The sequence below is a fragment of the Autumnicola tepida genome, from assembly GCF_031846485.1.
Classification (GTDB): Bacteria; Bacteroidota; Bacteroidia; order Flavobacteriales; family Flavobacteriaceae; genus Autumnicola; species Autumnicola tepida.
The window spans coordinates 1-115,343 of the sequence record NZ_JAVRHQ010000002.1; the positions used below are offsets into that span (position 1 = coordinate 1).

At 40.1% G+C, this 115,343-nt stretch carries 105 protein-coding genes (1 of these 105 running past the window's edge); 63 read left to right on the forward strand and 42 right to left on the reverse strand.

Features of this window, described 5'->3' with window-relative positions; all coding sequences use genetic code 11:
* Nucleotides 1-32: 32 nt before the first annotated feature.
* Together RM553_RS02615 and aroB are read right to left on the reverse strand one after the other, a co-directional pair.
* Nucleotides 33-359, reverse strand: coding sequence for a hypothetical protein (locus RM553_RS02615; protein WP_311533425.1), 327 nt, complete (start codon nt 357-359; stop codon nt 33-35).
* A 77-nt stretch (nt 360-436) separates the two neighbouring features.
* Nucleotides 437-1,504 (reverse strand): 3-dehydroquinate synthase, encoded by a 1,068-nt coding sequence (gene aroB / locus RM553_RS02620; RefSeq protein ID WP_311533426.1) that lies wholly within the window; start codon nt 1,502-1,504, stop codon nt 437-439.
* A 95-nt stretch (nt 1,505-1,599) separates the two neighbouring features.
* Between aroB and RM553_RS02625 the strand changes: the two genes are divergently transcribed.
* On the forward strand, nt 1,600-2,796 hold the full coding sequence (locus tag RM553_RS02625) for a proline dehydrogenase family protein (RefSeq protein WP_311533427.1): 1,197 nt from the start codon (nt 1,600-1,602) through the stop codon (nt 2,794-2,796).
* A gap of 69 nt (nt 2,797-2,865) precedes the next feature.
* On the opposite strand, the gene RM553_RS02630 is transcribed toward RM553_RS02625, so the two are convergent.
* From RM553_RS02630 to gcvT, 4 genes are all read right to left on the reverse strand, one after another.
* Nucleotides 2,866-3,588, reverse strand: coding sequence for a YebC/PmpR family DNA-binding transcriptional regulator (locus RM553_RS02630; protein ID WP_311533428.1), 723 nt, complete (start codon nt 3,586-3,588; stop codon nt 2,866-2,868).
* A gap of 99 nt (nt 3,589-3,687) precedes the next feature.
* Nucleotides 3,688-3,975: a 4a-hydroxytetrahydrobiopterin dehydratase gene (locus tag RM553_RS02635; protein WP_311533429.1), complete on the reverse strand. Its 288-nt coding sequence runs from the start codon at nt 3,973-3,975 to the stop codon at nt 3,688-3,690.
* An 82-nt stretch (nt 3,976-4,057) separates the two neighbouring features.
* Nucleotides 4,058-4,873, reverse strand: coding sequence for a sugar nucleotide-binding protein (locus tag RM553_RS02640; protein WP_311533430.1), 816 nt, complete (start codon nt 4,871-4,873; stop codon nt 4,058-4,060).
* Nucleotides 4,874-4,876: 3 nt separating this feature from the next.
* On the reverse strand, nt 4,877-5,959 hold the full coding sequence (gcvT, locus tag RM553_RS02645; protein ID WP_311533431.1) for a glycine cleavage system aminomethyltransferase GcvT: 1,083 nt from the start codon (nt 5,957-5,959) through the stop codon (nt 4,877-4,879).
* Between the two features lie 166 nt (nt 5,960-6,125).
* On the opposite strand from gcvT, the gene RM553_RS02650 reads away from it, so the two are divergent.
* Nucleotides 6,126-7,652 (forward strand): NAD(P)H-hydrate dehydratase, encoded by a 1,527-nt coding sequence (locus RM553_RS02650; RefSeq protein ID WP_311533432.1) that lies wholly within the window; start codon nt 6,126-6,128, stop codon nt 7,650-7,652.
* Between the two features lie 116 nt (nt 7,653-7,768).
* Nucleotides 7,769-9,280 (forward strand): histidine ammonia-lyase, encoded by a 1,512-nt coding sequence (gene hutH, locus RM553_RS02655; protein WP_311533433.1) that lies wholly within the window; start codon nt 7,769-7,771, stop codon nt 9,278-9,280.
* Here hutH and RM553_RS02660 read toward each other — a convergent pair.
* Together RM553_RS02660 and RM553_RS02665 are read right to left on the reverse strand one after the other, a co-directional pair.
* A complete protein-coding gene (locus RM553_RS02660) occupies nt 9,277-9,651 on the reverse strand; it encodes a hypothetical protein (RefSeq protein ID WP_311533434.1) in 375 nt (124 codons plus the stop codon). The genes hutH and RM553_RS02660 overlap by 4 nt on opposite strands.
* A gap of 95 nt (nt 9,652-9,746) precedes the next feature.
* Nucleotides 9,747-12,308 (reverse strand): ATP-dependent Clp protease ATP-binding subunit, encoded by a 2,562-nt coding sequence (locus tag RM553_RS02665; RefSeq protein WP_311533435.1) that lies wholly within the window; start codon nt 12,306-12,308, stop codon nt 9,747-9,749.
* Between the two features lie 246 nt (nt 12,309-12,554).
* Between RM553_RS02665 and gyrA the strand changes: the two genes are divergently transcribed.
* The gene (gyrA, locus tag RM553_RS02670) at nt 12,555-15,086 is read left to right on the forward strand and encodes a DNA gyrase subunit A (RefSeq protein WP_311533436.1); all 2,532 of its coding nucleotides are present in this window, start codon (nt 12,555-12,557) and stop codon (nt 15,084-15,086) included.
* 23 nt (nt 15,087-15,109) lie between these two features.
* The gene (locus RM553_RS02675; RefSeq protein WP_311533437.1) at nt 15,110-16,363 is read left to right on the forward strand and encodes a tetratricopeptide repeat protein; all 1,254 of its coding nucleotides are present in this window, start codon (nt 15,110-15,112) and stop codon (nt 16,361-16,363) included.
* A 54-nt stretch (nt 16,364-16,417) separates the two neighbouring features.
* Here the strand turns inward: RM553_RS02675 and RM553_RS02680 are convergent, their stop codons facing one another.
* Complete coding sequence (locus tag RM553_RS02680) at nt 16,418-17,167, reverse strand: C40 family peptidase (protein ID WP_311533438.1); 750 nt, start codon at nt 17,165-17,167, stop codon at nt 16,418-16,420.
* Between the two features lie 22 nt (nt 17,168-17,189).
* Nucleotides 17,190-18,371, reverse strand: a complete 1,182-nt coding sequence (locus tag RM553_RS02685; protein ID WP_311533439.1) for an acetyl-CoA C-acyltransferase — start codon at nt 18,369-18,371, stop codon at nt 17,190-17,192.
* A 113-nt stretch (nt 18,372-18,484) separates the two neighbouring features.
* On the opposite strand from RM553_RS02685, the gene RM553_RS02690 reads away from it, so the two are divergent.
* Nucleotides 18,485-20,533 carry an HD family phosphohydrolase gene (locus RM553_RS02690; RefSeq protein WP_311533440.1) on the forward strand — a complete coding sequence of 683 codons (2,049 nt, stop codon included), beginning with the start codon at nt 18,485-18,487 and terminating at the stop codon, nt 20,531-20,533.
* Between the two features lie 2 nt (nt 20,534-20,535).
* On the opposite strand, the gene RM553_RS02695 is transcribed toward RM553_RS02690, so the two are convergent.
* Nucleotides 20,536-20,985, reverse strand: coding sequence for a transcription elongation factor (locus RM553_RS02695; protein WP_311533441.1), 450 nt, complete (start codon nt 20,983-20,985; stop codon nt 20,536-20,538).
* A 193-nt stretch (nt 20,986-21,178) separates the two neighbouring features.
* Here RM553_RS02695 and RM553_RS02700 point away from each other — a divergent pair, with 193 nt between their 5' ends.
* Together RM553_RS02700 and RM553_RS02705 are read left to right on the forward strand one after the other, a co-directional pair.
* A complete protein-coding gene (locus tag RM553_RS02700) occupies nt 21,179-21,844 on the forward strand; it encodes a hypothetical protein (RefSeq protein WP_311533442.1) in 666 nt (221 codons plus the stop codon).
* Entirely contained in the window at nt 21,841-22,569 is a 729-nt protein-coding gene (locus RM553_RS02705; protein ID WP_311533443.1) for a DUF3307 domain-containing protein, read from the forward strand. The genes RM553_RS02700 and RM553_RS02705 overlap by 4 nt, the downstream gene beginning before the upstream one ends.
* On the opposite strand, the gene RM553_RS02710 is transcribed toward RM553_RS02705, so the two are convergent.
* Nucleotides 22,546-22,953, reverse strand: a complete 408-nt coding sequence (locus tag RM553_RS02710) for a glyoxalase (protein WP_311533444.1) — start codon at nt 22,951-22,953, stop codon at nt 22,546-22,548. The two genes, RM553_RS02705 and RM553_RS02710, sit on opposite strands and share 24 nt — an antisense overlap.
* 174 nt (nt 22,954-23,127) lie before the next feature.
* Here RM553_RS02710 and RM553_RS02715 point away from each other — a divergent pair, with 174 nt between their 5' ends.
* The 4 genes from RM553_RS02715 (at nt 23,128) to RM553_RS02730 (ending at nt 26,278) form a co-directional block, all read left to right on the forward strand.
* Nucleotides 23,128-24,486, forward strand: a complete 1,359-nt coding sequence (locus RM553_RS02715; RefSeq protein WP_311533445.1) for an NAD-dependent succinate-semialdehyde dehydrogenase — start codon at nt 23,128-23,130, stop codon at nt 24,484-24,486.
* 10 nt (nt 24,487-24,496) lie between these two features.
* A complete protein-coding gene (locus RM553_RS02720) occupies nt 24,497-25,366 on the forward strand; it encodes a DUF72 domain-containing protein (protein WP_311533446.1) in 870 nt (289 codons plus the stop codon).
* A 2-nt stretch (nt 25,367-25,368) separates the two neighbouring features.
* Nucleotides 25,369-25,782: an NUDIX domain-containing protein gene (locus tag RM553_RS02725; protein WP_311533447.1), complete on the forward strand. Its 414-nt coding sequence runs from the start codon at nt 25,369-25,371 to the stop codon at nt 25,780-25,782.
* Between the two features lie 106 nt (nt 25,783-25,888).
* Nucleotides 25,889-26,278, forward strand: coding sequence for an acyl-CoA thioesterase (locus RM553_RS02730; protein WP_311533448.1), 390 nt, complete (start codon nt 25,889-25,891; stop codon nt 26,276-26,278).
* On the opposite strand, the gene RM553_RS02735 is transcribed toward RM553_RS02730, so the two are convergent.
* The 4 genes from RM553_RS02735 to RM553_RS02750 form a co-directional block, all read right to left on the reverse strand.
* Nucleotides 26,275-27,198 (reverse strand): mechanosensitive ion channel family protein, encoded by a 924-nt coding sequence (locus RM553_RS02735; RefSeq protein ID WP_311533449.1) that lies wholly within the window; start codon nt 27,196-27,198, stop codon nt 26,275-26,277. The two genes, RM553_RS02730 and RM553_RS02735, sit on opposite strands and share 4 nt — an antisense overlap.
* Nucleotides 27,199-27,280: 82 nt before the next feature.
* Nucleotides 27,281-28,402: an endonuclease/exonuclease/phosphatase family protein gene (locus tag RM553_RS02740; protein WP_311533450.1), complete on the reverse strand. Its 1,122-nt coding sequence runs from the start codon at nt 28,400-28,402 to the stop codon at nt 27,281-27,283.
* Between the two features lie 31 nt (nt 28,403-28,433).
* On the reverse strand, nt 28,434-29,744 hold the full coding sequence (locus tag RM553_RS02745) for a mechanosensitive ion channel family protein (RefSeq protein WP_311533451.1): 1,311 nt from the start codon (nt 29,742-29,744) through the stop codon (nt 28,434-28,436).
* Between the two features lie 3 nt (nt 29,745-29,747).
* Nucleotides 29,748-30,032 carry a DUF3817 domain-containing protein gene (locus RM553_RS02750; protein ID WP_311533452.1) on the reverse strand — a complete coding sequence of 95 codons (285 nt, stop codon included), beginning with the start codon at nt 30,030-30,032 and terminating at the stop codon, nt 29,748-29,750.
* Between the two features lie 163 nt (nt 30,033-30,195).
* On the opposite strand from RM553_RS02750, the gene galE reads away from it, so the two are divergent.
* On the forward strand, nt 30,196-31,227 hold the full coding sequence (gene galE, locus RM553_RS02755; protein WP_311533453.1) for a UDP-glucose 4-epimerase GalE: 1,032 nt from the start codon (nt 30,196-30,198) through the stop codon (nt 31,225-31,227).
* A 59-nt stretch (nt 31,228-31,286) separates the two neighbouring features.
* Here the strand turns inward: galE and RM553_RS02760 are convergent, their stop codons facing one another.
* The 4 genes from RM553_RS02760 to RM553_RS02775 form a co-directional block, all read right to left on the reverse strand.
* Nucleotides 31,287-31,445 carry a YqaE/Pmp3 family membrane protein gene (locus RM553_RS02760; protein WP_311533454.1) on the reverse strand — a complete coding sequence of 53 codons (159 nt, stop codon included), beginning with the start codon at nt 31,443-31,445 and terminating at the stop codon, nt 31,287-31,289.
* A 52-nt stretch (nt 31,446-31,497) separates the two neighbouring features.
* Nucleotides 31,498-32,259, reverse strand: coding sequence for a DUF1206 domain-containing protein (locus RM553_RS02765; protein WP_311533455.1), 762 nt, complete (start codon nt 32,257-32,259; stop codon nt 31,498-31,500).
* A 127-nt stretch (nt 32,260-32,386) separates the two neighbouring features.
* A complete protein-coding gene (locus tag RM553_RS02770; protein WP_311533456.1) occupies nt 32,387-33,004 on the reverse strand; it encodes a YqaA family protein in 618 nt (205 codons plus the stop codon).
* A gap of 88 nt (nt 33,005-33,092) precedes the next feature.
* Nucleotides 33,093-33,455 (reverse strand): hypothetical protein, encoded by a 363-nt coding sequence (locus RM553_RS02775; RefSeq protein ID WP_311533457.1) that lies wholly within the window; start codon nt 33,453-33,455, stop codon nt 33,093-33,095.
* Between the two features lie 209 nt (nt 33,456-33,664).
* Between RM553_RS02775 and RM553_RS02780 the strand changes: the two genes are divergently transcribed.
* Entirely contained in the window at nt 33,665-34,378 is a 714-nt protein-coding gene (locus RM553_RS02780) for an SDR family oxidoreductase (protein ID WP_311533458.1), read from the forward strand.
* Nucleotides 34,379-34,465: 87 nt separating this feature from the next.
* Here the strand turns inward: RM553_RS02780 and RM553_RS02785 are convergent, their stop codons facing one another.
* The gene (locus RM553_RS02785; RefSeq protein WP_311533459.1) at nt 34,466-35,464 is read right to left on the reverse strand and encodes an NADP-dependent oxidoreductase; all 999 of its coding nucleotides are present in this window, start codon (nt 35,462-35,464) and stop codon (nt 34,466-34,468) included.
* 145 nt (nt 35,465-35,609) lie between these two features.
* Between RM553_RS02785 and RM553_RS02790 the strand changes: the two genes are divergently transcribed.
* The 3 genes from RM553_RS02790 to RM553_RS02800 all read left to right on the forward strand — a co-directional run bounded on the left by RM553_RS02790 (nt 35,610) and on the right by RM553_RS02800 (nt 40,296).
* Complete coding sequence (locus RM553_RS02790; RefSeq protein ID WP_311533460.1) at nt 35,610-37,877, forward strand: FUSC family protein; 2,268 nt, start codon at nt 35,610-35,612, stop codon at nt 37,875-37,877.
* Nucleotides 37,877-38,386 carry a DUF6155 family protein gene (locus RM553_RS02795; RefSeq protein ID WP_311533461.1) on the forward strand — a complete coding sequence of 170 codons (510 nt, stop codon included), beginning with the start codon at nt 37,877-37,879 and terminating at the stop codon, nt 38,384-38,386. Before RM553_RS02790 ends, RM553_RS02795 begins: the two co-directional genes overlap by 1 nt.
* Nucleotides 38,387-38,454: 68 nt before the next feature.
* Complete coding sequence (locus RM553_RS02800) at nt 38,455-40,296, forward strand: T9SS type B sorting domain-containing protein (RefSeq protein ID WP_311533462.1); 1,842 nt, start codon at nt 38,455-38,457, stop codon at nt 40,294-40,296.
* A gap of 2 nt (nt 40,297-40,298) precedes the next feature.
* On the opposite strand, the gene RM553_RS02805 is transcribed toward RM553_RS02800, so the two are convergent.
* Nucleotides 40,299-41,513, reverse strand: coding sequence for an MFS transporter (locus RM553_RS02805; protein ID WP_311533463.1), 1,215 nt, complete (start codon nt 41,511-41,513; stop codon nt 40,299-40,301).
* A 484-nt stretch (nt 41,514-41,997) separates the two neighbouring features.
* On the opposite strand from RM553_RS02805, the gene epsC reads away from it, so the two are divergent.
* Complete coding sequence (epsC, locus tag RM553_RS02810; protein WP_311533628.1) at nt 41,998-42,789, forward strand: serine O-acetyltransferase EpsC; 792 nt, start codon at nt 41,998-42,000, stop codon at nt 42,787-42,789.
* Nucleotides 42,786-43,676 (forward strand): cysteine synthase CysM, encoded by an 891-nt coding sequence (cysM, locus tag RM553_RS02815; RefSeq protein ID WP_311533464.1) that lies wholly within the window; start codon nt 42,786-42,788, stop codon nt 43,674-43,676. The genes epsC and cysM overlap by 4 nt, the downstream gene beginning before the upstream one ends.
* 54 nt (nt 43,677-43,730) lie before the next feature.
* On the opposite strand, the gene RM553_RS02820 is transcribed toward cysM, so the two are convergent.
* Nucleotides 43,731-44,288, reverse strand: a complete 558-nt coding sequence (locus RM553_RS02820) for a hypothetical protein (protein WP_311533465.1) — start codon at nt 44,286-44,288, stop codon at nt 43,731-43,733.
* A 322-nt stretch (nt 44,289-44,610) separates the two neighbouring features.
* Here RM553_RS02820 and RM553_RS02825 point away from each other — a divergent pair, with 322 nt between their 5' ends.
* Nucleotides 44,611-46,125 (forward strand): DEAD/DEAH box helicase, encoded by a 1,515-nt coding sequence (locus tag RM553_RS02825; protein ID WP_311533466.1) that lies wholly within the window; start codon nt 44,611-44,613, stop codon nt 46,123-46,125.
* Between the two features lie 67 nt (nt 46,126-46,192).
* Here RM553_RS02825 and RM553_RS02830 read toward each other — a convergent pair whose 3' ends face one another.
* Nucleotides 46,193-48,493 (reverse strand): penicillin-binding protein 1A, encoded by a 2,301-nt coding sequence (locus RM553_RS02830; protein WP_311533467.1) that lies wholly within the window; start codon nt 48,491-48,493, stop codon nt 46,193-46,195.
* A 1,047-nt stretch (nt 48,494-49,540) separates the two neighbouring features.
* Between RM553_RS02830 and RM553_RS02835 the strand changes: the two genes are divergently transcribed.
* The 3 genes from RM553_RS02835 to RM553_RS02845 all read left to right on the forward strand — a co-directional run bounded on the left by RM553_RS02835 (nt 49,541) and on the right by RM553_RS02845 (nt 52,143).
* Nucleotides 49,541-50,398 (forward strand): SdiA-regulated domain-containing protein, encoded by an 858-nt coding sequence (locus tag RM553_RS02835; protein ID WP_311533468.1) that lies wholly within the window; start codon nt 49,541-49,543, stop codon nt 50,396-50,398.
* 133 nt (nt 50,399-50,531) lie between these two features.
* The gene (locus RM553_RS02840; protein ID WP_311533469.1) at nt 50,532-51,425 is read left to right on the forward strand and encodes an SdiA-regulated domain-containing protein; all 894 of its coding nucleotides are present in this window, start codon (nt 50,532-50,534) and stop codon (nt 51,423-51,425) included.
* A gap of 4 nt (nt 51,426-51,429) precedes the next feature.
* Entirely contained in the window at nt 51,430-52,143 is a 714-nt protein-coding gene (locus tag RM553_RS02845) for a TVP38/TMEM64 family protein (RefSeq protein ID WP_311533470.1), read from the forward strand.
* Nucleotides 52,144-52,296: 153 nt separating this feature from the next.
* Here RM553_RS02845 and RM553_RS02850 read toward each other — a convergent pair whose 3' ends face one another.
* A complete protein-coding gene (locus RM553_RS02850; RefSeq protein ID WP_311533471.1) occupies nt 52,297-53,583 on the reverse strand; it encodes a dipeptidase in 1,287 nt (428 codons plus the stop codon).
* A 267-nt stretch (nt 53,584-53,850) separates the two neighbouring features.
* Here RM553_RS02850 and RM553_RS02855 point away from each other — a divergent pair, with 267 nt between their 5' ends.
* The 5 genes from RM553_RS02855 (at nt 53,851) to RM553_RS02875 (ending at nt 58,724) form a co-directional block, all read left to right on the forward strand.
* Complete coding sequence (locus RM553_RS02855; RefSeq protein WP_311533472.1) at nt 53,851-54,108, forward strand: hypothetical protein; 258 nt, start codon at nt 53,851-53,853, stop codon at nt 54,106-54,108.
* A gap of 84 nt (nt 54,109-54,192) precedes the next feature.
* The gene (locus RM553_RS02860) at nt 54,193-55,227 is read left to right on the forward strand and encodes a transporter family protein (RefSeq protein WP_311533473.1); all 1,035 of its coding nucleotides are present in this window, start codon (nt 54,193-54,195) and stop codon (nt 55,225-55,227) included.
* A gap of 136 nt (nt 55,228-55,363) precedes the next feature.
* A complete protein-coding gene (locus RM553_RS02865) occupies nt 55,364-56,821 on the forward strand; it encodes a RimK family ATP-grasp domain-containing protein (RefSeq protein ID WP_311533474.1) in 1,458 nt (485 codons plus the stop codon).
* Nucleotides 56,818-58,035 carry a carboxylate-amine ligase gene (locus tag RM553_RS02870; RefSeq protein WP_311533475.1) on the forward strand — a complete coding sequence of 406 codons (1,218 nt, stop codon included), beginning with the start codon at nt 56,818-56,820 and terminating at the stop codon, nt 58,033-58,035. The genes RM553_RS02865 and RM553_RS02870 overlap by 4 nt, the downstream gene beginning before the upstream one ends.
* Nucleotides 58,032-58,724 carry an N-formylglutamate amidohydrolase gene (locus RM553_RS02875; RefSeq protein ID WP_311533476.1) on the forward strand — a complete coding sequence of 231 codons (693 nt, stop codon included), beginning with the start codon at nt 58,032-58,034 and terminating at the stop codon, nt 58,722-58,724. The genes RM553_RS02870 and RM553_RS02875 overlap by 4 nt, the downstream gene beginning before the upstream one ends.
* 195 nt (nt 58,725-58,919) lie before the next feature.
* Here the strand turns inward: RM553_RS02875 and RM553_RS02880 are convergent, their stop codons facing one another.
* Together RM553_RS02880 and RM553_RS02885 are read right to left on the reverse strand one after the other, a co-directional pair.
* Nucleotides 58,920-59,330, reverse strand: coding sequence for an OsmC family protein (locus RM553_RS02880; protein WP_311533477.1), 411 nt, complete (start codon nt 59,328-59,330; stop codon nt 58,920-58,922).
* A gap of 137 nt (nt 59,331-59,467) precedes the next feature.
* Nucleotides 59,468-59,899, reverse strand: a complete 432-nt coding sequence (locus RM553_RS02885; protein WP_311533478.1) for an FKBP-type peptidyl-prolyl cis-trans isomerase — start codon at nt 59,897-59,899, stop codon at nt 59,468-59,470.
* 299 nt (nt 59,900-60,198) lie between these two features.
* On the opposite strand from RM553_RS02885, the gene RM553_RS02890 reads away from it, so the two are divergent.
* The 3 genes from RM553_RS02890 (at nt 60,199) to RM553_RS02900 (ending at nt 63,289) form a co-directional block, all read left to right on the forward strand.
* Nucleotides 60,199-61,662 carry a Gfo/Idh/MocA family protein gene (locus tag RM553_RS02890; protein ID WP_311533479.1) on the forward strand — a complete coding sequence of 488 codons (1,464 nt, stop codon included), beginning with the start codon at nt 60,199-60,201 and terminating at the stop codon, nt 61,660-61,662.
* Nucleotides 61,663-61,671: 9 nt separating this feature from the next.
* Nucleotides 61,672-62,145, forward strand: a complete 474-nt coding sequence (locus tag RM553_RS02895; protein ID WP_311533480.1) for a 3D domain-containing protein — start codon at nt 61,672-61,674, stop codon at nt 62,143-62,145.
* Nucleotides 62,146-62,224: 79 nt separating this feature from the next.
* The gene (locus RM553_RS02900; protein WP_311533481.1) at nt 62,225-63,289 is read left to right on the forward strand and encodes a transporter substrate-binding domain-containing protein; all 1,065 of its coding nucleotides are present in this window, start codon (nt 62,225-62,227) and stop codon (nt 63,287-63,289) included.
* Here RM553_RS02900 and RM553_RS02905 read toward each other — a convergent pair whose 3' ends face one another.
* Nucleotides 63,290-63,424 carry a hypothetical protein gene (locus tag RM553_RS02905; RefSeq protein ID WP_311533482.1) on the reverse strand — a complete coding sequence of 45 codons (135 nt, stop codon included), beginning with the start codon at nt 63,422-63,424 and terminating at the stop codon, nt 63,290-63,292. It abuts the gene before it with no gap.
* Between the two features lie 353 nt (nt 63,425-63,777).
* On the opposite strand from RM553_RS02905, the gene RM553_RS02910 reads away from it, so the two are divergent.
* A complete protein-coding gene (locus RM553_RS02910; protein WP_311533483.1) occupies nt 63,778-63,930 on the forward strand; it encodes a hypothetical protein in 153 nt (50 codons plus the stop codon).
* Between the two features lie 2 nt (nt 63,931-63,932).
* On the opposite strand, the gene RM553_RS02915 is transcribed toward RM553_RS02910, so the two are convergent.
* Nucleotides 63,933-64,577 carry a hypothetical protein gene (locus tag RM553_RS02915; protein ID WP_311533484.1) on the reverse strand — a complete coding sequence of 215 codons (645 nt, stop codon included), beginning with the start codon at nt 64,575-64,577 and terminating at the stop codon, nt 63,933-63,935.
* A gap of 99 nt (nt 64,578-64,676) precedes the next feature.
* On the opposite strand from RM553_RS02915, the gene RM553_RS02920 reads away from it, so the two are divergent.
* Nucleotides 64,677-66,014, forward strand: coding sequence for an aspartate kinase (locus tag RM553_RS02920; RefSeq protein WP_311533485.1), 1,338 nt, complete (start codon nt 64,677-64,679; stop codon nt 66,012-66,014).
* Between the two features lie 69 nt (nt 66,015-66,083).
* Here the strand turns inward: RM553_RS02920 and RM553_RS02925 are convergent, their stop codons facing one another.
* Complete coding sequence (locus RM553_RS02925) at nt 66,084-67,334, reverse strand: glycosyltransferase (RefSeq protein WP_311533486.1); 1,251 nt, start codon at nt 67,332-67,334, stop codon at nt 66,084-66,086.
* A gap of 122 nt (nt 67,335-67,456) precedes the next feature.
* Here RM553_RS02925 and RM553_RS02930 point away from each other — a divergent pair, with 122 nt between their 5' ends.
* The 5 genes from RM553_RS02930 (at nt 67,457) to RM553_RS02950 (ending at nt 73,175) form a co-directional block, all read left to right on the forward strand.
* Nucleotides 67,457-67,960, forward strand: coding sequence for a GreA/GreB family elongation factor (locus RM553_RS02930; RefSeq protein WP_311533487.1), 504 nt, complete (start codon nt 67,457-67,459; stop codon nt 67,958-67,960).
* Nucleotides 67,961-67,969: 9 nt separating this feature from the next.
* Nucleotides 67,970-69,877, forward strand: a complete 1,908-nt coding sequence (gndA, locus tag RM553_RS02935; protein WP_311533488.1) for an NADP-dependent phosphogluconate dehydrogenase — start codon at nt 67,970-67,972, stop codon at nt 69,875-69,877.
* Entirely contained in the window at nt 69,877-71,223 is a 1,347-nt protein-coding gene (locus tag RM553_RS02940) for a GntP family permease (protein ID WP_311533489.1), read from the forward strand. Before gndA ends, RM553_RS02940 begins: the two co-directional genes overlap by 1 nt.
* A gap of 67 nt (nt 71,224-71,290) precedes the next feature.
* Complete coding sequence (locus RM553_RS02945; protein WP_311533490.1) at nt 71,291-71,713, forward strand: DoxX family protein; 423 nt, start codon at nt 71,291-71,293, stop codon at nt 71,711-71,713.
* A gap of 76 nt (nt 71,714-71,789) precedes the next feature.
* Nucleotides 71,790-73,175: an amidohydrolase family protein gene (locus tag RM553_RS02950; protein WP_311533491.1), complete on the forward strand. Its 1,386-nt coding sequence runs from the start codon at nt 71,790-71,792 to the stop codon at nt 73,173-73,175.
* A 54-nt stretch (nt 73,176-73,229) separates the two neighbouring features.
* On the opposite strand, the gene RM553_RS02955 is transcribed toward RM553_RS02950, so the two are convergent.
* Nucleotides 73,230-73,562, reverse strand: a complete 333-nt coding sequence (locus tag RM553_RS02955; RefSeq protein WP_311533492.1) for a hypothetical protein — start codon at nt 73,560-73,562, stop codon at nt 73,230-73,232.
* 149 nt (nt 73,563-73,711) lie between these two features.
* On the reverse strand, nt 73,712-74,602 hold the full coding sequence (locus RM553_RS02960) for an OmpA/MotB family protein (RefSeq protein ID WP_311533493.1): 891 nt from the start codon (nt 74,600-74,602) through the stop codon (nt 73,712-73,714).
* 493 nt (nt 74,603-75,095) lie between these two features.
* On the opposite strand from RM553_RS02960, the gene RM553_RS02965 reads away from it, so the two are divergent.
* Nucleotides 75,096-80,114: a translocation/assembly module TamB domain-containing protein gene (locus RM553_RS02965; protein ID WP_311533494.1), complete on the forward strand. Its 5,019-nt coding sequence runs from the start codon at nt 75,096-75,098 to the stop codon at nt 80,112-80,114.
* Nucleotides 80,115-80,125: 11 nt separating this feature from the next.
* Entirely contained in the window at nt 80,126-82,435 is a 2,310-nt protein-coding gene (gene tamL, locus RM553_RS02970; RefSeq protein WP_489752710.1) for a translocation and assembly module lipoprotein TamL, read from the forward strand.
* On the opposite strand, the gene upp is transcribed toward tamL, so the two are convergent.
* Nucleotides 82,432-83,091, reverse strand: coding sequence for a uracil phosphoribosyltransferase (gene upp, locus RM553_RS02975; RefSeq protein ID WP_311533630.1), 660 nt, complete (start codon nt 83,089-83,091; stop codon nt 82,432-82,434). The two genes, tamL and upp, sit on opposite strands and share 4 nt — an antisense overlap.
* A 212-nt stretch (nt 83,092-83,303) precedes the next feature.
* Here upp and RM553_RS02980 point away from each other — a divergent pair, with 212 nt between their 5' ends.
* Both RM553_RS02980 and RM553_RS02985 read left to right on the forward strand, forming a co-directional pair.
* Nucleotides 83,304-83,843, forward strand: a complete 540-nt coding sequence (locus tag RM553_RS02980; RefSeq protein WP_311533495.1) for an SRPBCC family protein — start codon at nt 83,304-83,306, stop codon at nt 83,841-83,843.
* Between the two features lie 76 nt (nt 83,844-83,919).
* A complete protein-coding gene (locus RM553_RS02985; protein ID WP_311533496.1) occupies nt 83,920-84,546 on the forward strand; it encodes a hypothetical protein in 627 nt (208 codons plus the stop codon).
* 16 nt (nt 84,547-84,562) lie between these two features.
* Here the strand turns inward: RM553_RS02985 and RM553_RS02990 are convergent, their stop codons facing one another.
* Entirely contained in the window at nt 84,563-85,060 is a 498-nt protein-coding gene (locus RM553_RS02990) for a ferritin-like domain-containing protein (RefSeq protein ID WP_311533497.1), read from the reverse strand.
* A gap of 231 nt (nt 85,061-85,291) precedes the next feature.
* On the opposite strand from RM553_RS02990, the gene RM553_RS02995 reads away from it, so the two are divergent.
* From RM553_RS02995 to RM553_RS03015, 5 genes are all read left to right on the forward strand, one after another.
* Nucleotides 85,292-86,341 carry a hypothetical protein gene (locus tag RM553_RS02995; RefSeq protein ID WP_311533498.1) on the forward strand — a complete coding sequence of 350 codons (1,050 nt, stop codon included), beginning with the start codon at nt 85,292-85,294 and terminating at the stop codon, nt 86,339-86,341.
* A gap of 247 nt (nt 86,342-86,588) precedes the next feature.
* Entirely contained in the window at nt 86,589-87,629 is a 1,041-nt protein-coding gene (locus tag RM553_RS03000; protein ID WP_311533499.1) for a helix-turn-helix domain-containing protein, read from the forward strand.
* 54 nt (nt 87,630-87,683) lie between these two features.
* Nucleotides 87,684-88,142, forward strand: a complete 459-nt coding sequence (locus RM553_RS03005) for a universal stress protein (RefSeq protein WP_311533500.1) — start codon at nt 87,684-87,686, stop codon at nt 88,140-88,142.
* Between the two features lie 72 nt (nt 88,143-88,214).
* A complete protein-coding gene (locus RM553_RS03010; protein WP_311533501.1) occupies nt 88,215-88,787 on the forward strand; it encodes a Crp/Fnr family transcriptional regulator in 573 nt (190 codons plus the stop codon).
* 212 nt (nt 88,788-88,999) lie between these two features.
* On the forward strand, nt 89,000-90,127 hold the full coding sequence (locus RM553_RS03015) for an alkene reductase (RefSeq protein ID WP_311533502.1): 1,128 nt from the start codon (nt 89,000-89,002) through the stop codon (nt 90,125-90,127).
* A gap of 119 nt (nt 90,128-90,246) precedes the next feature.
* Here the strand turns inward: RM553_RS03015 and RM553_RS03020 are convergent, their stop codons facing one another.
* Entirely contained in the window at nt 90,247-91,260 is a 1,014-nt protein-coding gene (locus tag RM553_RS03020) for a zinc-binding alcohol dehydrogenase family protein (protein ID WP_311533503.1), read from the reverse strand.
* 301 nt (nt 91,261-91,561) lie between these two features.
* Between RM553_RS03020 and RM553_RS03025 the strand changes: the two genes are divergently transcribed.
* Both RM553_RS03025 and RM553_RS03030 read left to right on the forward strand, forming a co-directional pair.
* Nucleotides 91,562-92,011: a cold-shock protein gene (locus tag RM553_RS03025; protein WP_311533504.1), complete on the forward strand. Its 450-nt coding sequence runs from the start codon at nt 91,562-91,564 to the stop codon at nt 92,009-92,011.
* A gap of 110 nt (nt 92,012-92,121) precedes the next feature.
* A complete protein-coding gene (locus RM553_RS03030; RefSeq protein WP_311533505.1) occupies nt 92,122-93,444 on the forward strand; it encodes a DEAD/DEAH box helicase in 1,323 nt (440 codons plus the stop codon).
* 27 nt (nt 93,445-93,471) lie between these two features.
* Here RM553_RS03030 and RM553_RS03035 read toward each other — a convergent pair whose 3' ends face one another.
* The 5 genes from RM553_RS03035 to RM553_RS03055 form a co-directional block, all read right to left on the reverse strand.
* Nucleotides 93,472-94,713 (reverse strand): cation:proton antiporter domain-containing protein, encoded by a 1,242-nt coding sequence (locus tag RM553_RS03035; protein WP_311533506.1) that lies wholly within the window; start codon nt 94,711-94,713, stop codon nt 93,472-93,474.
* 97 nt (nt 94,714-94,810) lie between these two features.
* Entirely contained in the window at nt 94,811-95,809 is a 999-nt protein-coding gene (locus RM553_RS03040) for an SDR family oxidoreductase (protein WP_311533507.1), read from the reverse strand.
* Nucleotides 95,810-95,832: 23 nt separating this feature from the next.
* A complete protein-coding gene (locus tag RM553_RS03045; RefSeq protein WP_311533508.1) occupies nt 95,833-98,730 on the reverse strand; it encodes an FAD-binding and (Fe-S)-binding domain-containing protein in 2,898 nt (965 codons plus the stop codon).
* 11 nt (nt 98,731-98,741) lie between these two features.
* The gene (locus RM553_RS03050) at nt 98,742-99,851 is read right to left on the reverse strand and encodes an enolase C-terminal domain-like protein (RefSeq protein ID WP_311533509.1); all 1,110 of its coding nucleotides are present in this window, start codon (nt 99,849-99,851) and stop codon (nt 98,742-98,744) included.
* 9 nt (nt 99,852-99,860) lie between these two features.
* The gene (locus RM553_RS03055; RefSeq protein ID WP_311533510.1) at nt 99,861-101,648 is read right to left on the reverse strand and encodes a thiamine pyrophosphate-requiring protein; all 1,788 of its coding nucleotides are present in this window, start codon (nt 101,646-101,648) and stop codon (nt 99,861-99,863) included.
* Between the two features lie 312 nt (nt 101,649-101,960).
* Between RM553_RS03055 and RM553_RS03060 the strand changes: the two genes are divergently transcribed.
* The 8 genes from RM553_RS03060 to RM553_RS03095 all read left to right on the forward strand — a co-directional run bounded on the left by RM553_RS03060 (nt 101,961) and on the right by RM553_RS03095 (nt 108,731).
* Nucleotides 101,961-102,332: a sensory rhodopsin transducer gene (locus RM553_RS03060; RefSeq protein ID WP_311533511.1), complete on the forward strand. Its 372-nt coding sequence runs from the start codon at nt 101,961-101,963 to the stop codon at nt 102,330-102,332.
* 234 nt (nt 102,333-102,566) lie between these two features.
* Nucleotides 102,567-103,487, forward strand: a complete 921-nt coding sequence (coxB, locus tag RM553_RS03065) for a cytochrome c oxidase subunit II (protein WP_311533512.1) — start codon at nt 102,567-102,569, stop codon at nt 103,485-103,487.
* Nucleotides 103,484-105,139, forward strand: coding sequence for a cytochrome c oxidase subunit I (gene ctaD / locus RM553_RS03070; RefSeq protein WP_311533513.1), 1,656 nt, complete (start codon nt 103,484-103,486; stop codon nt 105,137-105,139). Before coxB ends, ctaD begins: the two co-directional genes overlap by 4 nt.
* On the forward strand, nt 105,139-105,690 hold the full coding sequence (locus RM553_RS03075) for a cytochrome c oxidase subunit 3 (RefSeq protein ID WP_311533514.1): 552 nt from the start codon (nt 105,139-105,141) through the stop codon (nt 105,688-105,690). The genes ctaD and RM553_RS03075 overlap by 1 nt, the downstream gene beginning before the upstream one ends.
* A complete protein-coding gene (locus RM553_RS03080; protein ID WP_311533515.1) occupies nt 105,687-106,538 on the forward strand; it encodes a cytochrome c oxidase assembly protein in 852 nt (283 codons plus the stop codon). Before RM553_RS03075 ends, RM553_RS03080 begins: the two co-directional genes overlap by 4 nt.
* Nucleotides 106,539-106,574: 36 nt before the next feature.
* Entirely contained in the window at nt 106,575-106,784 is a 210-nt protein-coding gene (locus RM553_RS03085) for a hypothetical protein (RefSeq protein ID WP_311533516.1), read from the forward strand.
* Nucleotides 106,774-107,298: a QcrA and Rieske domain-containing protein gene (locus RM553_RS03090; protein WP_311533517.1), complete on the forward strand. Its 525-nt coding sequence runs from the start codon at nt 106,774-106,776 to the stop codon at nt 107,296-107,298. Before RM553_RS03085 ends, RM553_RS03090 begins: the two co-directional genes overlap by 11 nt.
* Nucleotides 107,295-108,731, forward strand: a complete 1,437-nt coding sequence (locus tag RM553_RS03095; protein WP_311533518.1) for a cytochrome b N-terminal domain-containing protein — start codon at nt 107,295-107,297, stop codon at nt 108,729-108,731. The genes RM553_RS03090 and RM553_RS03095 overlap by 4 nt, the downstream gene beginning before the upstream one ends.
* 64 nt (nt 108,732-108,795) lie before the next feature.
* Here RM553_RS03095 and RM553_RS03100 read toward each other — a convergent pair whose 3' ends face one another.
* On the reverse strand, nt 108,796-110,091 hold the full coding sequence (locus RM553_RS03100) for an amylo-alpha-1,6-glucosidase (RefSeq protein WP_311533519.1): 1,296 nt from the start codon (nt 110,089-110,091) through the stop codon (nt 108,796-108,798).
* Nucleotides 110,092-110,129: 38 nt separating this feature from the next.
* The gene (locus RM553_RS03105; RefSeq protein ID WP_311533520.1) at nt 110,130-111,728 is read right to left on the reverse strand and encodes a vitamin K epoxide reductase family protein; all 1,599 of its coding nucleotides are present in this window, start codon (nt 111,726-111,728) and stop codon (nt 110,130-110,132) included.
* Nucleotides 111,729-112,041: 313 nt separating this feature from the next.
* On the opposite strand from RM553_RS03105, the gene RM553_RS03110 reads away from it, so the two are divergent.
* The 6 genes from RM553_RS03110 to RM553_RS03130 all read left to right on the forward strand — a co-directional run.
* Nucleotides 112,042-112,773 (forward strand): SDR family NAD(P)-dependent oxidoreductase, encoded by a 732-nt coding sequence (locus RM553_RS03110; RefSeq protein ID WP_311533521.1) that lies wholly within the window; start codon nt 112,042-112,044, stop codon nt 112,771-112,773.
* A 10-nt stretch (nt 112,774-112,783) separates the two neighbouring features.
* Nucleotides 112,784-113,011, forward strand: a complete 228-nt coding sequence (locus RM553_RS19690) for a PLDc N-terminal domain-containing protein (protein ID WP_432271444.1) — start codon at nt 112,784-112,786, stop codon at nt 113,009-113,011.
* Nucleotides 113,012-113,180: 169 nt separating this feature from the next.
* Entirely contained in the window at nt 113,181-114,275 is a 1,095-nt protein-coding gene (locus tag RM553_RS03115; protein WP_311533522.1) for a M4 family metallopeptidase, read from the forward strand.
* On the forward strand, nt 114,256-114,525 hold the full coding sequence (locus RM553_RS03120) for a protealysin inhibitor emfourin (RefSeq protein ID WP_311533523.1): 270 nt from the start codon (nt 114,256-114,258) through the stop codon (nt 114,523-114,525). The genes RM553_RS03115 and RM553_RS03120 overlap by 20 nt, the downstream gene beginning before the upstream one ends.
* A 22-nt stretch (nt 114,526-114,547) precedes the next feature.
* Nucleotides 114,548-114,976 carry a hypothetical protein gene (locus tag RM553_RS03125; protein ID WP_311533524.1) on the forward strand — a complete coding sequence of 143 codons (429 nt, stop codon included), beginning with the start codon at nt 114,548-114,550 and terminating at the stop codon, nt 114,974-114,976.
* Between the two features lie 82 nt (nt 114,977-115,058).
* Nucleotides 115,059-115,343, forward strand: partial view of an MFS transporter gene (locus RM553_RS03130; protein ID WP_311533525.1) — the beginning only. The gene runs 981 nt beyond the window's last position; the window shows 285 of its 1,266 coding nt (coding positions 1-285); the start codon lies at nt 115,059-115,061; the stop codon falls past the right edge of the window.

A 115,343-nucleotide genomic window follows, 5' to 3' on the forward strand; every position in this document is an offset into this window, starting at 1 on the left:
TATCTTTGGTATTTATAATTCAAAAAGGAGTATTAACGGTCATCCTCTTCATCATCCATATCTTCATCAGTAGATAATGCCTCATCATCCTTTTCAGGAATTTCTACGATTGGCTCATTAAAATCTGAATCTTCATAGTCATCTTCATCAAAGCTGGCCATGGTATTTTCCAGGCGGGTACTAACCTTCACGAGGTAAATAGTATCTTCTGTGCGCACTTCTACGGCATCCACAGTTTCATTTTTAGCATTTTTAAAAGAAATTATTTGGTCATCATCATAGCCATCAGGATACTTTTCTACTAAAAGGCCAAGAATTTCAGGAGTTAATTTTTTGTAGTCTACAATTATCCTCTTCATAGGTAGAACGGTTTAAAAACGAGATTTTGAATAGTTATTCAGTTAGTGTTTTAAATGTAATATTTTAAAGATAAAAATCAAGGCCTTTGGTAAAATTCGAAAGCTTCATAAATAATTTCGTTTGGAACCAGACAGTCTATTTCCGGTTCTCCAATATCTTTAAGCAATACGAAATTTATTTTTCCGTGCTCATTTTTTTTATCGAATTTCATTAAATCTATAATCTTTTCCAGATCATTTTTGTCGAATTCAATTTTGCCGTAAATATCAAAAATTTTTGAAGATATCCTATTTAATTTTTCTACTGGAAAATCTTTTAATTTTTGGGATATAAAAGTGGCGAGTACCATTCCTGCCGCGACCGCTTCTCCATGTAGCAGTTTAGGTTTTGAGCTATGAGTAAGAAAAAAAGATTCAATAGCATGGCCAAGGGTATGGCCATAATTTAAAGTTTTTCTGATGTTTTTTTCATAGGGATCTTTGGTAACCACTTCAGATTTAATTTCTACCGATCTTTTAATAATTTCATCCAGATCGCTCAAATCCAGGGTCGCCAGGTCTGATACCTTCTCCCAGTAAGCTTCATCTTTAATTAGCCCGTGCTTCAAAACTTCAGCCAGGCCACTGCGCATCTCGTTCTTTGGAAGTGTTTCCAGGTAGGAGCTGTCAATTAACACCATTTCAGGATTACTTATTACCCCTATCTGATTTTTAAGGTTGCCCAAATCCACACCCGTTTTTCCGCCTACCGAGGCGTCAACCATAGAGAGTAGGGTAGTGGGCACATTTATATAAGCGATACCTCTTTTAAAAGTACAGGCTACAAAACCGCCAAGATCGGTTACAACCCCGCCACCAACATTAATAAGGAGGCTTTTCCTGTCGGCTCCTAATTCTGATAGCACATTCCATACTCCCTCGCAGGTTTCCAGGTTCTTGTGTTCCTCCCCGGCAGGAATTTCTATTATTTCGAAATCTGAAGCCTGCCCGATCCTGCTAAGGAACCTGGCTGCACAATTCTCATGTGTATTACTATCTACCAGAACAAAAACTTTGGAAGGCTTATTGTAGCTTAAGTAAGAATTGACCTTGTGGTAAGCTTCATTACTATAATATACTTCCCCATTTTTTGCCGGATTTGCCATAGTTCTTACGGTTTTTAAAGGCTCCGAAAATAAGGAGAATTATTATTTAATGAAATCAAACTTCAATATTTATATTTGCTGAATTAATAATACCCATGATAAGAAAAAAGATATTTAACGACACCGAAACCGCCTTTAAGCTTAAAACCGGATTAGAGCTGGACAGGGCAATTTTCCTGTTTAGTATGATGAACCGGCAAAAGTTGGTACAGGCAGGATCGGCTCTAACTAAATTTTCGCTTAAAATGCACCTTCCCGTAGAAGGTCTTATTAAAAAAACCATCTTTGAACAGTTCTGTGGAGGCGTCACTACAGAGGAATGCAAGCCTGTGATAGAGGAGATGCACAAGGAAAATTTACATAGTATCCTTGACTATTCTGTAGAAGGGAAGAAAACCGAAGCACAGTTTGATGCTGCCCTGGAAAAGAAATTGTCTTTAATAAAATTTGCTGATAAAAAGAGCGAACTGCCTTTTTCTGTTTTTAAACCTACGGGCATTGGCCGTTTTGAAATCTGGGAAAAAGTAACTGAACGAATTACCCTTAGCCCGGAAGAAAAAGAAGAATGGGAACGGGTAAAGGAGCGTGTTAATAAACTTTGCAAGGCTGCTTACGAGCATGACGTAAGATTATATGCCGATGGGGAAGAGAGCTGGATGCAGGGAGCAGCTGATGAGCTTATGGAGGAAATGATGCGCAAATACAACAAGGAAAAAGCGCTTATTTTTAATACCCTGCAATGTTACCGCTGGGATCGACTGGATTACCTGAAAGAATTACACGAAAGGGCAAAAAAAGACGGTTTTAAAATAGGGGCAAAAATTGTTCGTGGCGCTTATATGGAAAAGGAAAATGCCCGGGCAAAGAAGTTGGGTTACCATACTCCAATTTGTGAAAGTAAAGAGGCCACAGATGTTAATTTTAATAGTGTTATGTCTTACTGCCTGAATAACCTGGAAGATATTTCCGTTTTTATAGGCACACATAATGAAGTGAGTAATTACCTTGCCCTTCAAATTATGGAAGATAAAGGAATATCTATTGATGACCAGCGCATTTGGTTTAGCCAGTTGTTTGGGATGAGTGACCACATAAGTTATAACTTGGCGAGAAAAGGTTACAACGCGGCCAAACTTGTACCCTTTGGACCGGTGAGAGATGTGGTACCTTATCTGTTAAGGCGGGCCCGGGAAAATACTTCTGTAAAAGGGCAAACGGGAAGAGAGCTTTCCCTGTTAATGGAAGAAAGGAAGAGAAGGAGTGGCGAGCCAAATAAGGCGCACCGACAGTAATTTTCTAACAACTTAAAAGGAGGAATATTAAAAATGTTCCTCCTTTTTTTGTTTTGTTTTTCTGAAAAATTATTCTTCAGATGATTCTTCCATGGTATGATACACGTTTTGTACATCATCATCTTCTTCAAGCCTTTCCAGTAATTTTTCTACATCTTCAGCCTCTTCAGGAGAAAGTTTTTTGGTTACCTGCGGAATTCTCTCGAATCCTGAAGAAATAATTTCAATATTCCTGTTTTCAAGTTCTTTTTGAATACTGCCAAAGTTCTCAAAAGGAGCATAGATATGGATACCGTCTTCATCTTCAAAAACTTCTTCAGTCCCAAAATCAATAAGTTCCAGTTCCAGTTCTTCAGCGTCCAGGCCTTCCCCGTTAATCCTGAAATTACAGGTATGGTCAAACATAAATTCAACTGAGCCAGAGGTGCCAAGATTGCCATCGCATTTATTAAAATGTGAGCGTACATTGGCTACTGTCCTGTTGTTATTGTCGGTGGCGGTTTCTATCAAAACGGCAATTCCATGAGGGGCATAGCCTTCAAAAAGAACAATTTTGTAATCTCCCTGGCTTTTATCTGAAGCCCGTTTAATTGCCCGTTCAATATTGTCTTTAGGCATATTAACGCTCTTGGCGTTCTGTATTACCGCCCGCAGTTTAGCATTACTATCAGGGTCTGGTCCCCCTTCTTTTACTGCCATTACAATATCTTTCCCTATACGGGTGAAAGCTTTGGCCATTGCAGACCAGCGTTTCATCTTTCTTGCTTTTCTAAATTCGAATGCTCTTCCCATTGTATAAAAATAAAATCTGGGCAAAAATATAAAAAAAGCTTCTAACCACTTTTATGATTAGAAGCTTCGTTTCAATTCTTATTTTTAAAACGCGCTATTTTACCCGGCTTCCACAATTTCTTCAATGGCACGGGCAAGCTTAAAATCTTTTTCGGTTACCCCGCCGGCCTCATGGGTGGAAAGGGAAATCTCAAGTTCATTATATACATTTGCCCAATTAGGATGGTGCTGCTGGGCTTCAGCCTCAAAAGCAATCCGCGTCATTACAGTAAATGCATCTTTAAAATTCGCAAACTGAAAGGAGGTGTGGATAGCATTTTTTGCGTATTCCCAGCCTTCAAGATTTTCCAGGTTCTTATTAATAGCTTCTTCGCTTAATTTTTCCATGGTTGTTGATTTAAGGATTGAAGTTAAGGAACTCAATCTTGAAAGAAAATTATTGAAAATCAGTTTAATAAAAGATTAACAGCTATAATTCCCGGCATCCTTTTATTACATCCTGTATCGAAATCTGAAGGTTTCCCGGTAGCAAATTGTCTTTTGGAAGAACGGCAAGAAAACGGTCGAAGTTAGAATCATACACATTTTTAAAAAGCGGATTGTGGATGCCCAGCTCTTCGCAAAGGTCTTTAATAAAATCCCGTTGATGTACCAGGTCTGTACTCCCCAGATGAAAAACACCCTCTCTTTTCCTATTAATAATATAATGGATTTGCTGCGTCACCTTTTGAATCTCGGTCACATTTACCACCACATTTGGAAAAACTTCAACTGCTTCTCCCAAATCAATAAGGGTTTTTAACTCTTTAACCCTTGGAGAATTGTGGCCAAAAACCATAGGCAACCGCAAAATATTATACTTGTGGTTTGGTAAACGCAACAGGGCATTCTCAATCTTTATTTTAAACCTCCCGTAAATACTTTGGGACAGGGTTTTATCATATTCATAAGAAGGATAATTGGTAAAGGCATCAAAAACATTGGCAGAAGATATAAACATGAGTTTACAATCACTGCGCATCACATACTCCATCGCATAAAAATGAGCGGCTACCTGCGCATCAAAATTTCCGCGAACAGCTGAAATAATAATGCTTGGCTTAAGGTTCTCCAGCAAAACACTGATATTTTCAGTTTCCATATCGTACTGAAAAAACTGCTGGTTTTTACTGTAGGTTTCACTTTCTGAATAATAAGTGCCGTATGTATCAAAAAAAGAGCGTAATTCCCTGTACAGGGCATTGCCTATAAAGCCGCTAGCTCCTAAAATCAGTATTTTTTCCAAAAATTATCCTTTATAAAAGGGCAGCTTCACCTGTGTGGCAGGAACGGCTTTTTTTCTTATCTGGATATTTATTTTCTTACCAACGCCTGCAAACTCAGCAGGAACATATCCAAGCCCGATCCCTTTTTCCAGGGATGGTGACATGGTGCCCGATGTAACGATGCCAATAACAGTGCCATTTTCATCAATTACATCATAACCCTGGCGGGGAATACCTCTTTCATCCAGTTCAAAAGCAATCAATTTACGGGCAGGCCCTTCTTCCTTTTCCTTCTTAAGTGCTTCAGAATTAATAAATTCTTTACTGAATTTTGTGATCCAGCCAAGATTCGCCTCTATTGGCGAAGTTTTTTCGTCTATATCATTTCCATACAGGCAATAGCCCATTTCCAGCCTTAACGTATCACGTGCGGCAAGGCCTATGGGTTTTATGCCAAATTTCGCCCCGGCTTCCATGACTTTATCCCAGATTTGCTCCGCATCTTCATTTCTAAAATAGATCTCAAACCCACCGCTGCCGGTATATCCCGTAGCTGAAATAATAACTTTATCCACACCTGCAAATTCGGCGACTTCAAAGGTGTAAAATTTCATGTTTTCAAGATCAACTTCTGTTAAAGCCTGCATAGCCTCAGCAGCTTTTGGTCCCTGTATAGCAAGAAGAGACATTTCATCTGAGATATCCTTCATGGTGGCATCCATAGAATTGTGCTGCGAAATCCAGTTCCAGTCTTTTTCAATATTGGCGGCATTCACCACCAAAAGATATTTTTCCGCATTAATCCGGTATATAATAAGGTCATCCACAATTCCACCGGTTTCATTAGGCATACAGGTATATTGCGCCTTTCCGTCAAAAAGTTTGGAAGCATCGTTAGACGATATTTTCTGGATAAGATCCAGCGCTTTTTCTCCGGAAATTAGAAATTCCCCCATATGGGATACATCAAAAACACCTAGTTTCTCCCTCACATTTTGATGTTCGATGTTTACTCCTTCGTAAGACACCGGCATGTTGTAACCTGCGAAAGGAACAATTTTGGCATTTAGGGCTTTGTGTTTCTCAATAAGAGCAATTTCTTTCATTTCTTTTAAAATTTGCGCAAATTTATTGAATTCGCTTAGAATACAATGTTTAATTCCCCTTTTTCTGCGGAAAGCCTTAAACATATTCACTTTATAGATGTTAGAATGAAATTAAGAAAACTGCAGTGTGTATTGCTTAATTTTGTGCAACTGAAATAGTAATCTTATGAAAATATTCTCTGCATCTCAACTGAAGCAAGCTGACGAAATAACAATCAAAAATCAAAACATTACCTCTGAAGAACTCATGGAAAGGGCAGCTACTCAGGTTTTCGAGGAAATCCACCGCAGGTTACAGGGCGCACAATTGCCTGTAAAGATTTTCTGCGGAATTGGGAACAATGGTGGTGATGGCCTTGTAGTTGGGCGTATGCTTCTAGAACATGGGTACCAGGTAAAAGTTTTCGTGGTAAATTATTCCGATAAAAGATCTCAGGACTTTCTTGCCAATTATGATAAAATAAAAGAAGTAAGCAATAACTGGCCGGAATTAATCAAAAAAGAAGAAGATTTCCCTGAAATAAACAGGGGTGATTTCGTTATTGATGCCATGTTCGGGATTGGCCTGAACCGCCCAATAGAAGGATGGGTAGGGAAGCTGGTAGAACATATTAATAATTCCCGTGCTTTTGTGCTTGCCATAGACATGCCTTCAGGATTGTTTTCTGATAAGATTCCGGCTAAAGAGGATGCGGTTATTAATGCAAATTTTACCCTTACCTTCCAGACTCCTAAACTGGTATTTTTCCTGCCACAAACAATGGACTATGTTGGAGATATTCAGGTTTTGGATATAGGATTAGATCGGGATTTCTTAGCTGAAACTGACACAGCTCTTGAGCTGACAGGCAAGGCTGAAGCCAGGGAATTATACAAACCCAGGAAAAAGAATTCCCACAAAGGCAATTATGGGCATACGCTTACAGTAGGGGGAAGCTATGGTAAAATTGGCAGTATTTTACTCACTACCACCGCGGCTTTACGTACAGGAGCCGGGTTATGTACTGTTTTTGTTCCAAAATGCGGGTATGAAATCATTCAGACAGGCCTGCCCGAAGCTATGGTAATTACAGATGAAAATTTTGAAATGCTTACCGCTATTAAGACCGATCTTGATGCTGATGTGGTATGCTTCGGAATGGGAGCAGGTAGGAGCGAGGAAACCGTTGGAGCCTTTAAAGAGCTTTTAAAAAAGACAAAAAAGCCCATGCTTATTGATGCTGATGGCATAAATATTCTTTCTGAAAATAAGGATTTGCTGCAGCTGGTTCCGGAAAATTCCATACTAACGCCACATCCAAAGGAATTGCAGAGACTAATAGGGAAGTGGCAGGACGATTTTGAGAAGATGGAAATGGTACAGCGTTTTTGCCTGGAAAAAAAGCTTATCGTGGTTCTAAAGGGCGCCTATACTTTTATTTTTGACGGAACGAAAATTTCCATAAATACTACAGGAAATCCTGGCATGGCCACAGCGGGAAGCGGAGATGTTCTTTCGGGGGTAATAGCTGCCATGCTCTCCCAAAAATATAAACCTTTTGCTGCTGCGCGTTTGGGAGTGTATCTGCATGGAAAAGCAGGAGATTTATATGCAGAGGAAAATTCTTATGAAGCATTAATTTCCGGAGACATCGCAGAAAATATGGGACGGGCCTACCTTGATCTTTTTAAAGAAGAGAATGGTAAAGATTGAATTTTCATAAATAAAGCCTGTTGTTTCTGATGATATCGGAATTATTAGCGGAGTTATTTGGAATCTATAAATGGAAATCGGAATTTTGCCCACCGCAATAAATTTTGATGACCTCCATGGATAACATTCACTACATCACTTCCGCAGTATTAGACCTGGAACAGATACAGGAGATTATTGAGCAGAAAAAGACCCTTGAGCTTAGTGAGGAGGCAAGATTGAATATTCAGAAATCGAGGGAATATTTAGATCAAAAAATCACAGAAAGCACCGCACCGGTATATGGTATAAATACAGGTTTTGGGGCGCTGTGTAATGTAAAAATTTCTTCTGAAAAGCTAACGGAGCTTCAGGAAAACCTGGTAAGGTCCCATGCCTGTGGTACCGGCGATAAGGTTTCTAAGCCGGTTATACGATTAATGCTCCTGCTAAAAATACAATCCCTTAGTTATGGGAATTCGGGAGTTTCTTTAGGAACGGTCAAGAGATTGATCGCTCTTTTTAATGAAGATATCCTGCCAGTTATTTATGAACAGGGATCTTTAGGTGCTTCAGGAGACCTGGCGCCACTCGCGCATCTTGCACTTCCGCTAATTGGAGATGGAGAAGTATATTATGAAGGTGAGATTATTAGTGGTGCAAAAATTCTTGGTAAAATGGGATGGGAGCCGGTAAAACTACAATCCAAAGAAGGTTTGGCGCTTTTAAACGGTACCCAGTTTATGAATGCCCATGCGGTCTATGCTTTATTAAAATCCTATAAATTATCTTACCTGGCAGATTTAATAAGTGCTGCCTCCATAGACGCATTTGACTGTAACCTTTCTCCTTTTGATGAGCTGGTGCAAATGGTACGGCCACACCGTGGGCAGGTAAAGACTGCAGATAGAATAAGAGGTTTCTTAAATGGTAGTGAAATTGCCTTACAGGAAAAAGAAAATGTCCAGGATCCCTATTCTTTTAGATGTATTCCACAGGTACATGGAGCTACAAAAGACACGCTTTCTTTTGTGCGGAAAACGGTGAAGACTGAAATAAATTCAGTTACCGATAATCCTAATATTTTTATTGATGCCGACAAGATCATTTCCGGGGGAAATTTTCATGGCCAGCCTTTGGCACTTGCGTTAGATTATTTGAGCATCGCAATGGCAGAGCTTGCCAACATTTCCGAAAGAAGGATTTATCAGCTGGTTTCAGGATTGCGAGGTTTGCCCACCTTTCTTGTGGAGAATCCGGGCTTGAACAGCGGTTTTATGATTCCGCAGTACACGGCAGCAAGTATCGTGAGTCAAAATAAACAACTGGCTGTCCCTGCTTCTGTAGATTCTATTGTTTCTTCAAACGGGCAGGAAGATCACGTGAGTATGGGCGCAAACAGCGCAACCAAAAATCTCAGGATTATCGAAAACGTGAATACTATACTGGCAATTGAATTATTTAATGCTTCACAAGCCATGCATTTTCGTGAGCCGGCTAAAACATCAGCAATTATCAGCAGATTAATTCAGGATTTTCGGAAAGAAGTTCCGGTATTGACAGAGGATGTCACTATGGCTCCTCATATAAGAAAAGCAAAGAATTTTATTGAAAAACTAAAAATAGAAGATAACTACCTTGAAGCTTAAAATTTCGGCTTCATCCATACCAAAGCTTCTTCCAGGGTATCAAAGACTTCAAAAGCCCCGGGATTTTTGTAGAATTTCTGTTCTACCTGTCTTGCATTCAGCTTTACAAGTTCATTATTGCTTACCACGGCAATGGCTATAAGATTGGCAGCCCGTGAAGATTCCATATAAACCAAGGGATCTACAGCATACGAATTTGTACGGTAAGAAACATAGCCGTAGGGCCTGCCTTCAAATATATCCCGCCCTAATTCCAGGAGTTTACGATTATTTTCAACGCTGAATAGGATACCTTCCTTTAGTTCTGCGATCAATACATTTTCATGTATAAAAATTGAGCCGAAATCTAGCTCAAGGTTCTTTTTTATCATTAAGAAAAATTTATAAACCCGGAAGTTTAAACGTGTGGGGAAACACGTATAAAAGTAAGAAAGCCGCCTGAATTAACAAGCGGCTTTTTAAAAATTTAGGATTCTGTTTCCTTGACCGTTTTCTCAACGTCTATAGTGAGTTCATTCTTCTCTTCATCCAGATCCATGAAAATGGTATCTCCCTCATTAATTTGGGAGGTGATTATTTCCTCGGCCAGCGCATCCTCAATATATTTCTGGATAGCCCTGTTTAATGGCCTGGCTCCATATTGCTTATCAAAACCTTTATCTGCAATAAAGTCTTTCGCTTTGTCGCTAAGGGTAAGATTATAACCTAAACTTCCAATCCTGCCATACAACTTGGAAAGTTCGATATCTATAATTTTATGGATATCTTCTCTTTCCAGTGAATTAAAGATCACCACATCGTCAATACGGTTAAGGAATTCCGGAGCAAAGGCTTTTTTCAAAGCACCTTCAATCACGCCACGCGTATTTTCATCTACCTGGGCTTTCATGGCAGCGGTTCCAAATCCAACACCCTGTCCAAAATCTTTCAGTTTTCTAGCTCCAATGTTGGAGGTCATTATAATAATAGTATTTCTAAAATCTATCTTACGACCTAAACTATCGGTTAGATAACCGTCATCCAATACCTGAAGCAACATATTAAAGACATCCGGATGGGCTTTTTCCACCTCGTCCAGCAGAATCACTGCGTAAGGTTTACGCCTTACTTTTTCAGTAAGCTGGCCACCTTCTTCATAACCAACATATCCCGGAGGTGCACCAATTAACCTGGAAACGGCGAATTTTTCCATATATTCACTCATATCTATTCTTATGAGTGTGTCTTCATTATCAAACAATTCACGCGCAAGAACTTTGGCCAACTGGGTTTTACCAACCCCTGTCTGCCCAAGGAATATAAAGGAACCAATGGGCTTATTTGGATCTTTTAATCCTGCACGGTTCCGCTGTATCGCTTTAACAACTTTCGCAACGGCATCATCCTGGCCAATTACTTTACCTTTAATTTTCTTAGGTAATTCTACCAGCTTGTTACTTTCTGTCTGGGCAATCCTGTTTACAGGAACACCTGTCATCATCGAAACTACATCGGCAACGCTGTCTTCGCTTACAGTCTCTTTGTGTTTTTTAGATTCCTCTTCCCAACGTTCTTGAGCAAGATTTAGTTCTTTTTCAAGGTTCTTCTCATCATCCCGAAGTTTTGCGGCTTCTTCATATTTCTGCTTTTTAACCACAGAATTTTTGTTTTCCCTTACTTCTTCCAATCTGCGCTCCAAATCAAGGATTTGTTTAGGAACATCAATATTGGTAATGTGTACACGGGAACCTGCTTCATCCAGGGCATCAATGGCTTTATCCGGAAGGAACCTGTCGGTCATATACCTGTTGGTAAGTTTTACACAAGCTTCAATAGCTTCGTCTGTATATACCACGTTATGATGCTCCTCGTACTTGTCCTTAATATTATTAAGGATTTCAATAGTCTCCTCTACAGATGTTGGCTCAACAATTACTTTTTGGAACCTTCTTTCCAGGGCTCCATCCTTTTCAATATACTGCCTGTATTCGTCCAGGGTGGTGGCACCAATACATTGTATTTCCCCTCTTGCAAGAGCAGGTTTAAACATATTACTGGCATCCAGGCTACCTGTGGCTCCACCGGCGCCCACTATAGTGTGAATTTCGTCTATAAAGAGAATAATATCGTCGTTTTTCTCCAGCTCGTTCATTACAGCTTTCATGCGTTCTTCAAACTGGCCACGATATTTTGTTCCTGCAACTAAACTTGCTAAATCCAGCGTTACCACGCGCTTGTCAAAAAGAATACGTGACACCTTTCTTTTTACAATTCTCAGGGCCAGGCCTTCAGCAATGGCAGATTTACCTACGCCTGGTTCTCCAATAAGTAGAGGGTTGTTCTTTTTACGCCTGCTCAATATCTGGGAAACACGCTCAATTTCTTTCTCTCTTCCCACAACAGGATCAAGCTTATCTGCTTCTGCCATTGCGGTAAGGTCTCTACCAAAGTTGTCAAGAACCGGAGTTTTTGACTTTTTGGAAGTTTTTCCAGGGCCGCTTCCTCCACCGCCGCTAAACGGATTATCCTTTGTAGCATCATCGGTATCCCCTTCATCAGAAAATGACTCGGCAGCAGGGCTGTCGCTAAAGTCATTCTCATCATTTGCGATCATATATTTAAATTGATCTTTAACCCCGTCATAATCTATTTTCAGCTTATTCAGGAGTTTTGTTGTAGGGTCATTCTCATTTCTTAAAATGCACAAAAGCAGGTGAGCGGTATTAATAGAAGTACTCTGGAAAAGCTTAGCTTCCAGAAAAGTAGTTTTAAGGGCTCTTTCGGCCTGCCTGGTAAGGTGCAGGTTTTTCTTTTCATTGGAAACCGATGCTGAACCCGGTGTAGCCGGGCTTAGAATCTCCACCTTTCTTCTAAGGTGACCAAGATCAATTTCCATTGCATTTAAAATATTTATAGCTTTGCCATCTCCATCGCGCAACAATCCAAGCATTAGATGTTCCGTACCGATAAAATCGTGGCCCAGCCGTAATGCTTCTTCCTTGCTATAAGAAATTACATCTTTTACTCTAGGTGAAAAATTATCATCCATGTTATTTTCCTTTCTCTCATTAATTAACTAATCTATGAAGTTCAAAAACTGTACCTAAGATCAGTCGTAAGCTAATTGACAAAATTACTTCCAATAATCAAAACTCAAAGTAGTGAACTTATCAACGAAAGTACACTAAAAATTTGTTAATAAAAAACAGCATAGCATGCGCCAGAGCGGCATAAAACATGGTAAAATTCCGTACATTGGCACGTTAGATTTTAGAACTAAATTAAACTTTTTAATATGGCTGAAGGAGAAGAATTAATTCCTATCAACATTGAAGATGAAATGAAGTCGGCCTACATTGATTATTCAATGTCGGTCATTGTGTCACGTGCGCTTCCCGATGTGCGTGATGGTTTAAAGCCGGTACACCGCAGGGTGTTGTACGGGATGTATGAACTGGGAGTCCTCTCCAACAGGGCATATAAGAAATCTGCAAGAATTGTAGGGGAGGTATTGGGTAAATATCACCCTCACGGCGATTCCTCTGTTTATGATACCATGGTGCGAATGGCGCAGGAATGGAGTATGCGCTATATGCTGGTGGACGGCCAGGGTAACTTTGGATCTGTAGATGGAGACAGTCCTGCGGCAATGCGGTATACTGAAGCGCGTATGCGTAAAATTAGCGAAGATATGCTGGCAGATATCGATAAAGAAACTGTTGATACCCAGCTTAATTTTGACGATTCGTTAAATGAACCTGTAGTGCTGCCCACCAGGATCCCAAACCTTTTGGTAAACGGAGCCAGTGGTATTGCTGTAGGTATGGCTACCAATATGGCGCCTCATAACCTGGCCGAAGTAATAGATGGAACCGTTGCGTACATCGATAACCACGATATTGAAGTAGATGAACTCATGGAGCACATTAAAGCTCCTGATTTTCCTACCGGTGGAATTATTTACGGATATGATGGCGTGAGAGAGGCTTTTAAAACCGGCCGTGGGCGTATTGTTATGCGAGCAAAATCAAGCCTGGAAGAGGTAAACGGAAGGGAAAGTATCGTAGTGACCGAAATTCCATACCAGGTAAATAAGGCTGATATGATCAAAAAAACAGCCGATCTTATTAATGAAAAGAAAATTGAAGGTATAAGTCTGATTAGGGATGAATCTGACAGGAATGGGATGCGCATCGTTTATCAGCTAAAAAGAGATGCCATACCAAATATTGTTTTAAATACTCTTTTTAAACATACTGCTTTGCAATCTTCCTTCAGTGTAAACAATATCGCGCTGGTAAATGGAAGGCCGGAAATGCTTAATCTTAAGGATATAATTTATCATTTTGTAGAGCACCGTCATGAAGTGGTTGTCCGCAGAACGCGATACGAATTGCGTAAAGCTGAAGACAGGGCGCACATCCTTGAAGGATTGATTATTGCTTCAGATAATATAGATGAAGTAATTGCGCTTATAAGAGCTTCCGGTAACGCTGAAGAAGCCAGGGAAAAACTGATGGAACGTTTTGAACTCACTGAAATCCAGGCACGAGCGATTGTGGAAATGCGCTTAAGGCAATTAACCGGTCTGGAACAGGATAAACTACGTGCCGAGTATGAAGAAATATTAAAAACCATAGAAGACCTGAAGGACATTCTTGCAAGGAAAGAAAGAAGAATGCAGGTAATTAAGGACGAACTCCTGGAAGTAAAGGAAAAGTATGGAGACGAAAGACGCTCTACCATAGAATATGCAGGCGGGGACCTTAGCATTGAGGATATGATCCCTGATGAGCAGGTAATAATTACCATTTCCCACGCCGGGTATATTAAAAGGACTTCCCTTACCGAATATAAAACCCAGAACAGGGGAGGAGTGGGACAAAAAGGTTCCACCACCAGGAATGAAGATTTTCTCGAATATCTTTTCGCAGGAACAAATCACCAGTACATGCTGTTCTTCACCCAAAAAGGTAAATGTTTCTGGATGAGGGTTTATGAGATCCCTGAAGGAAGTAAAGCCTCTAAAGGAAGGGCGATACAGAACCTTATCAACATAGAGCCAGATGATAAAGTGAAAGCTTTTATTTGTACTCAGGACCTCAAAGATGAGGAATATGTCAACAATCATTATGTAATTATGGCCACTAAAAAAGGCCAGGTTAAAAAGACTTCACTAGAGCAATATTCAAGGCCAAGGGTTAATGGAATTAATGCGATTACTATTAAGGACGACGATGAATTGCTGGAAGCGAAACTTACCAATGGTGAAAGTCAGGTAATGCTGGCAGTTAAAAGTGGAAAAGCGATCCGGTTTGAAGAAGGTAAAACCAGGCCTATGGGAAGAAATGCTTCCGGGGTCCGTGGTATTACCTTAGCTGATAAAAACGACGAAGTGGTTGGAATGATTTCGGTTAACGATATGGAATCCAATATTCTCGTAGTTTCTGAAAATGGTTACGGAAAACGCTCCAGCCTTGAAGATTACCGCGTTACCAACAGGGGTGGTAAAGGTGTTAAAACTATATCGGTTACCGATAAAACAGGAGGCCTTGTGGCTATTAAGAATGTTTCAGATAAGGATGATCTTATGATCATCAATAAATCTGGAATAGCCATTAGAATGGGAGTGGCAGACCTTCGGGTAATGGGACGTGCTACGCAAGGTGTCAGGCTCATTAATCTTAAAGGAAAAGATTCTATTGCTGCCGTGGCAAAAGTGCTTCATGATGAGGACGATGTGGAGGCTATGGACGATGCTGAAACCCCGGATGCTACCAATATTAACAGCAATGGCACAACTATTGCTGACGATAGTGAAGAATAATTAAATAATTAAACCAAAATCAAATGAAAACGAATATTTTGACGCTGGCGTTGTCTTTTTTAGCTATGACGGCGTTCGCACAAAAGAGTGAAATCAAGGATGCGGAAGATGCCATTGAAGACGGTAATTACGCACAGGCAAAAACCCAGTTGAACAAAGCTGAGCAGCTTTTGTCTGAAGCGAATGACAAATGGACAGAAAGATTCTACCTGTATAAAGGTCAGGCTTATCTTGGTTCCGGTGAAAACGTTTCCCTCGAAGATTTAAAAACTGCCGCTGCGGCTTATCAAAAAGCTGCAGACATGGGTGCAGACGGGGCTGAAGACGGATTGATTGCAGTTAGAAATAGTTTAGTACAGGGTGCAATTGCCGATCAAAATGCGCAGGAATTTGAGAATGCCGCAGATAAATTATATACAAGTTATGAGCTTAGCGGAAAAACTGATACTATACATCTTTACTACGCGGCAAATAACGCTGTACAGGCAGGAGATTATGACACAGGCCTGGAATACCTGAATACCCTTAATGAGATTGGATATGACGGTTCTGGTACAGAATACTATGCTGTAAATACCGAAACTGGCGAAGAAGAATTAATGGGAAGCAAAGAACAGCAGGATTTAATGGTTAAAACCAATCAATACAAAGATCCTTCTGAAAGAAAGATTCCTTCTAAGAAAGGTGACATTACCAGCCTTATCGCCAGGATTTATGTAAGCCAGGAAAAATACGAGGAGGCTGAAGAAGCCATGGAAGCAGCTATTAGCGCAAACCCGGATGACCTTGAGTTAAAACAGGTACAGGCTAATATGTATTATAATATGGGGGATAAGGAGAAGTATAATGAAATCATGGAGCAGGTTGTAGAGCAGGCACCGGATAATGCTTCACTTTATTACAATCTTGGGGTAAACAGTGCAGATCTTGGCAATAATGATAAAGCCATGCAATACTACCAAAAAGCTATAGAACTGGATCCTGAAATGACCGATGCCAAATTGAACATGGTGGCTGTTATTTTGGGTAAAGAAAGAGAGATTATTGATGAAATGAATAATCTTGGAATGAGTAAGGAGGATAACAAACGATACGACGAATTGCAGGAGCAAAGGAATCAAATCTACAAGGATGCCATTCCATATCTTGAAGAGGTTATCGAGAATAAACCTTCTAATATAGAAGCTATCCGTACTGCTAAAAATATCTATACCCAGCTTGGGAATGAAGAAAAAGTAGCTGAAATGGATGCGATGTTAGAGAATCAACAACAATAGAATTATCCTGTTTAATAATACAAAAAATCCGCTGAAAATTTTCAGCGGATTTTTTTATATAATTTTTTTGATGACTCTTAACTGGTGAGTGTGCCTTTTTTGATCTACATTAAAAATTCCGGAATGGTCTATCCTGTCTATCCGCACCATCCCGTCTACATGAATAATATAATTGTCCTGCATCATGATTCCCACATGCTCAATTATCCCCTCGTTATTATCAAAAAAAGCAAGGTCCCCGGGTTCGCTTTCCTCTATAAAGCTTAAAGCCAGTCCCTGGGTAGCCTGTTCTGCCGGCGTTCTTTTAATTCTATGCCCGTTCAGTTTATAGACCATTTGTGTTAGTCCGGCCGCATCTATTCCTAAAGGAGACCTGCCACGCCAGCAATATGGACTATTAAGGTACAGTAGCGCGCTGTTTAAAAGTTCATTTTTCTTCTTCTTTCCTGAAGTCACTTCGCCATCAAACTTATGCTGAAAAAAATAAAGGGAATTTAATACAGCCCCCAGGGGAACAGCAACTAAATGTTTCTTTGCATCGGTTATATAACTGAAAAGATCAGCAGAAAGCTTTAGTTCTCCTTCTTCAAGATCATGATACTGTTCTTCGTCTATTTTAAGGAACTGTTTATTATCTATCCAGGCTTCAAGTTGATCGAAAGCAACACGAATTCTGCTCCACTTTCCCCGTTCCTCCAGAATTTTAAAATGTTCGCCGTACAATAACTGAGATACCATTTCACTTTGGTCTGAAGCCGAAAAGCGAATGGGGACGATGCTTAAATGGCAAATTCCGTATTGCATTCAGAAATGATTATCAGGTAAATTAAGAATTACGTTCAATAATCATTGCTGAAGCTCCACCGCCGCCATTACAGATGGCAGCAGCTCCAATTTTAGCATCGTTCTGTTCCAGTACATTAAGCAGGGTAATTACTATACGAACACCGCTACAGCCAAGTGGATGCCCTAGGGAAACCGAGCCTCCGTTCACATTAGTTTTTTCGTCGCTAAGTCCAAGAATTTTCATATTTGCTAAACCTACCACAGAAAAGGCTTCATTAAATTCGAAGAAATCAACATCATCCTGACTTATATTTGCTTTGGCCAGTGCCTTTGGCAATGCCTTGGCAGGAGAAGTGGTAAACCATTTTGGTTCCTGGGCAGCGTCTGCAAAACTCCTGATGGTGGCCAAAACTTTGAGTCCTAATTCTTCAGCTTTTTCACGGCTCATCAAAACCATTGCGCCGGCACCATCATTAATTGTAGAAGCATTCGCCGCGGTCACTGTTCCGTCTTTGCTAAAGGCAGGGCGAAGAGAGGCAATTTTCTCCATTCTTACATTTTTATACTCTTCATCTTCCTTTACAATAACCGGATCGCCTTTTCGCTGCGGAACTTCCACGGGGACAACTTCATTATCAAATTTCCCCTCTTTCCAGGCTTTCGCAGACCTTTGATAAGATTGCATGGCAAAAGCATCCTGATCTTCCCTGGAGAAATTATATTCTTTAGCACATAAATCGGCACAAACTCCCATTGCATTCTGGTCATAAGCGTCTACCAGTCCATCCCTTTGCATCCCGTCTTCCATTGCCGCAGGGCCAAATTTTTGTCCTTTCCTAAGATAAAGATAGTGAGGTATTAAACTCATATTTTCCATTCCGCCGGCAACAACTATAGAAGTATCCCCAAGCATAATCGATTGTGCAGCCTGCATTAAAGCTTTCATCCCGCTGGCACATACTTTATTTATCGTGGTACAGGGAACAGTGGCAGGAATACCGGCACCTAAAGCCGCCTGCCTTGCAGGAGCCTGTCCCACGCCTGCCTGTACTACATTCCCCATTAGGACTTCCTCTACAAGTTCTGGTTTCAGGTTTATTTTATCTAAAGCGCCTTTAATGGCTATGGATCCTAATTTAGTAGCAGGAACAGTGGAAAGGCTGCCTAAAAAACTTCCTATTGGAGTACGGGCAGCACTAACTATTACGACTTCTTTATTCATGATTTCTTTTATTGATTTCTTGCTCCTGCGAAGTTAAGGATTTTATAAGGAACTTAGCAATAGAGTATATTTCAGGGTGAATTTTATTACATTTGATCAATAGTTGAATCTACATGAGCAATTTCATAAATAACCTTTACAAGAACCAGGCGCTTTTTTATAAGGTTTTTTTATTCATATTATCTGCGGTTTTAATCGTTTACCTTCTTCCGAAGGGAGGAAAATTTAAATACGATATTCCTAAAAATAAACCCTGGCAATATGAAAATTTATACGCTCCGTTTGATTTTGCCATTTTAAAGACTGATGAAGAAATTGAGGAAGAAAGACAGGCGATAAAGAACAGCCTGATTCCTTACTATGAATATAACGAGGAGGTTGTAGAAAGGGTAAAAGCTGATGCGCTGCATGAAGTGCAAAGGACTTTTAGCGACAGTATTCTTGATTTGGCAGAGCGCCCCCTGAACAATTTTGTTGAAGAAACCATAGATAAGATTTACAGGAACGGGCTGTTGCAGGAAAGCAACAGGATGGGCCCGGAGCAATTGGTTTATCTGCGAAAAGGCAACGAAGCCTATGAAGTCACCTATAAAAAGATCCTGAAACAGGGCGATATCCGCAGCTTTTTGAGCAATGAAATAGATGAGGCTAATATTGGGTTTTTTAAGAACGAATTGCTTGAGGTATTTTTTAATTCCGTAGAACCTAATGTGGTCTACAATAATGACCTCACCCAGAAAGAACTGGAAAGCCGGCTGGACAATATCTCCTATACCCGTGGAATCATTGAGCAGGGGAGCCGGGTAATTGCCAAAGGGGAAGTTGTTGATAATGCCAAATATAATATCCTGAGGTCCCTCAAACAGGAGTATGAATCGCAGGTTTGGAGCCAGGATAACCATAACTGGATCCTGGTGGGTTACAGCACGCTGGTAGCTTTGGCTTTGCTGATGTTACTGCTGTTTATCAGGAAGTACCGTTGGGAAATCTTCGAAAATAATGTAAAGGTTACCTTTATCTTCTTCAACATTATCTTTATGGTAATGCTCACCACTTTAGTGGTAAAATTCAATATAGATTATGTTTACGTGGTGCCGCTTTGTATCCTGCCACTCACTTTAAAGGCATTTTTTGATGCCCGGTTAGGGCTTTTTACCCATGTACTAACCGTGTTACTGTTAGGTTTTATAGTGCCAAATAGTTACGAATACATGTTCCTGCAAATTATTGCCGGAATTGTGACCATTCTCACCGTTTCTGAACTTTACAAACGGGCCAATCTTTTTATTTCTGTAGGACAGATTACCCTGGTGTATATTATTTCCTATTTTGCTTTTACTATTATCCAGGAAGGAAGTATTGCAGATGTTAAAGGGGAAGTTTTTCTTACTTTCCTGCTGGGCGGGCTGGCAACGCTTTTTGTACAGCCGCTGATTTATATCTACGAGAAAATCTTCGGAATGGTATCAGACATGTCCCTGCTGGAACTTTCAGATACTAATTCAAGACTGTTAAAAGAACTTGCTGAAAAAGCTCCGGGCACTTTTCACCATTCCCTTAATGTAGCCAATCTTGCAGAAGCTGCTGCCAACGAGATAAGTGCCAACGCCATGTTAGTGAGAGTAGGGGCGCTGTACCATGATATTGGTAAAATGCAGAACCCTACTTATTTTACTGAAAACCAAACCACTTCGGTAAATTCTCATGATGAGTTGTCCCCGCGGGAAAGTGCCGAGATTATAATTGAGCATGTAATAAGGGGAATTGAAACGGCCAAAAAGAATAACCTGCCAGACAGGGTTATTGATTTTATACGCACTCACCATGGTACCAGCACGGTTTATTATTTTCTTATGAAGGAAAAGGAAAACAGCAGTGAAGAGGTAGACCCAAATGATTTTCGTTATCCGGGGCCCATTCCTTTTAGTAAAGAGACGGCAATTTTAATGATGTGCGATAGTGTGGAAGCTGCCAGTAAAAGTTTGAAGGAACCAACTTCTACGCTTATAGACGAGTTTGTTGAAAAGATTATTAATAAGCAGATGAAGGAGGGGCAGTTTTTAAACTCCAATATTACCTTTAAGGAAATCCAACTCGTAAAAAAAATTCTCAAGCGTAAGCTTAAGAATATTTATCATCTACGAGTTGAATATCCTGAATGATCTTAATGCAAGGCAACTATTTTAAATTCTTTTCCGTTAAAGGTGTAGCTGTCTCCGGCTTTTTTGCCTTCCAAACCTTCATACACGGGCGCATCGGTGGAAATGGCAAAAACCGAGCTTCCATCTTCCATCTGTAGTTCTCCCAATGGCACTGAAACATAGTAGAGGTTTTGTTTGGTTTCCACTACGCTCCCAAAATCCACAGTCTCACTGTAATGTTCCAAATCCAGTCGGCTAAGGGTTTCTTTCATTTCCCGTGCATTATTCAGGTGATCGGCATTTTTTTCAAAATCTCCCAAAAGTTTTCCACGGTTATCTTCGTCGTAATCAGTCTTTACATCATTGGCGTCCATGGATTCCTTTATCATATCCATTTCTTCCTGATACTTTTCTATCTGCTCATTTACCACTTCCAGGGCTTTATAATAGATTTCTTTTTTATTGACTTTCATAGTTATTTTTGTTGATTTTCTTAAAATTAGGTATCACACATTTTCTGAAAGAACTTTTAGCAAAAGTTTAATATGCCGACAAAATTCCGTAGAAATTAAATAAGGTTTTATCCTTATAAACTATATTTATAAGTCTATAAACTTATAACAGCTAATTATTAGGATATAACCTAATATATATTATATTTGAGGTATGATAGCCGTGATTACTGCCGATCTCATTAATTCCTCCGGTTACAGCCAACAGCTGCTAACCCGGGTGATATCCGTCCTAAATGAGGAATTTGAAAAAATACAGGAAAAGGAAGGGGAAGAAAGGGCAAATTTCAGGATCTACAGGGGAGATAGCTTTCAGGGGGTAATTCAAAATCCTGAAAAGGCACTGCATCTAAGCTTAATTTTAAAAGCGGCAATAAATAAAATTTCCACCAGTCAAAGTTCTGGTAAGGCATTTTCGAAAGAAGCAGATTCAAAAATAGCAATAGGAATAGGGGAGTATGATTTTCTACGGGACTCTGTTGCGGAATCCAATGGGCAGGCATTTCAGTTTTCAGGACGTACTTTGGATGAGATGAAAAAATCCACAAGAACCATCATGCTAAAAACCCCAGATGAGAACATTAATGGAGAGTTTGACAGTAGTTTATTGCTCCTGGACACTTTTATTGAAAAATGGAGCACCGCTTCCGCAGAAGTGGTTTTCTATCTCCTGCATGGTTATAAAGAACAGGAAATAGCCGATAAGCTGGAAATCAGTCAATCTGCCGTAAACCAGAGAAAAAAAGCTGCCGGCTGGGACGCCATTTCTTCCCTGCTAAAAAGATATGAAAAAGTAATCTCAGAAAAATTCAATGTATGATGCCTTTGCTCGTTTTACTTCAACTCTTGCTGGCACATATCCTCACCGATTTTGTTTTTCAGCCAACCAAATGGGTACTGCATAAACGAAAATTTAAAGCGGCTTCCGGTTATCTCTATTTGCATTCCTTAATTGCTGGTATTCTAACATATATCCTGTTGCAGAATTGGAAGTTATGGTATATAGCTTTATTCATTTCTTTAACCCATTTTTTTATAGATTTCTGGAAATTGATTCATAAAAAAGATAATCTTCGAGTATTCCTTTTAGATCAATTCTTCCATCTTCTAATTATTTTGGCAGCATGGGTTTATTTAACCTATGGATTTGGGGAGATTATTCCATTTATAGGAAATTTCTTTTCTTCCACTGCCGTACTGGCTATAATCACAGGATACCTGCTGGTTATTTTTCCTGTAGGTTTCATTATAGGAAAAGCCACCCAACGCTGGCATAATGAACTTCTTGAAGATGGGAAAAGTGTAAGCCTGGAAGCGGCAGGGCGCTATATTGGAATTTTTGAAAGGATCCTGGTGCTTACTTTTATCCTGACCGGGAATTTTTCAGCAATAGGGTTTTTAATCGCCGCAAAGTCTATCCTGCGCTTCAGCGATAAATCTGAAGCCGGCGCTAGAAAACAAACGGAATACGTACTTATAGGAACCCTTATGAGTTTCGCTATAACTATTGTTTTGGGCCTGTTAATATACCATATCTCTTTCTAAAAGCTGGATATTATCCTGCAACCGCTCTTTCACAATATTCATCATCCGCTTATTCAGAGCAGAAGAATTTTTAATATAATCGGCATATTCCGAAAGTGTAAACTGCCCTATAATAATTCCTTTAAGGGAATTTCTGAATTTAATATCCTTCTGGATGGCATTCTCAATATATTTAAGACGTTTTTCCAGGCTTATCTCGTAAAAAGCATTCTTGTGTTTAGAGACATAATTACGGAAAACAGCAAGAAGCAATTCATTCTGAAGTTTGGCGACAGGTCTCAAAGTACGGTTTTGAAATTGCTCATCCAGGCTCATGCTCTCCGAAACTTTTGCTGAAGGAATTTCGGGTCTCAATTCGGTTAAATGAAGATCGCGTGCATTCATGGCGGGTAAAGTTTCTTAAATTTAAGCATTCCGCAGCATAAAAATCTTTTTCTCTGCCTTACTTGTAAACTACTTATAAACAAAAGCGGGAGCAAGTTAAAATCCTCTTAATCGCTCCCGCATGTCCTGCACTTCTTTTATATTTAGAAGAAACGAAATAAAAGAAGAAGAAAAATGATTATTTCAAAGAATCCATACAACGGCGAAGAAATTGAGAAATTTGAGGAATATACTAAAGAACAAATAGATAAAGCCCTGGATACGGCGAATTCAACCTTTAAAACCTGGAGTAAAACCCCTTTTGAGGAGCGGTCTAAACTAATGAAAGCTGCTGCGGAAGAGCTTAAAGACAATAAGGAGGAATACGCCAGGGACATTAGCCTGGAAATGGGAAAACCAATTAAACAATCTATTGCAGAAATAGAAAAGTGCGCATGGGTATGTGAGTATTATGCTGAAAATGCTGAAAAGCATCTTGCCGATGAGCAGATCGAGACCGAAGCGGCTAACAGTTATGTAAGTTATGAACCCTTAGGGGTTGTGCTAGCAGTGATGCCGTGGAATTTTCCATTCTGGCAGGTTTTTAGGTTCGCTGCCCCTGCTCTAATGGCTGGCAATATTGGAGTGCTGAAGCATGCCAGTAATGTGATGAGATCTGCAAATAATATCCAGAAAGTTTTTGAAAGGGCAGGATTTCCCAAGGGCTGCTTCCAAAATCTGGTAATTGGCAGTAAAAAAGTGGAAGATATTATTAAAGATAAAAGGGTGAAAGCGGTAACACTCACCGGTAGTAAACCTGCGGGAAGCGCCGTAGCTGCGGTTGCCGGAAAAAAAATTAAGAAGTCCGTGCTGGAACTTGGGGGCAGTAATGCCCTAGTAGTGTTCGAAGATGCCAATCTTGAAGAGGCTGTTAAAACCTGTGTACAGGCGCGTTACCAGAATACCGGGCAAAGTTGTATTGCCGGAAAACGATTACTACTTCATAAAAATATAAAGGATAATTTTTTGAAGCAGTTTATTGAAGAGGTAAAATCGCTCAAAAGCGGAGATCCTCTGGATGAAGAAACCTACATTGGAGTTCTGGCCAGGGAAGACCTCGCTGAAGACCTGGAAGACCAGGTTAAAAGATCTGTAGAACAGGGTGCAGAAATCCTGTTAGGAGGAAAGAGAGACAAGGCTTACTACGAGCCTACTGTAGTGGACAATGTAACCAAAGATATGCCCGTTTTTAAAGAGGAAACCTTTGGCCCTGCAATTTCGGTAACCACTTTTGAAGATGAAAAGGAAGCGGTGGAACTGGTAAACAGTTCTTCTTTTGGCCTGGGAGTTTCCATTTTTACAGAGAATTTTGATTTCGCAAAAAAACTTGTGCCTCAGTTTGATGATGGTGCTGTTTTTATCAATGAACTGGTTAAAAGTGACCCACGTCTTCCTTTTGGAGGTACCAAAGAATCTGGTTATGGCAGGGAACTTTCGGAGCACGGAATAAGGGAGTTTGTAAACAGAAAAACCGTATATTTCAATAAATATTAAAAGGTTTTAAATGAAATTCGGAAAAGTTGACAATCCGGAGATTATAAATTTCTCCCTTCCGGCCACTCATCAACAAACAAAAGAAGTTCTTTCAAATTATGAACCTGAAGATTTTAAAGATGTCAGGATTGGCTGTGCCAAGTGGAACAGGACAGATTTGAAGAATTTTTATCCCCGCGGCACTAAAGATGAGCTTGGTTACTATAGCACACGATTTAATTCCATCGAATTAAACGCTTCCTTTTACCGCATGTTTCCTGAAGCTCAATTTGAAAAATGGGCAGATAAGGCAGCAGGGGATTTCAAATTTTTCCCGAAAGTCCCCCGGCTCATCAGTCATCTTAAAAGGCTAAATGACTGTGAGACTTTGGTAGACGATTTTGTAACCAATATGTTACCGCTCAAAGACAAACTGGGTATGGTTTTTCTTCAGATGCCAGATAATTTTCAGCCAAAATTTATCGAAAGGCTGGAGCCTTTTTTTAAACACTGGCCAAAAGAAATTCCCCTGGCGGCGGAACTACGGCATACTGACTGGTATAATGATCCTTTGGTAGCCAGTGAATTAAATGACATCCTGAAAAAGCACAATATAACCAGTATTATTACAGATAGTGCAGGAAGAAGGGATTTGTTGCACATGCGGCTCACTACAGATACTGCTTTTATTCGCTACAATGGGGCCAACCACAAAAGTGACTATACCAGGCTTGATGACTGGCTGGAGAAAATAGAGGAGTGGTATAAAATGGGGTTAAAGAATGTCTATTTCTTCGTGCACCAAAATCTTGAAGAAGCCTCTCCTTTATTATCTGCATATTTCATTGAAAAGTTCAATGACAGGTTTAAAACTGATATTAAAATACCAAAAACTTTATAGAAATGGGAAAGCAGGATATAACAATAACAGTAGATAGCGTTGTTTTGTGTAACGTAAATAATCTTTTTAAGGTGTTGCTTGTAAAGAGAAAAAATGATCCTTTTAAGGAACAATGGGCACTACCCGGTGGTTTTATGGAAGATGGGGAGGAGCTGGAGGATGCAGCTAAAAGAGAGTTGAAAGAAGAAACAGGAGTTGATGTGAAATCTATGGAGCAAATAAAGGCTTTTGGTAAACCCGGAAGGGATCCTCGTGGAAGAATGATTTCTATTGCCTTTTTGAGCCGGATTTTTTGCGAAGAAGATTTAAAAGCAGGTGATGATGCCGGAGAGGCAAAATGGTTTGAATTGGATAAACTTCCTGAACTGGCTTTTGACCATGACGAAATTATTAAAGCTGCGCGCAGGCTTCTTTGATAAATTTTCTGAATATTAACCAGGAGATTTATCATGTCTGCCGGCTAATTTTTTCCAGCACAGATTCTTTCATATTTTATTTTAAATTATAATCATTTTTAAAATTATGAGATTCCATACCAGAAAATGGGTAAAACCCGGAGACTTAAATCCCAACAGGACTTTATTTGGTGGAAAACTTTTAGAATGGATTGATGAAGAGTGTGCTCTTTACAGTATTATTCAGCTGGAAAATCCTAAGACTGTCACTAAATTTATGAGCGAAATCGATTTTCGCAGTTCTGCCAGGGAAGGGGATATTGTGGAAATTGGGATTGAAGTTGTAAAATTTGGTACGGCTTCTCTAACGCTGAAGTGTGAAGTACGCAATAAAATGACCCGGGAAACAATAATTACTATAGATAAAATCGTGATGGTTTCCCTGGATGAAAATGGACGTTCAAAACCGCATGGTAAAACGCAGGTAGAATTCGTTAAGGACAGGCTGGCAAACTAAGGATTCTGCCCGGGCTGCTCTTTCGGCTTTTCTGCGAGACGTACAGGAAATTCTTTTTCTCCACCGTATAATTTGATTTCCTGAATATCGGCGGGCATATAGAAACCATCTTCTTCCAGGGCTTCCTTTACAGCCCGCACCACGTTCCCTTTGGTAATTAAAGCCATTCTCCTGAAATCTTTTGTATCCACCCAAAAAAATACTTTTAGGTTAACGGTACTTGTAGCCAGCTCGTCTTCAATCACAAAATTTTCATGTTCGGCATCTTCAATAACGTTAGGCTCTTTCCTCAGCGCTTCCATAACAGTTTGCTTGGCGCCATCGATGTTATCTTCATAAGCAATCCCAATTACAAAGCTCCATCTAAAGAACCCGTCTTCAGTAAAATTGGTAACAGGTTTTGTGAGCACATCACTATTGGGAATATAAACATCCTTACCGTCAAAGGTTTTCAATTTAGTATAGCGGAATTCCAGGGCTTTTACCTTGCCGAAATTTTCACCAATTTCAACCGTATCTTCTATATCAAAAGGACGGTTGAAAGCTAAGATTATTCCTGAAATAAAATTTTCCCCAATATCTTTGAATGCAAAACCCAGTATAAGAGCACTTGCACCCGCTGCAGTAAGCACTCCGGTTGCGATCCCGCCTAAACCTGCCGCACGTAATGCCAGCATAATTGCCGTTACCACAAACATAAAGCGGATTGTCTTTCCTAAAAACCGGCTCATAAGAGGATCGTGAGTACGGGCAGAAATGCGTTTAGTCGCAAACCTTCCTATCCAGCCTCCAATTAGAACTCCCAGGATAATAATAAGTATCCCGAGGCCAATGCCGGGTAATTGTTCAATAAAATTGTGGTAAAACCTTGAAAAGGCATCTTCCAGTGTGGTGGAATTGTAAGCATTTGCCTGTTGCATCAGCAAAAATTTTCTCTAAAATACCAATTAAGCATCTGAAAAACGAAGATTTTGATCAAATTAGTCAATTTGTGGCTTGTAACTATTGCCGGTAAGCCTGCTTGCCCTTTTCTTTTCGTTCTTCTTTTTCCTCTTCTTTCTGTTTCTTTATGGCTGCAGCAATCTGATCATTTGCCCTTTTTAGCTGTTGGCTGGTGGGAGTTTCAGGGATTTGTTCCTTAGCCCTCTCCGGCTCAAGGCTTACAGTAATATAGAAAGGAAAATGATCTGAATCTATGGTGGACATCGCCCTACATTTTACCAGCCGGAATTCTTCTGATACAAAAAAGTGGTCCAGCGGCCAGCGTAAAATATTGCTGCCCGCATCAAAAGTATTATAAAATCCGCGGCCAACCCTTATATCGAGTAATCCTCCAACATTTTTAAACAAACCTGTGGTCCCACTCCACGCAACATCATTAAAATCACCGGCCACGATAACAGGCAGTTTGGATTCTCTTGCTTTTTTGGCAATCATCATCATCTCTGCATCCCTGTCTGTAGAAGAAGGATTGTGCTGCGGCATTGGTGGTGTAGGGTGAATGGCATAAAGCTGAATTTCTTTTCCTGAATCCAATTCTATTACACTGTGGATGGAAGGGATACTGTCATCTATAAGATAATGTATTTCCGGATTTTTAAGTTTTAGCCTGGAGTACAATAACATACCATACGTATTATCAAGTGGAGCTTCAACTTTATAAGGGAAGTCTAAAGTGACTTCTGCCAGTTCAGATTGCCATTTTTTATTAGTTTCGGTGAGTAGTACAATGTCTGGATTTTCCTTTTTCAGTTCTTCAATAAGTGGTTTTGGATTTTTATTTTTCTGAAGCACATTGGCTGCAAAAAACCGGATCGTATTTTCCTTACTGATTTCTGCGGAAGCATTACCTACTTCATAATCCTTATGGGGAAGATATGGGTATATCTTGATTAGCTGAAAAGCAAAACAGGCGGTAAGCAGTCCAACGAAAGCATAATCTTTCCAGGACCTGATATCAAACCTTGCAAAGTAAACCACGAGTGCAACCATAGTAAGAATGGTAAGCTGGATATGCGGATAATCAAACATACGCACCCACCAGTAATCTGCTGCGGCCAGGGGAATAATGGTCAGCAAAATTGCAATTATGCCAAAGCCCCTCAAAAAGGGTTTTAATTTCATTATGGGGAAAATTATTTCCGTCTAATATAGTTTAAACTTTTGTATGCCGGGAATCAAATTTTATGTGCTGGAAATCATCTCCGGACGGGGCTTCAAAAAGTTTCAGTTTGAAAAAAGGAATTGCTGCAATAAGATGGTCAAAAATATCAGCAGTAATATATTCAAAATTTTCCCATCTTTTATCTTTGCTGAAGCACAGGATTTCGAGCGGCAGCCCCTGCGCAGTTGGGGCAAGCTGCCTTACAATAATATAAAGGTCTTTATTGATGGCAGAATGCTCATGAAGGTAATTATCGGCATATTTTCGAAAGATTCCGAGGTTCGTTTGATTCCTTCCATTTAAAAGAATGCTCTTATCCACACCATTTTTTTCATTGTACCTGTCGATTTCCTGCTGCCGGTTTTCAACATAATCTGAAATCAATTTTATCTTTTTAAAATGCTGAAGGTCTTCCGTGGTTAAAAACTTTACGGAATTCTGTTTAATATAAATTGCCCTTCTAATCCTCCTGCCAGGACTTTCCTGCATTCCCCTCCAGTTTTGAAAAGAATCTGAAATAAGGCTGTAAGTAGGAATGGTGGTAAAGGTGTTGTCCCAGTTTTGAACCCGTACCGTTGCCAGGTTAATTTCTGTCACATTACCATCTGCTCCATAACGGCTGAATGTAATCCAGTCCCCAATACGAACAATATCGTTTACCGAAACCTGGATAGAAGCCACAAAACCGAGGATGGTGTCTTTAAAAACAAGTAATAAAATGGCGGAAGCAGCACCAAGGGAAAGTGCAAAACTCACCACTGATTCCCCGGTAATTTCAGCAAAAATAAACATGAAGCCTATTACCCAAAGGATAATGAGCACGACCTGGCTGTAACTGTCTATAGGCTTATCACTGTATTCTTCCTGAGTCTTAAGATAATTCCTGGAGGTTCTTATGAGGCTTCTCACAATCCATACGCAAAGAATAATGGCATAGATATTAAGAAAGATGTACAGGTTAAAGGAAAAAAATGATCCCTCCAATAAGCCTGGAAAATCGGCAAAAATGTAGGGCAGCGAATAATAAATAAGGAGCAGGGGAATAATCTGCCCCACATATTTTGGGAAATTGCTCTGGATAAGGAAATCATCAAAAGTGGTCACCGTTTTATCTGTGAAGGCTTTAAAAGACTCCACAACAAAGTGCCTGATCAAATATTTTATAATCCAGACCAAAAGGAAAAGAATTGCCAGGTTTACCAGCATATTTATATAGGAAGCCACAATGGTATTCACCCCCTGCGATACCAGGACCCTCTCTACAATGCAAGTTATATATTCAAATTCCTGATTGAGGTCCATAGATTAAAGGTATTTTCTTTCTACATAAAAAGGCCCAAATGGTACCAGGGAAAATAGCAGGATTAATGTGAGGTCCTTGACTTTCCATTTCATGGTGCTATACAAGAGGAACGCACCAAAAACATAAGCAATAAAAAGAATTCCATGAGCCATACCCACATAACGAACCGGTTGAGGGTAATCAAACATATATTTTAGCGGCATAGCGAGGAGTAGTAAGACCAGGAAAGAAATTCCTTCCAGTATACTAATCCATTTAAAGATGTTTTTTTTCTGCTCCAATTGCATATTCCTCATTTTGGGGTGCAAAGATAAAGCATATGGAGAATTTAGCATTGGAATTCAGGAAATTTGCAATAGTAATATTATTAGCGTCTAATTTACATTCATAAATTTCCATAAAACTTTTTCTGATTATTTTTCTTAATTTGCAGCAGCAACAACCAAACTTATGAATAAAAAAATCTTAGTTACGGGAGGATTGGGTTTTATAGGATCCCATACCGTAGTAGCCCTTCAGGAGCAGGGTTTTGATGTGGTTATTATAGATAACCTTTCCAATTCTTCAGTAGATGTTCTGGGAGGAATAACACGCATAACAAATAAAGAGCCCGAATTTGAAAAAATGGACCTTAGAGATAAAGCAGCAGTAAAAAGCTTTTTCCAGAAAAATCCAGATATAGAAGGGGTGATTCATTTTGCAGCTTCAAAGGCGGTAGGGGAGAGTGTCGAGAATCCTTTGCTGTACTATGAGAACAACCTTTCAACTCTTGTTTACCTTTTGCAGGAATTGAGTGAAAAGCAAAAAGCAAATTTTATTTTTAGTTCGTCCTGCACCGTTTACGGGCAGGCAGATAACTTGCCTATTACAGAAAATGCTCCTGTAAAAAAAGCCGAATCTCCTTACGGAAATACCAAGCAGATTGGCGAAGAAATTATTTTTGATACCTGTAAAGTATATTCTAATCTAAAGGCAATATGCCTGCGCTATTTTAATCCAATAGGAGCTCATCCTTCCGCTGAAATAGGAGAATTGCCTATAGGTACCCCGCAGAACCTGGTGCCTTTTATCACCCAAACCGCAATTGGAAAAAGAAAGGAACTTTCGGTTTTTGGAAATGATTATCCTACTGAAGATGGCACTTGTATAAGGGATTACATACATGTTATGGATCTTGCCAGGGCCCATGTTGTTGCTTTAAAACGATTGGTAAATAATGAAGAAGAATCGAATTTTGAAGTTTTTAACCTTGGGACAGGGCAGGGAAATTCAGTACTGGAAGTTATAAACACTTTTGAAGAATCAACAGGTCAAAAATTGCCTTATAAGATCGCCAACAGGAGGGAAGGTGATGTTATCGCTGCTTATGCTGACACTGAAAAGGCGAACAATGAGCTGGGATGGAAAGCAGATTTCTCTTTATCAGAAGCATTGCAAAGTGCATGGAAATGGGAAAAGGCTGTAAATGAAAGGAATAATTAATAGTACAATTTCTAAATGTAGAAGAGGTGCAGGAAAATTTCCTGCACCTCTTTTTTTACCTATCTCGTACCATTAACCAGGAACGCGTGTATAACTCCTGGGATCCAACCAATTATAGTTAAGATTATACTTATTAATAAGGTTGATCCAACACCATGCTTCATGTAAACGGCTAATGGTGGTAAAAGAATATTTAAGATAATTGTAAGTACTGACATTTTATCTGGTTTTTAGTGGTTATTAAATATGACTTGTATTACTTTAAGTTTATTAGTCTTTAAATTCACGATACCTCACCATCATAAACACATAAACGGAATAGCATACCAGCCCGGCAGCAACTAGTCCCATAAGCCATGAACCATACGAGTATTCCTGAAGGAACGAAAAAGCATCTGCCGTTCCTTTTATATCTGTGATATTGGAAACTATTGCTGCATGTATAAAAAAATAGGCTAAAATGGCTAAAATAGTTCCTCGTGCGGCAAGCCCCATCTTTCCTGTATGTTCTATGGTTTTTCTTCTTTTGGTTTCTGAAACTGATCTTTCTTTAAACTTATCCAGGAAAGTTCCTGTAAATACCTTTTTGAATTGATAAAAACTGGCAATTATTAAACCCATTCCTACAATAGCGTAGATATATACTCCTGCGTCGCCGGCAAGAAAAGAGGCTTTCTGTTGGCTACTACCTGAAGAGGAACCAGGATTAAAAGCCTGCATTATAGAATATCCTGCGAGGATAAGATAAAGCAGCCCGCTGGCAAAAAAACCCGTTCGTTCCAATTTTGCCTGCGCGTTTTTTCCTTCTCCTTCAGGGTCTTGTATAGCCTGTATAAACCGCCAGCAGGAATAGCATAAAAATCCTAATCCAATCAGGATGAGCAGAGCCTTACCGAATGGCTGCTTTTCAAGAAATTCAATTACCTGAAGTTTTCCTGTTTTTTGCCCTCCAAGATTAAAAGCCGCAAGAAAAGTAAGAACACCGGTGATTGCGTACACAGTGCCTTTGGCGACGTACCCTGTACGAGCCATTTTCTTACACTTATAATCCATTTCCTTACTGCTATTTTCCGGTTGATGAGATTCAATTTACTTTAAATGAAATACATCAAAGCTTCATTTGGGAAAAGTTTAATTATAATTTTGAAGATTTTAGGAGCTATACCATCTCGAAAATAACGAGGGCGTAAAGATAGAATCTTACATAGCGCAGCAGTCCGAACATGAGATAACTGGGAAAAGGAAATTTTATTATACCTGCTGCAATACTGGTTATAGAAAAAGGAATAGGAAGAAGTGCCCCCACAATAATTAAAAATCCGCCCCATTTACGCGTATTTGCGATATGTTGCGCCATTTTTACTTCCAGCTGCTCATGTACATATCTAATTTTAGTTATTCCGCGGCCTATGTGATAAGAAACAATCCCGCCGCAATAAGAAGCCGTGGCAAGCAGGGACAAATTGAGAATAGGGCTAGCAGATTTGCCGGACCAGGCGATAAAAAGTTCAGGAGGAACAAGGCCCAGCAAAGATTCTGAAATAAAAAAGACACTGATAATCCCTAAAGGGGAATAAGTTTCGGTAACGGTAACCAGCATTTTTTCGATATCCAGCACAAAATAATCCAATGCCAGTAATGCACCTACAAAAAGTATAATGGGTAAAATTGCTTTTTTTACGCTTTTCCACACAAATCTATAGAATCCGGTATAAGCATAGTACTGGTGCAATAGGCGTATACGCGACTTCTTTTTAGATTTCGCTTTCTTTTTCATCAATCTTCTTTTAGCAATTTTACTTATTCGACTCCTGAATAAGATTTTTGGAAATTTTCTGAAATTTCCTGTACGGAGAAGTTTACTTCTATTCGTACTCCTGAAAAGCCTTTACATATTCCCTCAACTCAATCTCATTAACCTTGTTAGAGGGATCGGCCATTAAAGAGAATAAATAATCCAGACTTTCCTCGCCACTGGTTTGTTCAGTTTCTTCAGCAACTTCATCTTCCAGTGGTTCATCTTCAGGAATAGGAATTTCGAAACCTTCATTGGCCTGAATATGCTCATAAGTTAACCTGATAACCTTTGCTAACAAAGGATTGCCTTCTTCCACCACTAAAGCCCTTAACTCCTTAAGTTCTTCTACAATAGTATTTATAATGATCCCATTGCGGTTCAGGTCACGGTGAATCTTGTTCAGTAAATTTTGAGCTTTAATATTTTCCAACGAATTTAATATTATCAGATTAAACGAATCCCGCTGCTCCAATGGCAGATTTTCGGTTTTGCAAAGTTACCTTTTTTGTTGTTTTTTGAAAGATTTTAACGTAGATTTTACGTAAAGAATAACCACCTAAAATTAACAATATCTTAGTGGTTATCTTTCAGAGGAATCCATAATCTTCATTAGATTTAAAACCAATCAAAAAAAATTTTATGAGTTCATTAGAAGGAAAAGTAGCATTTATAACAGGAGGCAGCAAAGGAATAGGTTTTGGCGTTGCCCAGTCCCTGTTAGAAAAGGGAATGAAAGTGGCAATAAGCAGCCGCTCAAAAAAGCATGCGGAAGAAGCTGCCAGTAAATTGAAATCCAAAGGGGATATAATAGGAGTGGAAGCCGATGTACGCAATTACGAAAGCCAGGCAAAAGCCATTAAAGAAGTAACCGATAAATGGGGACAGCTGGACGTAATGGTGGCCAATGCCGGCGTGGGAAAATTTGGTTCTATAGAAGAACTTACGCCGCAGCAATGGCAGGATACCATTGACACTAACCTTACAGGAGTTTTTTACAGCGTGAAAGCCGCTGTGGATGCTTTGAGCAAATCCAAAGGTTATGTAATTACAATCTCCAGCCTTGCAGGAACAAATTTCTTTGCAGGAGGAGCCGCCTATAATGCAAGTAAATTTGGAGTCACCGGTTTTACGCAGGCTGTTATGCTGGATTTAAGGCAGAAGGGTATAAATGTAAGTACCATTATGCCAGGATCTGTAGCCACTCATTTTAACGACCATACGCCAAGCGAAGCTGATGCCTGGAAAATCCAACCGGAAGATATTGGGGAAATGGTGGTGGACCTCTTAAAATTGAATCCGCGTACTTTGCCAAGCAAAATTGAGGTAAGGCCTTCCCAGCCTCCAAAAAAGTAATATTTGGAAAAGGATTTTTATAAGAAATGGCCGGCCGAAAATCCGGCCTTTTTTTATATGAAATAGTCTCAGGAACTTATGCTAAAATCAGCTGACTTTTACCAGCATCTTTCCTTTGTTCTTGCCATCGAATATGTCTATAAAAGCCTGCGGGATCTTATCAAAACCTTCCACGATGGTTTCTTCATATTTTAATTTATCTTCTTTTAACCATTGGCCCAGCTGCTTAATGGCAGCCGGAAAATCTTCAGCATAATCCCTTACCGTAAACCCCTGCATAGAAAGGCTTTTCTTAATAAGAACTGTTTCCAGCCTTGGGCCCGTAGGTTGTTCTTCAGCATTATACAAAGAAATTGCGCCGCAATTGATTACCCGTCCAAATTTATTCATATTTGCCATAGCTGCATCAAGAATTTCGCCACCAACATTATCAAAATAAACATCAACACCCTCCGGGCATGCTTCGGCTATGGCAGATTTCATATCTTCAGTTTTCTTGTAATTTATTCCTGCATCAAAATTGAATTTTTCCCGCAGCGTATCTATTTTTTTATCCGTACCTGCAATGCCGGTCACTTTGCAAGATTTAATTTTTCCAATCTGGCCCGCCACACTGCCCACGGCACCAGCGGCACCTGAAACCAGTAGGTGCTCTCCTTTTTTAAGTTTCCCTATTTTTTCCAATCCGAGATAGGCAGTGATGCCAGTCAGGCCAAGTACACCCAGATATGCCGGTAATGGCGCTGAGTTGCTATCAATCTTATTCAGGCCTTCACCATCTGAAATCTGGATTTCTTGCCATTTTAGCATTCCGCTCACGAAATCCCCTTTTTTGAAGTTATTATTTCGGGATTCCAAAACCTCAGCCACAATCATAGATTCCAGAGGTTCATTCAGCTTAAAGGGCGGAATATAGGATTTCTCGTCCCGCATGCGTCCTCTTAAATAAGGATCTACACTTACGTACAAGGTTTTAAGCAGTAATTTGCCCTCTTCTGCCTTAGGTTTTTTAATATCTGTAAATTCAAAATCTTTTAATGAAGGCTTTCCTGAAGGCCGGTTCTTTAAAATTATACTCTTGTTCATCCCGTGTATTTTCTCCTGAAATTAGTAGGAATTGAAGAGAACTGCAAAGATGAAATCCTAATTTAATGCCAAGAATTACTTTCCACAGAAGGTTCTGCAATTAAAGCTTAACTTAGCATGGGAGAACTTAAAAGCTGATTTTTTCTTGAAGTCAAAACTATCACGGCATTTGCGCAAATTTCTAAACTTTTTAAGGAGTACCGACTTCTCAAAGGCAATTATCCTTACCCTCTCCATTGTTATTCCCATCAGCTTTTTTTCATCCTTTTCCAACCTGGTTATCGGGATAGCAATAGCCAAGGGATGTTTACTGTGCTCGCCAAGCAATGTAACCGGGAGTTTAAAACATAAGATTATAGGCCTGGTTTGCGCTTCGGGCCTTGCGGCGGTTTCTACAGTGATATCTGGATATGCCCAGTTTAATATCTTCCTGCTGGTACCTGTTCTGGCAGTTCTTATGTTTGGTATCAGCTACCTTGCTGTTTACGGCCTGCGGGCGTCCCTGGTTAGTTTTTCAGGATTATTGGCTGTAGTGCTTAGTTTCACTAAAATCCAGTCGGGACTGGAAATCTGGCAGCAGGGCCTTTTGATTTTTGCAGGAGGATTATGGTATTTGTTACTCAGCTTACTTTGGTATTCTTTAAACCCGCGAAAAGAAACCGATGTTTTGCTGGCAGAAGCAATGCAAATTACTTCAGATTATCTTAAAATAAGAAGGCAACTTTTAACGCCGGGAAAGAAAAGAAATAAACTGCAGGAAAAACTTTTTTCGCTCCAGACAGATCTTAACGAAAAACACGAAAGACTTCGGGAAACCCTTATAGGTGCTGGGAAAATATCCGGGAATAACGATTATGAGAAAAACCGTTTGATGGTGTTTGTTGAGCTGGTCGATATTCTTGAACTCGCAATGACCAATCCCGTAGATTACGAGAAAATGGATATGCTTTTTAAAGGGAAAGAAGCACAGCTGGAAGCACTAAAGTCTTTAATTGCCGCAATGGCAGAGCATCTTACACAACTTTCCTCTTCTTTACAATACAGGCGCAAGTTGCCCAAAAATAATCTGGATTTCCATCTTTCTCAATTACAAAGCAGTATTGAAGCCTTTAGAGAAAGTATGGATGTAAATGAAAGAAGGGAAAGTATGTTACTGCTGCGAAATTTGTATTCTTACCAGAATGAGCAGGTCCAGAAGATCAATAGTATTTTTAACAATCTTGGCAGTAAAAAGAAGGCACACCACCCGCTTGTAAAAAATCCCGATATCCTTAAATTTCTTAGCAGGCAGGATTATAGCCCTGCGGTGTTGCTGCAAAACTTCAATTTTAACTCCACTATTTTCAGGCATTCATTGCGCCTTGCACTAATTGTTGTCGCAGGTTTTTCTATCGGTATCTATTTCTCTATTCAAAACGCCTACTGGATATTGTTAACGATTGTAGTGATAATGCGCCCAAACTACGGCCTCACGAAAGAGCGGTCAAAACAACGTATTATCGGGACATTAATTGGCGGTGGGATAGCTATAGCCATTGTTTTACTTATTCAGAATAAAATATTGTATACCATTCTGGGAATTGGTTCCCTTACCATGGCATTTTCCCTTTTGCAAAGGAACTACAGGACGGCTGCAATTTACATCACGCTAAGTATTATTTTTATTTACGCGCTGATGCAGCCTAATGTGATAAATGTTATTGAATACCGCATATTAGATACGATTATAGGCGCAGGCCTGGCCGCACTGGGAAATTACTTTTTATGGCCCGCCTGGGAAATCCATAGTCTAAAAGAGCAACTCATCAACAGTTTAAACGCCAATAAAACTTACCTTAAAGAAATTGATGCCTATTACCACCAGAAAAAGGAACTTCCAGTGAGTTATAAACTGGCCAGAAAGCATGCTTTTATAAGTATGGGAAATCTTAGTGCTGCTTTCCAAAGAGTAACGCAGGAGCCGGAATCCAGGCAAAAGGAAATTGACCTGATTTTTAGGCTGGTAGGGCTAAACCAGACATTTCTTTCGGCATTGGCCTCTTTAGGAACTTTTATACGAAGCAATAAAACTACATCGGCTTCAGCAAGTTTTGAAAAAATGACAGAGTACATTTATGGAAATATTAAAAAAGCTGAAGAAATTCTCGTAAATACATCAACTCCTGAAACCTTTAATAATTCCGCGGAAATTGAAGAAGCTAAAAGAGGGCTTAGCAAATCTTATGAAAAATTATTGGACCAGCGGATGAAGGAACTGGAAAGTGGTAAAACCAGAATTGATCCTGAAATGCGTTTACAGCTTAGGGAGGCGCAACTGGTAAATCATCAGCTGGAATGGCTGCGGGATCTTTCTGAAAATATTTTAAATTCGGTCACCAAAGTGCAAAAAATCTTTAACCTGAATATGGATTAATGAGTAAAAGAGCTTTAAAGAAATACTTAAAATCTCTTGAGAAAGAAGACCTGGAAGAGCAAATTTTAGATCTCTACGCACGCTTTGGAGAGGTAAAAACCTTTTATGATTTTGTTTTTAACCCCAAAGAAGAAAAATTAGTACAGGAAGCGAAACTAAAAATCTCCAGAGAATATTTTCCGGAACGGAGAAAAAGGGCAAAAGCCAGAAGGTCCGTTGCCCATAAATATATTAAGCATTTCCTGAAGCTGGGCATGGATCCTGTAATGCTTGCCGATGTTATGTTTTATAATGTAGAAATAGCACTGGCCTTTTCAGCAGATAAAGAGGAAAAAGAAAGTTTTACCAAAAGCATGTATAAATCTTTTGAAGAAGCAGTAAATTATGTCCTCCAGAATAATTTAAAAGAAGAATTTTTTGAAAGGATGAACAAAATTGAAATAAATGTACAGGAACAAAACTGGGTAAACAGGTACAAATTCGAAAAATTAATGGATCAGTTCCATTGAAATAATTAGATAATCAATTTCCCTTACATTTGAATATGCTCAGAATCCTGTTCTTTTATTTCATTTTAATGATTCCGTTGATTTCTTCTGCTCAACTGGGTTTTTGTCCCGGCAGCAAGGGTGATCCAATATTTCATGAAGATTTTGGTTCCGGTACGGGCACTGGCCCAGCATTGGCAGCAGGGCGTACCAGCTATCGCTATGTAACCGGCGACCCGCAGGACGGGGAATACACAATTTCCAGTAACATAGGCAATATCATAAACTCCTGGCACAGTTATTTACCAGCTACCACACTTTCTAACGGGAGGGCGCTTATTGTAAATGCCGATTACACCTCAGGGCAGTTTTATCGTACCACGGCTTCCGGTTTATGCGAAAATACTTCTTACGAATTTTCAGCTTATCTCATGAATATTTACAATGCTTCAAACCAAAATTGTCCAAATGGAGGCATACCTGTGAACGTGCGTTTTGAAATTTGGGATGAAACGGACACCCAGCTTTTAAAAGAAGGAAATACAGGTGATATTGCTTCAACTTCCAGCCCAAAATGGGAACAGTATGCGCTGACTTTCCAGAGCAGGCCGGGACAAAATGCCGTTATTCTTAAAATGTTTAATAACGGAAATGGAGGTTGTGGTAATGATCTGGCTATAGATGATATTGTTTTTGCCTCCTGCGGAGATCTTACCACCTTGCAATCTGATACTGGTACGGCAGAAGTGGTGGTATGTCCAGATGAAGCGCCGGTAAGCGTGGAGCTTAACGCCACGCCGGATTCCAGCGTATACTCCAGTCATTACTACCAGTGGCAGCAAAGTAATGATGGCGAATCCTGGAGTGACATTAATGGCGCGACAACAGATGTTTATATCACGCCGCTTTTAGCCAGTACTGCATATTTCCGGGTGAAAGTAGCGGAAGATCCTGTGAATCTAAGCAGCAATTTATGCAGTTCTGCTTCTGAAGCTTACCGGGTAAAAATTGTAGAAACCCCAATGCCACCGGTAAGCAATGGAGATCAGGCAATTTGCGGGGATGAGAATATTCCGGCCCTTTCAGTAAACGTTGCAGGAGATGAAACTGTGGACTGGTTTGATGCTCCTGCAGGAGGAAATCTTATGGCTGAAGGAACTACTTCTTTTAGTCCTGAAAATGAAGGAACCTATTATGCCGAAGCACGAAAAAAGGATTATGAATGTGCAGGAAGTACCCGGACTGCGGTAACATTAACTATTAATGGGAGACCTGAAGTTGCAGATGAAACACTTCAAATTTGCCCGGGAAGCAGCATTGTCCTGGATGCAGGAATTCCTGGTTTAGCCTATATTTGGTCCGTCGGGGAAACAAGTCAGGATATCAGTGTAAGTTCAGCAGGTGAATATGAAGTAACACTAATTACGCCCCAGGGCTGCGAGGCGGTAAAGCATTTTACTGTATCTGGTGTAGATGAGGCTGGAATAGAAGAGGTGATTTCCCGCGGCACCACGGTAGAAATAGTTTCGCAATTTGAAGGTGTCTTTGAATATTCCCTTGATGGCATAAATTTTCAAAGTTCAAATGTTTTCCGGAATATTCCCGGCGGAATTTATACTGCTTACATGAGGGATACACAAAGCTGTAGCACGGTTTCCCGGAAATTTCCACATATTGTAATTCCCGATTTTATTACGCCGAATGGCGATGGTTATAATGATGTTTTCAGCTTAAACGGATTAAGCTATTTTTCTGCTTCAGAAATAAGGATTTTTGACCGTTATGGTAAATTACTGAAGGCTGGTAATGGAGAAGGTTTTGTATGGGATGGAACTTTTAATAATAAAGATTTACCGGCTTCAGATTACTGGTATTATATTTTTATTGAAGACTTTGGTACTCTTAAAGGCCATTTTAGCCTTGTTCGTTAGTCCTAATCATTTTTTAATTCCGGCGTAACACCTCGTATTCTTTGAGAATTGATATTTGCCAGCAGTATTGCTCCAAAAATCAAAAGCATAATATTGCTGAAATTTACCTCCCAATCTATTAATAATCCAATTACCAGAGGACCCAAGGCCGTGCTAACTACCATAAACATGGTAAATACGCTTCGGATTGCCCCCATTTTTTCAAGCCCGTACATTTCAGCAATAATTGCGGTTTTTACAGTACCAGACATACCTGTGGTAATTCCAGCCAGAATAAGATAGATCAAAGCTCCTATAATACTATCCATAAATGCAAATGGCAGCAGGCCAATATTTATTGGGATAAGGTAATAGCGAAACATCTTCCTGGCGGAATATTTATCTACCCAGCTCCCGCCTATAAGCGAAAATAAAAATCTTGAAGCCGCATAGACCACAAAAAAGCCTGCATAAAGCTGCGCGGACCATCCTTTATTTTCCACAAAAACATACTGGTAAAAGAAAATGGCGGTATTGGTAAAACCCAGCATAAAAATGGCCGGCATCATAATACCAAATTTATGATGGAATACAATGCTTTTGTAATCCTTAAGGAGTGACCAGACAGATGGCTTTACTTCTGTAGAGAGATCTTTATCAAATCCAGCCAGATCTGTGAATTTTAACCTCAGAAGATATAGAAATAGCGCGATTCCGCTTACTATAGCGGCTATACGCCAGTCGAACGCAGCGATAATGGAAGCTATGATCACCGGAAAAATTGCTTCTCCAATAGAATATCCTAAAGCAGAAACACTTAATGCTTTCCCACGGTTTTTACTGAAATATTTGGAAACCAAAGTCATACTTATATGGCTAAGCAGCCCCTGCCCGCAAAGGCGAAGGCCTATGAGTGCTATTATCAATAAACCGATACTATAAGAAAATCCGAGCAGGACGCTGGAGGCAGCTAGGCTGATAATAGTAAAAGCAGTAACCTTTTTTGCCGGGATATGATCTACAGTATGGCCCACGCTTAGCATGATAACCGAAGCTGCAACCGTACAACCGGCATAAATGGCCCCAAAAGAACCTTCGGTTATACCAAAATCCTTAATAATTTCTGGAACGTAAAGGGAGATCAAAAAGGTTTGTCCAAAACTGGAAAGGAAGGTAAGCAGCCATCCAAAACTTACGGGTTTAAAATTGATTTTTAAGAACTGGTAATATTCTTTCAAAAGGTTTGTATTTAGAACCAACAAATATAGTATCTCTGATCTCCCGGAAAAAAGCAAGCGAACTATTATTTGATTAATTCTGAAAATTGTAAAAAAAAGAAAATAAAAAAGCCACCTTTTAAGGGTGGCCTGGTAAAAAATCTCAACCAAAAATTACTTTTTGGGAGCGTTTTTGCCTTGGTCCTGTTTTTTAGGATCTTGCTTTTTAGCAGTGTCCTTTTTAGGATCCTGCTTTTTTTGCTGTTCAGCCATGACTATTTATTTAATGGTTAATAAATAAAATTTGATATATAAATTTACGGGTATAGGGAATTAGGTGGTGCAAAATTGTGAAATAATTAACTGCAGCTCTTTTATGCATATTTTCAGGCGGTAAGAATAAAATTTCAGACTGTAGCATTTATGATAAATAAGCTAAAATTTCCTTTGCTATTGCTTATTTTTGAAATTGAAATTTGAAAATTCAGACAGACTTGTGGCGATAATCAATCAAAAATCAATTATTGAACAGATTCAGACAAATAAAAAGCATCCGAATCTAAAATTCAGCATAAAAGAAAAAACAGAAGAATTTACCCGAAAGCTGTTTTTTACACTTTTTGATGTGGATACCGAGGTAGCCGAAAATATTGAAAAGCTGGAAAAACAATTCCAGGAGCTGGCAGATTTGGTTTGCTGGGAACCTGATAAGCCCTGCCGTGATATCTGGCAGGAATATTTGGAAAGACTGCCTGAAATTCTTAAAAAATTAAACAAAGATGCAGAGGCTATAGCTCAAAACGACCCCGCCGCAAACTCGGTAGAAGAGGTTTATCTCTCTTATCCGGGATTTTTTGCCATTGCTATTTACAGGTTAAGCCATGAATTTTATGAATTTGGCCTACCGCTGGTTCCCAGATTAATGACTGAATTCGCCCACCGCCTTACGGGAACCGATATTAATCCCGGGGCTCAAATTGGCACCCCGTTTTTTATAGACCATGCCACAGGGGTGGTAATTGGGGAGACAGCCATAATTAAAGACAACGTGAAAATTTACCAGGGAGTGACTCTGGGAGCGCTGTATGTAGACCGAAAAATGAGGAGCATTAAAAGGCACCCTACCATTGAAAAAAATGTGACCATTTATGCCAATGCCACAATTTTAGGAGGTGAAACGACTATTGGCGCAAATAGTATAATTGGCGGTAACGTATGGCTAACAGCATCGGTGCCGCAGGGTTCGATGGTTTCTCATAATCCACAGATCAACATTAAAAATACTTCAGAAAAATGAATGATTCTATATTAAAGCTGATTGGAAATACTCCTCTGGTAAAGGCGAATACTTTGGTGAAAAACCCAAAAGTTTCCCTGTATTTCAAGCTGGAGGGGCAAAATCCCGGTGGAAGTGTAAAAGACCGTGCAGCTTATAATATGATTAAAAGCGCCCTGGACAGGGGTGATATTAATAAAAATACCAGGCTTATTGAAGCTACCAGTGGAAATACCGGTATTGCACTGGCTATGATCGCCAGTATGTTTAAACTGGATATTGAACTGGTAATGCCTGAAAATTCTACGGTTGAAAGGGTTCAAACCATGCGCGCCTATGGTGCAAAAGTTACCCTTACCAGGGCAGATGGTGGCATTGAAGGTGCCCGTGATTATGCTGAAGATAAAGTAAAACAAGGAGGCTATTTTATGTTTAACCAATTTAGCAACAACGACAACTGGAAAGCGCATTACAAAACCACCGGTCCGGAAATCTGGGAAGATACAGAGCATAAAATCACACATTTTGTTTCTTCCATGGGAACTACTGGAACCATAATGGGAACATCTACATTCCTGAAGGAAAAAAGCAAAGATGTGCAGATAGTGGGAGTGCAGCCAACAGATGAAGCCAAAATACCCGGTATAAGAAAGTGGCCCGAGGCGTACCTGCCAAAAATTTTTGATAAAAATAAAGTGGATAAAATCCTGGAGGTAAGCGAACAGGACGCAAGGGAAATGACCCGTAAATTAGCGACTGAAGAAGGTATTTTTGCAGGAATGAGCAGTGGTGGAGCAACTGCGGCGGCAGTAAGATTGTGCGAAGAAATAGAGGAGGGGCTTGTGGTGAGTATTATTTGCGACAGGGGAGACCGCTATTTATCTTCAGATTTGTTTGGTGAAAATTAAAAAGGCGGAATCAGCTTATGCCAATCCCGCCTTATAAAACCAACCAAAAACAAATTAGTTACTTGCCAGTCCTGCCAGGGAAGTTTCAGTTAAAGGAAGTTTAAAAGTTTCTTTCTTACTTCCTTTTTGAACCTGAATTTTATAGAAACCTTTGTCTATATTATCCATTTTCCCTTTGGCTACAAACTTATTTTTAATAACATCCCATCCCTGGTATTGTCTGTAAATTTCATTTCTAACCTCATAAGGAAGTGCAACATTTTTAAATTTCTGATAGGAACTAAGCATATTGCCTTCAGAATCATAAACAGTTTGCAGTAAACCTTTTCGGCTTCTGAAAGTTACTTCGTAAGAGTCGGAGCCTTTGTGCCCGTACTTTTCGATAAATTCCTGGATGTCGAAATTTTTCTTTACGAATTCCAGAGCATTGTGATGAAATTGCATCGTGTAACCTTCATCAATAATAAACTCGGCTTCCCCGGAGCTGAAGTTGGAGGTTAGAGGGACAGAATTCATTTTGACTTCTGTTTCTTCAAGTTCAATAATTTGTTCTTGTGATTGGGCTGAAACGAAAAATCCAGCGAGCATTAAAAAAAGAATTGCTTTTTTCATGATGATAAATTTTGATTGATGAATAAATATTTAATTAAAAATTCCAGGCTTTTATAACCTGAAAAAAGTTTTACAAAGTCAAAGAGCATATTAATGAAGACAGATATTATAGTTGATGAGACTAATTATCCTGATCTCTATTATAAAGACGAACCGAAGAAAAGAATGTTACAGTATCACATTAAAAATTTTAAAATATTTTTCTTTAAGTAGCGCTCACTCCGCACTTCCCAAAAAATAAAAAATCCTGTTTTAGGCCCAAAAGCTTTATTTTACTTTAAAAATCTGTTATTTTTGCAAAATTGGAGATTTAATAAAGCCTATGGAGATCGAAACATTTGGAATTGAAAATAAGAAAGTAGATAAGGAACTATATGACTATCAGCAGAAAGATATAGAGAAGATTTTTAAAGTAATTGAGGAACATCCTGAACATTACAACCTTCTGTATCAGTTGCCTACAGGCGGAGGAAAGACGGTTATATTTTCCCAGATTGTAAGAGAATATATCCAAAGAACGCAACAAAAAGTCCTTATACTTACTCACAGAATTGAATTGTGTAAGCAGACGTCTAAAATGCTTACCGATTTTGGGGTACGCAATAAAATCATAAATAGCAAAGTAAAGGAGCTGCCAGACCAGGATGAGTACATGTGCTTTGTGGCCATGGTGGAAACTTTAAACAACCGGCTTCATGATGAAAAGCTCGATTTAAGGAATATCGGGATGGTGATTATTGATGAAGCGCATTACAACTCCTTCAGAAAGTTGTTTAAATTTTTTGAAAGATGCTTTATCCTCGGAGTTACCGCAACCCCGCTTAGTTCCAATATTAAACTTCCCATGAAGGATAATTACAGGGAACTTATTGTAGGGGATTCTATTTCATCTTTAATAGAGAAAGGATTTTTGGCGCGTGCAAAGACTTATAGCTATAATGTTGGGCTTTCCGGATTAAAAATCGGGATGAATGGGGACTACACTGTTAAATCTTCCGAGGAACTGTATTCAAATTTTTCCATGCAGGAAAAACTTCTGAATGCTTATATGGAGCGTTCTAAAGGTAAAAAAACCCTTATTTTCAATAATGGTATAAACACTTCCATAGAAGTTTACGAGACTTTCAAAAATGCCGGACTTCCTATCAGGCACCTGGACAATACCACCAGTAAGCAGGATCGTAAGGATATTTTAAAATGGTTCAAGCATACGCCAGATGCCATTGTAACTTCGGTTAGTATTCTTACCACTGGTTTTGACGAACCTACAGTGGAGACCATTATTTTAAATCGTGCCACGAAATCCCTTACGCTTTACTTCCAGATGATAGGAAGGGGTTCCCGTGTACTCCCGGGAAAATCTGAATTTAATGTGATTGATCTTGGTAACAATATGGCGCGTTTTGGTGACTGGAGCGCGCCTGTAGACTGGAAACAAATCTTTAGGTCTCCGGATTTCTATTTTGAAAACCTGTTGAGCGACGATGAAATAGAAAGGGAATTTAAGTATGAAATGCCACCTGACGTAAGGAAGAAATTTGCCAATTCTGAAGATGTTGATTATGACGTGGAAAGCGCTTATGACGAGGTGATCAAAAAAGGGCTGAAATCTAAAACAGTTTTAGAATGGTCTATGGAACAACATGTAAGGATGTGCGTTGAAAACAGCGAAGATGTCTTTGATGCGAGGATACTTGCCCAGGAGCTCAAGGATGATATTTCTTCCAGGATTAAACAATATTCTTACTGCATTAGCAAAAGCACCAAAAATTACCGGGACTGGCTGGAAGAGGATTATTCCAGAAAGCTAAGGATGCAGATCAATAAAGAATTCTAAAGTTCAGGAAATAATCATATATAATTTTAAAAAAGGCTGTTGGAATTAATTTTCTGGCAGCCTCTTTTTAATCCTTATCTTTTTTACCGAAAAGCCTTTTAAAAAATCCTTTTTTCTCCTTTTTTTCTTCGGAATTTTTCTCTTCCTCATCATTGTCATTCCTGCTGGAGAATAATCGCTTGAAGAAACCGTCCCTCTTCTTTGCTTCGCAATCCAGCATTTCGGCTACTTCGGGAGCAACCGGGTTAAAACTTGCTTTTGTAATATTGCTGAAATAAGGGTCCTGCTGCATCTTCTGCATCAGCTTACCAAAAACAGGCAAAGCCGAATTTGCTCCCTGTCCAATCCTGGTATTTCTAAAGCCAATACGATGATCGTCTGAGCCAACCCAGGTAACTGCCACCAGGTGCGGGGTAATCCCCACAAACCAGCCATCTTTATTATCCTGCGTTGTTCCTGTCTTCCCGGCAATATCATTTTGAAGTCCGTAAACAGATCTTAACCTTGTAGCAGTTCCTTCATTAACGGTGGCCTGCATAAAATTCAGCATAATTTCCCTGGTGGTTTCACTAAACGCAGGGGCAGGGGAGACCTGCGGTTTAAATTGAGCCAGTAAGTTTCCTTCACCATCTTCAATCCTGGTGATGTAGTAGGGCTTACTTGGTTTGCCATTGTTCACATAGCTGGTATAGGCTCCCGCAAGTTCTTCAATACTTAAAGCCGCTGTTCCCAATGCAATAGAGGGTACTTCGGGTAACTTCGAGGTAATTCCCATTTTCCGCGCTTCGGTTAAAACATTTCCTATTCCGGTTTCCATGAGCACTTTTACGGCAATGGTATTCATGGAGCGGCTTAAGGCAGTTTTTAGGTTATAGTTCATGTACGGATCATCTTCCGCAGAAGAATTTGAAGGAGTCCATCCATTTTCATAGGTAACCTCTTCCGCAGAAAAATAAGTACAGGGTTCCATTCCGCTTTCCAGCGCCGCAGTATAAACCACAGGCTTAAAAGTTGACCCCACCTGCCTTTTGCTCATGGAAACATGGTCATATTTAAAATACCTGAAATCCACGCCGCCAACCCACGCCTGCACGGCACCAGTTTCCGGTGCCACGGCTAGAAACCCGGCATTCAGGAATTTAAGGTAATGGGCGACGCTATCTATGGTACTTATATTTTTTGTAACCGGGCCTTGGTAATCAAATAACTCGGTAGGTTTGGTTTTCTTGAGTTCCACCATAATCTGTTCATGGCTTAAACCCTCCTGTTGCAGGTTTTTATAAGCCCGCGTTCTTTTCACGGCATCTTCCAGTACATTTTTATTGGTAAGCCATGGAGCATTTTTCCCATAAGAAGCTTCATGTTGCTCCTGCAACTGCATTATATGCTCCCGTAAAGCTGCTTCGGCCAACTTCTGCATTTTAAAATCCAGGGTGGTATGTACTATGAGCCCGTCCCGGTATATATTATATTTTTGCCCATCCTTATTTTTAAGGGTGTCCAGGATTTTACTTACGTCTTTTCTTACCTGTTCTCTAAAATATGGAGCAAGGCCTTTATTGTTGCTGTAATTTTTATAGTCCAGTTCTAGATCTGTTCTCTTGGCTTCCTGTGCTTCTTCTTCAGAAAGATAGCCGTATTTAGCCATTTGCATGAGCACCACATCACGACGTAACCTGCTGCGTTCCGGGAAAATCCTTGGATTGTAGGAATGTGAGGCTTTCAACATTCCCACAAGCACTGCTGCTTCTACAAGCGACAAATCCCTGGTGTGCTTGTTAAAAAATTTCATGGAAGCGCTTTCAATTCCGTAGGTATTATCACTGAAAGGGACAGTATTAAAATAGAGGCTAAGAATTTCTTCTTTGCTATAAATTTCTTCCAGGCGCTTCGCAATAATAGCTTCCTGCACTTTATTGATTACAATACCAAAAGCTCCAAAATCTTTCCTTCCGTAGATATTCTTTGCCAGCTGAAGGGTAACAGTACTGCCGCCACCCGAGGACTCGTCCTGTAGTAGAATAGATTTAAAAAAGACGCGTAAAAGACTGCGGTTATCTATCCCGTCATGTTCAAAAAAGCGGACGTCTTCAGTTGCCACAAGGGCTTCAATAAGATGTTCAGGCAGATCTTCATAATTAATAGGCTGCCGGTCAAAAATGTAAAATTTACCAATAAGTTCGCCATTTGAGGCCAACACCTGTGTGGCTTTGCTCTGTTCCAGGCGGGCCAGTTCTTCAGAAGAAGGGATTTTTCCCCACATTCCAAAATAAATGCTGCCAAAGAAGATAAATGCCAAGGCAGCAAGGCCAAAAAGTGAATACAACGCCCACCTTAACTTGCGGGACTTCCTGAATTTTAATAGCATAATAATGAGGACTGCTACAAATAAACGAAGACTTCTAAAAAATTATTTCCTTTTTAGAGGAAATTTAAGGAATAGGGGTACTGCTGGTGCAAAAAAATTAATTAGCCGGAAACAGAAAGCTCCGTTCCGGCTAATTTTGTAGTAGGTACATAGGCAGAATTTATTTGATGTAAAGCTTTTTCCTCCGGAAATTCCTTTGGAAAAAATGATGATTGATGAATTTTCAGGCTTTATACATTCTGCGGGCGTACCAAAAGTCCCTGTTTGCAGTCTGCCTGATGTTCAAAAAAGGTCTTCTATGTGTTAAATCCTCTTCTCTAAATCCTGTGATGTTCTCTAAAGTTTTCATGATGATGATGTTTTGATTGATTAATATTTTTTAGTAACGTCTTCTGCTAAACCAGCTTCCCCTGGTAGAATTTTGCTGAAGGTTCATAAATGATCTTTTGTGGGTAAGATCTGAATCCCTAAGTCCTGTGATGTTTTCTAAAGTTTTCATGATGATGATATTTTTGATTGATGAATATTTTTCTAGTAACGCCTTCTGCTAAACCAGCTTCACCTGGGTGAATTTTGCTGAAGGTTCATAAACGATCTTTTGTGGGTAAGGTCTGAATCCCTAAGTCCTGTGATGTTTTCTAAAGTTTTCATGATGATGATATTTTTGATTGATGAATATTTTTCTAGTAACGCCTTCTGCTAAACCAGCTTCCCCTCGGGGAGTTTTGCTGAAGGTTCATAAACGATCTTTTGTGGGTAAGATCTGAATCCCTAAGTCCTGTGATGTTTTCTAAAGTTTTCATGATGAATGTTTTATGTTTATATACAATAGACGTCTCTAAATCATTTTTGTGACAGTACTATGCATAAAACAGTAGTATTTTAACTTATTATTAACTTTTCAGGCCATTTTATTGGGCTTAAGAATTTGGATTTCTGTTTTTCAGCGGAAATTTTAGTTTGAAATTACTGTTAATCATTTTGGGATGGCAAAGCAATTGGATATTTTAGAGGATGTTAGTCAATATTTGATATAAAATTCCAGGGATGAAAAAAATGGTGCTGTTAATTGTGCTTGCGATTTTTGCAATAGTAGCACTCCTGTATTTCTTGTTCAAAGACAACTCCTATTTATCCTTCAATGATTCAAAAAAGACTTATGAAGTATTGGAAAAATGGGAACTGCCGGAGGAGCTGGATGAAATCTCCGGGATGAGCTGGATAGGAAACGGAAAAATTGCATGTATCCAGGATGAAGACGGGATTATTTTTATATACGATTTAAATGTCCATGCAATTACTTCACGTATAGAATTTGGGGATAAAGGAGATTACGAGGCTGTAACTTTAAATGGAAGTGACGCTTATGTAATGCGTAGTGACGGGCATATTTTTGAAGTTGAGAATTATGCTAATAGGAACTTTACTGTGAATGAATATCAAACTCCCCTGGAGGATTATGACATTGAAGGCCTGGCATACGATAAAGAAAATAACAGGTTGCTTATCACCGTAAAGGATGTTCCCCATGAGGACCAGGATTATAAAGGCGTTTACGCCTTTGTCCTGGAAGGAAAAGAATTTATTCCAGAACCAGTTTTTAAAATTAACACCAATGATCCAATTTTTAAGGGAATTAATGGCCGTGGCTCTCAAAGGATTATTCGTCCTTCTGAAATTGAGAAAAATCCGCTTACCGGAAACTGGTATATTCTCGAAGGCCATCAGCCAAAACTAATGATTCTTGATGCTAAAGGGGAAGCAAAGCAGGTGCATTTACTTGATCCGGAGGTTTTTCAGCAGGCAGAAGGCCTCACTTTTAGTCCGGATGGGACCATGTATATTTCGAACGAAAGCAGGCGTGCCCCTGCAAATATTCTGGAGGTAAAACTGGATACTGAATAGGTTTTTCGCTTTTTCTTCAGCTCTAAAAGTTTAGGAAACAATTTTGAAATTTTCCACGATATTAAACTTCAAATATCTAATTGAATTTAGGACGTATTACATAAAAACCAAAGAACGAAGAAGAAAAACAACTATGATAAAAAGAGCGGTATTTTTGATAATTTTTGGACTGCTTATAATCTCAAAGACAGCAGGATCTGCAGCTTCTAATGGAGATAGGAATTTGAAGAGTGAAGTTGAGATTGTAAATAAATTTGCTGATTATTCCATAATAAAAAAATGGGAACTGCCGTACGAACTGGAAGAGGTTTCCGGAATTACCTGGTTGAGCAATGATAAAATTTGCTGTATTCAGGATGAAGACGGGATTATTTTTGTTTATAATCTCAAGACTTCCACTATAGAAAAAGAAATTGAATTTGCCGGGGATGGTGATTATGAAGGTATTACCGTAGACGGCAAAAATGCCTTTGTGGTAAGGAGCGACGGAACAATTTATGAAGTCAGAGATTTTCTTGAAGGTGAACCTGAAGTAGATAAAATCAAAACCGGATTGACCAAAAAGCAGAATATTGAAAGCATTTGTGTGGATAAATTAGGCCACCGGCTGCTTCTGGGGGTAAAAGACGAAGAAAAGAATTCCGATAGATACAAAGGAATTTATGCTTATGATCTTAAAAATGATCATTTTCAGGATAAGCCTTTATTCCGCATAGATATGAAGGATGAAGTTTTTGATGAAATAGACGAGGACGATCCTGAAAAAGTGATGAGCCCTTCAGGCATCGCCATTAATCCTGAAAGCGATGAATTTTATATTGTGGACGGGAGAAGACCAAAAATCCTTATCATGTCTCCAGATGGAAATGCAGAGAGGATTATATTCCTGGATGAAGATGAGTTTGCACAGCCCGAAGGAATTACTTTTAGTCCTTCAGGAAAATTGTATATTTCCAACGAGGCCAGTGGCGGTATTCCAAATATTTTAGAAATAGAGATCCGGGAAAAGGACAAGAAGCAACAATAAATTTATGGCAGATAATCAAATTGAAACGGCATCGGTAAAAAAGAGTAAGAAGCCTTTATACATCTCACTGGCACTTGTGGCAGCCCTTATTCTCAGCTATTTTTTTATACCAGGCGTTCAAAATTTCTTTAATGAAGCCTGGAATGTTTTAACCAGTGATGATCAGGATCGTATTCAGGACTGGGTAAATGATTTTGGCTGGTTTGGTCCGGTAATTCTTATTCTTACCATGATTGCACAAATGTTTCTTTTGGTGATCCCAACTATCCTGTTAATGGTGGTTTCTATTCTTGCATATGGTCCTGTTTGGGGAAGTGTGATAGTTTTCGCGGCTGTGTTCTCCGCTTCTTCAGTAGGATATTTTATAGGAAGATATTTTGGGCCGGTGATTGTGGAGCGGGTAATTGGCCATAAATCTGAGAAAAAAGTAGCCGATTTCCTTGATGACTACGGATTTTGGGCCGTATTTATCACACGCTTTAATCCTTTTCTTTCCAACGATGCCATAAGTTTTGTGGCGGGGGTATTAAAAATGGGCTACTGGAAATTTATAGGGGCGACAATGGTAGGAATCGCACCGCTCATTGGTTTTATTGCAGTTATTGGCCGCAGCACGCAGGGATTAAAAACCGGGTTGTTATGGGGATCTGTTGTAAGTTTAATTTTATTCGGACTTTATATCTGGTGGGATAAAAAGAAAAGAAAGAAAAAGGATTAATTGCAGTTTTTAGTTCCTAATTCTCATTTTGTTATATTGAATGTTGGATTGTTCAATGTACTTTCTCAACTTTCACCTATTTAAATTCCGAACTCCGAACTCCGAACACTGAACTACAAATGACAAAACTTCCAGCTTCTCATTCTTCACTTTTCACTCCTTTTGTAAATCAGCGGCGACAGCCTGTACTTCATCCAGCACCCTAAGCAGGTTTTCTCCCCAAAGTTTGGCAATTTCCTCTTCGGTATAGCCTCTTTTTACCAGTTCGATGGTCACATTTAAAGATTCTGAAGCGTCACTCCAACCCTCAATTCCGCCGCCGCCGTCAAAATCGGAGCTAATTCCTACATGGTCTATCCCAATCAAATCCACCATATAATCAATATGATCTACAAAATCCTTTACATCTACAGGAGGAACTTCTTGTTTTAATTTTTTCAACCCGGGTTTTGCAGCAACGGTTAGTTCATTATAATTTTCTCTGTACAGGTTTCTCTGCTCTTCATCCATTTTTCTGATACTGTCACGGCTAAGAATTTTAAAATTTAATTCTTCTGCTTTTCTGTTATACAATTTATCTTTGGCGGCATTAAAAATGCTGTCCTTTTCAGTATTGATATAAGAGCTGAAGGCCACCGTTTGTACCACGCCGCCATGCTCTTTAAACAACATTAAAAGCTCATCATCAAGATTCCTGCTATGGTGCCCAAGGACGCGGGCTGAAGAATGGGAAGCTATAAGTGGCGCTTTGGAAAGTTCAAACATCTGCTTGATCGCTTCTTTTGAAGGATGGGAAACATCAATCATCATCCCAAGGCGGTTCATTTCTGCAATCACTTTTTTTCCCAATTCGCTTAGCCCGTTATGTACCCATACATCGTCTTCTTCCCCCGTGTTAGAATCGCTTAATTGGCTATGGCCGTTATGGGCCAGGGACATATACCTGGCGCCCAGATCGTAGAACTGCTGCAGCTTATCCATGTCTTCTCCCATGGGATATCCGTTTTCCACTCCAATCATCACAACTTTTTTACCCTGATTGACCAGCGCCCTCACCCCTTCAGAAGTAGTGGCGAGGCCAACTTTTTCCGGGGCCAGTTCGTTTACCAGTTTATGAATAGCGATAAATTTAAGCATCGCATTGGCATAAGCTTCTTTGTAACCCACATTGGTCAAATCACCCTGCCCCGTGTACACCACCAGCCAGGAAACATCCATCCCGCCTTCTTCCATTTTTGGCAAATTTACCTGGGTATCCAGGTCCATCGTGTAATTTTTTTTATTGGTGAAATTGGCTATATTAATATCGTTGTGGGTATCTATGGTAATTACTTTTTCATGAATTTTTCTGGCTTTTTCAATAATTTCTTCTTCGGAATTTTGAGCCAAGATAACAGCCGGTGTCAGGAGAAAAATAATGAGTTTAAAGAATCGTTTCATGTTATGCTGAATTTTAGAGTCCTGAAAATAGGCATAATTTTTTAATTTTTGCCAACTGTATCTGCCCACACAATATCCCAGCAAGAATCTTGTGATCTATAGGCATACCGGTAATTTTAAATGTACTTTTGCAGCCAACGAAATATCCTGTTGAAGCACTTTTTGAGCATATTATTATTGGTTTGCTTTGCGCTGCGCCCTCTTTATCAACTAGCTAATATTACCTATTACCAGCTAAATATAAATTATATTATTCAGAAGTATTGCGTGAACAAAGATAAACCGGCCATGCATTGCAACGGGAAATGCCATCTTAACGATCAGCTGGGCAAATTAGATAATACTAAAAAATCCGGTAAACCTGCCATTAGCGAAAGTTTCCTACCGGTTTATTTTCAGGAGCCCTTTTCTTACCCAATACATCTGCAGATTGCTGCTATTTTGGATAAAAACTGGAAAAACCTGATGCTTTCCTGCAAAAATTATTCTGGAGATATAGAACACCCGCCTAATTATTTAGTGTAAATATTAATCGATTGTTATTCAATATCAGGTGAAATACCGGCTTCTTGCTTCGTTTATTTCACCCTAATCCAATTTTAGTAAAAAATGAAAAAATATATATTGGCATTAGCATATACGCTAATGTTTTCCGGGTTATCCTTTGCCCAAAACGAACCTGTTCAAAATGATAATATCTTATGGACTTCAGGCAGGCCAGACGGGCATGCGCCAATTTCTGTAATGGGAGATCATGTACATCATAAAGGGGAATGGATGTTTTCCTATAGATTTATGTACATGAACATGCAGCATATCAACAGCGGAACTCATGAAATATCCGCCGGCACCGTCCTTGAAAACTATATGGTTTCCCCGGAAGAAATGAGCATGAAGATGCATATGCTGGGAGCAATGTATGCTCCGTCCAGTAATCTCACCCTTATGGCCATGGCGAACGTGGTTTCGAATGAAATGGACTTGATACCCCGAATGGGAGAGGATTTTAGAACGGAATCTTCCGGCTTTGGAGATATAAAACTCTCTGGCTTGTATAGTTTGTTCAACAGGAACAGGCAGAGCATGCACGCTCAGTTGGGAATTTCGCTCCCAACGGGCAGTATTGATGAAAAAGATGTTACCCCTGCATCAGCTCCTAATGAAATGTTCTTGCCATATCCCATGCAAATTGGCAGTGGTACTTTTGATGGTGAAGCCGGCCTGACTTACCTGGCCCAGGGAAATTTCCTTTCTTTTGGTAGCCAGTTAAAAGGATTGATTAGGTTTGGTGAAAATGATAATGGCTATCGTTTTGGGAACCGCTATCAACTGAATAACTGGATTGCAGGGAAATTAACCAACAGCCTTAGCATTTCCGCCAGGGTGGAGGGCTTGATCATAGAGGAAATAGAAGGAACTCAGCCAGGGCTTAATCCTATGATGGTTCCTGCGGCAAACACTGCTAATTCCGGGGGAAAATATATAAATTCAGGCTTGGGCGTAAATATGGTTATCCCATCCGGCTCACTGAGCGGCCTTAGATTTGCCATGGAATATGAGTTCCCGTTGTACCAGGATTTGAATGGCCTTCAGCTGAAAAATAACAACAATATTATTTTTGGCGTTCAGTACGCTCTTCATTGATATCAGCTAAAAAATGAATGGAAAGGTTCGCCTCTGGCGGGCCTTTTTCGTTTTAGAACAATAACATACAGAGACAAAAAAACTTGATTAAGCTATTGCTTTTTCTACTACATTTGATTAAAATTTCAATTCCTGAATGAATAAATATATTGTGGTTAACCATCCCGAAAACTGGGAGGTTCTTGCTGAAAACGTGGAGATTATTTCCGCACAGTCTTACTTAACCCACCCTGAATATTATAAAATTAAAAAAGCCCGTATCTTTAATCTTTGCAAGGATTATTCTTATCAGAGCAAAGGTTACTATGTTTCCCTTTTAGCCGAAGCGCGTGGCCATATGGCTATTCCCACTGTAAAAAACATAGTGGACCTTAGAGAGCCAAAACTTGTGAAAATTGTTTCTGAAGAATTTGATGCTGTAATCCAGAAAGGCCTTAAAAACATCAAATCTGCAGAATTTACCCTTAGTATTTACTTTGGACAGAATGTGGCCCAAAAATATAAAGAACTCAGTTCCCTTTTTTACAGGCATTTTCAGATTCCATTTTTGCGGGTAAACTTCGTCAGGACCAATAAATGGAACATCAAAAGCATAAAAGCTATTTCTGAAGCTGAAATTCCTGCAGACCATAAGGAAAGTATGTATTATTTTGCCTCCCAGTATTTTTCCAAGAAACGCTACGACACTCCCAGGCAGAATATAGCTGAATATGATTTGGCTATTCTGGTGCAGCAAGGAGATCCTGCGCCCCCAAGTAATCCCAAAGCAATAAAACGCTTTGTGGAACTGGCTGAAAAGATGAATTTTTATGTGGAAGTGGTAACGCCCAAAGATTTATCGCGCCTTTCGGCATTTGACGCTTTGTTTATCCGCCAGAGCACAGAGGTAAATAACGATGCCTATGCTTTTGCCCGTAAAGCCCAGCAGGAAGGAATTGCTTTGGTAGATTATCCCGATGCCATTCTTAAATGTTGTAATAAGGTTTTTATGGCTGAAGCTTTGGAAAACGCCGGAATTGCCACTCCAAAAACCGTTATTGTTCATAAGCATAATAAGCACCAGGTTCTTGAAATTACCGGATTGCCAGTGGTTTTAAAATCTCCTGATTCCACTTTTTCTTTTGGGGTAAAAAAAGCTGAAACTAAGCAGGAGTATGAGGAGCTGGTACAGCAAATGCTAAAAAAATCAGACCTTGTAATCGCACAGGAATTTTCTCCTTCAGAATATGACTGGCGTATAGGAATCCTGGACAATAAGCCTTTTTATGCCTGCCGTTACTATATGGCCAAAGGGCACTGGCAAATTTATAACTGGGACGCAGAAATAAAAGATGATCAGGATGGGAATGCAGATTGCCTGCCAATAGAAAAAGTGCCTCCAAAAATCCTCGATCTCGCTTTGAAATCGGCTAAATTAATGGGCATGGGATTGTACGGGATCGACATTAAAGAAGTGAACAAAAGAGCGATGGTAATTGAAATTAATGATAACCCTAATATCGACTTTGGAGTGGAAGACGCTTATTATGGAGATCAGGTTTACATAGAAATTCTTTCAGCATTAAAAAACCGGCTTAAAAAAGGCGAATCATGAGTTATCATTTATTTGAAGTTTTTGGGATAGAGCTGGAATATATGCTCATTACTTCAGAAACCTTTAAAGTAAATCCGGCAGTAGATAGATTGTTTACCCAAAAAAATGGCAGTCTCACTTCAGATGTTGAAAATGGCAAAATCGAGTGGAGCAATGAACTGGTGGCCCATGTGGTGGAACTAAAAACCAATGGCCCCACCGGGGACCTGGAAAATCTGGATGAACTTTTTGCTGAAAATATAAAGGAAATAAACCTTTTGCTGAAGCAATCTGGATCTGTGCTTTTGCCTTCTGCAGCGCACCCGCTGATGCTTCCAGAATCTGAAACTGTTCTTTGGCCTCATAATTATAGTAAAATTTATGCTTTATATAACCGCATTTTTGACTGCCGCGGGCACGGCTGGAGTAATGTACAGAGCATGCACATAAATTTACCTTTTTTTGATGATGCCGAATTTGAAAAACTTCATGCGGCAGTAAGGCTTTTATTGCCAATTATTCCCGCCTTGAGCGCGAGTTCTCCCATATTTGAAGGAAAACCTACAGGATTTTTAGACAGCCGAATGGAAGTTTATAAGACCAACCAAAAAGAGATTCCACAGATGGCTGGGAAACTTATTCCGGAGCAGGTTTTTAGCAGAAAAGAATATTTTGAGCGAATTTTTGAGCCCATTAATGAAGCCATTAAACCACACGATTCCGAAAACATTCTTGATCATCATTTTTTAAATTCCCGTGGAGCAATCGCGAGGTTTGACAGGAATGCCATAGAAATAAGGGTTATTGATATCCAGGAATGTCCAAAAGCCGATCTTGCCATAGCAGTTTTAATTATTGAAAGCCTCAAGCTTTTGGTTAGTGAGGAATTAATCGCCCTGCAAGACCAAAAGCAATGGCATGAAGATGATTTATTTGCTATCTTTAATATGGTGGTGAAATATGGGGAAAATGCAAATATCAAAAACATCGTATTTCTTGATGTTTTTGATATACATAAAGAATGCAGGGTAATGGAAATCTGGAAAAAATTGTATGAAAGAACACGTTCCAGAATTTCAGAAAAACATCGGGAGAATATTGAATATATTCTTGAAAACGGGAGTCTTTCTACCCGAATATTAACTGCTCTGCAGGAGGATTTTTCCGAAGAAAATATCAGGAAAGTATATATGCGAATGGGAGATTGCCTGAATGAGAATAAATTTTTTACATGATGAAACTGGTACTCACCTGTGAGCATGCTTTCAATACCATTCCGGGGGAATATTTAAAATATTTTTCGGGTGCTGCCGCAGTATTAAATTCTCACAGGGGCTATGATCCAGGCGCATATGATCTTTTTAAAAAATTAAGTGATCTTTCTGATTTTGCCATTTATCAGAAAAGCGGCCGGCTTCTGGTGGAGGTAAACCGTTCTCTGGATCACCCGCAACTTTATTCAGAATATACTGCCGGGCTTAATAAAGTGGAAAAGGAATTGCTGCTTAGCAACTATTATTTTTTGTACCGGAATACCATTGAAGATAAAATTGATGAATTTATAGAGGAAAAGGAGAAGGTATTTCATTTGTCCATACACACTTTTACTCCGGAACTGGAGGGAGAAATACGAAATGCTGACATAGGAATCTTATTTGATCCGGAAAGAGCTGAAGAAAAACAGGTTACAGAAAATCTGAAAGAAAAATTGGAGGAGGAAAATTCACAATATGTCATCAGGTACAATTATCCCTACTTGGGAACATCTGATGGTTTCACCACCTGGTTACGGCAAAAATTTCCTGAGCATTACTGCGGAATTGAACTTGAGATCAATCAGAAATTCGTGGAGGAAAATAAAATGGATGAGAAAATAAAGCAGCTGGTTTTTACAAGCGTGGAAGAATGTTTAAAAAAATCCTGAATAAAATATACGGTTTCAAAAAGCAAATCTATTCCAGGGAAAACCTGGACATTAACTTTTTGAAACCGTCACTTTACAAATAATCACTAAAACTTTCCGGCTAGCGCAAGACCACTAATGTATTCATGAGCATACTGGGAAAAACCTTCAAACTCAAATTACTTTTTTCCGCCATTCTTAAATTCAAATCTAAATTTAAATAAGAGTGGAGGAGACGGTAATTTCGGTTTTTAAAAGCTTGGAAACCGGGCAGTTTTCTTTGGCTTTTTTTACCAGTTCTTCAAATTTGTCTTTTTCAATATCTGGTACAGTTGCTTCAAGGATAAGATGTGATTTCGAAATTTCCCCGTTTTCAAAAGTAATCTCACTTTTGGTTTCTAGCTTATCGGCTGTAAAACCTTCTTCAGCAAGAAAGGCAGACAACTGCATGGAAAAACATCCGGAATGCGCAGCACCAATTAATTCTTCAGGATTGGTTCCTTTTCCATCCTCGAACCGGGTTTTGAAGGAGTATTGGGTGGCGTCCAGCACACCGCTTTCTGTAGATAAAGTTCCTTTACCTTCTTTCAGATTTCCTTTCCAGACTGCTGTGGCTTTTCTTTTCATAATATATATTTTTGATTCACCTTAAGATACACAGAGCTTTGATGGATTTCAAATAATTATAAAAACCTTAACCACTGCCCATAAAAAACCCTGTACTAGAAAATACAGGGCTTACTTTTATCTACTTTTAGTGCAGATTATTTAATCTCTACAACTTCCAGGTCAAACACAAGGTCTTTTCCTGCAAGCGGATGATTTCCGTCTACTACTATAGTATCTTCTTTTACGTCTTTAACCACGAGGTTCATTTCTCTTCCATCAGGGCTTTTTGATACAAGTCCCATTCCAACTTCCGGCTTAATATCTTCAGGTAGCTGGCTTTTTTGAACTTCCTGTACAAGCTCTTCTCTCGGCTCTCCGTAAGCTTCCTCTTTTGGAATATTTATAGTCTTTTTCTCGTTCACTTGCATATCGATAAGGCCTTTTTCAAAACCTGGGATTAACTGTCCCTGACCAAGAGTGAATTCGATAGGCTCACCTCTTTGTACCGAGCTGTCAAAAACCTGTCCGTCAGTTAGTTTTCCAGTGTAATGTACCTTTACCGTGTCATTCTGTTTTACTTGACTCATAGTTTTATTTTACAATTATAAAATTGGCTTCTCGTTAATTTTCAGCCATTTAATTTTGCAAAGGTACATTTATCTCATGGACTTCCAAACCTCCGAAAGTTTTATGCGGAAAAGTTCTCTAACATTAACTTTTTTCTATAAAATCAGGGCATATTTTAACAATGTTGAAAAATTTTTCTGTAAATTAACTGATTAACAGGCTTAAGCAATTGTTCAGAAGCCACTTAGAAAGATTTCATAGGTAAACATCAATCCATAAATAATTAACGTTCAACTTATTATAGCTATATCGATTTAGTATGAAAGAAAAAAATACCTCCGGTACCAATTCCAGAAGAAAATTTATTAAGAGCACTGCCCTTGCCGCGGCTGGAATAAGCATTGTTCCCCGGCACGTCCTTGGAGGCCCGGGGTTCTTGGCTCCCAGTGATAAACTGGTGGTAGCCGGGATTGGCGTAGGAGGCAAAGGGGAAAGTGACCTTCACAATTTTGCGAAAACAGGAAAAGCGGACATTGGATTTCTCTGTGATGTGGATGATAGAAGAGCTGCCAATTCCATCGCCCGTTTTCCTAAAGCGAAATATTACAAGGACTTTAGAGAAATGCTGGATAAGGAGTCTAAGAATTTTGATGCCGTTTCTGTTTCCACACCAGACCATAACCATGCTGTGCAAGCCATGGCGGCTATGGATTTGGGTAAACACGTTTATGTTCAAAAACCTTTAACGCATGATATTTATGAAGCCAGAAAGCTTACAGAAGGAGCTGAAAGAAATAAGGTTGTTACCCAAATGGGAAACCAGGGAGCCTCAGGGGATGGCGTAAGAAAATTGCAGGAATGGTATAATGCAGGATTAATTGGTAAAGTACATACTGTCTATGTGTGGACAGACCGCCCTGTATGGCCACAGGGAATACCATGGCCGGAAAATGGAAATGCAGCTGTTCCTAAAGAACTGGACTGGGATTTATGGCTGGGAACTGCTCCCTATAAAGAATATATAAGCGGACTCGTACCTTTTAACTGGCGCGGCTGGTGGGATTACGGTACCGGTGCATTGGGAGATATGGGTTGCCATCTTATTGAACCGGCCTATAGTGTCCTGGACTTAAAATACCCAAAAGATGTACAATGTAGTGTGGGAAGTGTTTATGTGGATGAATTTCAAAGAGGATATTTTCCCGAGAGTTGCCCGCCTTCCAGCCATGTTACCATGACCTTCCCTGAAAGTGAAAAAACAGATGGAGATCTCACGCTTCACTGGATGGACGGGGGAATTCAACCTTCCCGTCCTGAAGAACTGGGGCCAAATGAAACCTTTGGAGATGGTGGGAACGGAGTGCTCTTTATAGGAACAGAAGGAAAAATGATGTGTAGTACCTATGGCAGGAATCCAAGATTGTTGCCAACTTCCAGGACAGAGGAAGTTAGTGTGCCACAAACAATAGAAAGGGTTCCCGGTGGGGAAGACGGCCATTACGGCCAGTGGGTGGAAGCAGCTATTGCCGGGTATGGAAAGAAAAAACTTAGCTCTCCTTTTGAAATCGCCGGCCCTTTAACTGAAACCTTATTAATTGCCAATCTCGCAATTAGGGGAGTGGATATCAGAACTGAGTACAAAAGGGATAACGGGGATATTGCCTATAATTATCCCGGGAGAAATATCCAGATGATCTGGGATGCTGAAAATATGAGGGTGACCAACCTGGAAGAAGCCAATAAATTTGTAAAGCGGGATTACCGTGAGGGCTGGACATTATAAAAGTTAAAAATGAAGAAGCTGAAAAACTGTTTAAAAACCTATTATCTGAGGTTACTTCCAATCTCAGTGGGGGTTTTTATGCTGAATGGTTTTTCAGCTTGTGATTCAAAGAAAAACCACGAGCCAGATGTGAACTGGGATACTCTGAGTGTTACCGTTTCTGCTTATAATTCTCTTCATTACCAGGCAGAAGGGGATCCAAACATCACCGCCTGGGGAGATACTTTAAAACCCGGGGATAAAGCAATTGCTGTTTCCAGGGATCTTATGAGAAAGGGCCTTGATTATAACACAAGGGTGAAAATTGAAGGTTTTGAAGGAGAATTTCTGGTGAAGGATAAGATGCATTACCGCTGGAAAAATAAGATTGACATCTATATGGGAGAAAATGTGAAGAAGGCGAAGAAATTTGGAAGAAAAAAACTGGAAATCGTATATGCTGTAGAAAATGATACGCTTCAGGAAGAGGGTTCTAAAAAGTAAATCTGCTGATAAAAATTTCGGTTAAGTGGGATTTTTGTTATTTTACCTGACTAATAACAGCAAAAATCACAATTTTTCCATGAAGTTTACTTTCTGTTTTCTTAGCCTGTTCTTTCTTTATAATTTCTCATTTGCAGCTGTTCAGGATTCAGTTCAGGCCCCGCAGAAGTTAACTATAGGGATTACAGAAGCCCCTCCATTTATTCATGAGGAAAATGGAGAGTTTTCCGGCCTCAGCATTTCTTCCTGGGAAATGGTTAATGAGAAACTGGATACGGAATATGAATTTAAAACTTACAGTTCGCTCACAACTTTACTGAAGGCGGTAGAAAACAATGAGGTAGATTTCAGCATTAACCCCATTACCGTTACCGATAACCGGATGAAAGTAATGGATTTTTCACAGCCTTACTTTATTTCCCACACCGGTATAGCAAAAAGAAAAGAATCGCATATCTGGAGCTATATCCGCAATATTGTGAGCTGGAATTTTATTTCTGCCATTCTTATCCTGGTTGGGGTTATTTTTATTTTTGGCTTTCTGGTCTGGATTTTTGAACGGAAACATAATGAAGAAGAATTTGGCAACAGTCCCAAAGGAATTATGGAAGGTTTCTGGTGGAGTGCCGTTACCATGACCACGGTGGGTTATGGAGACAAATCCCCGCGAACAACAGGCGGGAGGGTTGTTGGATTTATCTGGATGTTTATGGCCATTATCATGATTTCCAGCTTAACGGCAGGGATTGCTTCATCTCTAACCGTAAGTACTATAAATGATAAGATCTCATCTGTTCAGGATCTGGAAAAATTTGAAGTCACCACGGTGGCAAATTCAAGCTCACAGGAATTTCTGGAACTTTATAACATAAGCAAAGAGACAGTTTTATCAGAAGAGGAGGGGATTGATGATGTTTTAAATAAGAAGACCTCACTCTTTGTTTACGATGTACCCATGCTGAAACATGAAATCGAGCAACGGAACCTACAGGATGAAATAGAAGTGCTGGAGAAAACCCTAAAGAAGGATTATTACAGCTACACTTTTCCCAAAGATTCTCCTCTGCTCAAGAAAATTAACCCGGCTTTGGTGAGTATTCTTAAAACGATGGAATGGAACGTTCTGGTGGAAGATTATAAATAATTATGAGCCAAGTCCAAGGTAACCAAGTAGGATCCATAAAATAATAAAAACGACTATAATTCCTATACAACCGCAGCCGCCACCAAGCTTTTTTGCACCCCATCCCGCCAGGATCGCTCTAATGATGTTTCTCATTGAAGATTATTTTCAGGTAAAATTAATTAAGAATATGAGCGGAAGTAATTCTTTGGCAAAACTTTACCTATAATTTTTTGAAAAACTAAAACTCACATTATGTAACTTAATAAAAAAAATTCTGTTAAAGTAGAATATCACCTCCTTCCATGCCCAGGAGAGTTTTTGTAAATCCGGGCTCAGGGAGCGAGGGCCTGGAAGTTGAGAGCTCAGCGAAAATTGCTAAATTTAATTATCGAAAAAAGTTCGGTAATATTTTTTATATTGGAAGTCAAAATCAGCTGATATAGCCCACTATATTTTATATGTCTGGCTGTAGTATCAATTAAACTAACAAACCTATCCATCATTTTATGGAAAACACGAACAAGCATAATCACAGCACCGAAGACTATATTGTAGAAGACAATAAAAAAACCCGGTTTGGCGGTACGTTTATCGCTATTATTCTCATTATCTTAATAGCGGCTGTGGCCATAACCGGCGTCTTTCTGGACCTTTGGTAAACCTATTCTTTAATCTCATTCATTAGCAGGAAGGCCTTATTTACATATTCTTTTTCCAGGAAAATAGCAAAATAGTTGGAGGTGGAAATCATTTCAAAAACCGGTATCCCTTCATAAGCCAGTAATTTGAAAATATAAAAATACATTCCCACGCTTTGTGAACTATTCTGCGGAAGCGCAATAGTAATAGAAGATAATTCGTCTTTGACTGAAACCCTTATTTCGCTCCTAAAACATTCTTCTACAAGCCCAGTAAGGGAAGAAGAAACTAAAATGTTGCTCTCCTGGTAATTGCTTGAATAGTTAAGATACACGCCGGTTTTATCTTTTACCGCTTCCAGCAGCCTTGCTTTATTGGCAATTATAGTATTGGAATTTAAAAAAGTATATTCTGTAATACCGGACCGCACCACAATATCTCCTAAATTTCGCAAGGCTTTCATATTAACCTTACTTCGTTTAGGTGCGTAGCGGCGCAAAGCCATGATAATGGAACCCTGTTTTACCGGCTTCCTCATTTCCTTTTCCACCTGGGGTTGTATATCTGCCGCCAGTCCGCTATAGTTTATAATATCCCGGGCCATGGCATCGTCAAGAAAAGGCTGGTGCTTAATAATGTTGTGGACACAGGTGGTGATCGTCTTCATGTTAAATATTGTACATTTTGTGTAAATGTATGTAAAATGGAGCTTTTTATTTGGAGATAATAGGATAAAAACTAATTATGCAGCATTAATTTTTTGATGATGAGAGTATTAAAATTTGGAGGAACATCTGTAGGTTCTGTTGAAAGTATAAGGAACGTAAAGAATATAGTTCTTTCTCAGCCCGGCAAAAAATTGTTGGTATTATCAGCCATGTCTGGGGTTACCAATGAGCTGGTGAAGATATCAGATAATATAAAAGCAGGAAATTCAGAAGATAACAAGGCTATTATTTCTGAACTAAGGATAAGGCATGAATCTACCATAAAAGAATTAATTTCTGATGCTGAAGTTCAGCAGGAAACACTGCTTCAGCTAAATAAAATTTTAGCCCAGCTTGAAGCTACGGCTAAAAAGTCCCATTCTGAAACGCTCTATTCTGAAATTGTCACTTTTGGCGAAACGATGCTTACCACTATTTTTTCACAATTTCTAAGGAGTGAGAAAATCGAAAACCAATGGCTGGATGCAAAAACCTTTATGCATGTAAGCAACTTGGAAAATCCGAACACTAAAATAGTCGGGCAACTATTTGAGAAGGTGACCGGCAGTATGCCTGAAAATGAAATTTATATCACCCAGGGCTTTGTTTGCATAAATAAGAAGAATGAAATCAGCACTCTAAAAAGGGGAGGCAGTGATTATACGGCCACCATTCTTGGCGCATCTGTTAATGCTGAAGAAGTGCAGATTTGGACAGATATTGATGGTTTTCACAACAATGATCCACGACATGTTGAAAATACACACAGGATTTCTGAACTAAGTTTTGAAGAAGCGGCAGAGCTTGCTTATTTTGGAGCGAAAATTTTGCATCCGCAAACCATTTCCCCGGTTATGGATAAAAATATTCCTATTTATCTGAAAAATACTTTTACACCGGAATCTCATGGAACGCGAATTTCTCCTGAAGTAGGCCATAAGGGGCTAAAAGCGATTTCAGCAAAAGATGGCATTACAGCGATAAAAATCAAATCTAACCGCATGTTGATGGCGCACGGGTTTCTTAGAAAAATATTTGATGTTTTTGATAATTACGAAACTGCCATAGATATGATTACCACTTCAGAAATCGCCATTTCCCTTACTATTGATGATGACAGGAACCTGGACGCTATTCTGGCTGAGCTCGATTCTTACGGAGAAATTACGGTAGAGAAAGAGCACAGCATTATTTGCGTGGTGGGAGAATCTGTAATTGAAGATAAACACACCTACAGGTTATTTGAACTTTTAAACGATATTCCAGTAAGGATGATCTCCTATGGTGGCAGTAATAACAATATTTCTCTTTTAGTAGCTACCCAAAACAAAGTAGCCACACTTAAAAAATTAAACGAAAAGCTTTTTGAAGCTTCAGTTAATGCTGAAATGGTTTAAATTTTCTGTTAGCGTTCATTCATTCTTTTAAATGGATGTTCATTTTTGCGTAGTGTAAACCGCCGGCCTTTAGTTGGCGGTTTTCTTATTTTTCTCTTCAATATACCTGGACATAAAATAAGTGCTTTTATGAAGATGATGTTTAAGCATTGCCCCGGTGAAATTTCTTTTTCTATGCTCAGGCAAATTTTTGCCTGATTTCTCCAGGCATTCTTCAAATTCCTTTTCAAAATAATCTTTTGAAAAGCGCTGGTTAATAATCCTGAAGCCATTTTGCTGATGCTCCTCCCACAGTTTTTTATTCTGATATATTTTCACGGCTTTATTGGCAAATTCATCAGGTTTATCTTCAATGAAACCCGGCCATGGCATTTGGCCGGCAATTCCTTCAGCCCCAATAGTTGTGGTTACCGTTGGGGTGCCACATTGCATCGAATCAATAAATTTTCCTTTTAAACCCGCCCCAAACTGAAGAGGAGCAAGGCATATTTTTGCTTTTTTCATTACTTCTGAAGCATTTTCAGCACGGCCTTTTACTATAAATCCTGAAGCAGGATGATGAAGTTCCAGTACTTTTTGCGTTGGATAAGCTCCGTAAATATGAAGTTCAGCTTCTGGCAATTTTTGCCTTATGAGCGGCCAGATTTCTTTTTTTAGCAGAAAAACAGCGTTCCAGTTAGGTTCATGTTTAAAATTACCGATGCTTAAAAAATGATTCCTGGCATCAAAACCTGACATACTTTGGATTTCTTCTTCAGAAATATGCGGGAGCAGAAAAGGTAAATATACCAGCAGGTTTTCATCAATTTTAAAATCTGTAATCAGCAAGTTCATTTCAGCTTCAGAAATTATAAGGGAAAGGTCGCACCGGTAAATAGCGGCGATTTCCCGTTTGGCAAGATCAGATTCAAAATAGAGCTCTTCGGGTGAAATTTGCTTTTTCCAGGCCTTCATCCGTGATTCCCTTAGAAAATGAAGGTCTTCTGTATCTAACACCTTCAGCGCGTTCGGACAAAATTTGTCAACACGCCAGCCAAATTGTTCTTCCATCATAAAGCGGTCAAAAAGCACAATTTGAGGCTTTAGCTTCAGCACAAATTCATCAAAAGAGGGGTCATTCAGCTTAATTTTTTCCGTAGAAATATCCATTTCATCTAAACCTGCCATAAAAGGCGTGACTGCCGCAGTAGTAGCAAAAGTTATTTCGTAATTATGGGATTTAAAGAATTGTAGTAACTGCATCATCCTGCTTCCCGCCGCAGACGAACCTGGTTCTGGCCATACATATCCTATTACCAGTAACTTTTTATATGTGCGCATTAGTCTGAAAATATGAGATTTCAAAATTAGGCATTTAAAACCAGCTCTTAAATTTCTCTCCGGCTTTACATTTATTCTCAGGAAAATTTGATTAACTTGTTAAATTCATATTCAAACAAAGCATGAGCAGAGGATTTGTAAAAGAAGAAGACCAGGAAGAAGCGCCCATTATTCCGCCAAGAGCAGCCTTGCCCGCCGGCGCCACTAATTACGTGACGCCAGCAGGAATGCAGCAACTGCAGGAAGAGAAGAAGGAACTGGAACAGGAACGGGCTTCCCTTAACATGAAAGATGAAACGGAAAAAAGAAGGGCTCAGGCAGTGATTGATGGAAAATTGAAGCTTTTGAACGAGCGTATTAATTCTGCGCGTGTATTGCAACCAAAGGAACAGGCACAGGACGAGGTGAGGTTTGGAGCTGAAGTGGAATACCTGGACCTGGATAAAAATCAGGAGCAGAAATTCCAGATTGTAGGAGTGGATGAAGCAAATGTGAAGAACAGGAAAATTGCCTTTGTAGCACCAATCGCCAGGGCGCTTACCGGTAAGAAAGCAGGGGAGACGGCAGAATTTAAATTAGGCCCAGAGGTGAGGAAACTTAAAGTACAGAAGATTAACTATAATTAGTAAAATATTATGCAGGTTTATATTGTAATGGGAGTTTCGGGAGTGGGTAAAACCACTATTGGCCGGCTTTTGGCAGAAGAACTAAATTTACCTTTTTATGATGCCGATGATTTTCATCCCAGCATTAACCGTGAAAAAATGAAGAACGGCATCGCCCTGGAAGATAGTGACCGTAAAGAATGGCTGGAGAGCCTTGCTTCAAAAATTTCGGAATGGGAAAAGGGAGAAGGTGCCGTTTTGGCCTGTTCTGCTTTAAAAGAAAAATACCGCGTACAACTGCAGTCGGTACCCAAAGAACATATCACCTGGATCTTTCTTCATAGCGAATATGAAGTTATACACAAACGGCTTTCAGCCAGGAAAGACCATTATTTTAAACCGGAATTGCTTAAATCCCAGTTCGATACGCTGGAAATGCCAAAATATGGCTTTCATATAAATGTAGATGGTTCTGTTGAAGAAATTATGGCTTCTATTATGGCTAAAATTAAAGGCAGTAGCAAAGCCCCTGTAGGGCTTATTGGCCTTGGCGTAATGGGTAAAAGCCTTGCGATTAACCTTGCCACAAAGGGAGTGGATGTTTCGGTATTTAACAGGCATGTGGAGGAGCTGGAAGTAGATATTGCCAAAAATTTCGCAACCGAAAATAAATCAATCTACGATTTCCCATGGTTTGATAATATGGAGAAATTCGTAAAAAGCCTGGAGCGGCCACGGAATATGATTCTAATGGTAAATGCTGGCCCTGCCGTAGATATGGTAATTGAAAGTCTGCTGCCATTTTTGGAAGAAGACGACCTGATTATAGATGGGGGGAATTCCCATTATAAAGATACAATTAGAAGGGAGAAAGAATTAAAAGAAAAAGGAATCATCTTTATGGGAGCCGGAATTTCCGGAGGGGAAGAAGGTGCCAGGAAAGGCCCGTCAATTATGCCCGGAGGCTCAGACCAGGCTTACAGTAGGGTAGGAGGCACTTTGGAAACCATAGCTGCTAAAGATAAAAATGGCGACCCTTGTTGTACCCATGTTGGGCCAAACGGAGCAGGGCATTTTGTGAAAATGCTTCATAATGGCATTGAATACGGGGAAATGCAACTTATAGCCGAAGCTTATCATTTAATGAGGTTTGGAGCCAAGGCCAAACCTGAAGAAATAGCTGCAGTTTTTGAAAACTGGAACCGGGAAATGAAGAGTTTTCTTCTGGAAATTTCCGTGGATATTCTAAGGGAAATGGAAGGTGATGCTTTTCTTATTGATAAGATCCTGGATGCCGCCAAGCAAAAAGGTACAGGTGGCTGGTCTACCAATGCCGCACTGGAACTTGGAGTGCCATTAGATACCATAACGGCAGCAGTTTTGGCCAGGAATATTTCTGGAAGAAAGGCCGAAAGACAAAAAGCCATGGAAATCTATGGAAACAGCCAGAAGCAATTTACCACTGTGGAAGAAATTTCTAATGAACTGTTCAAAGCTTATAAAGCCGGGAGCATTATTAACCATGCGGTGGGTTTTGATTTGCTTTTGGAAGCTTCTTCTGCCTATAATTGGAATCTCAATTTATCAGGAATCGCCCGCATCTGGACCAATGGCTGTATTATCCGGTCACAACTGATGCAGGATTTAATTGATGTTTTAAGAGATACTCCTTCAGAAAACCTTTTAATGAATGAAAAAATTTCAAATAACATACAAGATTATCAGCCACATCTAAGTAAAATTGTAGGTAAAGCTTTGAATTCTGGATTTCCCATGCCGGTTATGTCTTCAGCAATTAATTACCTTCACAATTTCACTTCTGCACAATCTTCAGCAAATATGATTCAGGCACAACGGGATTTCTTTGGCGCACATACCTATGAGCGTACCGATAAGCCGCGGGGAGAATTTTTTCATACAGAATGGCTGGATAATTAATGGATATACAATTACTTTCTGCAGTTTTAATTGGTATTGCGCTGTTACTTTTCCTTATCCTAAAGGTGAAGATACAGGCTTTTCTGGCGTTATTAATTGTATGCATAGCGGTTGGCATTCTTGCCGGGATGCCGGCATCAGACATCCTGGAGACCATGAGGGAAGGCATGGGGAGCACCCTGGGATTTGTAGCCACAGTAGTAGGCTTGGGTGCCCTGTTTGGGGGAATCCTGGAACAATCTGGTGGGGCAAAAAGATTAGCTTCTTACCTGCTGAATAAAACTGGGGAGAAGAACGCACCCTGGGCCATGATGGTTACAGGTTTTGCGGTTGCCATCCCGGTGTTTTTTGATGTTGCCTTTATTATTCTCGTTCCCGTTACTTATGCCTTAAGTAAAAGAACGGGTAAATCTTTGTTGTTGTATGCCTTGCCATTACTTGCCGGCCTTGCCATTACTCATGCTTTTATCCCTCCAACACCAGGGCCTATTGCCGTGGCAGACATCCTTGGGGCAGATCTTGGATGGGTGATTGTTTTTGGGTTTATAGCAGGAATACCTGCCGCCATTATTAGCGGACCCTTATTTTCAAAATATATATCGAAAAGGATTTTTATTGCACCAGATGTATTTGAAGATAAAGATGATTATGACGAAAATGCGGCGCCATCACCAGGCCTTATTATCGCCATTATCTTTATCCCAATACTATTAATTGTTATCAATACACTCGTGGGAAGTCCGCTTTTGGAAAGCACAGCTATTCCGGAAAGTGTGTTGTACATTATTGCTCTTGTGGGCCATCCATTTTCAGCATTGATAATAGCCAATCTCATCGCCTGGTATTTTCTTGGGGTGAGGCGGGGAATGCAAAAGGAGTATTTATTGGAAGTGGCAACAAAATCATTTCAGGCTGCCGGAATAATTATCCTTCTTACCGGAGCTGGCGGCGCTTTTAAACAAATCCTTATTAACACAGGGGCGGGAGAAATGATTGCAGAAGGCTTAAACAACAGCTTTTTTAACCCTGTGATCTTTGGGTTTATAGTTGCCGCATTGGTAAGGATCCTCCAGGGTTCTTCTACGGTGGCTATGATAACCGCTGCAGGAATTACATCTCCTGTACTTGCGGGAGACATTTATTCCATAAGCCAGGTTTCCGTAATTGTAATAGCCATTGCAGCCGGTGCATCAGTATTATCTCATGTAAACGACAGTGGTTTCTGGCTGGTGGGCCAGTATCTCAACTTAACCGAAAAGCAAACCTTCAGGTCCTGGACGGTAATGACCACTATTATAGCTTTTGTAGGATTGGGAATGTCACTGCTCATGTGGTATGTGGTGTGATTTTAGTTTGCAGAATCCTGCTTTCATTTAAAATGGATAAAATTCTGTATCTTTTCAAAAAAGTCATATGCAAACTACTTACACTACCTCGCTTAATCTAAAACAAATTGATATTGGCCTGCTAATTTTCAGGATAGGAATATCGGCCTTAATGCTGGCACACGGAGTGCCAAAACTTATTACTTTTTTTGGGGAAGAAGAAATTGCCTTTATGGACCCGGTGGGCCTTGGGCAGGTAACAAGCTTTACTTTTGCGGTTTTTGCTGAATTTGTTTGCGCTATCCTCATTATTCTTGGGTTTGCTACGAGATTGGCTAGTATTCCTATAATAATTACCATGGCAGTAGCGGCTTTTGTTGTTCACGTACCAGATGGTTGGGGAAGGCAGGAATTGCCACTTTTATATCTTATTTGTTTCTTACTGCTTCTTGTTACCGGGGGCGGAAAATACTCGCTTGACCATTTTTTCCTTATAAAAAGGAAGAAGTAAACCCAGGCTTCTGTTTTAAATTTTGTTTAAGGGAATTTTTTCCATAAATATTCTATTTTATAAAAAAGATGTGAAAATGAAATTAGTACGGAGAGAATTTCTTAAAAAAGCCGGTGCTTTCTCGGCCTCGGGATTGTTACCTTCAGGCATTTTAAATTTTGAGTCCGGAGCAGAAAAACAGGAAACTTCCAGTTTTCTTATTAAAGATGCCCGGGTAATTTCTATGGATGCTGAAACCGGCTATCTTGAAAAAGCTTCTGTTTTAGTTGAAGATGGAATAATTAAAGAGATTTCTAAAAATGATGCCGATTTTCCTAAAAACCTGGAGGTAATTGAAGCTTCTGGTGCTATTTTAATGCCGGGCCTTATTGACAATCACTGGCATTTATGGACATCTTTATTAAGAAGTATGGCTGGGGATACAAAGGAAAATGGATATTTTAAAATGACAGAACGCTTTAGTAAGCTCTATACGCCGGAAGACATGAAACTTGCTGCGGAATATGCCGCCGCTGAAGCCATAAATTCTGGTATAACCTGTGTAAACGATTTTAATCATAATGCCCGTAGCCCTGAATTTGTAATGGCAAGTTTTGATGCCCTGGCCAAAATGGGGATAAGAGGGCATGTTGCTTATAGCGGCTACCGGGATTTGTCATCAAATACTCCCACTGATTGGGACGGCATCAGGCAGGTTTATGAGCAAATCTCCGGGAATAAAAAATATCATAATATTAGCCTGGGGCTCGGAGCACGATCTGTAAATTCTCCTTTTCTTGAAGAAGACTGGCAAAAGGCAAGAGAACTGGGATTGCCAATTACAATACACATAAACCAGGAAGGACATATCGAAAAATTATATGCCAAAGGTTTATTAGCCCAGGATGTTAATATTATACATGCTAATGTTGTTACCGATGAAGAGATTGCCAAAGTAGCACAATCGGGAGCTTTTATTACCATGACGCCTTATACTGAAATGCGGATAGGTTTCGGATTTCCGCAAATTAACAGGTTTAGAAAGGCAAATGTGAACCTGGGAATAGGAATAGACACCACTGCACTTTCAGGAAATGCTGATTTATTCGGGGTGATGAAAGTACTTCAAAATATTGCAAATGCTGAAGCCAGGAGTGAATTTGAACTTCTTCCGCAGGAATTGCTGAAGATGGCGACCATAGATGCCGCAAATATCCAGAGAATTCAGAATAAAACCGGTTCTATTACGCCTGGAAAGCAGGCCGATTTAATCTTGTTGCGAAAAGATGACCTCAATTTCTCTACCGGCAATATGCCTTATCATTTAGTAACAGAAGCAGCCCAACCAGAGAATGTGGAATTTGTCTCCGTAAGTGGAAAAATTTTAAAAAGAGACGGTGAACTTGTTGGAGCTAACAGAGTACAGCTGCTTGTAAAGGCAAAAGAAGCTTTTAACCGCTTCTCTAAAGAGCTTAAGCAATAAAAAAAGGAGGAAACTGCAATTCCTCCCTTTAATAATCAAGGTATTATTTAGGCACTAAGGCCTCTCTGTTTCTGAATCTGGATGATCTTTGGCTTTATCTCTCTCTGGCCGTGCCCCGCGTTCATTAAACTGAAAGTTTTGTTCATCGGGATTTGGATTTTTATCGCTGTCCGGAAGATTATCATTACTGGCCGGGATATCCAGGTCTTTCGCGGTAAAATCTACCGGCCGGTCACGGTCCAGCTCCTTATCCTGCCCTTTGTTCATGCTTCGGCCTTTTTCGTTTAGGGCCTGTTTATCTTCTTTTGTCACATCTGGATTATAAGGCAGGTCATCAGGTTTTTTCTTTGTGCTTTCTTCTTCCGGTCTGTTCACTTCCTTCTTCATAATTTTGGATTTTAAGTTCTCCCTTAAATTTAAGGAATACGAAAACTTCTTCCAGTTTAATGGGGTTAAAGTCTCGTTAAAGCTGATAAACAAAAAGGAAAGCCATTACAGCTTTCCTTGGTTATTAATATAAATTTAGAATTGAGGAACTATTGCTTTAAAGCAGTTTCATTTCCCAATTCATTATTTTGCTGCGTCTGCTGGGCTACGGATTGTTCAGAATCAAGCATTGCAAGAAATTTATCCAGGTTAGGAATAATTACAATTCTTGTCCTTCTGTTTTTAGCCATATTTTCTTTAGAATCATTTTCAACTAGAGGAGCATAACTACTGCGTCCCGCTGCGATTAGCTTTTCAGGAGAAACTCCATACTTATCCTGAAGAAGGCGAACAATTGCAGTTGCGCGGCGAACGCTAAGGTCCCAGTTGTCCTGCAAATAAGAATTTTCGACCATAGTCCTGTCATCCGTATGGCCTTCGATCATTACTTCCATTGTAGGCTCAGATTTAATAACATCTGCAAGTTTCTTTAAAAGGTCATTGGCTTTGTTGCTCACACGGTAACTCCCGCTATTAAAAAGAAGCTTATCTGAAACGTTGATCATTACCACGGTTTCATCTACGCTAATATCGATATCCTCATCATCGGCCCCTTCAGAAATAGAATTTTTGAGATTATAGGAAACAGCCAGGTTAATGGAATCCTCCAAAGTTTCAGCTCCCTGAACTTTTTCAGGATCCATTTTGGCTATGGTTGCCCTCATCTGCTGCTTATTCTTGTTAGACATAGCAGTGAGATCATTTATTTCCAGCTTCTCATTGTTGGATTCCCTCAGGGAATTGATTTTTGCATTATAGTCGGCTACACGTGCTTCAATAGCATTGTATTTTCCTTCTATTTCTTCTTTGGCCACTCGTGTTTTTTGAAGTTCACTTCTGGTATCATTTAAATTATCTTCCAGTGCCACATATTTTTTCTTGGAAACACAAGAAGTAAACATAGCGGCAGATAAAACGGTAAGTGCGATAGTTTTTTTCATAATAAAGATTTAAGTTAAACTCTTACTCTGTTTTTTAGATCGAGTTACACACCATCCTTTTCCAGAATAATGCCATGCAGTTAACAAAACAGCTTTCGTAATCTTCCGATTAGAATGTGAACCTGCAATAAGAGCTTGATAGCGGGACTTTTAGCTCGGTTTCCTTTTGATTTAAGAACAGAAAGCAGGATTACAACCAAATGTGGTAGATTCGATGGCTGTCTGTGGATTCGGACTAAAAAGTGTGAAAAAATGCCACAGTTTAGGTATCGAAGCTAAAGGTGAAAAATCTTAAGTTTTGAAGCTCCTGAAACAGCAACTATCAATGAGCTGCATACAGATTTAACATAATTTTATTTAACCTTGGCAAAATATAAACTTTTAAAACTTCGTATTCCCCTGCCATTAAGATAAATTTGAAGTCGCACTTTTGATTAATTTGAAAAAGACTAAAAGAATACTCATAAAATCCCTGAAAATCTTTGCTAAAATATTGGCAGGGATTCTTATTCTATTACTCCTTATTATACTTTTTATCCGCAGTCCCTGGGGGCAGGGAATTATAAAGGATAAATTTATTTCCAATTTATCAGAAAAAACAAACACGGTAATAAATGTAGACAAGCTGTTTATTACCTTTTCCGGGGGTATAAGCATAGAAGGGCTTTACCTGGAAGATAAACAGGGAGACACTCTTGTGTATTCCAATTCTCTTGAAGCCGATATACCCCTGTGGCCAATTATAAGCGGAAATGAAATTGGAATTGATGAAGTAGACTGGAACGGGCTTACAGCCAATATTACCCGAAAAGATTCCATTGAAGGTTATAATTTTCAATTTCTCATAGACGCTTTGGCACCGGCAGATACCACGTCTACTGCCCAGGACACCACTTCAGCTCCTATGAATCTTAGTTTAGGCGACTTTAATTTTTCCAATTTTAATATTACCTATAAAGATGATGTAACGGGAATTGACAGTAAAATTCTGCTGGAGGAACTGCAACTGGAGATGGAGGAGACCGATATGGAGAATATGGTTTTTAAAGTCGGGGATTTCAGTCTTTCCAATACCAATTTTAAATATATCCAAACCAAACCCTCTCCACCCAGCGAAAACGAGGAAGAGAGTCCTATGCCTTTTATTTCGGTAAACTCCATTAAAATCACAGATGTTTCCGGAAGGTATCAATCTATTCCTGATGGCATGCTGGCGGTATTAAACATTCAGAATTTAAACAGCGATGATGCCATAATGGACCTGGCCGATAATACTATTGACATTAACTCTTTCCTTTTTGAAAATTCTTTTGTGCGCCTTGAAATGGAAGAGACCGGAAAAGAAGAAACTCAAGGAGAAGTTGCTGCAGCAGAAGAACCTGCAGCACAGAATGAATCTTTCCAGTGGCCGGAATGGAAAGTTAATGTTGACGAGTTATTGCTTCAGAACAATGAGATTACTTATATGGTAAATGGCGCAATTCCTAAAGAAGGGGAGTTTAATCCTAATGCCATAGCTATAAATAATTTTACACTGGAAGGAAGCGATATTTACCTGGAAGGTAAATCTGCCGGGTTGAACCTTAATAAACTTCAGTTTACGGAAGCTTCAGGGATTGATTTTAATGCGCTCAATTTTGATCTTGAAGTCACCGATAAAATGCTGAGGCTTTCAAATCTTAAATTTGCGGCAAATAATAATATTCTTGAAGGAGGTTTTACTGCGGAATACGAAAGTATGGACAGCTTAATAAATAATCCGGAAAACGCTGAAATGGCAGCAGATCTAAGTCATTTCGAAATCGCTTTGGGCGAATTGTTCAAATTTCAACCTGCACTAAAAGAGAATCCTTACCTGGTAGATCTCAGCAAAAAAATGCTAACGGGAAGCCTTCAAATAGAAGGGCCGGTTGCTTACCTGCAAATTCCTTCCACCACAATTTACTGGGGAAATAACACAAGCCTTTCCGCCAGCGGAAGTATCAAAAATCCTACAAATCCGGAAAGTATGTATTTTGATTTTCCAGGGATCAGGATTAGCAGTACCAAAGCAGATCTTGGAAAAATTATAGAGGAAGACAGCCTTGGAGTAAGCCTTCCGCAGAATATCCTTCTCACTGCCAATTTAAGAGGGAATACAGATAATATAACGGCTTCCGCAAGATTAAACACTTCTGAAGGAAACATAAACCTGGATGGCAGTTTCCTTAACAGGGAGCAGATTGCCTTTGATGCCGATCTTAAAGTGGATAGTTTACAGTTGGGAAAAATCCTGAAAAACGAACAATTAGGCGCACTTAACCTAACTCTTACCGCTTCAGGGGAAGGAAAAGATTTGAACAGCCTGGACGCTAATTTGCAAACCACAATTTCCAGTTTTCATTATAATAATTATGCCATTGAAGACCTTACAATTAAAGGGGATATCAATGACGGGCAAGGAACTATTACTTCAGATTATAAAGATGATAATTTAAACGCTGAACTTTCAGCGAACGTATTGCTCGACTCAGTTTCTCCCGTTGTAGATTTGAATCTTAATGTGATTGGAGCAGATCTTACCAAACTGGGATTATCGCAAAGGGAAATAAGAACAGCTTTTCGCTTAAGGGGAATTTATGAGGGCACTGCTGATGGTTTCCAGGTAATTTCCAGTATTAAAGACGGAGTGGTGGTCTACGATAATGAGAGTTACCTCCTGGGTGATTTTGGTGCCGCGGCGTTTGTAACTCCCGACAGTACCGCTATGGCTGTAGACAATAAAATGCTGGACCTCAGGCTAAATTCCAATACCAATCCGGCAGGTTTTATGGATGCTATTATCAGGCATTACCGTCGCTATCTTACCGATGATGTTGAAGTGCCGGATACTTTAAAAAAACCTGTGGAACTGGAAATGAGGGGTAAAATTATTCCTGCACCCATTATGCGGGAAGTTTTTCTAACCAGCCTTGAAGAATTGGATACCATAGATCTTAACGTTAGTTTTGATGAAAGGGAAAGGCTACTTACCGCTTACGTCAAAGTCCCGTTCGTAAATTATGCCGGCATCGAGGTAGATAGCCTTCAGCTTGACCTGGATTCCGGACCGGGGAAATTTGATTTTAACCTTGGCTTTAATTCCCTTGCAGCTGGGCCTCTTGATATAAGGGAAACCATTCTTGATGGAAATATTGAGAATCAAAAGCTATACATGGATTTTAAATCATTTTATGATGGAGAACAGCTTGTTCATGTACAGACCGAAACTTCTAAAGAAAATGACACCGTAAGGATACATTTAAATCCTGAAGAGCTTATTTTCAACAGAAATCAATGGAATATCCCGGCAGATAACGAAGCTTTGTTTGCAGAAAAATCTGCCAGGTTTAATAATTTCCGCATAAACAGGAATGAGCAGGAATTTGCTATTACCAATGAGCTGCCGGATGTGGAGGAAGATCATCTCGCCCTTACATTTTCGAGCTTTAAACTGGCTACCTTACTAACATATCTTAACCCGACTGATACTCTTGCAACCGGCAGGATGAATGGAGAGTTTGTACTGCAGGAGCCTTTTGGCAGTACCGGAATTCTGGCAGATTTGGAGGTGAACGAATTTAACATGCTAAATGTTGATATGGGCACCCTAAGCCTTAACGGGGAATCCCTTGGCAACCAAAACTACGATTTTGGCCTGGCCACAAGTGGAGGAGAAGTAGATATGGAATTAGCCGGGAACTATAAAGCACAGGATACTACCGCCCGGTTAGATATGAAGCTGGACCTTCAAAGGGTGCAAATGTCTGCCCTGGCAGGATTTTCCATGGGCGCGGTAAGCAGTGGGGAAGGCAGTTTTTCAGGAGAAGTGAATATTAGCGGCACCACAGCAAGCCCAAATTACGATGGTGAGCTGAATTTTGATGAGGCCACCTTTACCGTAGCCATGCTGGATGCGCCGTTTACTCTACCCAGTGAAACGCTAAGCTTTAATAACGATGGCCTCTATTTTAATAATTTCAGAATAGAGGATGTAGATAATAATGCGCTGGTTCTGGATGGGGATGTTAATACGGAAGATTTACTAAATCCCGCTTTTGATTTAAGTATAAAAGCAAATAACTTCCAGGCTCTTAATTCTAATGAAGAGGATAATGACCTTTTCTATGGGACTGCTGTTTTTGATGTTGACGCCACCTTAACAGGAGACCTAAATCTGCCAAAGCTGGACATGGAACTGGATATTGGCTCTGAAACCAATGTAACTTATGTTATTCCGGAATCTGAGCTTCAAATGCAGCAAAGGGATGGAATTGTGGTTTTTGTAAACAAAGAAAACCCTGATGCTATTCTCACACAAACTGAAGAGGAAACAGCGGTGGTTTCGGGAGTTAATATAGACGCCCTGGTAAATGTGAATGAAGAGGCTGTTTTCAGCATTATCATTAATCCTGAAACAGGTGATGAATTCCAGGTTCAGGGAGAGGGAGAGCTCAACATGAATATTTCTCCAAACGGAAGGACCACCCTTACCGGAAGATATGAGATGAGTGATGGCTTTTATGAGATGAGCCTTTATAATCTTGTAACAAGAAGGTTTGAAATTGTAGAAGGAAGTACCGTCACCTGGTATGGCGATGCTTACAACGCCGGCCTGGATATTAGGGCAAGGTATAATGTGGAAACTTCTGCCAGTGCCCTAATGGCTTCGCAGATTTCCGGAATAGATGTAAATGAAAGAAATAAATATCAGCAGGAACTACCTTTTCTTGTCTACTTGAATATAGAAGGAGAACTTACCCATCCACGGCTTTCTTTTGGATTGGATATGCCTGAAGAAGAACAGGGGGCAATTGGGGGACAGGTGTATGGCAGGGTCCAGCAACTTAACAAACAGGAACAGGAGCTTAATAAACAGGTGTTTTCGCTACTTGTTCTCAACCGTTTTTATCCTGATGCCGGTTCTGCCGGAACTTCTGGTGGTATTGCCACTATGGCCAGGGACAATTTAAACCAGGCACTTTCCGATCAGTTGAACATGTTTTCAGATAAATTACTGGGAGATACAGGGCTGGAACTTGATTTTGGGTTAGATAGTTACACAGATTACCAGGGAAATGCCCCGCAACAAAGAACAGAGCTGGATATAGCCGCTCAAAAAAGGTTCCTTGATGACCGCCTTATCGTTCGTGTAGGAAGTGAAGTAGACATTGAAGGCGCAAACAGCGACCCCCGGGATACCAATCCATTAATTGGCAATGTGAGCCTTCAGTATCTTTTAACTGAAGATGGACAGTTCAGGTTAAAAGGTTTCCGCCAAAACAGGTATGAAAATGTGATTGACGGGCAGGTAATTGTGAGTGGCCTTGCCCTGGTGTTTACTCAGGAATTCAACAAGTTTTCCGAATTATGGGATGCGCTTTTAAGGCAGCAGGAAGAGAAAGCAAAAGCCAAAGAAGAGGAAGAAACTCAGGTGAAAGAGAATCAAACCGAAGACAGTAATTTAAACGAAAATCAGGATCAGGAAGAATAAATATTGGCCAGGTGAAAAAAAATAGACATTACATATTACCCGTTTTACTTGCAGTTTTCATGATTTACTCCTGTAGCGTGGAAAAATTTATTCCGGAAGGCAAAATGCTCTATACCGGTGCAGAGCTGGAGTTGGACACCACCAGTAAAATTGAGGACCTGTCAGAAATCAGGAGTGAACTGCAGGGGGTTTTGCTTCCTTCCCCCAATACCAAGTTCTTGGGAATGCGTCCTGGTTTATATTTTTATTATAAAGCACAGCGTGAAAATCCAGGTTTTATAAATAAATTCCTGAACAAAAAAATAGGTGAGGAACCGGTTTATCTTTCAGATGTTGAAACTGTGAATACTCAGGACCTTATTTTAAACCGTCTGGAAAACCGCGGATTTTTTTATAGCTCAGTAGGAAGCCAGGTTAATGAAGATGAAGAGAATAAAGAAGCCAATGTTCTCTACAGGGCTCAACTTTCCCAGCCTTACCTTCTTGAAAATTATAAACTGGACAGCGATTCCCTTTTAGTTTATCAGGAAATGGAGAATTATTTGCCGGAATCTGCTATTGAAGAAGGAATGAGGTTTGATTTGCCTAAAATGAAGCTTGAAAGGGAAAGGATAGATAATTACCTGAAAGGAAAAGGATATTATAACTTCAATCCCGGTTTTTTAATCTTCGAAGCCGACACCAATCAGTATGACAATAAGCAATTTGACCTTTTCCTGAAGCTAAAAAAAGATGTGCCGCCAAAAGCTGTTATTCCTTACCGTATAGCAGAAGTTAATGTTTATCCGCATTATACCGTTGGAAGCGATTCCCTTCAACTCGATACAGTTCATTTTGAAAATAAAAATTACATAAGGGATGAAGAATTTTTTAAGCCTAAACGGCTCGACCCTTATATTCTAATTGACGAAGGAGATTTCTACAGCCCGGAAACTTCTGGGAATACCAGCCGCAGGTTAGGATCTATTGGCGCTTACAAATTCGTTAATATTCAATATAATGAAATAGATTCTACAGCCACAGACAGCCTGGGGCTGCTGGAAGCCAATATTTTTCTTTCTCCCCTCAATAAAAGGTCTATTCGTGCAGAATTACAGGGGGTAACAAAATCAAATAATTTTGCAGGGCCAACCCTGGCAGTAACCTACAGTAACAGGAATTTATTTAAAGGTGGCGAAATTCTTAATATTACGGGAAAAGTAGGTTATGAAGCTCAAATTGCAGGAGGTAGTAACACCGGGCTTAGCACCCTTCAGTTAGGTTTAAGCTCAGACCTTATTTTTCCCCGCCTGTTGTTTCCTGTTTCAATAGATGAAAACTGGTTCGATTATTCCATTCCCAAAACAAAAGTAGGTCTTAGCTTTGATTACATGAACAGGAGTAATTTGTTTACCCTTGGCTCTGTATTAGCCAGCTTTGGCTATTTGTGGGACGCCAACCGGTACATTACCCATGAGCTCACCCCAATTTCAGTCGCTTACACAAAACTTAGCAATACCAGTGATGAGTTTGAGCAGATCCTTGATGATAATCCATTCTTGCAAAGCAGTTTTGAGCAGCAGTTTATTGCCGGCCTTACCTATTCCTTTACCTATAACGGGATGGTGGATGAAGGTAAGACCCACCAGTTTTTCATCAATAACACCTGGGATATTGCTGGCAACACCATAAGCCTTTTAGCCGGCACTGGCGACGAAGAACCAAAGGAGTTTCTTGGGCAGGAATATGCGCAGTATGCCAAGACTGATATTGATTTGCGTTATCATTTGAACTTCGGCAAAGATCAAAAAATAGCCACACGGCTTTTTGCGGGCTATGGTTATGCTTATGGTAATTCTGAAGTTCTGCCTTTTATCAAGCAGTACTTTGCTGGTGGGCCTTACAGCGTGAGGGCATTCAGAACCCGTTCCCTTGGCCCGGGAAGTTATTCTGCGGATGATGATGGGATTAGTTATTTTGACCGTACAGGAAATTTAAGGCTGGAAGGAAATATTGAATATCGCTTTCCAATCTTCCAGTTTTTTAAAGGTGCCGTTTTTGCCGATGCCGGAAATGTATGGATCACACAGGAAACCGACCGTGAGGATGGTACACAGGGCGATCTTAGTGATGATTATCTTACCAACGGTAAATTTGGATCAGATTTTATGACAGAACTGGGAATTGGAGTAGGGGTAGGGTTGAGAATAGATATACAGAGCTTTGTTATTAGGTTTGATCTTGCCGCTCCAATGCACGACCCTTCTCTTCCGGAAGGAGAGCGCTGGACTTACGACTTTGGCAGTCCCGTCTTTAACTTTGCTATTGGTTATCCTTTTTAGTGTTGAAGCTTAGGTCCAAAACAAAGATCGCCGGCATCTCCAAGCCCAGGAACGATGTAACCTTTGTCGTTTAGCTTTTCATCAATGGTGGCAATCCATAAATGGGAATTATCAGGAAACTCCCTGTCTACATATTCTATTCCCTCACTGGCACCAATAACAGAAACAAGGTGAATTTCTTTAGGCTTGCCCATTGGTTCCAGAGCCCCCAGGACATTAACAAATGAACTTCCGGTTGCAAGCATGGGATCTGCCAGGAGAAGGATTTTTCCCTCTAGGGAAGGGGAGGCAAGATATTCTACCAGGATCTGGAATTCTTCATCATTGTTTGGATGGTGACGGTAAGCTGAAATAAAAGAATTTTCAGCATCGTCAAAATAATTTAGCAATCCGTTATGGAGCGGCAATCCTGCTCTCAGGATGGAACACACTACAATTTCATCCCGTGGCAAATCTAATTTTGCCTCTCCCAAAGGAGTTTTTACATTTTTTGGATTATACACCAGGCTTTTACTCAATTCGTAACCTAATATTTCTCCGATTCTTTCAATATTTTTTCTGAACCTTAACCGGTCCTTCTGAATATTACTGTCCCTTAACTGGGCTACAAACTTATTGGCGATGGAATTTTCCTCAAGCAGATGGTGTACGGTCATTTTATAAACTCTTTTTTTCAGGAATACTGCAAGTTCTTCAATACTGCCCGTTTTTTCAAAGAAATTTGGATAATTATTTATTTCTAAAGTCAAATCAACAGTTAGTGCTGTATTAATTTTTCTGAAGCAGGAAATATTTTCAGTTAAAAGACTATTCAATAGCAACTATAAATATTAGTATATTAGGTGCGCAGAATGCTAATATTTTATTTATGGAGAAGTACGCCAAAATTGAAAATGAGGGAACAGTAAAGTTTGAGCGAGAATTTCCCAACGAAGTAGGAGAGGTGTGGGAATATCTTATAAATAGCGACAAGCGCGGACTTTGGCTTGCATCTGGAGAAATGGACACGCATCCGGGAGGAAATGTAAAATTGATCTTTCAGCATAGAAACCTTTCACAGGAAGATGATCCAATTCCGGAGAAATATAAAGACAAGGCAGATGGTGAAGTGGTAGAAGGTAAAATAAGGGAAATAAAGATTCCCGATATATTAAGTTTTACCTGGAGTGGGAACTCTGTTGTCACTTTTGAACTTAGAAGATTCTCAGATCTTACTCATCTTTTTCTCACCCATTCCAACCTGGCAAAGGATAGGAACACATTCATAAGTATTTGTGCAGGATGGCACACGCATCTTAATATTTTGTCTGACAGGCTGGAAGACCTGGAACCAAAAGGCTTTTGGTCTGTTTATAACAAACTGGAAGCTGAATATTCAGAAAGATTGTCTTCCATTGATCAGCTTTGAATAATTTCTGCATAAATATTTTGGCTGTATTTTTGTAGCATACAGGTTATGGTACATTTTATCATAAAGTAAAGCAATGAAAAATTTTATTCCTTTTTTAATATTATTGATTTCAGCAGGTGCTTTTGCCCAGATTGAAATTCCAAGAACCACAAACTCCGGAACGGCTATCCCCGCTGCTTCTGAAAGTAAAACCGGTAATTTTCCTGCCTTCAAATTAAAGAAAGAGGAGGATGCACCAAGTGATTTTCTAAAAAAAGAACCTAAAAAACTTGACTTTAGGGAAACCAAAAACGATTTGCTTACCGCTGGAAGCGTTTACGAAAAAAAATGGAAAAAGGATAAAGAAGCCAAAGCAGAGTATAAAAATGACCAATATCTGGGAGACTTCAAAACCGGTGGCAAATTTGTGGAATTGTATTGTCGTGACCATGAGTATGTAGATGGCGATAAAGTAAGGATTTCAGTAAATGGGACTGTTGTAGAACCCAGCATTTCTTTAGGGGCAGGTTATCATCCTATTCTTATTACTTTGGTCAGCGGAATGAATAATATAGAATTTGAAGCCCTTAACCAGGGATCTTCTGGTCCCAATACGGCAGAACTGCGGGTATTTGATGAAAATGGTGAACCGCTTGCCCGCAAGGAATGGAATTTACTTACCGGTGCTAAAGCCAGTTTAATAGTGGTGAAAAACCAGTAGGCCTGGAAAAAAGATGCTATACTTTGGAGGCAAAATCTTTGTCTGCATCCCATTTTCTCTCCTGCAGGTCTTCTAAAGATTTAATCTCATCCAGAGTTTTCTGTATTTCACGCATTTGGTAACGTAAAATCTCACCAACGGCGGGAGGAAAATTTACATATTTAAACCCGTCTTCATATTCTTCCAAAATTGTTTTTTCACCCCTTATACATTCTTCAAGTACTTCCTCGTCATTTTTTCCGGCAAACGCTGTTTTAAAACCAATCCATGCCCGATGGACCGTTCCGGCTATAGTGCCTTCTTTTTTAGATTCCTCCTTTAGGTTTTTAATCCGCTGCTCAAGTTCTGCTATAAATTCTCCTCTTTGTACAGCCTTTGCAAAAAAGAAACGCTTTAAATGGTGGTTATGGGTATCTTCCATAGCCTGTTTAAATCCCTCCTGCGCATCAAAATTTCTTTCCAGTAGATCCTGAAGCTTTTCACCAATAAAGTGGCTTTTATTATTTTCTGTCATTTATCTTATACTTAGAAATAGCCTGAAATATACATCTAATCCTCAACATTATTTTCCACAAATGCTAATTGTGACAAATTTTTGTTTTTTTCTATTCTAGGCTTCGTAAAGCTGCAGATAATAGCTAAGATGCTGTTAAATAACGCGATATGCGATGTTAAATGAACACTGAAAGACTAAAATTATTCCTGCAGTTGGTAAATTAAAGGAAAACCAACTAAAATTAATTTTATGGCAACAACTTACACAAACACAGAAACCTTTCAGGAAAAGGTTAAAAGAAGTTCCTGGGGGGCTATTTTTGCGGGAGCACTTACCGCCCTCGCAGTGGCATTTCTACTAAATCTTTTAGGATTGGGAATAGGATTAACTTCCATAGATCCCATGACGGAGTCTGATCCCCTGGCAGGATTGGGAACAGGAACTATTATCTGGTGGGGGTTATCTAATCTTGCAGCACTCTTTGTTGGAGGTATGGTTGCAGGAAGAATGTCTGGTTTCCCTTCTGCGGCAGATGGCGGGATTCACGGTTTTCTTGCGTGGGCGCTCTATGCCTTGGTCACCTTTTATTTCCTTACGTCTACAGTAGGTTCTATTATGAATGGTATGGGCAATATGGTATCCGGCCTTTTTGGAGGAGACAGTTCCAAACAGGTAACGGTACAGGTAGATAAAGCCCAACAGCAGTCACAGGACCAGGCCAACCTTACTATGGATAAGATCAAGCGCGAGGTGTTGCAGGTAGTAAATACCGCAGAGCAATATGATGTGTTGCCTGATGATGCATCGGGAGAAACCAGGGAAGCTATTGAGCAGACAGGCGCACAGGCAAAAGGATTGATAAAGTCTATGGATATTGAAGAGTTTTTTAACGACCTCCAGTTTGATATTGATGAAAATGGAGATTTGCAGATTAACCTTCAGGGTGATCAGCAGTATATTCAAAAAGAGGAATTAAAGAATTATCTCACTCAAAATACAAACCTGAGTGAAGCTGATATCGACCGGATGATAGAAAACTGGGATGAGCGTATACAGGCAGCCATTGACGATGCCGAACAATTTTATGCTAACGCAAAAGAAAAAGCCGTGGAGTTAAGTGATAAAATCTCTGATGCTGTTGGAACTTTCAGCATTATTGCCTTTGGGGTGTTGCTCCTGGGAGCATTGGCAGGCTTCTTTGGAGGTAGCCTGGGATCGCCGGAGCATACGGTGACTGAAGAACATCATATAAAGGAAGATGAACACGCACGGGAAAGAAATTACCGGGATCGCAGGTAATTCGCTAATTCAATATTTTAGAAAGAGTCGCAAATTTGCGGCTTTTTTTATGAATTGCTTCTTCTTTCTTTTTCAATTTCAGTCGTTCCAGAGAATTATATCAATGAAAAAACAGAAGGAATTATAATTGATCATAATATAATAATTCATTTTTTTCAGTAGATGCCTAAACTATTGTTAAAGAATTTATTTTTACTTCAAACAGTGATGGAATTTTATTAATTTAATATTAAAATTTTCCATTTTAATGAATAGTATAAAAATCAACTCACTACCTCTGGATGAGGTGATTAAGGATATAGCAGGTGAATTACACATTCCATACGAGCAAAATTGCGAACTATATTATATAAACATTCCTGAAAGCCTTGGAGAAGGGAGAATTACCGGTATAAATTTTGAAAACGGTCTTGGGATCATTAGTTATGATTGCACGTTTAAAGAGGATTTTGAAATACGGTTTGTGAAAAGCGATGTACATCCGGTAAAGTTTATATATTCTCTTGAAGGCTCTGTAGACCATTTCTTTAGTAACGAAATTTCAGTTCATGAGATAAACAAGTTTGAAAATGTGATAGTGGCCAGTGAACGGCAAAACGGGCATATTCTAAAATTTAAAGGAGGAATAAAAAACCATTTGAAAAGCGTGGAAATCCAGCGTGAACAATTTCTTTCCAGGACCCGTTGTGAAATAAAAAATATGGAACAGGAAATCCAGGAACTGTTTACCGATGTAAGGGCTGAAAATGTGTTCTATTATGAAGGTAGGTACAGCCTGAAGATTTACGATATTTTTAAAGAGATAGATAACCTACGGAGTGAAGATTTTCTCACGAAAATGTTTATTGAAGGTAAAGTTTACGAGATAATTTTCCTCCAGATTATGCAGTACCAGGACGATTTAAAAGATGAAGGCAGCCGCTCACTTTTAAGGCAGTATGAAGTGGCGCAGGTAGAGAAAGCCGCAGAAATCATACAACTTGACATCACAAATTTTCACAATGTTGATGAAATTTCCAAGGAAGTTGGTTTGAATGCCAATAAACTTCAGCAAGGGTTTAGGGAATTATATGCCCAAACCGTTAACGGGTTTGTAAAAAAGACTCGGCTTGATATGGCTCAGGGCTTATTATTAAACACAGATTATAGCCTGGCCGAAATCGTGGATAGGATAGGGCTAATCAACAAAAGTTATTTCTCCAAAATTTTTAAAGAAAAGTATAGTATTTCCCCCTCTAAATTTCGCCAGGAGAATAGGGGCAATTATCGGGATAAGGTAAATAGCTGAAATTGCTCTTTTATTTCTCCGAATTTTTATAACTTCAGGAAATAAATTTCAGAAATGAAAAAGGTTCTTATCGCTTTAGATTATCATCCGGTAGCAGAAGAAGTGGCCCGAAAAGGTCATGAACTCGCCAAAACTCTTGGTGCCAGCGTGTGTTTATTACACGCCGTAACAGATGTGGGATATTACGGCATGGAATATCCCAGCTTTATGGGATACAACGGCTACAATATCGCCACCGAAATGAACCTGGCTTCCGAAATGAGGACCTTCGCTGAAGATTTTATGAAATCTGCCGTAAAGCATCTTAATGATGATGTCGTTACCTACCACATTACTGAAGGAGATACCGCAACAGGAATTCTTTCCTATGCCGAAGAATGGAATGCAGGTTTAATCGTAATGGGAACCCACAGCCATTCGGCATTAGAAAAACTACTCGTGGGCACCGTGGCTTCCAAGGTACTGGAGCGTACCAAAATTCCTGTTTATATGGTACCGGTTAAGAAGGATTAGAAAAAGAAAATTTTCAGGTACAATTTTTATATCTTTATTCTTCATAAAGATTATTTCTTCTCATTTGTCTATATGTATCCTGAAATCCTAAAGCACCTGTCAGAACACATCACTTTATCTAAAAACGAGGAAGAAGAATTCCTTAGCGTTTTATCTGAAAAAACAATAAACAAGAAACAATTTCTAACAAGGCCTGGACAGAAGGTAGATACAGAATACTACGTGGTAAAAGGATGCTTACAATCCTACTACCAGGATGAAGCCGGCAATAAACACATTATCCAGTTAGCGGTAGAAGACTGGTGGATAAGTGATTTTGAAGCTTTCTTTAGCGACAAAAAAGCAGAATTATACGTTGAAGCAATTGAAGATTGCCTGTTGCTTGGCATTCAAAAGGAAACCCTGGAATTACTTTATGAACGCATTCCAAAGTTTGAACGTTTCTTCCGCATAAAAACAACCAAAGCTTTCGTAGCCTTAAGAAACCGTGTGCTGTCTGCTCTTCAGAAAACCGGGAAACAACGCTACCTGGATTTCTGCGATAATTATCCTCAAATAGAGAAACGGGTTCCAAATTACATCATCGCTAATTACCTGGGCATCAAAGCGGAAAGTCTTAGCAGAATTAGAAAGGAAATCTCCTGACTTAACAATTTTTAACAGCACAGCATAACATACATCAAGCAAAGAGGCAGCTTTACTACTTAAATTTGTGCTGACAAATTAAACTATCAGGATTAAATATTTTCAATTTTAATACTGTACAAAACCGGCTTCTCTGGGGAAAAAATTGCTATGAAAATTACTTTTGAAGTCGGTTTCGGTTTAATTAATTTTTGAATTAAAAAAGAAAAACTATGAAGACTGTGACCAAACAGCCCCTTTTGCAGAAATATCTTATGAATAACCTGGAGCTTGCCAACAGGGTTGTAATGGCTCCTATGACGAGAAGCCGTGCAGATAATCCTGAAAACAAACCCACTGAAGGTTTACAGGACGAATACTATGCGCAAAGAGCCAGTGCAGGTTTAATTATTACCGAAGGATCGCAGGTGTCTAAAGAAGCCGTGGGTTATGTAAACACCCCTGGGATTTACAGCGATGCCCAGATGGAAGGCTGGAAAAAAGTAACTGAAAAAGTACATGCCGCCAATGGTAAAATTTTTATTCAGCTTTGGCATGTTGGCAGGATGTCCCATCCAGATTTTCATAACGGGAATTTGCCTTTAGCCCCTTCAGCTATTAATCCTGAAGCAAAATCTTTTACTCCTGATGGTTTTAAAGACACCGTTACCCCAAAAGAAATGACCGTTGAGGATATTAAAAGAACCGTACAGGATTTTAAAAATGCGGCTAAAAATGCCATGACAGCAGGATTTGACGGAGTAGAAATACACTCTTCCAACGGTTACCTTTTCCACCAGTTTTTTAATGCCACTTCCAATCATCGAACAGATGAGTATGGAGGATCTATAGAAAACCGGGCACGATTCCTATTTGAGGTTTTAGACGCCGTGAAAGAAGTTATGCCCGAAAACAGGATAGGGTTGCGGTTAAATCCTTCTCTTAATGGCATCTTTGGAATGACAATGGACGAAGAAACTATCCCGACTTTCGATTATATAATTGAGAAGCTAAACAAATACGATTTGGCTTACCTGCATTTATCAGAACCCTTTAATGACGTTTCTGATATTCCTTTTGCTGAAACCGAAATTGCAAAAAGGTACCGCCCAATTTACGAAGGGACTATTATTATAAATGGCAATTTTGACCAGGAAAAAGGGAATAATGTTATAGAGGAAGGAAATGCCGATCTTGTGGCTTTTGGAAAACCCTACATTTCCAATCCAGATCTTGTGGAGCGCTTTCAAAAAAATGTTCCTTTAACCCAGTGGGATGAAGATACCTTCTACACACCTGGTAAAAAGGGATATCTTGATTATGAGGCCAAAGCCTTAAATAAAGAAGAAGTAAATTCATAAGAATTTTCTGTACATTGCAATAGAAGAGGTGCATTCCTGAGATTAATTTTACTCTTGGCCCATCCCATGTAAAACCGGGTCTGTAGTATAAAATAATTTCAGGAAGCACCTTTTTCTTTCTAAAACTTTATCACATTCTTTCCTATTGATTTCCCGGACTCCTGGAGCTTGTGTACTTTCTTAAAAGTTTCTGCACTTAACCCCTGAAAAGTATCATTTATAGTAGATTCCAGAACGCCTTCTTCCAACAGGCTGGACAGCCTTTCCAAAATTTCATGTTGTTCATGCATGTCATCTGTCTTTAGCGTGGGACGCGTAAACATTAGTTCCCAGTGAAACGCCACACTTTTGTTCTTCAGCTTATTTAAATCTACAGGCTCACTTGTTTCCACTATAGAACAAATATGTCCCTGTGGTTTAATGAGTTCAGCCATTGCCTCCCAGTGTAGTTCGGTATTAGAGAAATTAAGGATATAATCAACCTCATCAAAACCCGCCTTTTTCATTTCTTTCAGCAAATTTTTATGGTTCACCACCACATCGGCTCCTTTTTCACGAGACCATTTTTCAGTTTCTTCACGGGAAGCAGTGGCAATAACCTTCATTTGGGTAAGCTTTTTCAGCAACTGAATTCCTATGGAGCCTACACCACCGGCACCACCTATTACCAGTATGGTTTTACCCATCCCACTATTTTCAGCAATTTTTAGTCTTTCAAAAATACATTCCCATGCGGTAAGAGAGGTGAGGGGCATGGCAGCCGCCTCTTCCCAGGATAAATTTTGAGGTTTATGGCCCACACTTCGCTCATCCACAACCTGGTATTCCGCATTGCAACCAGGGCGGTTAATAACTCCGGCGTAAAAAACCTCATCTCCTTTTCTAAAGTTTTTTACTTTTTCTCCAACGGCTTCAACCACACCGGCAGCATCCCATCCAATAATTTTCGGGCTTTCAAGTTCCTTTTCTTTGGCGGCACTTTGTCTTACTTTATAATCCACCGGATTTACCGATACTGCTTCGATCTTTACCAGGAGATCATTTTCGCCTGGAGTTGGCTTATCAGTTTCAAATTCTATAAAACTATTTTCTTCTTCAATAGGTAAACTTTTCTTAAATCCTACAGCTTTCATTTTTTTGGTTTTTTATTCTTCGGAATTTACAAAAGAGCATTCACTTAAGAATGAAGATGAGGAAAGTTAACTTCTGTTTTAACTATTTTTGCCGTAAAGGATAAACCAATAGTGGCACCAGCTACAAATGGATATTTGTATTTTCCTGCAGATGTTTTAATAGAATTAAATCTTATATTTGCATTATTCCTGATGGTAATAATTTCCTTTTCAAATTTAAAGATCGCACGCCGGACTTTATTTTTAAAAATTAATTTATTACATTAATGGACCTAAATAAAAAAATAATTTAAACAGACTAATGGCAAAATCTCAACAGACATTTAATAAAATTGAAAAAGAAAAACAAAAAGCCAAGAAGAGGGAAGAAAAGCGAAAGAAGAAAGAAGAACGCAAATCAAGCTCCAAAGGAAGTTCTTTTGAGATAGCCTATGTTGATAAAAATGGTAATCTTACCGATACCCCGCCAGATCCGGCAGATAAGGTAGAGATAGATGCTTCTGAAATTGAAATAGGGGTGCCTAAAAAAGAGGAGCGTGATGAAGAAGATAAACATGCGCCAAAAGAGGGTAAGGTTTCTTTCTTTGATCATTCTAAAGGTTTTGGATTTATTATAGATAATTCCACCCAGGAAAAACATTTTGTGCACGTAAGCGGCCTTATTGACGAAATTGATGAAAATGACAAGGTAACTTACGAGCTGGAAAAAGGCCTTAAAGGGATGAATGCCGTTCGGGTGAAGAAAATTTAATCAGCTTTATTTTTATAATATTTAAAAGCTTCCGTTTCCCGGGAGCTTTTTTTATGCCTTCAAATTTACATAATTGATTCCAGCCATTTAAATTGATGTACTTTTGGAGCATGCAAAAATCGGTTAGAACTCAGGAGCAAATCCTGCAAAAGTTAGGAATAGAAAAGCTTAATCCCATGCAGGAGGAAGCTTTAAATTCAATAAAAGAAAAAGAAAATATCCTGCTTCTTTCCCCCACTGGAACAGGAAAAACCCTTGCTTTCCTTTTACCACTTGTAGAAGCGCTGGAGCCAGTTTTAGAAGAAGTACAGGCAATTATCCTGGTGCCTTCCAGGGAACTTGCCATTCAGATAGAACAGGTGCTTAGGGAAATGGGTTCTGGTTTAAAAGCAAATGCCGTGTATGGCGGCAGGGCATTTTCAAAAGATAAACATGAATTACAACATGCTCCTGCGGTGCTGATTGGAACCCCCGGCAGGCTTGCCGATCATTTACGAAGAGGTAGCTTTACCACAGAAAATATCCATACACTCATTTTAGATGAATTTGATAAATCCCTGGAAGTTGGATTTGAAGAAGAAATGAAAGAAATTATCACGGCACTTCCAAACCTGAAAAAGAGGATCCTTACTTCAGCTACACAAAACATGGAAATTCCTGCTTTTGCCGGCCTGGGAAAGCCTGATATTATTAATTATTTATCAGAGGCAAATCCTGGCCTGAAGACAGAAATTGTTGTTTCTCCTTCCCGGGACAAACTTCTAAGCCTGGTAAAACTCCTGAAAACTACCGGAAGCAAATCCGGGATCATATTTTGCAATTTTAAAGACAGTATTGCCGAAGTGAGCGATTTTCTTCAGAAGAACGCCATTAATCATGGTTGTTTTAGCGGGGGAATGGAGCAAAAGGAGCGGGAGCGATCACTTATAAAATTCAGAAATGGCACCTACAGGATTTTGCTGGCTACAGATCTGGCTGCAAGGGGAATTGATGTGCCTGAAATTGGTTTTATTGTACATTACCAGCTTCCCCACAGGAAAGAAGAATTTATACACAGAAACGGCCGCACGGCACGTATGCATAAGGAAGGTGTGGCATACGTTCTTCAGCATGAAAAGGAAATACTGCCGGAATATATTGTACCCGATGGTGTTGTGAAAACTATTGAGGATAATCAAATTGATCAGCATCAGAAAAAAGATTACCGCGCAACCTTATTTATTTCCGGAGGAAGAAAAGATAAAATCTCCAAAGGGGATATTGCCGGGCTTTTCCTAAAGCAGGGTAAGCTCGCAAAAGATGAGCTGGGCCTTATTGAACTTAAGCAGGATTGTGCTTTTGTTTCAGTCCCTTCTTCAAAAGCGGCAAATCTTGTGTCCACACTAAACAATACCCGGCTTAAAAAGAAAAAGGTGAGAATAAAAATGCTATAATTTTGCAATTTGTTCCTTATCTAAGCTTTAATTCTCTTTATCAGATTTTCTTAGCCTGTAAGACAATCTTTCAAACGGCAGGCTGGTCACTCCATGAATAATGGTAGATGCAAAAACCATTAGCGTGGGAATAATCCAGACTTCTTCAACACTTGTGTTCTCTTTGGCATGTAAGGCGTAGTATAGCGCCGCAACTCCTATGGGCCCAAACCATCCCATTACCAGGACTTCGTTTAATTTTTTTCTGAATTTTGGGATGATCGGCATAAGTAACAGTAAAGCGGGAATTCTTCTGAATAAGAGGATTCCAACACAAATAAGCACCGCCGTCCAGCCTAAATTCAGCCATTCCTGCCATGGCAGTGCAATTCCTAAAAAGAAGAATACCGGAATGGTAAAAATTCGTTCCATAGATTCCTGTACGCGTTCTTCCTGTAAATCTTCCTGTTTATTCAGGTAACGTGCGTAACCCAGTCCTCCTACAAAAACCCCGATTATCCCGTTCATACTTAAAGCATCAAGTCCTGAGAGCAGCATAAAGGCAAGGGCAAGGCTGAAAGGAAGTACAGACTTTCGATTCATAATATTATGCTCATGGGCCTTATGCATTAAAAATCCGGCTACTCGTCCGGTTATATACGCGATAACCGAGCACAAGATTGTTTCATATAGAATGGTATCCTGTAAAAATTTAGCGGTGGGAAAATTATTCCATCCATTGTTCACCAGGAATATTGAGAACAGTACAATGGGATAAGCCAGCCCATCATTGGCACCCGCCTCAAAAGATAGTGTTCTTCTAACCATGGAAGGCAAATATTTTTTAGCTTTTTCCCCGGTAATAAGTGTTGCTGCAATTACAGGATCTGTTGGGGTGATTATTGCGCCAAAGAGCAGGCATTGCGTAAAGCTAAAACCATCCAGCAACACATAAAATATTGTGGTGCTCAACAGGCACATAAATACCATTCCCAGGCAAATAATTACGGACTGGCTCCAGAGATGTTTTCTGAAAAAATTATCAGGTATTCTTAAGGCAGTGGCCATTAAAGCCATAGCGATGGTGAATTCACAGGCAATCTTCATTGTTCCTTCCGCGTGGAGTTCATCTTTAAACTGAATAATATCCAATACCATTGGCCCCAATAAAATTCCAAGGAGCATAGCGAGAAGCGGACCGGTGAGAAAAACATCTTCCATCCATTTAAACAATCCTCCTGACGCCAGGATTAACAGGCTAACAAAAAATACTGATAACATTAAATCCATAAATGCGCTCTTTTTACTGAAAATAAAAACATTTCCAATCGCCAGGCACAAAGCCAGCAATTGAAAATGTTATTACTTGTAATCTTTTTATTTTATTTTAATCATTTTTCCCCATAATTGAAGAAAACAATGTCGCTCCTATAAATGTTCCTGCAATAAGCCCCAGGGTTTTTCTATGTTCATACAATTTATCATAGATACTGTAATCCTGGGCTTGGTCACTAAAGCCTCCATAAGTTCCCTGATCACCGGGTACTGGCTCCCATAGGTTATCCTGCCTGTCTGGATCTTCATCATGTGGGGTTAATTGCCCGCTAATCCCATTTTCAGCCATATAATGATCGAGATAAGCAGGAAGTACTTTATTTCCCAAAACTGTTTTTAAGGTGGAATAGCCAACCATACGAAGCCTTTCCCCAGATTCGGCAACTTCAACAATCGCCCTTGCCGCCACTTCAGGCTGAAAAATTTTGCCCATAGGCTTGGGCTTTTTATTAAAGCGGGTTTTAACCCAGCCAAACTGGGTAGTGTTCATTGCAGGAAGGTGAACTATGGAAAGGCTAACGTTAATCCCGTCATGAAGCAATTCTGACCTAAGAGATTCAAAAAACCCCTGAATGGCATGCTTCGAACCGCAGTAGGCGGACTGAAGTGGGATTCCCCTGTAAGACAAGGCGGAACCGACCATGATAATCCTGCCGCAGTTCCTGTCTTTCATTCTTTTTAAGGCTGCCAGGGTTCCGTACACCTGTCCAAGATAAGTTACCTCTGTCACCCTTTTATATTCTTCAGGAGTCATGTCAATAACTTTACTAAAAACGCTCACCATCGCGTTGTTTATCCAAACATCAATAGGGCCTATGTTTTCTTCGGCATAATCTGCAGCCTGTTCCAGTTGTTCGGCATTGGCAACATCGGCAATGTAGGTCCAGGCCTGGCCGCCCTCTTCTTCCACCTCTCGTTTTGCTCCTTCGAGGCCGTCCCTGCCCCGTGCTACGAGGAGTATTTTAGCACCTTCTTTTGCGAATTCCCTGGCTGTGGCCCTTCCAACTCCTGCAGAAGCACCTGTTATAACGACTGTTTTTGATTTCATCATTGTTTTTCTGGTTTTTGAATTGTTTATCTTTCTTCTATGGCCCTGGCTAAAATTAGCGCCGGGTGTTCCGGCATTTTACCGGTACCATGATTTATTTGTTCCCGGCAGCTAAAGCCATCGGTAATTAATAAATCTTCATCCATTTTTCGAACTGCCGGAAAAATCACTCTTTCCCCGGCTTTCATTGAAATTTTATATTTTTCTCCTTTTTCAAATCCAAAACTACCTGCAAGCCCGCAACATCCCGAGTCGGGGACATTTACCTCCACGCCTGCTTTTTTAAGCACTTCCAGATCGGCATCATAACCCATTACAGCATTATGATGGCAGTGCTTCTGCATAAGCGCGGTTTCCCCAAGCTTCTTAAAATGAAAATTATCTTCATGCTCCAGGATAAATTCAGGCAGGGTTTTAAAATTCTTTTTAAGCCGAAGCGCATTATTGTCATTCGGAAAAAGATTTCCTAATTCATTCCTGAAAACCGCTATACAACTGGCTTCCAAACCAACAAACGGAACTCCATCCTGAATGAGATGGTTAAGATTATCCAGAATATTCCTCAAATAAGAACGGGCCTCATCTAACATCCCGAAATCGTAAAGCGGGCGGCCGCAGCAAAATTTCCTTTTGGGAACTATTACCCTGAACCCTGCACTTTTCAAGATCTTTTCTCCAGCCTGCAAAACTTCCGGAAAAAAATAGTTGTTAAACGTATCCGGCCATAATACAACAGCTTTTTCAAGGTCGTGTTTATCTTCAGAATACCGGTGGATTTTTGTAAAAGGTTTATCGGCAAATTTTGGAATTTCCCGCTGGGGTGCAATATCTCCCATGGATTTCATGATCTTGGAAAATGTATCCTGATGGCTTACAAAATTGGCTACACCACTCATTTTTGAAGCTTTTTCAGCCCATTTATCTATGTAGCCAAAGGCATAAGCAGATCTTGGCCGTACTTTATCTTTATAATAATGGGCAAGGAATTCAGCTTTGTAAGTAGCCATGTCCACACTCACCGGGCATTCGTCCAGGCAGCCCTTGCAGGCAAGGCAAAGATCCAGGGATTCTTTTACCTTTTCATTTTTAAATCCTCCTTCCAGTTCCTTTCCGCGCATCATTTCAAAAAGCAGGTGGGCACGGCCACGGGTTACATGCTTTTCATCCCGGGTAACCATATAACTGGGGCACATGGTGCCAGATTCTGTTTTCCTGCATTTTCCCACACCCACGCAACGCATAGTGGCGCGGTGAAAACTGCCTTTATCTTCAGGATACTTAAAATAAGTTTTTTCTGGATCTTTCGGATTAAAATCTGTGCCTAAACGCAGGTTTTGATCTCTCTTCATGGGATCTATTACTTTGCCTGGGTTCATCTTCCAGTCAGGATCCCAGGTTTCCTTGAATTTGTGAAAAGCCTCCATCAACTTTTCCCCGTACATCTTATGCAGCAACGGTCCACGAGCCTGCCCGTCTCCATGTTCACCGGAAAGGGAACCGCCCATACTTACTACAAGGTCCGCAGCTTCATCGGTAAAACTTTTATATTTTTCTATTCCCTCTTTTGTTTTCAGGTCAAAATCAACACGGCAGTGGATACATCCCTGCCCAAAATGGCCGTACATTGATGGATTATAGCCATATTTTTGAAATAGTTTCCTAAGGGCGCGAAGATAATCCCCGACTTTTGCCGGTGGTACAGCAGAATCTTCCCAACCGGGCCACATATCTGGTAAGCCCTCGACAAATGCGGTAGCCCCTAAACCTGCTTCCCTTATTTCCCAAACTCTCTGCTCTTCCTTTTTGTCATCATAAAGCTTCATATCGGGAGCATTGGAAGTGCCCTTCAGCTGGTCCATAAGCTTTCTTGCTTTCCCGTCTGTTTCTTCCTTGTTATCACCGCCAAATTCCACAAGCAACCATCCATCTCCTTTGGGCAACAAATTCAGCACCTCTTCATGAAGATGCTTTTTGTGCATATAAGTGATCAATTTCTTATCCATGCCTTCCAGGCCGATTGGCTTATGCTTCATAATTTCAATTACATGATCCCCGGCTTCATAGGCTGAATCATAACCTAAAATTAATAGTGATCTGGCTTTTGGAAGGGTGATTACCCGTACCGTAGCTTCAAGGAAAACGGCACAGGTAGATTCGGTTCCCACCAAAGACCTGGCAACGTTAAAATTTCTTTCCGGAAGGAGTTCATCAAGATTATAACCGGAAACCCTCCTGGGAATTTCAGGAATGCCATCCCTTATTTCCTGCTGATAGTCATCTCTTATTTTTTTAAGGCCTTTGTAAATTTTTCCTTTAGGATCATCTTCTGAAATAATTTTTCCCAGTTCTTCTTCTGAAGTTTCCCCGGCTTCAAAAACACTTCCGTCATAGGTGAGCACTTCCATAGACTGTACAAAATCTGAGGTTCTTACCCCGCCATCTTCCACCTGGGCCATAACAGAATGTATTCCGCAGGAATTATTTCCCATCATTCCGCCAAGGGTACAATGGTCATGAGTAGCGGGATCGGGTCCAAAAATAAGGTCATATTTAGCCAATTGCCGGTTAAGATCGTCAAGCACGAGACCCGTTTGCACCCTTGCAGTTTTCTTTTCGTGATCAATCTCCAGTATCTTATTATAGTGTCTGCTAAAATCCATTACCAGTCCCGAGTTACAACATTCTCCGGCCAGGCTTGTCCCACCGCCGCGGGTAAGCAGGTGCAAATCGTACTCCCGGCATAGATTTACCGTATTAATAATATCTTCTTTATCTTTTGGATAAACCACTCCTACAGGAACCTGCCGGTAATTGGAAGCATCTGTGGCGTATAACGCCCGGTAATCTTCTTCAAAATTTACTTCCCCTTTTATGGCTTCCTTTAATTTTTCCCCTAGTTCCCCGTATTGCTCTATATTTTGCATTCTATTTCTTTTTACGTGATTTTGTACTTCTGTGCATCTTTAAACTTAAAGTCAAGTCCTAATCCATTTCTGGACAGATCTGGCTTTAGTTTGCCTTCCCTGGCTTCAGCATATCCATCAAAGAACATTTTTTCTATCCGTACATGATCCCTGAAATATTCCACATGTTGCATTGGTTGTATAGAAAGGGAAGGATGCAGGTGAAGAGAAGGGGCGCAGTGGGCTGAAATTGGAAGATGAAATGCTCCGCATATTTCTCCGGCTTTTAAAAGCCCGGTGATTCCTCCACATCGAGTGGCATCGGCCTGTAAAACATCTACTGCAGAATGTTCCAGCATATTTTTAAAATAGCCCGGCGTATAGCCATATTCTCCTGAAGCCACCCTGATTGCTGCCGGGATATTTTCTTTCACAAAGCGCATTCCCTCAGGATCGTCTGAAGTAACTGGTTCTTCAAACCATTTCACTTCAAAATCATTAAGGATATTTGCCATTTCTATGGCCTCCTTTGGAAAGTATGCGCCATTGGCATCTACAAAAAGTTGTCCTTCTCCAATGGTTTTTCTTGCTGCTCTAAGTCGTTGAATATCTTCCTTTTTGCTGCGGCCAATCTTCATTTTAAACATTTTATGGCCTTCCTCTTTCCACTGTTGGAATTTAGCTGAAAGTTCTGCCGGCCCGTAGGTGGTAAATCCGCCGCTGGCATAGGATTGCATGGTTTCATGTTGTTGCCCAAACAGTTTGCATAGCGGAAGGCCTAAAGTTTTGGACTTTAGATCCCATAAAGCATTATCTACTGCTGAAATTGCCATGGAAGCAATCCCGGGCAGGCCAAGATTACGCACTTTACGCTGCATCTTTCCCCATAACCTGTTTATGTCAAAAAGATTTTCATCTTTTATTAAAGGGAAAAGATGCTGCGCAATAAATTGTGCGGTAACTGCATCCGCATAAGTATAGCCGATGCCTTCCTGACTTTCAGATTTAAGATGTACCAAAACCATGATAGTATTGTCCCATTGCAATGTGCCGTCAGCTTCAGGTTCTTCTGTAGGAACACAGTAAGCATGAGCAGCAGCAGCAGTTATTTTCCAGGCATTATTTGATTTGTCAAAATTCAATGGTCCTGACTAATGAGTATATTCCGCAATTACATCTTTCCAGGATTGCTTGATCATATCTATAGATTCCGGATCTCCCTTCAGCAAAGCTGAAACAAACGCTTTTGCCTGCCCGGGCTTCACATGAGGTGGCATTGGCGGCACTTCGGGATCTGTATATGCTTCATAAATAACAGGCCTGTTTGAACTTAAAGCTTCATCTAAAGTGTGTTCAATATCTTCAGGCTTGTCTACTTTTATACCTTTTAATCCCAGCATACTGGCATATTCAGCATAAGGAAAATCGGGTACTTTTTGAGAACCTTCATATTTGGGGTTTCCGGTCATTACCCGTTGCTCCCAGGTAACCTGGTTAAGATCCCGGTTATTAAGAACAAGGATCATTAGTTTACCGTTGTTCCAGCGATCCCAGTATTTCGAAATAGTAATAAGACCATTATTGCCAAGCATCTGCATGGCCCCATCACCTACAAGCGCAATAACATGCTTTTCGGGATGTGCAAATTTTGCAGCAATGGCGTAAGGTACCCCGGGACACATGGTAGCTAATTTCCCTGAAAGTGAGCCTCGCATTCCTTTCCTTATTTTGATATCCCTGGCATACCAGTTGGCAGAAGACCCGGAGTCTGAAGTCAGGATACAATCATCAGGTAATTTCTTACTCAGCTCCCAGAAAACACGTTGCGGATTGATAGGATCGGCATCTTTCATCGCTCTTTCTTCAAGGATCTCCCACCAGTCTTTAATGGATTTTTCGATTTTTTCCCTCCAGTCACGGTCTTCTTTTCTTTTAAGCATCGGGATTAATTCGGCCAAAGTATCTTTACTGTCGCCTACAAGATTTACATCGGTAGGGTAGCGGGTACCCAGCCTTTTTCCTTCAATATCTATTTGCACAGCTTTTGCCTGGCCTTCTTTTGGAAGAAATTCAGAATAAGGAAAATCTGTTCCTATCATTAATAAGGTGTCACATTCATCCATTAATGTATAACTTGGATTTGTACCTAGTAAACCTATGGAACCGGTAACAAAAGGAAGATCATCTGGTAAAACATCTTTTCCCAGTAAAGCTTTTGCTACTCCGGCACCTAAAAGGTTGGCAACTTCAGTAACCTCATCTGCGGCATTTCTGGCACCCGATCCTATGAGCATTGCAACCTTTTTTCCTTCATTTAAAACTTCTGCTGCACGTTCCAGATCTTTCCTGTGAGGTACTACACTCGGGATGGTAATTCCAATGCCGGAATGTACCGAACCATGTTTACGGGGTGGGGCAGAGGGGGCATCCAATTCCTGGAGGTCATTGGGCAGGATCACGCAGGTGACCGTCTTTTCAGAAATAGCTATTCTTAAAGCCCTGTCTATCAAATGTCTTACCTGTTCGGGTACAGTGGCCATGTGTACATATTCTCCTGCCACATCTTTAAAAAGGGACATCAGGTCAATTTCCTGCTGATAATCACCACCTAGTGCCATTCGTGCCTGTTGCCCTACAAAGGCTACCACCGGCTGATGATCCATCTTTGCATCATACAAACCGTTTAATAAATGCACGGCCCCGGGACCTGAAGTAGCCATACAAATTCCTACTTCTCCTGTGAACTTTGCATGGCCCCCGGCCATGAATGCCGCCATCTCTTCATGCCTTGTCTGGATAAATTCTACTTTCCCATCATCTTCTGCCCTGCGGACTGCAGCGGTTAAGGCGTTTATTCCATCTCCGGGATAACCATAGATGCGCTTAACCCCCCAGTCATTTAAACGTTGAAGAATAAAATCACTTACTGTTGCGCTCATACTTATTTGATTTACGATTAGATAATTATTTCAAAATTCATTCAGTTTTGAGCTGCCGTCTTACTAAATCCTGTAATGAGGAGCAGCAGCAGCAGTAGGGGAAATTGCACTTAAAAGTATGCAGGAGCACCGATCGGCTAGAATAGTACTTTTAAAATGCTACTTAAAGTTAGGTATTCTGCAGAGGCTGTCACAGGCGTTTAAGAAACTTTCACATCTAAAAATATATTTTTTGCAGAACCTTAATATTTAAAGTAAATTCTAATCTCTAATTTAGGTTTGCATTAACAAGGGAATAAAAAACAGAGCTGCATGGAACATTTGGGGAAAAGAAAATGGGTGATTGCTGAAGGTTATATCCCAAAGTACGGGAATGGAAAAGAACCGGAATTCACGAGTCATGAAACCGCATGTATTTTAAATACCGGAGAGGAAAAAGCTGAAATAAAAATTACCATATTTTTTTCGGACCGCGAACCGGCAGGCCCGTATAAGGTGGAAGTGGGAGCAAAAAGAACTTTGCATTTGCGCTTTAATCAGCTTAAAGATCCTGAAGAAATACCAAAAGGCACAGATTATTCTTCTGTTATAGAATCTTCTGTTCCTGTTGTGGTACAACATAGCCGGCTGGATTCCCGGCAGGCAGAAAATGCTTTATTGTCTACTATGGCATATTCAGAATAAGCAAAAAATAATAGTTGAATTTGTGGATTTTTGTAATTCGTCTGTACCCCCATGTTTTCTGCTGCTGCTGCAGAATATGATTAAAAATGATAACAGGTTGTTCCAAATTTATAGGAATAGGAGTAGAAACAGGAAATAATTTCTTGTAATTTTATTGTTAACACTGAAGATTAAAGAGGGTAAAAATCTATTTATAAATAGATTTTTCCTTCAGAATTTTAAGCTGTTTTAATTTTGGAAGACATTCAATTCAACCAACTTGGTACTATAAAAGAATTATTTATTTATTTTCTTATAGCAGCCAGTATTATATTGGGGCTTGTAGCTTTCTTCACAGCATATTATTCCTGGAAATACCGTAAAAGAAAAGACGATGAGCAGGAGCCGGAACAAATACACGATAATAAAAAACTGGAATTTTCTTTGATAGCCGTGGCTCTTTCCCTGGTAACACTCTTTTTTGTGCTTACTATAAACGGGATGAATAAAATTCAGGACATTCCAGAAGACCCGCATCCCGATATTCTTATCACTGGCCACCAGTGGTGGTGGGAAGCCGAATATTCAGAAGATGGATTAATTACCGCCAATGAAATTCATGTTCCCACCGGGAAAGAATTAATTATTCAGTTCAATTCTGATGATGTTATTCACAGCTGGTGGGTTCCGGCAATTGGCAGAAAAATGGACCTGGTCCCGGGAGTTGATAATTACCTCAGCGTAAAAGTAGAAAAAGAAGGAATTTACTGGGGCTCCTGCAGTGAATTTTGCGGGGCACAACATGGATGGATGAGAATAAGGCTCATTGCACATTCGCCGGAGGATTTTGAAAGGTGGAAAAGAAGACAACTCGAGCCAAAGCAAAGACTGGATGAGGAATTGTTTAAAAAAGGCGAACAGCTTTTTTCTTCAAAAGCCTGCACCAGTTGTCATGCGATTTCTCCAACAGCATCTATTCCTGCCGTAGGCCCGAATTTGGCCAATTTTGGCAGTCGTAAATACTTTTTAAGCAATATAAAATTGAATACCGAAATAAATCTGAAAGCATGGTTAAGAGATCCCGGTAAAGTAAAGTCCAGCGCAAAAATGCCGGACATGCTTTTAGATGAAGACCAAATAGCTGCCCTCACGCATTATCTAGAAAACCTGAAATGAGTTTATATATAGACATACCTGAATCTAAAGCAAAACTGCCATCGCCAAAATCTGACCGCGGAAGGCTTTCCTGGATTTCTTCGGTAGATCACAAGCAAATAGGGATAATGTACATTTTAATGGCGCTGTTATTCTTTATTATTGGAGGGGTGGAAGCCATGTTTATAAGAGCACAGCTGGCGCTACCGGAAAATTATATTATTTCCCCTGAAGTTTACAGCCAGATCTTTACCATGCACGGCACTACTATGATTTTTCTCGCACTTATGCCTGTTCTGCTGGGCTTAGGTGTTTATTTTATCCCGCTGATGATTGGCGCTAATGATATGGCTTTTCCAAGAATGAATGCCTTTAGCTTTTGGATCACCTTCTTTGGCGGACTTCTACTATACTTCAGCTTTTTTGCGGGCGGTGCTCCAAATGCCGGATGGTTTAATTACGCGCCTTTAAGTGAAACTCCGTATTCGCCCGATGTGGGGATAGATTATTATACCGTGGGATTAATGCTTACCGGAATTGGAAGTATCTCCACTGCTGCAAACTTTGCCGTTACCGTACTCACCATGAGAGTGAAAGGAATGAAAATGACCATGCTGCCCCTGTTTGTCTGGATGAGCTTTATAAACGCTTTTCTTATTCTTGGGGCACTGCCATTATTGAATGCGGGACTGGCAATGCTTTTGATTGACAGGCAGCTGGACGCGCTGTTTTTTCTTCCTTCTGCAGGAGGATCGGCTACTTTATGGCAGCACTTTTTCTGGTCTTTCGGCCATCCTGAAGTTTACATTCTTATTTTACCGGCTTTCGGAATTATTTCTGAAGTTATTCCGGTTTATTCAAGAAAACCTATTTTCGGCTATGCTTTTGTGGCGGTTTCTTCCATTGCCATCGCCCTCTTATCATTTGGGGTTTGGATGCACCACATGTTCGCGGTGGGATATACAAATATTGTAAACGGCTTCTTTGGGGCGGCAAGTTTTTTAATTGCAGTGCCTACTGGAGTTAAAGTTATTAATTGGGTGGGGACCATGTATAAAGGTTCCATCAGGTTTACCACGTCAATGTTATTTGCGCTAATGTTCCTTATCAATTTTACCATTGGGGGGCTTAGCGGGGTTTCTTTCGCCATTGTCCCGGTAGACTGGCAACTAACAGATACTTACTATGTAGTGGCCCACCTTCATTATGTATTTCTTGGGGGGACGGTATTTGCCGCTTTCGCCGGGATTTATTACTGGTTCCCAAAAATGAGCGGGCGGCAACTTTCAGAAAAGATTGGGAAATGGCATTTATGGACCTTTGTTACCGGGTTTAATATGACCTTTTTGGTTCAGCATCTTTTAGGAATTTTAGGAATGCCCCGCCGGGTTTATACCTATTTTGACTTACCCTACTGGACTATCTTAAATATAATTTCCAGCGCCGGCGCAATGCTCATGTTTGGAGGAGTGGCGGTTTTTTTATGGAATATCTACAGAACTTTAAAAAAACAACCTGCAGCCAAAGGAGATCCCTGGGATGCCTGGACCCTGGAATGGGCAACACAATCTCCTCCCGGCCAAAAGAATTTTGACAAATTACCGCCAGTACACAGCCGTAGGCCGCTTTGGGATTTAAAGAACCCGCACAATAAAGATAAAAGACTGAATTGATGAAAGACAGAGGAAGACTTTTAATGTTTTTTCTAATTGGCTCTGAGGCGTTTTTCTTTATAGCCCTTATCATTGCCTATGTTTACTATCGTAATTTTACGGGAGCTACAGATATGGTCGCACATTTTTTAAATGTAAAAAGGGCTACTATCTTAACGGCAGGCCTGGTGCTGAGCAGTTTTACCCTAATTATGAGCAAAAGAAATTTGCTGAAAGGCCGTTGGAAAATGGCCAAATTATATATGGGTGGCACTATAATTCTTGCTGCGGTTTTTCTGGGAGGGCAAATGATGGAGTACATAGAACTTTACCATAAGCAGGTTACCATAAGTAAAAATGTTTTTGGAAGCAGCTTTTTCACTCTTACCGGTTTTCACGGGCTACACGTAATTATGGGCCTTATTGCCATAAGCTTGTTATTCGGGTTTTCATTTGGTAAATTTAAAGTACTCACTGTAGCCGGTATTGCCAGTGTTGAAGCCTACTGGCATTTTGTAGATATCATTTGGCTTTGCGTTTACACCTATGTTTATATAACACCACTGTTATGAGTTGGAAAGATTACTTTTTGCTATCTCAAAACTGGTCATTTTCCTGGTCGGTGGCATTGCTTATTTTCTTCGGAAGTTACCTTATCTGGTTTAAACCGAAAGGAAATAAGTTAACCTCTTTTACGGCTGCCTTTTTACTGCTGTTCATTATGACGGCATCTCCCGTGGCTAACCTGTTGCAATTTGGATTACACAGTGTTGCTATGCTACAACATGTAATTATTCTTATGGTTATTCCAATCTTAATCTGGGCAGCATTACCTTCAGCTTTACTGAAGAAGCAGTGGTTAAAACCTGAAAATAAAAACAGGTTTGTGCTTTTAACCTGGCTAACCGGCAGCCTTGGGATGTGGGCGGCGCATTTTTTAAGTGCCGCTAAAATTTCTGCGGAATCAGGGCTTAGTATCTGCGGAATTAAAGCCGCGCCTGGCAGCTGGGTGCAAGAAATTCCGGATGCTGTGCTTCCGGTATTTCTGCTTCTGGCGGGCATCATATTTCTGATTCCGGTTTATTCAAAAGACAAAAACTTAAGGCTTAAACCTTTGGGAGCAGTATTCTACTTATTTGCCGCATGTGTAAGTTGTTCTATTTTAGGATTATGGGTGGCATTTTCAGCTTCCTCTGCAGGCCATGCATACGCGGCTCCAATGCTCACCACCTTACGTAGCCCCTTATCACTGAATTTACAATCAGACCAGGAGCTGGCAGGCATGATTATGTGGGTGCCAGGTTGCGTACTATACGTGGCAACTTCAGTGCATATCGCGCTCAACTGGCTGCAGGGAGAAGGGCAGGGCGCAGAGGAATTAGTTGCTGCGGAAGCAAATTCAGATCTAAAAAATGAGTGAAATTGAACAAAAAGCTTAGCCAAAAATTATTATAAAATGGAAGAGAGATACAAAGCCAAACCCGAAAATTTGCCTGAACCTACATATTGGCCATTCCTGCTGGCCTTTGGCACCATGCTCATATTCTGGGGCTTTCTTAGCAATATTGTGGTCTCGGCTATAGGTGCTGTAATTTTTATAGTTTCATTGGGAGGCTGGATAACAGATCTTTATAAAGAAAAAAAACCGGAAAAAGATGAGTTGTAATTGCGGGGAGAATTCCAAAGAAAACAAAATGGGCCGCAAAAGTTTTCTGTCAAAGCTCATTGGCGGAATTGTGGCTGTTATTGGCGGCTTTTTATCGCTGCCTTTGCTTAACAACCTGTTGGAACCGGTAATAGGAAACCGCAGGACGGTATGGCGAAAAATTGGGGATATTAGCGATTTTAGCATTGGCGAAACCAAGAAAGTGACTTTCAGGAATGCTTCCAGGTACGACTGGAGTGGCAAAATTGATGAATCGGCGGCGTATATAAGAAGAGATGAAGAAGACCAGTTAATTGCGTTTAGCGTGAATTGCTCCCACCTTGGCTGCCCGGTAAGATGGGAAGAATCCCCGCAAATGTTCTTTTGCCCCTGCCATGGCGGTGCTTTCTACCGTGATGGAACCAGAGCAGCCGGGCCACCAAACCGTGGATTATACGCCTATCCTTTAAGAGTGAGAAATGGAAATGTAGAATTGGAAACCGAAGCAATACCGGTTACAAATATTGATGTGTGAAGAAGAAACTACGCAAAATTGGCAAATGGTTGAATGACAGAGGGGGCTTCTCTGAAATGCTGAAACCCCTGAAAGAACATCTTGTTCCGCCGGGCACCGGTTGGAATTACGTGTGGGGCAGTGCCACTTTATTTTGTCTGATTGTGCAGGTTTTAACGGGCATCGCACTTGCTTTTTTGTATCAGCCTTCTGTTAACGCTGCTTACCAGTCTATGCAGTATATAGAAAACCAGGCTTTTATGGGTAGTTTTATTCGGGGGCTGCATAACTGGGGAGCATCAGGAATGGTTGTCCTGCTGGGCGCACATATGATTAGAGTGTACCTTACCGCTGCTTATAAATACCCCAGGGAAATGAGCTGGATAAGCGGAATATTCCTGCTCGGGATTACCCTTACTATGGCCATGACCGGCCAGTTGTTGCGATGGGATAGTAATGCGATATGGACAGGTATTTTGGTAGCTGAGCAAACCGGCAGGATTCCCTTTGTTGGAGATGCCATTGCTCACTTTTTTATCGGGGGCGCCACACTTGGAGGCGATACTTTAAACAGGTACTTTGCCATGCATGTTTTTCTTTTTCCGGCACTTCTTTTTACCATAGTGGGATATCATTTATTCCTGGTGCTGCGAAATGGAATTTCTGAACCTCCAAAAGCCGGAAGACTGATAAATCCAAAAAAGTACAGAAGTTGGTACCAGAAAATGCTGAAAAAGAAAGGGGTTCCGTTTTTTCCTGATGTTATCTGGAGGGATGTGGTATTTTCTTTGGGAGTTTTGATCGTCCTGATACTACTTGGGTGGTTGGTGGGCGCACCCGAACTTACCAAACCGGCAGATCCAACAATCCTGGAAACAGAACCAACTCCAGACTGGTATTTTAAATGGATCTATGCCATTTTTGCGACTATGAACCGTTTCCTGGAACCGTATTTCCTGTTTTTTGGTCCGTTATTGGGAATTATTCTGCTTTTTTCTGTTCCTTTTCTTAGCCGTGGAGGAGAAAGAAGTCCATTAAGAAGGCCCTGGGCAATTGTTGGCGTTGCAATAACTATAGTAACTGTAGGTTCCCTTACATACGCAGGATTGTGGGCTAATTGGGTTCCCGATTTTAAAGCAGCTCCGCTGGGGGAATATGTAAGTGTTCCTCAGGAAGAACCCATGGCGGAAAGAGGCAAACATCTATTCTATGAAATGAAGTGTATTTATTGCCATAAAATAGGGAAGAAGGGAGGCAGTAACGGGCCGGCACTTACTAAAGTAGAAAACCGTCTGGATGAACAGCAGTTGATTTTACAAATTTCTAATGGAAGTGCAGATATGCCTGCTTATGGTGGTTCTCTTTCCAGCAGCGAAATAAAAGCATTAGTGGCTTTTTTGCTTAGCGAAAAGAAAGTCAATGAAGAAAAAAGAGAAACTAGGAACAAAGAATAATAGGAAATTCTTCTTCCAATGAATTAATAACAGGTTAAGAAATGCCAATTTCAGGCATAGAGGATTACTGTCTCTTCTTTTCTGAATTTTGGTGTTCTTTTTCCATTTTTATCATGTCCGTTACCAATCCGCCCCAGGTAAAATCATGTGCTCCGTAGCCTTCTCCGGTAAACGGATTGTAATATTCCCGGAAGCCGCTTTTATCTATAAGTTCTTTTATGCTCTCCACCATTTTTTTTGATTCATCAGTATAGCCCTTATCCATAAAGAATTTATGTAAAAACCAGTTGTTGACAATCCAGGTGGGGCCTCTCCAGATGTACATGGATTGAGTAGGATTAAAAGCAGCCTCTTTTTTTGCCAGGGAAGGGATAGGATATTTTGTACGGAATTCTTCACTATTAAAAAAGTGCCGGTCCATTACCGCTTTACGAACATCTTCAGAAATGCCATTTAAGATAACCGGGTAAAAAATGGTAGGTGTAAGGATCTTTATTTGTTTATTGTCTTTACCATAGCAATCGTAAAACGCATCATCTTCTTCATTGTACATGAGTTTCATGATACTTTGTACCACTTTGTTTGAGAGTTGATTATAAGCTTCTGCATCTGGATCGTTAACTGCTTCGCAGAGACTGGCCATCGCTCTTAAATTTTGGACGTAAATAGTATTAAAACCAACTTCTTTTACAAGAAAATAGGCCTTTTCATAGATCTTTTTATAGTTATAATTGTTTATATAGTTTCTAAAATCCACACCTGTAACCCGGGAAAACAACTTCCAGTTTGCCTTGCCGGGCTTAAATCCTGCAGGGACATCAAAAGTTGGTTTCCAGTCCATACCAGATTCAAATGTAGAAATTATAGTAAGCAGGTGATCTCCCTGGAAATCACGGTTATTAGCCAACCAGCTATAATATTTTTTCAACTTCGGAAGCATTTCTTTCAGAAATTCCTTATCCCCGGAAGTCTTATAAATACGTTCTATGGCTTGTGCAATAAGTGGAGGCTGAATAATAGCACTCATGTGGCTCTTGTACAAATTCTTTATTCTGGGAAGGGATTGGAAAATATCTGTCCACCTTCCTGGCTTCAGCCTGTCCCAGTATATCATGTGTCCCACAAAGCCATCTTCAGTTTGTAAAGCAAAGAGGCTCCTCACATGGTTTTTAGCCATTTCATTTTCTCCCAGGGCACAAAAAATAAAAACATGAAAACAGGTGTCCCAGAAGAATTGATAAGGGTATGTTCCCGGGGAAGGCCTTGTAAAATGGAAAGAAGGCTTGCTTTTGCCTCCACCTTCTTCCATATTGTCATTCAATAATTTTTTTACCTTTTCAAATAATTCCTGATCCGTCATCTAACACTAAAATCTTGGATTGTCTTTTAAAGTTAGTCTTATTTTACGTATTTATCCCAAAGCCCATAGTGTTCTTTGATGATTCCGGTAGGAATAGAAAGCCCGGCAACCAGCAGCCCGGCAACCAATCCCGTAATACAAAGGCCGGTAGGGGAGTTGTCTACAAACCATGGGCCAATAGCCAGGGCAAGGCCAAGCAGAATATTGAGGTATCTTCCCCTTCGCACAATTTCTCCCATACAAATTACCGAAACCACAATAATAAGGGATCCGCTTAAGTGAAAAATATCTGAGGAAGTCTTTTGTATCCCTACATCAAATATAGCAGGTGCACACATTGCCGCTATCCCAATTAAGGTACAAACAGCCAGCGTCCATGGAACACTCATTCCCCAAACCGAAGCTTTAAAGACTTCAGCAGGTTTTTCAGGAAATTCCATTAAATCTGTTGTTCTTTCATCTTTGTTCATCTCGAAAGCTTTTCCGCCTTTCCAGAAAACGTCCCACATATTGTCGCCTCTTCGTTTGGCCTGTACCATGTGTTGTCCCATGGCAATAACCTCGTCAAGTTCCAGGGGGATCATAGGCAACATAATTGCGGCCGCCATTAAACAGAATGTACACCATTCTCCCACAACCACAGGTTGGGAAATTACGAGGAAGATATGTACGAGACCAAGCGGAATAACCAAAATTCCAAAAAAAGTTACCATCCAGGGCATGGTTCTCCAGCGGGTAGGGCTTCCCATCCAGCCCATTAAAAATTCAAAGGTATAAGCCAGGGCTCCCATAGCACCGTCAGAAACCGGAAACGAATGGGACATATTGGAATTAAGCGCTTTTAATGTGCCATCTCCAAAAAAAGGATCCCAGGCAGTATCAATATATCCCAGCTGGAATGCCCCCAGATACCGGGAAACCACCCATCCAAAAAATGCCAGTACGATCATGATCCATCGCTGTGGCCAGCTGGAAGGATTATAGGTCCAGCCCGGCGGCACCTGTGAGCCCATTTTCATATAGGTAATCATATTGGGCATTCCCGGTATAAGGATAGTTAAGGCTATTACCAATGCGCCAACCATGGTTGAATTTAGATATCCCACTGCTGTTGGAGACCAGAAAACCAAGGGGGCAAAGGTGATCCATATTCCTACGAAACAGCATATCCAGAGGCCTATGGGCCGGTTTGGGGTTAAGGACCGCCATCCAAAAATCATGAGCAGGATACCACTAATAATATCGCTCCACCTCATTACCATTATCCTTTCGCTTAGGCTAAGCCATAATTCTCGGCCTCCGCTGGGTTCCACTGTGCCCACTGTATAATTAAAAGTTAGCGGGAAAAGAACCATCCAGGCGCCCAAAAGTACTATTAACCAATAAACCCAAAGGGTTTGCTTATGGTGCATATGCAGCATGTGCATTCGCTTTTCCATAGACATTTCCATGCCTCCGCCGGAATCTTTGTCTTTATTCTTTTTTTCCTTGTCTTTATTATCATCCTTTTTTTTGTCACCGCCTTTCATCTGCATTTCGGCCATGGGGCGGGTTACGCCACGGGTGCCCATGCCCCCACCTTTATGCATTTTATTGTCTTTATTTTTTTCCTCATTTTGATGGTTTTTCTCAGCCATATCAGTTAATTTTTTGGCAGGTTTTGTTTAATTTTTCTCTTCTGAAGCTTATCCTGATAATTTTTTAGAAATAAACCTTCTAAAAGTGGCTTGATAAAAAGCCTCAATTTCAAAAGAAAAGCTTCAAGAAGTTGGGATATACTTAAATGTAAAAAGGAATCACTACAATCTATTTTAAAATTATGGTAAAAGATTTCGATATACGGGAATTTGCAGCTCCTGTTGCTTCGTATTTAGAGAACAAAAGTTTTAGTTTTCCAATTTTTGCAAATTCATAACATTCTTTCCATGTAAAAAATGCGAACTTATCCCAATGGAAAATTTAAAAAACAAAGTAGCCCTAATCACCGGGGGCAGCAGGGGAATTGGTAAAGGAATAGCGTTGGCACTTGCGGCAGAAGGTGTGCACGTGGCGGTAAATTATCAGCATTCTAAGGATGAAGCTGAAGAAGTGTGTGAACAAATAAGGGCTGAAGGAAGTAAAGCAGTTGCCGTACAGGCTGATGTTTCTGAAGAAACAGAAGTTAAAAGGCTTATTGAAGAAGTACAAAATAAATTCGGGGACATTGATATTCTTGTTAATAATGCCGGGATTGCAAAAAAGCAGAATGTAGAGGAAGTAAGCCTGGACGATTTTGATAAAATTATCAAGGTAAACCTCAGATCCGGATTTTTGGTTACCCAGCAGGTATTGCCTGCTATGCGCAGGAAAAAATGGGGAAGGATATTGATGATTTCTTCCGTGGCTGCCCAAACCGGCGGCGTGGTAGGGGTAGATTACGCGACTTCTAAAGCAGGACAGTTGGGGATGATGCGTTATTACGCAAAAAATCTTGCTGCGGAAGGAATTACAGCCAACGCCATAGCTCCTGCACTTATAGATACCGATATGGTAGCCGGTTTGGGAGGAGTAAAGCCAGACATAATCCCGGTAAAACGTTTTGGCAGATCTGAAGAAGTAGCAGCTCTAAGTTTAAGCATCCTTAAAAATGGCTATATTACGGGCCAGACTTTTAATATTAATGGCGGAATGCAGCCAAGTTAGATAAACTAAAATGTTCCTTTTAAGCTTTCTTACATTCCTCTCCGTAATACTTTGGCTTTGGGCAATAATGGATCTTTTGAAGTCCGGGGTTAAAAACCCAAATTTCAGAATGCCATGGCTCATCCTGATTTTGATGTTTCCGATAATTGGGTCCATCATATATTTTCAGCTAAAGAAAAACCGGGAACTGCCTGATCAAAGAAAATTTGCACCTGATTTTACAAGAATCAGGGGATAAGTCTTTTTCAGGTTTTTGATAGAGATCCTGCTGAGATTATGGATTATTGTTTCAAATAATCTGTAAATTAGGTACTTGTTCCATTCCGAAGAAATACAGAAAGATTTTTCAGTATAGTCACATTTGTTGTTTATACAGCTGCTTATTTGGAAATTAAAACAGATAATAAATGAAGAAGGTTTTTAATTGTAATTGCGGAAATCATAATCCTTTGCATTGTATCGTACCACCATACATGTTGGAAGCCATGGCTACTTCTCCCAACGAAAAGGTGAGGCAGATGGCCTTAAGGAATATTGAGACCGCTGCTGAAGTTCGCGCAGAGCGCCGGCTGCTATGGCCGGATACCGTGGCGGCACTGCTTACCAACAAAGAAGGTAAAAACCGGGAAGTTTACGATATGCTCAACAGGCCAAATCGCCGGGACCTTTTACCAGGAAATCTGGTAAGGAAGGAAGGGCAGGAGCCTGTGGAAGATCCGGCAGTAAATGAAGCTTATGAATATTCCGGGTTTACTTATGACTTCTATTGGGAGCTTTTTAACCGGGATTCCCTGGATGATAGCGGCCTTACCCTTATTTCTTCAGTCCACCTTGGAGAAAATTACAACAACGCCTTTTGGAATGGTAGCCAGATGGCCTATGGAGATGGAGACGATATCATTTTCCGGAGATTTACCAGAGGGCTGGATGTGGTGGGCCATGAACTTACCCATGGGGTGATCTCTTTCACCTCCAGGCTAGCGTATCTTGACGAAGCAGGTGCTATAAATGAGCATTTGGCAGATGTCTTTGGTACTCTCATAAAGCAATGGGTGCAAAAACAGGATGTGGAGGAAGCCAACTGGCTTATTGGAGACGAAATAATTATTCCCGCTCCCACCCGCAGGGCAATTAGGGATATGAAAAATCCCGGCACCGCTTACATAAATGATCCGGACCTGAACGGAACCGATCCACAGCCCGATCATTATTCCAATAAATATACCGGCACCCAGGACAATGGGGGAGTTCATATAAATTCAGGCATTCCCAACAAGGCATTTTGCGAGGCAGCTCTACAAATAGGTGGTTTTGCCTGGGAGAAAGCTGGCCGTATTTGGTATGAAGCTATGCTACAGCTCACCTCCAACAGTAACTTTGATAAATTAGCCAACACCACCGTAAACATTGCTGCAGAGATGTTTGGCAAGAACAGTCCGGAACATAATGCCGTAATTAACGGCTGGCAAACAGTAGGATTATATGAAAATACACTGTGCTAAAAGTGGCGGTTTTATGGGAAGGCTGCAGTCCTGTACTCTTGAACTGGATGAGTTGAATCCTTCAGAAAATGAAGCCTTTAAGGAAGTGGTAAAAAAGAAAGATCTGCGTGATGAGAACGCCCGGGATTCCTTTGTTTATTGTTTCAGTTTTGAAGAAAACAACATTCCTAAGGAAATAAACATTGAAGAAAGTTTAATACAGGAAAACATGCAGGCATTTATTGACAAAGTAAACAGCAAACTAACCTGAAGGTTTTTTAAAATCGGCGATTATGAGCAGGCTGTACTATGAAACAAATGAAGTTACTGGCTTCAGGGCGTCCGGAAAACAGGAGAAAGGAAGGGTAAAAAGTTACCTGGAAAAAGTTTCTTCCCTTGTTCCTGCAGAAATAATCGCAGGTTACCTGGCAATGCTTGGCTTTCTGGACAAGGAGGAGGGAAGCGTTCTTGTGGAAAAGCAGGGATTGCTCATTGGTATTTTTTGTTTTTGCCTTCTTCTTACCCCGCTTTATTTAAATTACCAGGCTAAGGAAGGGAAGCCCAGGTTTATTCATTTACTTATTTCTTCTGTGGCATTTATCATCTGGGCCTACGTCACCAGCGGCGAAAAGTTTCGTGATGTCTATTATGATGCCGATGTTGCCTCTGTGCTTCTTATCGCCTTTAGTTTGCTCAGTGGGATTATTCCGTTAAAAAAGTGATATATTTTCCATCGAAAGCAGCTGCAGCAGAATCATATTATTAAATTTGTTCATAGTTTTAATATGATCCCAGAACTTTCCTATGCCGAAAAATGATCCCTACGCAGCCCTGCGCTATGGGGAATTCCGTACCTTTTTACTCGTGCGCTTTGCTTTTGTCTTTGCACGTACCATGCAATTTATTGTTATAGAATGGGAAGTTTATAATCTTACCAAAGATCCTTTTTCCCTCGGGATGATAGGTTTGATGGAAGTAATCCCTGCGGTAGGCCTGGCATTATTTGCAGGACATATTGTAGATCAAAAAGAAAAGAAGGGTTTATTGCTTAAATGCTTATTTGGATTTTCAATTATCAGCATCGGGCTG

Excerpts from the sequence above, each read along its gene's own strand:
- RM553_RS02930 (WP_311533487.1), top strand. The coding sequence starts at position 67,457 with ATGAGCAGAGGATTTGTAAAAGAAGAAGACCAGGAAGAAGCGCCCATT.
- RM553_RS03105 (WP_311533520.1), bottom strand. The coding sequence starts at position 111,728 with ATGGCTGAGAAAAACCATCAAAATGAGGAAAAAAATAAAGACAATAAA.
- RM553_RS02910 (WP_311533483.1), top strand. The coding sequence starts at position 63,778 with ATGGAAAACACGAACAAGCATAATCACAGCACCGAAGACTATATTGTA.
- RM553_RS03120 (WP_311533523.1), top strand. The coding sequence starts at position 114,256 with ATGAAAATACACTGTGCTAAAAGTGGCGGTTTTATGGGAAGGCTGCAG.
- RM553_RS03060 (WP_311533511.1), top strand. The coding sequence starts at position 101,961 with ATGGAACATTTGGGGAAAAGAAAATGGGTGATTGCTGAAGGTTATATC.
- RM553_RS03110 (WP_311533521.1), top strand. The coding sequence starts at position 112,042 with ATGGAAAATTTAAAAAACAAAGTAGCCCTAATCACCGGGGGCAGCAGG.
- RM553_RS02820 (WP_311533465.1), bottom strand. The coding sequence starts at position 44,288 with ATGAAAAAAGCAATTCTTTTTTTAATGCTCGCTGGATTTTTCGTTTCA.
- RM553_RS02905 (WP_311533482.1), bottom strand. The coding sequence starts at position 63,424 with ATGAGAAACATCATTAGAGCGATCCTGGCGGGATGGGGTGCAAAAAAG.
- RM553_RS02690 (WP_311533440.1), top strand. The coding sequence starts at position 18,485 with ATGAGCAATTTCATAAATAACCTTTACAAGAACCAGGCGCTTTTTTAT.
- RM553_RS02750 (WP_311533452.1), bottom strand. The coding sequence starts at position 30,032 with ATGCAATTGGAGCAGAAAAAAAACATCTTTAAATGGATTAGTATACTG.
- RM553_RS03015 (WP_311533502.1), top strand. The coding sequence starts at position 89,000 with ATGAAGACTGTGACCAAACAGCCCCTTTTGCAGAAATATCTTATGAAT.
- RM553_RS02925 (WP_311533486.1), bottom strand. The coding sequence starts at position 67,334 with ATGCGCACATATAAAAAGTTACTGGTAATAGGATATGTATGGCCAGAA.
- RM553_RS02710 (WP_311533444.1), bottom strand. The coding sequence starts at position 22,953 with ATGAATGCACGCGATCTTCATTTAACCGAATTGAGACCCGAAATTCCT.
- RM553_RS02715 (WP_311533445.1), top strand. The coding sequence starts at position 23,128 with ATGATTATTTCAAAGAATCCATACAACGGCGAAGAAATTGAGAAATTT.
- RM553_RS02825 (WP_311533466.1), top strand. The coding sequence starts at position 44,611 with ATGGAGATCGAAACATTTGGAATTGAAAATAAGAAAGTAGATAAGGAA.
- galE (WP_311533453.1), top strand. The coding sequence starts at position 30,196 with ATGAATAAAAAAATCTTAGTTACGGGAGGATTGGGTTTTATAGGATCC.
- RM553_RS02635 (WP_311533429.1), bottom strand. The coding sequence starts at position 3,975 with ATGGAAAAATTAAGCGAAGAAGCTATTAATAAGAACCTGGAAAATCTT.
- RM553_RS03100 (WP_311533519.1), bottom strand. The coding sequence starts at position 110,091 with ATGACGGATCAGGAATTATTTGAAAAGGTAAAAAAATTATTGAATGAC.
- RM553_RS02995 (WP_311533498.1), top strand. The coding sequence starts at position 85,292 with ATGGCAACAACTTACACAAACACAGAAACCTTTCAGGAAAAGGTTAAA.
- RM553_RS02875 (WP_311533476.1), top strand. The coding sequence starts at position 58,032 with ATGATGAAACTGGTACTCACCTGTGAGCATGCTTTCAATACCATTCCG.
- RM553_RS03020 (WP_311533503.1), bottom strand. The coding sequence starts at position 91,260 with ATGAAAGCTGTAGGATTTAAGAAAAGTTTACCTATTGAAGAAGAAAAT.
- RM553_RS02745 (WP_311533451.1), bottom strand. The coding sequence starts at position 29,744 with ATGGACCTCAATCAGGAATTTGAATATATAACTTGCATTGTAGAGAGG.
- RM553_RS03080 (WP_311533515.1), top strand. The coding sequence starts at position 105,687 with ATGAGTTGGAAAGATTACTTTTTGCTATCTCAAAACTGGTCATTTTCC.
- RM553_RS02660 (WP_311533434.1), bottom strand. The coding sequence starts at position 9,651 with ATGATAAAAAAGAACCTTGAGCTAGATTTCGGCTCAATTTTTATACAT.
- RM553_RS02675 (WP_311533437.1), top strand. The coding sequence starts at position 15,110 with ATGAAAACGAATATTTTGACGCTGGCGTTGTCTTTTTTAGCTATGACG.
- RM553_RS02860 (WP_311533473.1), top strand. The coding sequence starts at position 54,193 with ATGAAAAAATATATATTGGCATTAGCATATACGCTAATGTTTTCCGGG.
- RM553_RS02695 (WP_311533441.1), bottom strand. The coding sequence starts at position 20,985 with ATGAAAGTCAATAAAAAAGAAATCTATTATAAAGCCCTGGAAGTGGTA.
- RM553_RS02895 (WP_311533480.1), top strand. The coding sequence starts at position 61,672 with ATGAAGAAGCTGAAAAACTGTTTAAAAACCTATTATCTGAGGTTACTT.
- RM553_RS03115 (WP_311533522.1), top strand. The coding sequence starts at position 113,181 with ATGAAGAAGGTTTTTAATTGTAATTGCGGAAATCATAATCCTTTGCAT.
- RM553_RS02920 (WP_311533485.1), top strand. The coding sequence starts at position 64,677 with ATGAGAGTATTAAAATTTGGAGGAACATCTGTAGGTTCTGTTGAAAGT.
- RM553_RS03010 (WP_311533501.1), top strand. The coding sequence starts at position 88,215 with ATGTATCCTGAAATCCTAAAGCACCTGTCAGAACACATCACTTTATCT.
- RM553_RS02830 (WP_311533467.1), bottom strand. The coding sequence starts at position 48,493 with ATGCTATTAAAATTCAGGAAGTCCCGCAAGTTAAGGTGGGCGTTGTAT.
- RM553_RS02940 (WP_311533489.1), top strand. The coding sequence starts at position 69,877 with ATGGATATACAATTACTTTCTGCAGTTTTAATTGGTATTGCGCTGTTA.
- RM553_RS02890 (WP_311533479.1), top strand. The coding sequence starts at position 60,199 with ATGAAAGAAAAAAATACCTCCGGTACCAATTCCAGAAGAAAATTTATT.
- RM553_RS02945 (WP_311533490.1), top strand. The coding sequence starts at position 71,291 with ATGCAAACTACTTACACTACCTCGCTTAATCTAAAACAAATTGATATT.
- RM553_RS02900 (WP_311533481.1), top strand. The coding sequence starts at position 62,225 with ATGAAGTTTACTTTCTGTTTTCTTAGCCTGTTCTTTCTTTATAATTTC.
- RM553_RS03025 (WP_311533504.1), top strand. The coding sequence starts at position 91,562 with ATGGCAAAATCTCAACAGACATTTAATAAAATTGAAAAAGAAAAACAA.
- RM553_RS03005 (WP_311533500.1), top strand. The coding sequence starts at position 87,684 with ATGAAAAAGGTTCTTATCGCTTTAGATTATCATCCGGTAGCAGAAGAA.
- RM553_RS03035 (WP_311533506.1), bottom strand. The coding sequence starts at position 94,713 with ATGGATTTAATGTTATCAGTATTTTTTGTTAGCCTGTTAATCCTGGCG.
- RM553_RS03045 (WP_311533508.1), bottom strand. The coding sequence starts at position 98,730 with ATGCAAAATATAGAGCAATACGGGGAACTAGGGGAAAAATTAAAGGAA.
- RM553_RS02785 (WP_311533459.1), bottom strand. The coding sequence starts at position 35,464 with ATGAACAAGAGTATAATTTTAAAGAACCGGCCTTCAGGAAAGCCTTCA.
- RM553_RS02915 (WP_311533484.1), bottom strand. The coding sequence starts at position 64,577 with ATGAAGACGATCACCACCTGTGTCCACAACATTATTAAGCACCAGCCT.
- RM553_RS02685 (WP_311533439.1), bottom strand. The coding sequence starts at position 18,371 with ATGAATAAAGAAGTCGTAATAGTTAGTGCTGCCCGTACTCCAATAGGA.
- RM553_RS02665 (WP_311533435.1), bottom strand. The coding sequence starts at position 12,308 with ATGGATGATAATTTTTCACCTAGAGTAAAAGATGTAATTTCTTATAGC.
- RM553_RS02985 (WP_311533496.1), top strand. The coding sequence starts at position 83,920 with ATGAAAAATTTTATTCCTTTTTTAATATTATTGATTTCAGCAGGTGCT.
- RM553_RS02950 (WP_311533491.1), top strand. The coding sequence starts at position 71,790 with ATGAAATTAGTACGGAGAGAATTTCTTAAAAAAGCCGGTGCTTTCTCG.
- RM553_RS02735 (WP_311533449.1), bottom strand. The coding sequence starts at position 27,198 with ATGCAACAGGCAAATGCTTACAATTCCACCACACTGGAAGATGCCTTT.
- RM553_RS02730 (WP_311533448.1), top strand. The coding sequence starts at position 25,889 with ATGAGATTCCATACCAGAAAATGGGTAAAACCCGGAGACTTAAATCCC.
- RM553_RS02765 (WP_311533455.1), bottom strand. The coding sequence starts at position 32,259 with ATGGCTCGTACAGGGTACGTCGCCAAAGGCACTGTGTACGCAATCACC.
- RM553_RS02725 (WP_311533447.1), top strand. The coding sequence starts at position 25,369 with ATGGGAAAGCAGGATATAACAATAACAGTAGATAGCGTTGTTTTGTGT.
- upp (WP_311533630.1), bottom strand. The coding sequence starts at position 83,091 with ATGACCGTACACCATCTGCTTGAGGAAAATTCCATCGCCAATAAGTTT.
- RM553_RS03055 (WP_311533510.1), bottom strand. The coding sequence starts at position 101,648 with ATGAGCGCAACAGTAAGTGATTTTATTCTTCAACGTTTAAATGACTGG.
- RM553_RS02880 (WP_311533477.1), bottom strand. The coding sequence starts at position 59,330 with ATGAAAAGAAAAGCCACAGCAGTCTGGAAAGGAAATCTGAAAGAAGGT.
- RM553_RS02780 (WP_311533458.1), top strand. The coding sequence starts at position 33,665 with ATGAGTTCATTAGAAGGAAAAGTAGCATTTATAACAGGAGGCAGCAAA.
- RM553_RS02740 (WP_311533450.1), bottom strand. The coding sequence starts at position 28,402 with ATGAAATTAAAACCCTTTTTGAGGGGCTTTGGCATAATTGCAATTTTG.
- RM553_RS02800 (WP_311533462.1), top strand. The coding sequence starts at position 38,455 with ATGATTCCGTTGATTTCTTCTGCTCAACTGGGTTTTTGTCCCGGCAGC.
- hutH (WP_311533433.1), top strand. The coding sequence starts at position 7,769 with ATGGATAACATTCACTACATCACTTCCGCAGTATTAGACCTGGAACAG.
- RM553_RS19690 (WP_432271444.1), top strand. The coding sequence starts at position 112,784 with ATGTTCCTTTTAAGCTTTCTTACATTCCTCTCCGTAATACTTTGGCTT.
- RM553_RS02770 (WP_311533456.1), bottom strand. The coding sequence starts at position 33,004 with ATGAAAAAGAAAGCGAAATCTAAAAAGAAGTCGCGTATACGCCTATTG.
- RM553_RS03125 (WP_311533524.1), top strand. The coding sequence starts at position 114,548 with ATGAGCAGGCTGTACTATGAAACAAATGAAGTTACTGGCTTCAGGGCG.
- aroB (WP_311533426.1), bottom strand. The coding sequence starts at position 1,504 with ATGGCAAATCCGGCAAAAAATGGGGAAGTATATTATAGTAATGAAGCT.
- RM553_RS02955 (WP_311533492.1), bottom strand. The coding sequence starts at position 73,562 with ATGAAGAAGGAAGTGAACAGACCGGAAGAAGAAAGCACAAAGAAAAAA.
- RM553_RS02700 (WP_311533442.1), top strand. The coding sequence starts at position 21,179 with ATGATAGCCGTGATTACTGCCGATCTCATTAATTCCTCCGGTTACAGC.
- RM553_RS02960 (WP_311533493.1), bottom strand. The coding sequence starts at position 74,602 with ATGAAAAAAACTATCGCACTTACCGTTTTATCTGCCGCTATGTTTACT.
- RM553_RS02625 (WP_311533427.1), top strand. The coding sequence starts at position 1,600 with ATGATAAGAAAAAAGATATTTAACGACACCGAAACCGCCTTTAAGCTT.
- RM553_RS03040 (WP_311533507.1), bottom strand. The coding sequence starts at position 95,809 with ATGATGAAATCAAAAACAGTCGTTATAACAGGTGCTTCTGCAGGAGTT.
- RM553_RS02835 (WP_311533468.1), top strand. The coding sequence starts at position 49,541 with ATGAAAAAAATGGTGCTGTTAATTGTGCTTGCGATTTTTGCAATAGTA.
- RM553_RS03075 (WP_311533514.1), top strand. The coding sequence starts at position 105,139 with ATGAAAGACAGAGGAAGACTTTTAATGTTTTTTCTAATTGGCTCTGAG.
- RM553_RS02615 (WP_311533425.1), bottom strand. The coding sequence starts at position 359 with ATGAAGAGGATAATTGTAGACTACAAAAAATTAACTCCTGAAATTCTT.
- RM553_RS03085 (WP_311533516.1), top strand. The coding sequence starts at position 106,575 with ATGGAAGAGAGATACAAAGCCAAACCCGAAAATTTGCCTGAACCTACA.
- ctaD (WP_311533513.1), top strand. The coding sequence starts at position 103,484 with ATGAGTTTATATATAGACATACCTGAATCTAAAGCAAAACTGCCATCG.
- RM553_RS02980 (WP_311533495.1), top strand. The coding sequence starts at position 83,304 with ATGGAGAAGTACGCCAAAATTGAAAATGAGGGAACAGTAAAGTTTGAG.
- gndA (WP_311533488.1), top strand. The coding sequence starts at position 67,970 with ATGCAGGTTTATATTGTAATGGGAGTTTCGGGAGTGGGTAAAACCACT.
- RM553_RS02885 (WP_311533478.1), bottom strand. The coding sequence starts at position 59,899 with ATGAGTCAAGTAAAACAGAATGACACGGTAAAGGTACATTACACTGGA.
- RM553_RS02865 (WP_311533474.1), top strand. The coding sequence starts at position 55,364 with ATGAATAAATATATTGTGGTTAACCATCCCGAAAACTGGGAGGTTCTT.
- RM553_RS02850 (WP_311533471.1), bottom strand. The coding sequence starts at position 53,583 with ATGAAACGATTCTTTAAACTCATTATTTTTCTCCTGACACCGGCTGTT.
- gyrA (WP_311533436.1), top strand. The coding sequence starts at position 12,555 with ATGGCTGAAGGAGAAGAATTAATTCCTATCAACATTGAAGATGAAATG.
- gcvT (WP_311533431.1), bottom strand. The coding sequence starts at position 5,959 with ATGAAAGAAATTGCTCTTATTGAGAAACACAAAGCCCTAAATGCCAAA.
- RM553_RS02870 (WP_311533475.1), top strand. The coding sequence starts at position 56,818 with ATGAGTTATCATTTATTTGAAGTTTTTGGGATAGAGCTGGAATATATG.
- RM553_RS02795 (WP_311533461.1), top strand. The coding sequence starts at position 37,877 with ATGAGTAAAAGAGCTTTAAAGAAATACTTAAAATCTCTTGAGAAAGAA.
- RM553_RS02680 (WP_311533438.1), bottom strand. The coding sequence starts at position 17,167 with ATGCAATACGGAATTTGCCATTTAAGCATCGTCCCCATTCGCTTTTCG.
- RM553_RS02990 (WP_311533497.1), bottom strand. The coding sequence starts at position 85,060 with ATGACAGAAAATAATAAAAGCCACTTTATTGGTGAAAAGCTTCAGGAT.
- RM553_RS03000 (WP_311533499.1), top strand. The coding sequence starts at position 86,589 with ATGAATAGTATAAAAATCAACTCACTACCTCTGGATGAGGTGATTAAG.
- cysM (WP_311533464.1), top strand. The coding sequence starts at position 42,786 with ATGAATGATTCTATATTAAAGCTGATTGGAAATACTCCTCTGGTAAAG.
- RM553_RS02840 (WP_311533469.1), top strand. The coding sequence starts at position 50,532 with ATGATAAAAAGAGCGGTATTTTTGATAATTTTTGGACTGCTTATAATC.
- RM553_RS02760 (WP_311533454.1), bottom strand. The coding sequence starts at position 31,445 with ATGTCAGTACTTACAATTATCTTAAATATTCTTTTACCACCATTAGCC.
- RM553_RS02705 (WP_311533443.1), top strand. The coding sequence starts at position 21,841 with ATGATGCCTTTGCTCGTTTTACTTCAACTCTTGCTGGCACATATCCTC.
- RM553_RS02720 (WP_311533446.1), top strand. The coding sequence starts at position 24,497 with ATGAAATTCGGAAAAGTTGACAATCCGGAGATTATAAATTTCTCCCTT.
- RM553_RS02845 (WP_311533470.1), top strand. The coding sequence starts at position 51,430 with ATGGCAGATAATCAAATTGAAACGGCATCGGTAAAAAAGAGTAAGAAG.
- RM553_RS02650 (WP_311533432.1), top strand. The coding sequence starts at position 6,126 with ATGAAAATATTCTCTGCATCTCAACTGAAGCAAGCTGACGAAATAACA.
- RM553_RS03030 (WP_311533505.1), top strand. The coding sequence starts at position 92,122 with ATGCAAAAATCGGTTAGAACTCAGGAGCAAATCCTGCAAAAGTTAGGA.
- RM553_RS03090 (WP_311533517.1), top strand. The coding sequence starts at position 106,774 with ATGAGTTGTAATTGCGGGGAGAATTCCAAAGAAAACAAAATGGGCCGC.
- RM553_RS02630 (WP_311533428.1), bottom strand. The coding sequence starts at position 3,588 with ATGGGAAGAGCATTCGAATTTAGAAAAGCAAGAAAGATGAAACGCTGG.